This is a genomic window from Aestuariivirga litoralis, assembly GCF_003234965.1.
GTDB lineage: Bacteria > Pseudomonadota > Alphaproteobacteria > Rhizobiales > Aestuariivirgaceae > Aestuariivirga > Aestuariivirga litoralis.
The window spans coordinates 276,767-365,037 of the sequence record NZ_QKVK01000004.1; the positions used below are offsets into that span (position 1 = coordinate 276,767).

General features: G+C 64.9%; 93 protein-coding genes and 1 tRNA gene (1 of these 94 cut by a window edge). 30 read left to right on the forward strand and 64 right to left on the reverse strand.

What is annotated here, in order from left to right; genetic code table 11:
• The 4 genes from DK847_RS11135 to secG form a co-directional block, all read right to left on the reverse strand.
• Positions 1-175, reverse strand: the start of a protein-coding gene (locus DK847_RS11135) for a PaaI family thioesterase (RefSeq protein WP_111198569.1). Its footprint begins 287 nt before the window's first position; the window shows 175 of its 462 coding nt (coding positions 1-175); its start codon is at positions 173-175; its stop codon lies off the left edge, out of view.
• Complete coding sequence (locus DK847_RS11140; protein ID WP_111198570.1) at positions 175-2,535, reverse strand: DUF3772 domain-containing protein; 2,361 nt, start codon at positions 2,533-2,535, stop codon at positions 175-177. Before DK847_RS11140 ends, DK847_RS11135 begins: the two co-directional genes overlap by 1 nt.
• 4 nt (positions 2,536-2,539) lie before the next feature.
• Positions 2,540-4,168: a CTP synthase gene (locus DK847_RS11145; protein ID WP_111198571.1), complete on the reverse strand. Its 1,629-nt coding sequence runs from the start codon at positions 4,166-4,168 to the stop codon at positions 2,540-2,542.
• 89 nt (positions 4,169-4,257) lie between these two features.
• On the reverse strand, positions 4,258-4,641 hold the full coding sequence (gene secG, locus DK847_RS11150) for a preprotein translocase subunit SecG (RefSeq protein WP_111198572.1): 384 nt from the start codon (positions 4,639-4,641) through the stop codon (positions 4,258-4,260).
• Positions 4,642-4,778: 137 nt separating this feature from the next.
• Here secG and DK847_RS11155 point away from each other — a divergent pair, with 137 nt between their 5' ends.
• Positions 4,779-5,075, forward strand: coding sequence for a DUF1330 domain-containing protein (locus tag DK847_RS11155; protein WP_111198573.1), 297 nt, complete (start codon positions 4,779-4,781; stop codon positions 5,073-5,075).
• A 22-nt stretch (positions 5,076-5,097) separates the two neighbouring features.
• Here the strand turns inward: DK847_RS11155 and DK847_RS11160 are convergent, their stop codons facing one another.
• Genes DK847_RS11160 through tpiA form a run of 3 tightly spaced genes read right to left on the reverse strand, consistent with a single transcriptional unit; the run spans position 5,098 to position 7,172 of the window.
• Entirely contained in the window at positions 5,098-5,889 is a 792-nt protein-coding gene (locus tag DK847_RS11160; protein WP_111198574.1) for an MBL fold metallo-hydrolase, read from the reverse strand.
• 48 nt (positions 5,890-5,937) lie between these two features.
• On the reverse strand, positions 5,938-6,414 hold the full coding sequence (locus DK847_RS11165; protein WP_111198575.1) for an L-2-amino-thiazoline-4-carboxylic acid hydrolase: 477 nt from the start codon (positions 6,412-6,414) through the stop codon (positions 5,938-5,940).
• The gene (gene tpiA / locus DK847_RS11170; RefSeq protein WP_111198576.1) at positions 6,414-7,172 is read right to left on the reverse strand and encodes a triose-phosphate isomerase; all 759 of its coding nucleotides are present in this window, start codon (positions 7,170-7,172) and stop codon (positions 6,414-6,416) included. The genes DK847_RS11165 and tpiA overlap by 1 nt, the downstream gene beginning before the upstream one ends.
• A 141-nt stretch (positions 7,173-7,313) precedes the next feature.
• Between tpiA and DK847_RS11175 the strand changes: the two genes are divergently transcribed.
• The 10 genes from DK847_RS11175 (at position 7,314) to DK847_RS11220 (ending at position 17,571) form a co-directional block, all read left to right on the forward strand.
• Positions 7,314-9,188, forward strand: a complete 1,875-nt coding sequence (locus tag DK847_RS11175) for a peptidylprolyl isomerase (protein WP_161957241.1) — start codon at positions 7,314-7,316, stop codon at positions 9,186-9,188.
• Positions 9,189-9,223: 35 nt separating this feature from the next.
• Complete coding sequence (gene trpE / locus DK847_RS11180) at positions 9,224-10,741, forward strand: anthranilate synthase component I (RefSeq protein WP_111198578.1); 1,518 nt, start codon at positions 9,224-9,226, stop codon at positions 10,739-10,741.
• On the forward strand, positions 10,738-11,310 hold the full coding sequence (locus tag DK847_RS11185) for an anthranilate synthase component II (protein ID WP_111198579.1): 573 nt from the start codon (positions 10,738-10,740) through the stop codon (positions 11,308-11,310). The genes trpE and DK847_RS11185 overlap by 4 nt, the downstream gene beginning before the upstream one ends.
• Entirely contained in the window at positions 11,310-12,323 is a 1,014-nt protein-coding gene (trpD, locus tag DK847_RS11190; protein WP_111198580.1) for an anthranilate phosphoribosyltransferase, read from the forward strand. The genes DK847_RS11185 and trpD overlap by 1 nt, the downstream gene beginning before the upstream one ends.
• On the forward strand, positions 12,323-13,117 hold the full coding sequence (trpC, locus tag DK847_RS11195; RefSeq protein WP_111198581.1) for an indole-3-glycerol phosphate synthase TrpC: 795 nt from the start codon (positions 12,323-12,325) through the stop codon (positions 13,115-13,117). Before trpD ends, trpC begins: the two co-directional genes overlap by 1 nt.
• Entirely contained in the window at positions 13,114-13,590 is a 477-nt protein-coding gene (moaC, locus tag DK847_RS11200) for a cyclic pyranopterin monophosphate synthase MoaC (RefSeq protein WP_111198582.1), read from the forward strand. The genes trpC and moaC overlap by 4 nt, the downstream gene beginning before the upstream one ends.
• Positions 13,591-13,594: 4 nt before the next feature.
• Positions 13,595-14,797, forward strand: coding sequence for a molybdopterin molybdotransferase MoeA (locus tag DK847_RS11205; protein WP_111198583.1), 1,203 nt, complete (start codon positions 13,595-13,597; stop codon positions 14,795-14,797).
• A 107-nt stretch (positions 14,798-14,904) separates the two neighbouring features.
• Positions 14,905-15,612: a transcriptional repressor LexA gene (gene lexA / locus DK847_RS11210; RefSeq protein WP_111198584.1), complete on the forward strand. Its 708-nt coding sequence runs from the start codon at positions 14,905-14,907 to the stop codon at positions 15,610-15,612.
• Positions 15,613-15,692: 80 nt separating this feature from the next.
• A complete protein-coding gene (locus DK847_RS11215) occupies positions 15,693-16,307 on the forward strand; it encodes a glutathione S-transferase family protein (RefSeq protein ID WP_111198585.1) in 615 nt (204 codons plus the stop codon).
• Between the two features lie 52 nt (positions 16,308-16,359).
• Positions 16,360-17,571 (forward strand): FAD-dependent monooxygenase, encoded by a 1,212-nt coding sequence (locus DK847_RS11220; RefSeq protein ID WP_111198586.1) that lies wholly within the window; start codon positions 16,360-16,362, stop codon positions 17,569-17,571.
• On the opposite strand, the gene DK847_RS11225 is transcribed toward DK847_RS11220, so the two are convergent.
• On the reverse strand, positions 17,541-18,494 hold the full coding sequence (locus DK847_RS11225) for an AEC family transporter (protein ID WP_111198587.1): 954 nt from the start codon (positions 18,492-18,494) through the stop codon (positions 17,541-17,543). The two genes, DK847_RS11220 and DK847_RS11225, sit on opposite strands and share 31 nt — an antisense overlap.
• Before the next feature lie 71 nt (positions 18,495-18,565).
• On the opposite strand from DK847_RS11225, the gene hspQ reads away from it, so the two are divergent.
• From hspQ to DK847_RS11245, 4 genes are all read left to right on the forward strand, one after another.
• Positions 18,566-18,904, forward strand: coding sequence for a heat shock protein HspQ (hspQ, locus tag DK847_RS11230; RefSeq protein WP_111198588.1), 339 nt, complete (start codon positions 18,566-18,568; stop codon positions 18,902-18,904).
• A 138-nt stretch (positions 18,905-19,042) separates the two neighbouring features.
• Positions 19,043-20,176: an efflux RND transporter periplasmic adaptor subunit gene (locus DK847_RS11235; protein ID WP_111198589.1), complete on the forward strand. Its 1,134-nt coding sequence runs from the start codon at positions 19,043-19,045 to the stop codon at positions 20,174-20,176.
• 5 nt (positions 20,177-20,181) lie between these two features.
• Positions 20,182-23,325, forward strand: a complete 3,144-nt coding sequence (locus DK847_RS11240; protein ID WP_111198590.1) for an efflux RND transporter permease subunit — start codon at positions 20,182-20,184, stop codon at positions 23,323-23,325.
• A gap of 69 nt (positions 23,326-23,394) precedes the next feature.
• Positions 23,395-24,621 carry a TCR/Tet family MFS transporter gene (locus DK847_RS11245; RefSeq protein ID WP_111198591.1) on the forward strand — a complete coding sequence of 409 codons (1,227 nt, stop codon included), beginning with the start codon at positions 23,395-23,397 and terminating at the stop codon, positions 24,619-24,621.
• Here the strand turns inward: DK847_RS11245 and glmS are convergent.
• The gene (gene glmS / locus DK847_RS11250; RefSeq protein ID WP_111198592.1) at positions 24,608-26,434 is read right to left on the reverse strand and encodes a glutamine--fructose-6-phosphate transaminase (isomerizing); all 1,827 of its coding nucleotides are present in this window, start codon (positions 26,432-26,434) and stop codon (positions 24,608-24,610) included. The genes DK847_RS11245 and glmS overlap by 14 nt on opposite strands.
• A gap of 12 nt (positions 26,435-26,446) precedes the next feature.
• A complete protein-coding gene (glmU, locus tag DK847_RS11255) occupies positions 26,447-27,799 on the reverse strand; it encodes a bifunctional UDP-N-acetylglucosamine diphosphorylase/glucosamine-1-phosphate N-acetyltransferase GlmU (protein WP_111198593.1) in 1,353 nt (450 codons plus the stop codon).
• 150 nt (positions 27,800-27,949) lie between these two features.
• Here glmU and DK847_RS11260 point away from each other — a divergent pair.
• The 3 genes from DK847_RS11260 (at position 27,950) to DK847_RS11270 (ending at position 33,597) form a co-directional block, all read left to right on the forward strand.
• Positions 27,950-28,024 (forward strand) — tRNA-Lys (locus tag DK847_RS11260).
• Positions 28,025-28,429: 405 nt separating this feature from the next.
• Complete coding sequence (locus DK847_RS11265) at positions 28,430-30,505, forward strand: PKD domain-containing protein (protein ID WP_146256103.1); 2,076 nt, start codon at positions 28,430-28,432, stop codon at positions 30,503-30,505.
• 125 nt (positions 30,506-30,630) lie between these two features.
• On the forward strand, positions 30,631-33,597 hold the full coding sequence (locus DK847_RS11270; protein ID WP_111198595.1) for an NAD(P)-dependent oxidoreductase: 2,967 nt from the start codon (positions 30,631-30,633) through the stop codon (positions 33,595-33,597).
• Here the strand turns inward: DK847_RS11270 and DK847_RS11275 are convergent.
• From DK847_RS11275 to DK847_RS11315, 9 genes are all read right to left on the reverse strand, one after another.
• Positions 33,588-34,754 carry a M20 aminoacylase family protein gene (locus DK847_RS11275; RefSeq protein ID WP_111198596.1) on the reverse strand — a complete coding sequence of 389 codons (1,167 nt, stop codon included), beginning with the start codon at positions 34,752-34,754 and terminating at the stop codon, positions 33,588-33,590. The genes DK847_RS11270 and DK847_RS11275 overlap by 10 nt on opposite strands.
• The gene (locus DK847_RS11280; protein ID WP_111198597.1) at positions 34,751-35,551 is read right to left on the reverse strand and encodes an ABC transporter permease; all 801 of its coding nucleotides are present in this window, start codon (positions 35,549-35,551) and stop codon (positions 34,751-34,753) included. The genes DK847_RS11275 and DK847_RS11280 overlap by 4 nt, the downstream gene beginning before the upstream one ends.
• Entirely contained in the window at positions 35,548-36,270 is a 723-nt protein-coding gene (locus DK847_RS11285) for an ABC transporter permease (RefSeq protein WP_111198598.1), read from the reverse strand. The genes DK847_RS11280 and DK847_RS11285 overlap by 4 nt, the downstream gene beginning before the upstream one ends.
• A 60-nt stretch (positions 36,271-36,330) precedes the next feature.
• The gene (locus DK847_RS11290; RefSeq protein ID WP_111198599.1) at positions 36,331-37,131 is read right to left on the reverse strand and encodes a transporter substrate-binding domain-containing protein; all 801 of its coding nucleotides are present in this window, start codon (positions 37,129-37,131) and stop codon (positions 36,331-36,333) included.
• 68 nt (positions 37,132-37,199) lie between these two features.
• On the reverse strand, positions 37,200-37,976 hold the full coding sequence (locus DK847_RS11295; protein WP_111198600.1) for an ABC transporter ATP-binding protein: 777 nt from the start codon (positions 37,974-37,976) through the stop codon (positions 37,200-37,202).
• Between the two features lie 152 nt (positions 37,977-38,128).
• Positions 38,129-40,549 (reverse strand): ATP-dependent Clp protease ATP-binding subunit ClpA, encoded by a 2,421-nt coding sequence (gene clpA / locus DK847_RS11300; RefSeq protein ID WP_111198601.1) that lies wholly within the window; start codon positions 40,547-40,549, stop codon positions 38,129-38,131.
• 4 nt (positions 40,550-40,553) lie between these two features.
• Complete coding sequence (gene clpS, locus DK847_RS11305) at positions 40,554-40,877, reverse strand: ATP-dependent Clp protease adapter ClpS (RefSeq protein WP_111198602.1); 324 nt, start codon at positions 40,875-40,877, stop codon at positions 40,554-40,556.
• A 226-nt stretch (positions 40,878-41,103) separates the two neighbouring features.
• Positions 41,104-41,922, reverse strand: coding sequence for an alpha/beta hydrolase (locus DK847_RS11310; protein WP_161957242.1), 819 nt, complete (start codon positions 41,920-41,922; stop codon positions 41,104-41,106).
• 13 nt (positions 41,923-41,935) lie between these two features.
• Positions 41,936-43,264 carry an 8-oxoguanine deaminase gene (locus DK847_RS11315; RefSeq protein WP_111198604.1) on the reverse strand — a complete coding sequence of 443 codons (1,329 nt, stop codon included), beginning with the start codon at positions 43,262-43,264 and terminating at the stop codon, positions 41,936-41,938.
• Positions 43,265-43,394: 130 nt separating this feature from the next.
• Between DK847_RS11315 and DK847_RS11320 the strand changes: the two genes are divergently transcribed.
• From DK847_RS11320 to DK847_RS11335, 4 genes are all read left to right on the forward strand, one after another.
• Positions 43,395-44,540 (forward strand): ABC transporter substrate-binding protein, encoded by a 1,146-nt coding sequence (locus tag DK847_RS11320; protein WP_111198605.1) that lies wholly within the window; start codon positions 43,395-43,397, stop codon positions 44,538-44,540.
• A gap of 67 nt (positions 44,541-44,607) precedes the next feature.
• A complete protein-coding gene (locus DK847_RS11325; RefSeq protein ID WP_111198606.1) occupies positions 44,608-45,618 on the forward strand; it encodes an ABC transporter ATP-binding protein in 1,011 nt (336 codons plus the stop codon).
• A complete protein-coding gene (locus DK847_RS11330) occupies positions 45,615-46,544 on the forward strand; it encodes an ABC transporter permease (protein WP_111198607.1) in 930 nt (309 codons plus the stop codon). Before DK847_RS11325 ends, DK847_RS11330 begins: the two co-directional genes overlap by 4 nt.
• On the forward strand, positions 46,534-47,346 hold the full coding sequence (locus DK847_RS11335) for an ABC transporter permease (protein ID WP_111198608.1): 813 nt from the start codon (positions 46,534-46,536) through the stop codon (positions 47,344-47,346). The genes DK847_RS11330 and DK847_RS11335 overlap by 11 nt, the downstream gene beginning before the upstream one ends.
• Positions 47,347-47,349: 3 nt before the next feature.
• Here the strand turns inward: DK847_RS11335 and DK847_RS11340 are convergent, their stop codons facing one another.
• The 9 genes from DK847_RS11340 to DK847_RS11380 all read right to left on the reverse strand — a co-directional run bounded on the left by DK847_RS11340 (position 47,350) and on the right by DK847_RS11380 (position 55,918).
• A complete protein-coding gene (locus DK847_RS11340; RefSeq protein WP_111198609.1) occupies positions 47,350-47,796 on the reverse strand; it encodes an SRPBCC family protein in 447 nt (148 codons plus the stop codon).
• A gap of 27 nt (positions 47,797-47,823) precedes the next feature.
• Complete coding sequence (gene tgt / locus DK847_RS11345) at positions 47,824-48,966, reverse strand: tRNA guanosine(34) transglycosylase Tgt (RefSeq protein ID WP_111198610.1); 1,143 nt, start codon at positions 48,964-48,966, stop codon at positions 47,824-47,826.
• A complete protein-coding gene (gene queA / locus DK847_RS11350) occupies positions 48,963-50,021 on the reverse strand; it encodes a tRNA preQ1(34) S-adenosylmethionine ribosyltransferase-isomerase QueA (protein WP_111198611.1) in 1,059 nt (352 codons plus the stop codon). The genes tgt and queA overlap by 4 nt, the downstream gene beginning before the upstream one ends.
• A 119-nt stretch (positions 50,022-50,140) precedes the next feature.
• Complete coding sequence (locus DK847_RS11355; RefSeq protein WP_111198612.1) at positions 50,141-50,662, reverse strand: peptidylprolyl isomerase; 522 nt, start codon at positions 50,660-50,662, stop codon at positions 50,141-50,143.
• A 4-nt stretch (positions 50,663-50,666) separates the two neighbouring features.
• Positions 50,667-51,179 carry a peptidylprolyl isomerase gene (locus DK847_RS11360; protein ID WP_111198685.1) on the reverse strand — a complete coding sequence of 171 codons (513 nt, stop codon included), beginning with the start codon at positions 51,177-51,179 and terminating at the stop codon, positions 50,667-50,669.
• A gap of 51 nt (positions 51,180-51,230) precedes the next feature.
• On the reverse strand, positions 51,231-51,749 hold the full coding sequence (gene coaD, locus DK847_RS11365; RefSeq protein WP_111198613.1) for a pantetheine-phosphate adenylyltransferase: 519 nt from the start codon (positions 51,747-51,749) through the stop codon (positions 51,231-51,233).
• Position 51,750: 1 nt separating this feature from the next.
• The gene (locus tag DK847_RS11370; protein ID WP_111198614.1) at positions 51,751-52,362 is read right to left on the reverse strand and encodes a LysE family translocator; all 612 of its coding nucleotides are present in this window, start codon (positions 52,360-52,362) and stop codon (positions 51,751-51,753) included.
• 158 nt (positions 52,363-52,520) lie between these two features.
• Entirely contained in the window at positions 52,521-55,235 is a 2,715-nt protein-coding gene (gene gyrA, locus DK847_RS11375) for a DNA gyrase subunit A (RefSeq protein ID WP_111198615.1), read from the reverse strand.
• A gap of 185 nt (positions 55,236-55,420) precedes the next feature.
• Positions 55,421-55,918 carry a single-stranded DNA-binding protein gene (locus DK847_RS11380; protein WP_111198616.1) on the reverse strand — a complete coding sequence of 166 codons (498 nt, stop codon included), beginning with the start codon at positions 55,916-55,918 and terminating at the stop codon, positions 55,421-55,423.
• Positions 55,919-56,062: 144 nt separating this feature from the next.
• On the opposite strand from DK847_RS11380, the gene DK847_RS11385 reads away from it, so the two are divergent.
• On the forward strand, positions 56,063-56,467 hold the full coding sequence (locus tag DK847_RS11385) for a RidA family protein (protein ID WP_161957243.1): 405 nt from the start codon (positions 56,063-56,065) through the stop codon (positions 56,465-56,467).
• A gap of 20 nt (positions 56,468-56,487) precedes the next feature.
• Here DK847_RS11385 and DK847_RS20615 read toward each other — a convergent pair whose 3' ends face one another.
• Positions 56,488-56,631 (reverse strand): hypothetical protein, encoded by a 144-nt coding sequence (locus DK847_RS20615; protein ID WP_161957244.1) that lies wholly within the window; start codon positions 56,629-56,631, stop codon positions 56,488-56,490.
• A 142-nt stretch (positions 56,632-56,773) separates the two neighbouring features.
• Between DK847_RS20615 and gcvA the strand changes: the two genes are divergently transcribed.
• Both gcvA and DK847_RS11395 read left to right on the forward strand, forming a co-directional pair.
• On the forward strand, positions 56,774-57,700 hold the full coding sequence (gene gcvA / locus DK847_RS11390; RefSeq protein ID WP_245414591.1) for a transcriptional regulator GcvA: 927 nt from the start codon (positions 56,774-56,776) through the stop codon (positions 57,698-57,700).
• Between the two features lie 33 nt (positions 57,701-57,733).
• On the forward strand, positions 57,734-58,111 hold the full coding sequence (locus DK847_RS11395) for a YkgJ family cysteine cluster protein (protein WP_111198619.1): 378 nt from the start codon (positions 57,734-57,736) through the stop codon (positions 58,109-58,111).
• On the opposite strand, the gene DK847_RS11400 is transcribed toward DK847_RS11395, so the two are convergent.
• Positions 58,096-59,448 (reverse strand): MATE family efflux transporter, encoded by a 1,353-nt coding sequence (locus DK847_RS11400; protein ID WP_146256105.1) that lies wholly within the window; start codon positions 59,446-59,448, stop codon positions 58,096-58,098. The genes DK847_RS11395 and DK847_RS11400 overlap by 16 nt on opposite strands.
• Before the next feature lie 45 nt (positions 59,449-59,493).
• Entirely contained in the window at positions 59,494-61,311 is a 1,818-nt protein-coding gene (recQ, locus tag DK847_RS11405) for a DNA helicase RecQ (RefSeq protein WP_245414588.1), read from the reverse strand.
• A gap of 218 nt (positions 61,312-61,529) precedes the next feature.
• On the opposite strand from recQ, the gene uvrA reads away from it, so the two are divergent.
• From uvrA to DK847_RS11420, 3 genes are all read left to right on the forward strand, one after another.
• On the forward strand, positions 61,530-64,451 hold the full coding sequence (gene uvrA / locus DK847_RS11410; protein WP_111198622.1) for an excinuclease ABC subunit UvrA: 2,922 nt from the start codon (positions 61,530-61,532) through the stop codon (positions 64,449-64,451).
• The gene (locus DK847_RS11415) at positions 64,451-64,912 is read left to right on the forward strand and encodes a gamma-glutamylcyclotransferase family protein (RefSeq protein WP_111198623.1); all 462 of its coding nucleotides are present in this window, start codon (positions 64,451-64,453) and stop codon (positions 64,910-64,912) included. The genes uvrA and DK847_RS11415 overlap by 1 nt, the downstream gene beginning before the upstream one ends.
• Before the next feature lie 409 nt (positions 64,913-65,321).
• Positions 65,322-65,744 carry a bleomycin resistance protein gene (locus tag DK847_RS11420; protein WP_111198624.1) on the forward strand — a complete coding sequence of 141 codons (423 nt, stop codon included), beginning with the start codon at positions 65,322-65,324 and terminating at the stop codon, positions 65,742-65,744.
• Positions 65,745-65,779: 35 nt separating this feature from the next.
• Here the strand turns inward: DK847_RS11420 and DK847_RS11425 are convergent, their stop codons facing one another.
• The 4 genes from DK847_RS11425 to DK847_RS11440 all read right to left on the reverse strand — a co-directional run bounded on the left by DK847_RS11425 (position 65,780) and on the right by DK847_RS11440 (position 69,470).
• Positions 65,780-66,184: a VOC family protein gene (locus DK847_RS11425; RefSeq protein ID WP_425358690.1), complete on the reverse strand. Its 405-nt coding sequence runs from the start codon at positions 66,182-66,184 to the stop codon at positions 65,780-65,782.
• Between the two features lie 101 nt (positions 66,185-66,285).
• Entirely contained in the window at positions 66,286-67,593 is a 1,308-nt protein-coding gene (locus tag DK847_RS11430; RefSeq protein ID WP_111198625.1) for a replication-associated recombination protein A, read from the reverse strand.
• Positions 67,593-69,002 carry a DegQ family serine endoprotease gene (locus DK847_RS11435; RefSeq protein ID WP_111198626.1) on the reverse strand — a complete coding sequence of 470 codons (1,410 nt, stop codon included), beginning with the start codon at positions 69,000-69,002 and terminating at the stop codon, positions 67,593-67,595. The genes DK847_RS11430 and DK847_RS11435 overlap by 1 nt, the downstream gene beginning before the upstream one ends.
• Positions 69,003-69,032: 30 nt before the next feature.
• Positions 69,033-69,470, reverse strand: coding sequence for an Lrp/AsnC family transcriptional regulator (locus tag DK847_RS11440; protein WP_111198627.1), 438 nt, complete (start codon positions 69,468-69,470; stop codon positions 69,033-69,035).
• 133 nt (positions 69,471-69,603) lie between these two features.
• On the opposite strand from DK847_RS11440, the gene DK847_RS11445 reads away from it, so the two are divergent.
• Positions 69,604-70,800 (forward strand): type III PLP-dependent enzyme domain-containing protein, encoded by a 1,197-nt coding sequence (locus tag DK847_RS11445; RefSeq protein WP_111198628.1) that lies wholly within the window; start codon positions 69,604-69,606, stop codon positions 70,798-70,800.
• Between the two features lie 287 nt (positions 70,801-71,087).
• Positions 71,088-73,070: a PKD domain-containing protein gene (locus DK847_RS11450; RefSeq protein WP_111198629.1), complete on the forward strand. Its 1,983-nt coding sequence runs from the start codon at positions 71,088-71,090 to the stop codon at positions 73,068-73,070.
• A gap of 70 nt (positions 73,071-73,140) precedes the next feature.
• Here DK847_RS11450 and DK847_RS11455 read toward each other — a convergent pair whose 3' ends face one another.
• The 29 genes from DK847_RS11455 to DK847_RS11595 all read right to left on the reverse strand — a co-directional run.
• Positions 73,141-73,869: a helix-turn-helix transcriptional regulator gene (locus DK847_RS11455; RefSeq protein WP_111198630.1), complete on the reverse strand. Its 729-nt coding sequence runs from the start codon at positions 73,867-73,869 to the stop codon at positions 73,141-73,143.
• Positions 73,870-74,038: 169 nt separating this feature from the next.
• Positions 74,039-74,464, reverse strand: coding sequence for a 50S ribosomal protein L17 (rplQ, locus tag DK847_RS11460; protein ID WP_111198631.1), 426 nt, complete (start codon positions 74,462-74,464; stop codon positions 74,039-74,041).
• Between the two features lie 54 nt (positions 74,465-74,518).
• Complete coding sequence (locus DK847_RS11465) at positions 74,519-75,541, reverse strand: DNA-directed RNA polymerase subunit alpha (protein WP_111198632.1); 1,023 nt, start codon at positions 75,539-75,541, stop codon at positions 74,519-74,521.
• A gap of 110 nt (positions 75,542-75,651) precedes the next feature.
• Positions 75,652-76,041: a 30S ribosomal protein S11 gene (rpsK, locus tag DK847_RS11470; protein WP_111198633.1), complete on the reverse strand. Its 390-nt coding sequence runs from the start codon at positions 76,039-76,041 to the stop codon at positions 75,652-75,654.
• Positions 76,042-76,054: 13 nt separating this feature from the next.
• Positions 76,055-76,423, reverse strand: coding sequence for a 30S ribosomal protein S13 (rpsM, locus tag DK847_RS11475; RefSeq protein ID WP_111198634.1), 369 nt, complete (start codon positions 76,421-76,423; stop codon positions 76,055-76,057).
• Between the two features lie 200 nt (positions 76,424-76,623).
• Positions 76,624-77,274 carry an adenylate kinase gene (locus DK847_RS11480; RefSeq protein WP_111198635.1) on the reverse strand — a complete coding sequence of 217 codons (651 nt, stop codon included), beginning with the start codon at positions 77,272-77,274 and terminating at the stop codon, positions 76,624-76,626.
• On the reverse strand, positions 77,271-78,602 hold the full coding sequence (secY, locus tag DK847_RS11485) for a preprotein translocase subunit SecY (RefSeq protein ID WP_111198636.1): 1,332 nt from the start codon (positions 78,600-78,602) through the stop codon (positions 77,271-77,273). The genes DK847_RS11480 and secY overlap by 4 nt, the downstream gene beginning before the upstream one ends.
• Before the next feature lie 62 nt (positions 78,603-78,664).
• Positions 78,665-79,150 (reverse strand): 50S ribosomal protein L15, encoded by a 486-nt coding sequence (gene rplO / locus DK847_RS11490; protein WP_111198637.1) that lies wholly within the window; start codon positions 79,148-79,150, stop codon positions 78,665-78,667.
• 12 nt (positions 79,151-79,162) lie between these two features.
• On the reverse strand, positions 79,163-79,363 hold the full coding sequence (rpmD, locus tag DK847_RS11495) for a 50S ribosomal protein L30 (protein ID WP_111198638.1): 201 nt from the start codon (positions 79,361-79,363) through the stop codon (positions 79,163-79,165).
• Positions 79,364-79,377: 14 nt separating this feature from the next.
• Positions 79,378-79,947: a 30S ribosomal protein S5 gene (rpsE, locus tag DK847_RS11500; RefSeq protein ID WP_111198639.1), complete on the reverse strand. Its 570-nt coding sequence runs from the start codon at positions 79,945-79,947 to the stop codon at positions 79,378-79,380.
• Positions 79,948-79,976: 29 nt separating this feature from the next.
• Positions 79,977-80,339, reverse strand: coding sequence for a 50S ribosomal protein L18 (gene rplR / locus DK847_RS11505; protein WP_111198640.1), 363 nt, complete (start codon positions 80,337-80,339; stop codon positions 79,977-79,979).
• A gap of 3 nt (positions 80,340-80,342) precedes the next feature.
• The gene (rplF, locus tag DK847_RS11510) at positions 80,343-80,876 is read right to left on the reverse strand and encodes a 50S ribosomal protein L6 (protein WP_111198641.1); all 534 of its coding nucleotides are present in this window, start codon (positions 80,874-80,876) and stop codon (positions 80,343-80,345) included.
• Between the two features lie 10 nt (positions 80,877-80,886).
• Positions 80,887-81,285 (reverse strand): 30S ribosomal protein S8, encoded by a 399-nt coding sequence (gene rpsH, locus DK847_RS11515; RefSeq protein ID WP_111198642.1) that lies wholly within the window; start codon positions 81,283-81,285, stop codon positions 80,887-80,889.
• 25 nt (positions 81,286-81,310) lie between these two features.
• Positions 81,311-81,616: a 30S ribosomal protein S14 gene (gene rpsN / locus DK847_RS11520; protein ID WP_111198643.1), complete on the reverse strand. Its 306-nt coding sequence runs from the start codon at positions 81,614-81,616 to the stop codon at positions 81,311-81,313.
• 27 nt (positions 81,617-81,643) lie between these two features.
• Positions 81,644-82,330, reverse strand: coding sequence for a 50S ribosomal protein L5 (rplE, locus tag DK847_RS11525; protein WP_111198644.1), 687 nt, complete (start codon positions 82,328-82,330; stop codon positions 81,644-81,646).
• On the reverse strand, positions 82,323-82,646 hold the full coding sequence (rplX, locus tag DK847_RS11530) for a 50S ribosomal protein L24 (RefSeq protein WP_111198645.1): 324 nt from the start codon (positions 82,644-82,646) through the stop codon (positions 82,323-82,325). Before rplX ends, rplE begins: the two co-directional genes overlap by 8 nt.
• Positions 82,646-83,014, reverse strand: coding sequence for a 50S ribosomal protein L14 (rplN, locus tag DK847_RS11535; RefSeq protein ID WP_111198646.1), 369 nt, complete (start codon positions 83,012-83,014; stop codon positions 82,646-82,648). The genes rplX and rplN overlap by 1 nt, the downstream gene beginning before the upstream one ends.
• 45 nt (positions 83,015-83,059) lie before the next feature.
• Positions 83,060-83,308 carry a 30S ribosomal protein S17 gene (gene rpsQ, locus DK847_RS11540; RefSeq protein WP_111198647.1) on the reverse strand — a complete coding sequence of 83 codons (249 nt, stop codon included), beginning with the start codon at positions 83,306-83,308 and terminating at the stop codon, positions 83,060-83,062.
• 11 nt (positions 83,309-83,319) lie between these two features.
• The gene (gene rpmC / locus DK847_RS11545; RefSeq protein ID WP_111198687.1) at positions 83,320-83,514 is read right to left on the reverse strand and encodes a 50S ribosomal protein L29; all 195 of its coding nucleotides are present in this window, start codon (positions 83,512-83,514) and stop codon (positions 83,320-83,322) included.
• Positions 83,515-83,527: 13 nt separating this feature from the next.
• Positions 83,528-83,941: a 50S ribosomal protein L16 gene (gene rplP, locus DK847_RS11550; RefSeq protein WP_111198648.1), complete on the reverse strand. Its 414-nt coding sequence runs from the start codon at positions 83,939-83,941 to the stop codon at positions 83,528-83,530.
• Positions 83,942-83,960: 19 nt separating this feature from the next.
• Positions 83,961-84,674, reverse strand: a complete 714-nt coding sequence (rpsC, locus tag DK847_RS11555) for a 30S ribosomal protein S3 (RefSeq protein WP_111198649.1) — start codon at positions 84,672-84,674, stop codon at positions 83,961-83,963.
• Positions 84,674-85,066 carry a 50S ribosomal protein L22 gene (rplV, locus tag DK847_RS11560; protein ID WP_111198650.1) on the reverse strand — a complete coding sequence of 131 codons (393 nt, stop codon included), beginning with the start codon at positions 85,064-85,066 and terminating at the stop codon, positions 84,674-84,676. Before rplV ends, rpsC begins: the two co-directional genes overlap by 1 nt.
• A gap of 3 nt (positions 85,067-85,069) precedes the next feature.
• Entirely contained in the window at positions 85,070-85,354 is a 285-nt protein-coding gene (rpsS, locus tag DK847_RS11565) for a 30S ribosomal protein S19 (protein ID WP_111198651.1), read from the reverse strand.
• A gap of 10 nt (positions 85,355-85,364) precedes the next feature.
• Positions 85,365-86,195 (reverse strand): 50S ribosomal protein L2, encoded by an 831-nt coding sequence (rplB, locus tag DK847_RS11570; protein ID WP_111198652.1) that lies wholly within the window; start codon positions 86,193-86,195, stop codon positions 85,365-85,367.
• A 16-nt stretch (positions 86,196-86,211) separates the two neighbouring features.
• Entirely contained in the window at positions 86,212-86,505 is a 294-nt protein-coding gene (locus tag DK847_RS11575; RefSeq protein WP_111198653.1) for a 50S ribosomal protein L23, read from the reverse strand.
• Positions 86,502-87,119 (reverse strand): 50S ribosomal protein L4, encoded by a 618-nt coding sequence (gene rplD / locus DK847_RS11580; RefSeq protein ID WP_111198654.1) that lies wholly within the window; start codon positions 87,117-87,119, stop codon positions 86,502-86,504. The genes DK847_RS11575 and rplD overlap by 4 nt, the downstream gene beginning before the upstream one ends.
• A 12-nt stretch (positions 87,120-87,131) precedes the next feature.
• Complete coding sequence (gene rplC, locus DK847_RS11585) at positions 87,132-87,836, reverse strand: 50S ribosomal protein L3 (protein ID WP_111198655.1); 705 nt, start codon at positions 87,834-87,836, stop codon at positions 87,132-87,134.
• Positions 87,837-87,863: 27 nt separating this feature from the next.
• On the reverse strand, positions 87,864-88,172 hold the full coding sequence (gene rpsJ, locus DK847_RS11590) for a 30S ribosomal protein S10 (RefSeq protein ID WP_111198656.1): 309 nt from the start codon (positions 88,170-88,172) through the stop codon (positions 87,864-87,866).
• 14 nt (positions 88,173-88,186) lie between these two features.
• On the reverse strand, positions 88,187-88,271 hold an 85-nt coding region (locus tag DK847_RS11595; RefSeq protein ID WP_483458045.1), incomplete at its 5' end, for an EF-Tu C-terminal domain-related protein.

Here is an 88,271-nt window from a genome sequence, read left to right on the forward strand (position 1 = left end):
AGTACTTGGGCGACGGGAAGGCCTCGAAGGTTGCCGAACCGTCATCCACCGCGATCAGCCGCATGTTCATGGTCTCGGCCATGGCCGAGCCATGCCAGTCCTTCAGCAGCTCGCGGAGATAGTCGAGCCCGCTCTGCGGATGATGCTTCTTGCCCTCGGCGTCCATTGATCCCATCACTTCGCGGCCTGCACGACCGGTACGGCCTGCGCGATGGTTATGCCCTTGTCGCGGAACTGCGACAACAGCGTGAAACGAATGTCACTTGAGACCTGGGCGCCTGTCAGCACATCCGCAACGAAGGCCCTGACCACGAACTCGAGGCCATTCTTGCCGAAGCTGGTGAGTAGCACGACAGGTGCGGGATGCTTCAGAACCTTGGGATGCGCCTTGACGACGTCGAGCAGCAGCTTCTTCATCACCTCGGCGTCGGTGTCGTAGTCCACCACGACATCTATCGAGAAGCGGCCCATGTCGTCGTTGTGGGTCCAGTTCTTCACCGCTTCCGTGACGAGTGCCGAATTGGGCAGGATGATCGAGCAGGAATCGAAGGTCTCGATCTCGGTCGAGCGCACGTTGATGCGCCTGACGATGCCTTCGCCCTCCGGCAGCGACACCCAGTCGCCCACCCGGATCGGCCGTTCGGCCAGCAGGATCACGCCGGAAACGAAGTTGTTGATGATCGACTGCAGGCCAAGGCCGATACCGAGGCCGAGCGCGCCGGCGATGATGGCGAGGCTCGAGAAATCCACACCCGCCGCGGTGAGCGCGAAGACGCCCGCCAGGAAGTAGCCGATGTAGCTCGATCCCGTGAGGATCGAATCCTGCACCCCGCGCTTGATGCGCGTGTCGGCCAGGATGCGATGGTCGAGCCAGCTGTTGAACAGCTTGGTGGCGATGATGCCTGCAACCAGGATCGCCAGCATCACGATCAGCGTTCCCGGCAGGATGGTGACGTCGCCGATGGTGATGCCGAGCGCCAGGGTATTGAGCAGCCCCCGCATGTCCACCCAGTTCAGCGTCCACAGCAGCAGCAGCAGCGGGATGCCGGCAATCACCAGCACGAGGTCGACGATGGTGCGGAAGATCAGCCCCAGCCGCTCGATGGCGCGTTCGCCAAGCCCGGTGATGCGACGCAGGAACATGCCGAAGTTCGACTGCGGGTCGAAGCTTGCCTGCACCATGGCGTCGAGCAGGTGATAGACGAGGAACACCAGCGTCACCACCATTGCGGTGCGCACGATCTGGTGAGCGATGTAGTCGCCGAGCGCCAGGTAACCCGTCGCCAGCGCCGCGAAGCCGATGAAGATCAGCACCCAGACCAGCGGCACCAGCTTGGCGGCCCAGCCGAAATAGAACCGCCGCTTGTCCTCATCCGGCAGGCCCGGCTGGTTGCGCAGCACCAGCAGAACCAGGCTCGACAGCACCAGAAGCGACAGGGCGCCCAGCGCCGACTGGCCCTGGGTGTAGTTGATGTTCAGGTACATGCCGGCCGAAACCTGGCCGAGCTGCTTGTTGAAGGCAGCGACGAAGGCCGTCAGGCCGACGAGAAAGGTGAAGCGCGTGGCGGAGCGTTCGTCGAGATCGACGATGCGGATTTCCGGCCGCCCCGGCGCAGCCACGCGGCGGCCGAGCACATAATAGAAGATCGTGGTGAAGACGGTGTCACGCAGCGCCTCCCACAGCATCAGCATGCGCGGTGTCGCATCGCCGAAATAGCCGCTGGTTTCCAGCGAGAAGCGGATGGGCAGGAACAGGATGGCGAGCGCGGCGAAGCTGACGATCAGCGCGCGGAGGATGATCCACAGGCGCGTCATGTTGTCGAGCGGCCGGCCGCCAACGGAATAGCCGGTGATCCAGCGCGCGAAGAACCGGTTGATGAGCCGGAAGACCAGCCCGCAGGCGATGATGATGACCGGGATCATCAGCAGGCCCAGCGGCTGCGCCGTGGCCGAAACGTCGGTCCACCAGTTGCGCAGCAGCAGGCCGAGGCCGGTGAACAGCACCCCGATGCCCGCCACCAGGTCGTACCACAGCTGCGGATTGAGCACGGAGCGGCTGCGGTCGAAGATGCGGCCGAAGAACTGTTCGCGCTGCAGGGTGGACACGGATTTCGAGGCCTGCTCGGATTCCACCGTCACCACGTCGAGCTGCGCCTTCAGGCTCTGCAGCTTGTCGCGCGTCGCCGTCAGGTCGGAGCGCGATTGCGCAACGGCGTCGTCTTCCTTCTGGCCCGTGGCCGGCGCGGGCCCGAGCGAATTGAGCTGCTGGGTGACCTCGCCCAGGGGAACGAGCAGCCGGATCGAGCGGTCGGCGGCACTGGTGCGGATCTTCTCCAGCGTGACCTTGAGGTTGGCCAGGTCCTGGTCGCTCAGGTTGGGGCGGCGCAGCAAGGTGGTTGACGCGTCGAGGTCGACACGCAGCTGCTGCAGGGCGCGGTCGCTCTCGCCGATGATGGCCCGGTCGAAGGCGAGACCAGCAGAGATTGCAAAACAAATTGCAATCAGTGCGGACAGCAGGACCCGACCGAGGCGCATGGCGCTAGACCAGTCGGCTCTGTTCGATCGCCGCCGCGATGAAGGAAGAGAAGAGCGGGTGCGGATCGAAGGGCTTGGACTTCAGTTCCGGATGATACTGCACGCCGATGAACCACGGATGGTCCGGGTACTCAACGGTCTCCGGCAGAAGGCCGTCGGGCGACATGCCGGCAAAGCGCAGACCCGCCTTCTCCAGCCGCTCGCGGTAATGGGTGTTCACCTCGTAGCGGTGGCGGTGGCGCTCGGAGATATGTGTCGCGCCGTAAATTTCGGCGATCTTCGAGCCGGGCTTTAGCTCCGCATCGAAGGCGCCGAGCCGCATGGTGCCGCCGAGGTCGCCGCCGGCCTTGCGGATCTCGAGCTCATTGCCCTTCATCCACTCGGTCATGGTGCCGACCACGGGCTCCTTGGTCTCACCGAATTCGGTTGAGCTCGCGGCCTCGATTCCGCACAGCGAGCGCGCTGCCTCGATGCAGGCCATCTGCATGCCGAAGCAGATGCCGAAGTAAGGAACCTTGCGCGTCCGCGCGAAGGTCGCCGCCTTGATCTTGCCCTCGGAACCCCGCTCGCCGAAGCCACCGGGAACGAGGATGCCATGCACGCCCTCGAGATAGGGAGCGGGGTCCTCCTTCTCGAAGATCTCGGACTCGATCCAGTCGAGGTTGACCTTCACCTTGTTGGCGATGCCGCCATGGACGAGGGCTTCCTGCAGCGACTTGTAGGCGTCGAGGAGGCCTGTGTACTTGCCCACCACCGCGATGTTCACCTCGCCCTCGGGCTGGGTGATGCGGCTCATGATCTCGGTCCACTGGCCGAGGTCGGGCTCGCGCACGTCCTTGAAGCCGAAGATGTCGAGGACTTCCTTGTCGAGGCCCTCGTTGTGGTAGGCGCGCGGCACGTCGTAGATCGACTTGACGTCGAGGGCCTGGATGACCGCCGAGGGCCGCACGTTGCAGAACAGCGCGATCTTGCGGCGCTCGTTCACCGGGATCTCGCGGTCGGCGCGGCACAGCAGGATGTCTGGCTGGATGCCGATGGAGCGCAGCTCCTTCACCGAGTGCTGGGTGGGCTTGGTCTTGAGCTCGCCCGCGGTCGGGATGAAGGGAAGCAATGTCAGGTGGATATAGAGGCAGTCGCCGCGCGGCTGCTCCTGGCCGAACTGGCGGATCGCCTCGAAGAAGGGCAGGCCCTCGATGTCACCCACCGTGCCGCCGATCTCGACCAGCACGAAGTCATAGCCGTCATTGCCGGTCTTGATGAAGTCCTTGATGGCGTCGGTGACGTGGGGAATCACCTGCACCGTGCCGCCGAGGAAGTCGCCGCGCCGCTCCTTGGCGATGATCTCCTGGTAGATGCGGCCCGTGGTGATGTTGTCCTGCTTGTTGGCGTGGCGCCCGGTGAAGCGCTCGTAGTGGCCGAGGTCGAGGTCGGTCTCGGCCCCGTCATCGGTCACGAAGACCTCGCCATGCTGGTAGGGGCTCATGGTGCCCGGGTCGACGTTGAGGTAGGGGTCGAGCTTCCTGAGCCTGACCGTGAAGCCGCGTGCCTGCAGCAGGGCACCGAGTGCCGCCGATGCCAGACCTTTACCGAGTGAGGAGACCACGCCGCCGGTGATGAAAATATATCGCGCCATGGACCTTCACCCTATCTGCATCAAATCACGTTTGAAAGCCCGGAAACGGTGTTTCCGGGCTGTGTGGATAACTCAAGAGATACGCGCCCTTACGGGCTGACCGGGACCTGCGGCTGGGCCGGTGCCGCGGGGGCGAGCTTGGGCAGCACCGCGCTGTCGCCCGACCCCTGCGCCGGGGCAGCCGGCTGGGTGCCGGTGGTGGCGGGCGGCGTCACGCTGTCGATGACCGAACCGGAGCCGCGGTGGGTTGCGATCACCGTCAGCGCAATGGAGGTGCAGAAGAAGGCAACTGCCAGCCATGCGGTGGTGCGCGTCAGCGCATTGCCTACGCCACGCGCCGTGAAGAGGTTGCCGGCGGAACCGCCGCCACCGCCGCCGATCCCCAGCGCGCCGCCTTCCGAGCGCTGCAGCAGCACCACGCCGATAAGGGCGAGCGCGACGACGAGGTGAATGACGAGGATGACGGTTTCCATGGGATTGCGGGACTTTCCGATCAAATTTCGCGGTGGGCTTTACCCGCTTCATATGGGGAAAGCAACTGCAGCGGCCAAGGCTTGAATTCGGGCCCGGAAACCGCGAACCTGCCGTACCGGAACCGGAGGGGAGAGCCATGGCCGCTTTCATCATTGCCGAAATCAGGGTGACCGACCGTGCGGAGTTCGAGAAATACCGGCAGGCGGTTCCCGCGGTGATTGCCGCCTTCGGCGGCCGCTATGTCGTCCGCGGCCCCGATCGCCACTGGCTGGAGGGGGCCGAGCCACCCTCCTCCCGGCTCGTCATTCTCGAATTTCCGGACATGGCCCGGCTCCAGGCCTTCTGGTCATCGCCCGACTATGCGCCCCTGAAGGCGCTGCGGGAGCGCTCCTCCACCTGCCGGATCGAGGCGGTCGAAGGCTACGCACCCTAGACGGATCGGTCATCGGGTTCCCTCAGTAGCCGGGCAGCACGAGGAGCTTGGGGCTGTCGGGCAGCGTCGCCACCGAGAGGATGCGCTCCGGCGAGGTGGAGGTTTCCAGCGCATAGGTTCCGCTCACCGTGCCGATGAAGCGGTTCAGCGTGGCGGGCCCGAAATAATGCATGGGGATGACGACCCGCGCCTTCAGCGTCTTCAGCACCTCCAGCATCTCTGCCTGGCCCATGGTATAGCCGCCGTCGACCGGCACCATGACGACGTCGAGACGGCCGATCAGCCCGACATAATCCGGCCCCAGCAGGTGGTGCAGGTGCCCGAGATGGCCGATGCACAGGCCGGCGACCTCGAACACGAAGATGGAATTGCCGTCCTTCACCCGCCCGGCCATGCCGCCGCGGATGTCGGTGGTCACGTTGCGCACCCGGATGTCGCCGATCTCGACGTCATGCACGGCGGGTCCACCCTCCGGGTTCCAGCCGCGCAGCACGTGCTTGATCGCGGGGTCGGGCATGTCGGTGAAATGCGAGGAATGGGCCCGGTTCATGGTCACCGCATCGGGCAGGATGCCGCCCGAATAGCCGGCATAGTCGGTCACGATGCGCGTGCCGCCCGGACTTTCGATGATGAAGCTGGAATGACCCAGGAAAGTGAGCCGCACCTCCTCCGACCCGAGTTTCGCGAGTTCGATGGCGGCCGGGACCACGCGGGGCTCGCCGCTGGCGATGGCCAGGCAATCGCTCTGCACCGCGGCGGCGGGCGTGGCCATGGCAGCGAGGCCGAAGCAGAAAGACACAAGCAGATTGCGCATGATGCTCCCTCCCGAAGCCCTCGAGGCTCAGGGGCGAGCATGGCGAAACTACGGCGTGCCGGGCGCCTTGTAGCGGTAGCGGAAGGTGCAGCAGGGCGCACCTTCCATGATGGTCTGCTTGCGCTCCAGCGTGATGTTGGGGTCGTAGCCCTCACAGAAGGTGCCGTCGCGGTTGCAGGACAGGAGGTGCCCGATCTTGCCCAGCCCCATCTCCTTATAGGCCTCGGCATAGCGGCAGCGGGTGATGTCGAAGTCGAAACTCGTGTCGTCCGCCTTCAGCACCTGCATTTCCAGCGCCCCGTCGGCCGTCCAGTGTTCGTAGAGCTTTATGAAGTCGGCCATGGAGGTCTGGCCCCCGGCCTTCCCGGCGAAATATCTGCCCTCCGCCACCGCCGCCTTGCGGATCGCGGCATCGAGGATGGCACTGGCCTTTTCCTCGCCCAGCTGCTCCACCATCTCGGCATAGATCGGCCCGATGACCTGCGCCTGAAGCTTGCGCTTGGTTAAAGTGGGAATTTCAGACATCAGGCGTAAACCTTGATAATCCCCAGGAAATCGGCAGCCTTGAGACTGGCGCCGCCGACCAGCGCACCATTCACATTGGGCTGGCTCATCAGCTCCTCGGCGTTGGACGGCTTGACCGAGCCACCATAGAGGATGCGCACCCCTGCCCCGTCCTGGCCCATCAGGCCGGAGAGTTCCTTGCGGATCAGGGCGTGGACCTCGGCCACTTCCGCCGTGGTGGGGGTGAGGCCGGTACCGATGGCCCAGACCGGCTCATAGGCGATCACCGTGTCGGACGCGGTCGAACCCTCGGGCAGCGAGCCCTTGAGCTGGCGGGTGACAACCTCGAGGGTCTTGCCGGATTTCCGCTCCTCCAGCGTCTCGCCGATGCAGATGATGGCCTTCAGGCCGGCCTTCTGCACCGCCCTGGCCTTCTTGTTGACGATCTCGTCGGTCTCGCCATGGTTGGTGCGGCGCTCGGAGTGGCCGACGATCACGGCGGTGCAGCCCGCCTCCTTCAGCATCTCGGCGGAAATGTCGCCGGTGTGGGCGCCCGACGCGGCCCAGTGGCAGTCCTGCCCGCCCACCTTGATCTTGGAGCCCTTGAGGACGGACTTCACCCGGCGCACCAGAATCGCCGGCGGGCAGACCATCACGTCGGCCTTCAGCTTCACGTCCTTGAGCATGGCGGCGAGGAGGCGCGGCTCCTTCAGCATGGCCACGCTGCCGTTCATCTTCCAGTTTCCGGCGACCAGCGGCCGCGGCCCTTCACTTGCCATGATTGGATGCTCTCACTCCCTTGCGAAACAGCCTCTTAGCAGACGCATCCCGCACTTGCGAGGGGGTGTTCGCCTACCTATAGTGCGCCGCGCCCGACCGGGCCTGCAATTTCAGAGGGACGTTCCGACATGATGGATTCCATGCGCAAAGCCGCCAAGAGTTGGGTGGCGAAGCTCCTCATCGGCATGCTTGCCGTGAGCTTCGGCGTATGGGGCATCGCCGACGTGTTCAAGTTCGGCACCTCGACCGACCTCGTCACCGTGGGCAGCCAGGACATCACCGCGGATGCCTACAGCCGCGCCTTCCAGAACCGGCTGCAGGAAATCGGCCGCCAGACGGGCCAGGGCGTCACGCCGGAGCAGGCCCGCACCTTCGGCATCGACAAGGCGGTGCTGGGCTGGATGATCCAGCGCGCCGCCCTCGACGACGAGGCCAGCAAGCTGAAGCTCGGCGTGTCCGACGCATACCTGGCCAAGTCCGTGATGGCCAATAACGCCTTCCATGATGCCTCCGGCAAGTTCAGCGCCGACCGCTTCAAGCAGGCCCTGGCCCAGAACGGCTACAGCGAATCGACCTTCTTCGCGGCGGAGCGCCAGCGCACCCTGCAAGAGGCCCTGACAGAGACGGCGGCCGGCGGCCTGTCGGTCAGCACCGGCCTGCTGGAAGCCCAGTACCGCTATGACAACGAGCAGCGCGACGCGCGCTACTTCATCGTCACCACGGCGGACAGCGAGGTGGCCGCCCCCACCGACGACGAGATCAAGAAGGAATACGAGGCCCACCCGGAGGCCTATACCGCGCCGGAGTACCGCTCGGTTGCCATCATGAAGGCGGAACCGGCCGACATCGCCGCCAAGATCACCCTCACCGACCAGGACCTGGCCGAGGGCTATGCCAAGTACAAGAGTGATTACTTCACGCCCGAAAAGCGCACCGTGCTGCAGATTTCCTTCCCGACCGTGGCCGATGCCGAGGCCGCCAAGGCCAAGCTCGCAGGCGGTGCGGACTTCCTGGCCATCGCCAGGGAGCGCGGCTTCACCGAGGCGGACGCCACTTTCGCCGACAAGACCAAGGAAGACTTCATCGACCCCGCCATCGCCGAGGCGGCCTTCTCGCTGCCCGAAGGTGCCGTGAGCGAACCCGTCAAGGGAACCCTGTCGACCGCTCTCCTCAAGGTCGTCAAGGTGACGCCGGAGCACCAGTCGACGCTGGACGAGGTGAAGCAGCAGCTCTCCGACCGGCTGAAGCTCGAGCAGGCGATGGAGCAGATCCAGTCCACCTATGATGCAGTTGAAGACGCCCGCGCCGCCCAGACCAGCTTCGAGGACATTGCCGCCAAGGCCGGCATTCCCTTCGTGCTGATCGCCGCCACCGACGCCCAGGGCAAGGACAAGGCCGGCAAGGACCTCGACATCCCCCACAAGCAGGACGTTCTCGAAGCCACCTTCTCCAGCGACGTGGGCGTGGAGAACGACGCCGTGTCGCTGGACAACGGCTATGTCTGGTACGAGGTGCGCGAGGTCGTGCCCGCGGCACTGAGGCCCTTCGACCAGGTGAAGGAACAGGCCCGCGCCGCCGTCATCGCCGAAAAGGTGAAGGCCCTGTCGGAGGACAAGGCGAAGAAGCTCGTCGAGCGTGCCCGCGCCGGCACCAGCCTCGATGACCTCGCCAAGGAAGCCAATGCCCAGGTGCAGACCGCGCAGGGCCTGAAGCGCACCGAACAGGGCGCCAGCTTCGGCCCCGCCGCGGTGCAGGCGCTCTTCGCCGTGCCGGACACCGGCTTCGCCTATGCGGTGGAGGCCGACGGCAAGGGCGCCCGCGTCATGCAGTCGGTGCCGGTGCTGCTGCCGCCCTTCGACGCCGCCTCGCCCGATGCCAAGAGCATCGCGCAGAAGCTCAAGCCCGAGGTGGCGGATGCCATGCTCACCGCCTATCTCACGGCACTCCAGAACGAAGTGGGCGTGCGCATCAACGAGGGCCTCTGGCAACAGGTTTCGGGACAACAGACGAACTGAGACCCGCCCCGTGACCTTTCTGCCGGAACAGCCCCATGATCATCTCCCCCGACTACGAAAGCTTCGCCAGCGCCTATGAGCGCGGCGAAGCGCAGATCGTTTCGACGAGGCTCGTCGCCGACCTCGAGACGCCCGTTTCGGCCAAGCTGAAGCTCGCCCGCAACGCGCGTTATTCCTTCCTGCTCGAATCGGTCGAGGGTGGTGCCGTGCGCGGCCGTTACTCGATCATCGGCCTCAACCCCGACCTGATCTGGAAGGTCGAGAACGGCAAGGCGCAGATCAACCGCAAGGCCTCGCTCGATCCCGACGGCTTCTTCGAGGACACCGGGCTTCACCCGCTCCAGTCGCTGCGCGCCCTCCTCGCCGAGAGCCGGATCAAGCTCGCCGAGGATGCGCCGCCCATGGCCGCCGGTGTCTTCGGCTACATGGGCTATGACATGGTGCGCTTCATGGAGGAACTGCCAGAGCCCAACCCGGATACGCTGGGCCTGCCCGATTCCATGATGATCCGTCCCACCGTGATGGCGATCTTCGACAGCGTGAGGGACGAGGTCACGGTCACCTCCCCCGTCTACCCAACACCCGGCGTCTCGGCCAAGGCAGCCTATGCGCGCGCCGGCGAACGCATTGGCGAAGTGGTGGACGCGCTTGACCGTCCGCTCGACCTGTCGCTGAAGGAGACGGACCTCTCGCCCATCGGCAGCCCGCGCTCCAACACCACGCCAGATGAATACAAGGCGATGGTGCTGAAGGCGAAGGAGTACATCGCGGCAGGCGACATCTTCCAGGTGGTGCTGTCCCAGCGCTTCGAGACCGAGTTCACGCTGCCGCCCTTCGCGCTCTACCGTTCGCTCCGGCGGGTGAACCCGTCGCCCTTCCTCTATTACCTCGACTTCGACCGCTTCTCGGTCATCGGCTCCAGCCCGGAGATCCTGGTGCGCGTGCGCGACGGCAAGGTGACGATCCGCCCCATCGCCGGCACCCGCCGCCGAGGTGCCACGCCTGCCGAGGATCGCGCGCTGGCCGCCGAGCTCCTGGCGGACCCCAAGGAACGGGCCGAGCACCTCATGCTGCTCGACCTCGGGAGGAACGACGTGGGCCGTGTCGCCGACATCGGCTCGATCAAGGTCACCGACCAGTTCATCCTCGAATACTATTCCCAGGTGATGCACATCGTCTCGAACGTCGAGGGCAGGCTCTCGAACAAGTTCGACGCCATCGATGCGCTGGTGGCGGGCTTCCCCGCCGGCACGGTCTCCGGCGCGCCCAAGGTGCGCGCCATGGAGATCATCGACGAGTTCGAGAAGAACAAGCGCGGCGTCTATGCGGGCTGTGTGGGTTACTTCTCGGCCGATGGCGAGATGGACACCTGCATCGTTCTGCGCACGGCCATCGTCAAGGACGGCAAGATGTATGTGCAGGCCGGTGCCGGCGTCGTCGCCGACAGCGTGCCGGAGTCCGAGCACCAGGAATGCGTGAACAAGGCCAAGGCGCTGTTCCGCGCCGCGGAGGAAGCCGTGCGCTTCGCCGGCCGGGCCGGGAGGGCGCAATGATCATCCTCATCGACAACTACGACAGCTTCACCTGGAACCTCTACCACTTCCTCGGCGATATCGGCGCCGAGACGGTCGTGCACCGCAACGACAAGATCAGCGTCGGCCAGGTGATCTCGGCTAGCCCTGAGGCCATCGTCATCTCGCCCGGCCCCGCAACGCCCAACGAGGCGGGCATCTGCCTCGAACTGATCGAGAAGGCCTCGGAGACCATTCCCGTCTTCGGCGTCTGCCTCGGCCTCCAGTCCATGGGCCAGAGTTTCGGCGGCAAGGTCGTCCGCGCGCCCGCCCAAATGCATGGCAAGACCAGCCAGATCCACCATACGGCCAAGGGCGTGTTCAAGGGCCTGCCGCAGGACTTCACCGCAACGCGCTACCACTCGCTCATCGTCGAGCGCGACAGCCTGCCGGACTGCCTCGAGGTGACGGCGGAGGCCGATGGCCTCATCATGGGCCTGCAGCACAAGACGCGGAACGTGCATGGCGTGCAGTTCCATCCGGAGTCGATTGCCTCCGAGCATGGCCACCTGATCCTCAAGAACTTCCTCGAACTGGCGAGGGCCCGCTGATGGCTGAACTGAAACCCCTGATCGCCAAGGTCGCGGCGGGCGCACCCCTCACCCGCGCGGAGGCCCGCGAGGCCTTCGACGTGATGATGTCGGGCGATGCGACGCCGTCCCAGATCGGCGGCTTCCTCATGGCGCTGCGCGTGCGCGGCGAGACGGTGGACGAGATCACCGGCGCGGTCGAGATCATGCGCGAGAAGATGCTCCCCGTCGAAGCACCCGCCGATGCCATCGACATCGTCGGCACGGGCGGCGATGCCTCGGGCTCCTACAACATCTCGACCTGCGCAGCCTTCGTCGCCGCCGGTGCGGGCCTGAAGGTCGCGAAGCATGGCAACCGCGCGCTTTCTTCGCGCTCAGGCGCCGCCGACGTGCTCATGGCGCTGGGCGTCAAGATCGACGTGCCGCCGGAGAATATCTCGGACTGCATCTCGGAGGCGGGCCTCGGCTTCATGTTCGCGCCCGCGCATCACTCCTCGATGAAGTTCGTCGGCCCCTCGCGCGTCGAACTGGGCACGCGGACGATCTTCAACCTGCTCGGCCCCCTCTCCAACCCGGCCCGCGCCAGGCGCCAGGTGACCGGCGTCTTCTCCAAGCAGTGGGTCGAACCCCTCGCCCAGGTGCTGCAGAACCTCGGCTGCGAGGCGTGCTGGATCTGCCACGGCGAAGGCGGCATGGACGAGATCGTGCCCACCGGCACCACGTGGATTTCCGAACTCAAGGACGGCAGGATCACCTCCTTCACCTTGACACCGGAGGAAGCGGGCCTGAGGCGCTCCTCCTTCGAGGACTTGAAGGGCGGCGACGCCGAACACAACGCCGATGCGCTGCGCCACGTGCTGGCCGGCAAGCCCTCCGCCTTCCGCGACGCCGCGGTGATGACGGCAGCCGCCGCCCTCGTGGTCGCCGGCAAGGAAACGGGCCTCAAGCAGGCCGTCGCCGCCGCGCAGAAGGCCATCGACTCAGGTGCTGCGGAAGCCGCCCTCACCAAGCTCATCAAGGTATCGAACGACTGATGGCCACCATTCTCGACAAGATCGCCGCCTACAAGCGGGAGGAAGTGGCGAAGGCCAAGGCCCTCACCACGCTCTCCGCGCTCGAGGCGAGTGCCAAGGCCGCGCCGCCGGTGCGCGGCTTCGCGAAAGCCCTCGATGCCAAGGCGGCTGCTGGCCAATGGGGCCTCATTGCCGAGATCAAGAAGGCCAGCCCCTCCAAGGGCCTCATCCGCGCCGACTTCGACCCACCGACACTGGCCAAGGCCTATGAGGCCGGTGGGGCGGCCTGCCTCTCCGTCCTCACCGACACGCCTTCCTTCCAGGGCGCGCCGGAATTCCTCACCTCCGCGCGCGCCGCCTGTTCGCTGCCTGCCTTGCGCAAGGACTTCATGCTCGACACCTGGCAGGTGGTGGAGGCCCGCGCCTGGGGCGGCGACTGCATCCTGCTCATCATGGCGATGATCGACAACGCGCTGGCGGCCGAACTTGAAAGTGCCGCCGAGCACTGGGGCCTCGACGTGCTGATCGAGGTCCACGACGAGGAAGAGCTCGACCGTGCGCTGAAGCTGCGCTCGCGCATGATCGGCATCAACAACCGCGACCTCCACACCTTCGAGACGACGCTCGCCACCACCGAGCGGCTTGCCCCGCGCATTCCGCGGGAGCGCATGGTGGTGGGCGAAAGCGGCCTCTTCACGCCCGCCGATCTCGCACGCCTCGCGAAGGTGAACGTCAATGCCTTCCTCATCGGCGAGAGCCTGATGCGACAGCAGGACGTCACCGCCGCAACCCGTGCCATACTGACCAAGCCATGAGCCGCCTCACCCATCTCGACGCCGAAGGCAACGCCCACATGGTGGACGTGTCCGGGAAGGACGTCACCAGCCGCAGCGCCACCGCGAAGGCGCTCGTCGAAATGCTGCCCGCCACGCTGGCCCTGATCCTCGAGGGCAAGGCCAAGAAGGGCGACGTCATCGCCACCGCCCGCATCGCGGGCATCATGGCCGCCAAGAAGACGCATGAGCTGATCCCGCTCTGCCATCCGCTCATGATCTCCAAGGTCACTGTCGATTTCGCACCGGATACCGCTGCCTCCACCATCGAAGTGACGGCGACGGTGAAGGTCGAGGGCAAGACGGGCGTCGAGATGGAGTCGCTCACCGCCTGCTCCGTCGCTTGTCTCACGCTTTACGACATGTGCAAGGCGGTGGACCGCGGCATGAAGATCACCAATCTCCGCCTGGTCGAGAAGGCCGGCGGCAAATCCGGACATTTCACCGCGGAGTAAGGCCATGGCGCTCATCCCCGTCGAAGAGGCGCGCGCGCGCATCCTGAAGGGCGTGAATCCGCTCCCCGCCGAGGACGTGACGCTCGAACAGACGCTCGGCCGCGTTCTCGCAAAGCCGCTGAAGGCCGTGCGCAACCAGCCGCCCTTCAATGCCTCCGCCATGGATGGTTATGCGGTGATCGCGGCGGACGTCGCGAACACCCCCGCCACGTTGAAGCTCATCGGCCTCTCTGCAGCGGGCCACGCCTTCAAGGGCGCAGTGAAGCCCGGCCAGTGCGTGCGCATCTTCACCGGCGCCCCCGTGCCGAAGGGGGCGGATGCGGTTGTGATCCAGGAGAACACGGAAGCGAGCGGCAAGGCCGTCACGGTCCTGCAGCCTGTGAAGCCGGAACAGAACATCCGCTTCGCCGGCCTCGACTTCCGGAAGGGCGACGCCCTTCTCCCCGCCGGGCTGACGCTCGGCGCCCGCGACATCGGCCTTGCCGCCGCGGCCAACGCGCCGACGCTCGCCGTGCGCCGCCGCCCCGTCGTCGCCCTCATCGCCACGGGTGACGAACTCGTGCTGCCCGGCGGCAAGCCGCGTGCCGACCAGATCGTCTCCTCCAACAGCCATGCACTCGCGGCCATGGCCCAACATCTCGGTGCGCGGGTGATGAACCTCGGCATCGTGCCGGACAATCTCAAGGCCACCGAGCGCGCCATCGCCAGGGCGGCGACAACCGATATCCTCGTCACCACCGGCGGCGCCTCGGTCGGTGACCATGACTACGTGCAGGAGGCGCTGAAGAATTCCGGTGTCGCCATCGATTTCTGGAAGATCGCCATGCGCCCCGGCAAGCCCTTCATGTATGGCCGCCGCAGGGGCCAGCATGTGTTGGGGCTTCCCGGCAACCCGGTCTCCTCCCTCGTCTGCGCCCGGCTCTTCCTGAAGCCGCTGATCGATGCGCTGCTGGGCCTGCCCGCCGGCGATGACCTGGTCGAGGCACGGCTCGGAGCGTCAATGAAGGAGAACGACAGCCGGCAGGACTATGTGCGCGCGCGGCTGGTCGAGACGTCCGACGGCTACCGCACCGCAACACCCTTCGCAGTGCAGGATTCCTCGATGCAACGCACATTTCGCGAGGCCGAGGCCCTCATCGTCAGGCCTCCCCGCGCCCCGGTGGCAAGCGCGGGTGACGTCGTGAAAATCTTACGTCTGGACTTCTGAACAGTTACGGAAAGTAAACACTTGCAGAACTAAAAGGGTACGGATATCTTTGTTTTGGATTTGTTCCGATTCTGGACAAAGAACAAAAAGATCGAGAGACCCGGACCATGCTGACGCGGAAGCAACTCGAACTCCTGCTGTTCATCAATGAGCGGTTGAAGGAGGAAGGTGTTCCCCCCTCCTTCGAGGAGATGAAGGAAGCCCTGAACCTGCAATCCAAGTCCGGCGTCCACCGCCTCATCGTCGCGCTGGAAGAGCGCGGCTTCCTGCGCCGCATGCCCAACCGGGCCCGTGCGCTGGAGGTGCTGAAGCTGCCTGACGCCCACTCCCCCAGCCTCACCCCCAAGAAGGCCCCCGGGTTCACGCCCAATGTCATCCAGGGCAATCTCGGCCGGGTGAAGCCCGTCACCACCACCAATGACGGTGCGCCGCGGGCCGCCGTGGTTCCGCTGATGGGCCGCATTGCGGCGGGCGTTCCGATCTCCGCGATCCAGGATCACACGGCCAACATCGCCGTGCCGCCCGAAATGCTCACCGGCGGCGAGCACTTCGCGCTCGAGGTCAAGGGCGACTCGATGATCGAGGCCGGCATCTTCGACGGCGACACGGTCATCATCCGCAAGGGCGACACCGCGCACAACGGCGATATCATCGTGGCCCTTGTCGATGACGAGGAGGCAACCCTCAAGCGCCTGCGCCGCAAGGGTGACTCGGTGGCGCTCGAAGCCGCCAACCCGTCCTATGAAACCCGCATATTCGGGCCGGACCGGGTGCGCGTGCAGGGCCGGCTGATCGGCCTCCTGCGCAAGTACTGAGGGCTGCCTGCCGCCCCTTGGAAGCGGCGGGCTCTTCGCCTAACCTCGGGCCACAACAGGCTTTCGAGGAGTGCTGCCCCATGAAGATCTACGGCGACCTGATTTCTCCCTTCGTCCGCATGACCATCGTCGCCGCCCATGAGGTGGGCTTGGGCGAGAGAGTGCAGCACATCGTCGAGCCGGTGAAGCCAACCGAAGTCAATGCCAAGCTCGCCAGCCTCTCGCCCATCGGCAAGATCCCGGTGCTGGAAACCGACCACGGCCACGGCATCTATGACTCGCGCGTCATCATCGAATATCTGGCCCACAGCGCGGGCAACACCAACCTGATCCCGCATGAGCCGGCCAAGCGCTTCCGCGTGCTCACCCTCCAGGCCCTGAGCCAGGGCCTGGCAGACTCCGCCGTCGCCTATCGCTATGAAACCGCCGCGCGCCCCAAGGGCCTGCAGTGGGAGGACTGGATGGCCCGCACCGAGACGCGCCTCCATGCCTCCTTCGACGAGCTCGAGGCGAACTGGATGGACCTGCTGCAGGACGTCAACGCCGGGTCCATCGCGGCGGCCGTCACGCTGGCCTATATCGACTTCCGCCTGCCCGACCTGCACTGGCGCAATGGCCACCCCAAGCTCGGCCACTGGCACGAGCATTTCTCGGGCCGCGACAGCATGAAGAAAACCTCGATCGCCGGCCGCTGACTGCGGCACCAGCGCCCTTGCGCTTGCATCTGCGGACGCCCATTTTCGCGCCATGAGCGATTTTGATGTCATCGTGACCGGGGCCGGCCCCGCCGGCCTCTCCGCTGCCTGCCTGCTGGCCCTCGACGGGCGCCGCGTGGCGCTGGTCGCCCGGGAGCAAGGCGATGCGAGCGACCCGCGCACCGTGGCGCTGATGCAGCCCTCGATCCGCCTCCTGATGCACCTGGGGCTGTGGCCTGGCGAGCTGAAGGACGCCACCCAGCCGCTGCGCAAGCTGCGCCTCGTCGATGACACGGGCTCCCTGTTCAAGGCGCCGACCATCACCTTCGACCCGGCCGAACTCGGCGATGAGGCCTTCGGCTGGAACTTCCCGCTGGGCATCCTGATCCCGGCGCTGTTCGCGCGCGCGGGCGAGCTGGGCGTCACCTTCACCGGGGCCGACGCAGCCTCCGTCCACACCGCCTCCGACAGCGTCTCCGTCACGACGGCCGGCGGCCGGCGCCTCACCGCGCGCGTGGCGATCGCCGCCGACGGCCGCAATTCATTGCTGCGCGAGGCGGCCGGCATCCGCACCAACCGCTGGAGCTATGACCAGACCGCACTGGCCACGAGCTTCGATCATTCGGGCCCGCATGACGGCATTTCGACCGAGCATCACAAGACCGCGGGCCCCTTCACCACTGTGCCGATGCCGGGGAACCGCTCGGCCCTGGTCTGGATGGAGCGCCCGGCGCGTGCGGCCGAGCTGATGGCGCTCACCGACCGTGAACTCGCTGCCGAGATCCAGATCGGCACCCACGGCGCGCTGGGCCTCGTCTCCCACGTCGGCCCGCGCCGCCTCTTTCCCATGCAGGGGCTGGTGGCACGTGACTTCGCGAAGAACCGCATCATCCTCATCGGCGAGGCGGCGCACGTGGTGCCGCCCATCGGCGCTCAGGGCCTCAACATGTCACTGCGCGATGCCGCCCAGGCCGCCGACCTGATGGAAGGCGAGGACGATCCCGGCGCCCCGTCCATCATGGCGGATTACGATGCGCGCCGCCGGCGTGACGTGCAGCCGCGCCAGCAGGTGATCGACCTGATGAACCGCTCGCTGCTCTCAGGCTTCATGGCGCTGGAAACAGGCCGCGCCGCGGGGCTCACGCTGCTCTCGCAGTTCGGCCCCCTCCGCCGGGCCGTGATGCAATATGGGCTGGCGCCCTCCGCCAACCTGCCGCGCGTCATGCGCCCGCCTCAGGGCAGCGCGCCGGAATTGATCGCGTAGATCAGGACCGGGATGATCACCGCCGAGAGGGCGGTGGTCACGATCACCGCCGTCGAGGCACCTTCCACATAGCTGCGGTATTGGCTCGCAAGGATGAAGGCATTGGAGGCCGTCGGCAGGGCCGCCATCATCACCGCCACGTGCAGCCACAGCGCGGGCGTTCCCGGCACGAGCCCGACGACGATGAAGGCCAGCACCGGCTGCACGACCACCTTCATGCCCGCGACCAGCACCAGGGCGGGCCCCACGCCCGCGAAGCGCCGCAGGCCGACGGTGACGCCGAGCGCGAAGAGCGCTGTCGGACCCGCCGCCTTCATCAGCATGTCGAGCATGGTGCCGAGCGCGCCCGGCGCCTTGAACTGCAGCGCCGATCCGATGATGCCCACCACCGTCGCGATGATGAAGGGGTGCGTTGCCACCTGCTTGGCGATCCGCCAGGCGACCGCTCCCCAATGCGCCTCCTCCTCGCGCTCGTTGGCCAGCGTCACGAGGAAGGCCGTCAGCACGAACTGCAGCGCGCAGTCGAAACAGAACACCAGTGCGGCGGGAACGGCGGCTTCGGGCCCGAAGAAGGCCACCGCCAGCGGCAGGCCCATGTAACCGACATTGCCATAGCTCCCCGAGGTGCCCTGCAGCACGGCGGTGCGGAACTCGGTGCCAAAGAGCAGCCGCGACAGCGTCATCACGCTCACGAAGGCGGCGAGTGTCACCGCCGTGGTCGCCGTCACGAAGGGCCAGTTCACCAGTTGCTCGAAGGGTGCGGCCGAGACGACGAGGAAGATCAGCGCAGGAAGCGCGAAATAGACGAGGAAGATGTTGAGCCAGGCCAGCCCCTGCTCGCCCACGTCCCACCGCCTTGCGGCGAAAACACCGAGCAGGATCAACCCGAAGAACGGCATCGCCAGATTGAGGATGTCGGACATTTGGAAGCAGCGAACCCCGGAAACCCGCTCAACCTCTTGCCTTCGGGCGCCATCCTTGGCAAGCAATGGTTATGGGCAACGCTTCGACCGCTAAATTTGGCATAGGGCAGGTTGTGCGCCACCGGCTGTTTTCGTTCCGTGGCGTCATCTTCGACGTCGACCCGGTGTTCAACAACACGGAAGAGTGGTGGAATTCCATCCCCGAGGAAATCCGCCCCCGCAAGGACCAGCCCTTCTATCACCTCCTCGCCGAGAACGACGAAACGGAATACGTCGCCTATGTCTCGGAGCAGAACCTGCTCGTCGACGACACTGGCGAACCGGTACGCCACCCCCAGGTGCGCGAGTATTTCGAAGGCTACGACAGCCGCCGCAAGAGCTACCGCCCGCGGGACATGCAGCACCACTGACGTCGGCCCGGCGCCGAACGCCCGGTCGTTCTCCCGTTCCCTCGCGAAGGGCGGCGCACGCCCGTCGCAATCGCGTGCTTTCCTTCACCGGCCGGCTATCTTATTCAGGTCCGATAGGGATTCTCGACGGAGGGCGACATGGCAATCTCGGCACGCGGCGCAGGACTTGCGGTTGCACTCCTCTTTTCCGGGCTTCTCGCGGGCTGCGACGAAGCTCCCCAGCAGCAGGCGGCAACTCCGGCAACCAACCCCGCCGTCACCGTGGTCAAGGTCGAGGCGCGCGACCTTCGCCCCTCGGTCAGCTTCTCGGCCCGCGTCGAGGCGCTGAACAAGGTCGACCTGCTTGCCCGCATCCAGGGCTATCTCGACAGGCAGGAATTCACCGAGGGTGCTTCCGTCAAGAAGGGTGACCTGCTCTACGTGATCGAGCAGGCGCCCTACAAGGCCCGCGTCGATGCTGCCGAGGCGGCCGTGGCCGTTGCCGCGGCCCGGCTCGACCGCACCGAGATCGAGCTGAAGCGCCAGACCACGCTGGTCAGCAAGGAGGCCGCCGCCCAGACCAAGCTGGACGATGCCCGCACCGCGCGCAACGAGGCGAAGGGCCAGTATGACAAGCTGATGGCCGAACTCGAGCAGGCCAAGCTGCAGCTGTCCTACACCGAGATCCACGCGCCCATCGACGGCCGCATCGGCAAGTCGCTGCTCTCGGTCGGCAGCTTCGTCAGCCCGCAGAGCGGTACGCTCGCCACCATCGTCCAGCAGGACCCGATCGGCGTCACCTTCCCGGTGAGCCAGCGCGACCTCCTCGCCGTGCGCGAGAAGATGGGTGACACGGCGAAGCTCAACGACCAGACGGTCTATGTCGAGATCGGCAAGGGCAAGCGCTACGAGTTCCCCGGCAAGGTCGATTTCCTCGACGTTGCAGTCAACACCGGCACCGACGCCGTCAACGTTCGCGCCACCTTCCCCAACCCGACGGGCCTGCTGGTCGATGGGCAGCTCGTCACGGCCATCGTCGAAGCCGCCTCGGCGGAGCCCACGCTCGTTGTCCCGGTCAACGCCATCCAGATCGACCAGTCCGGCCCCTTCGTGCTGGTGGTCAACTCGGAGAAGAAGATCGAGGTGCGCCGCGTCGAGCTGCTGCGCCAGGACAACAGCTTCGTCGCCATCGCAAAGGGCCTCTCGGCGGGTGACCTCGTGGTCATCGAGGGCGTGCAGAAGGTCAGGCCCGGCCAGGTGGTGGATGCCACCGAAGTCAAGCCGGAGGCCTGAGGCGCATGTTCTCATCGATCTTCATCGACCGCCCGCGCCTCGCGGTCGTCATCTCGCTCGTCATCACCATCGCCGGCTTCGTGGCGATGAAGCAGATTCCCATCGCACAGTTCCCCGACATCGTGCCGCCGCAGGTGCAGGTGACGGCGAGCTATGCCGGCGCTTCCGCCGAGGTGGTGGAAAGCACCGTGGGACAGCCCATCGAGTCGCGCGTCGTCGGCGTCGACAACATGCTCTACATGAAGTCGACGAGCGGCAATGACGGCAGCTATACCCTCACCATCACCTTCGCGGTGGGCACCGACCCAGACCTCAACACGGTCAACGTCCAGAACCGCGTCAAGCTCGCCGAGGCACAACTCCCGCAGGAAGTGCGCGCCCAGGGCGTGAGCGTGATGAAGAAGTCCTCCGCCATCCTGCAGATGGTGGCCTTCACCTCGGCGGACCCGAAGCAGGACCAACTGTTCCTGTCGAATTACGTCACCATCAACCTGCTCGACAAGCTGAAGCGGGTGCGCGGCGTGGGTGACGTGAGCCTGCTCACCCCAACCGACTATTCGATGCGTATCTGGATCGACCCGCAGCGCCTCATCGACTACGAGATGGTGCCGACCGACATCATCAATGCCCTGAAGAAGCAGAACGTGCAGGCGGCTATCGGCCGCATCGGCTCCTCGCCTTCCTTGCCCGATCAGGCCTTCCAGCTCTCGATCCAGGCGCAGGGCCGCCTCACCTCGCCGGAGGAGTTCGGCAACGTCGTGATCCGCGCCACCGAGGGCGGCTCCTTCGTCAGGCTGAAGGACGTGGCACGCGTCGAGCTGGGTGCCCGACTGATGGAAACCATGGGCCGCCAGGACGGCAACCCGGCCGCCGTGATCGGCATCTACCAGGCCCCCGGCGGCAATGCGATCGCCAGTGCCGAAGCCGTGAAGCACATCCTCGAGGAGGCCGATGCCAATTTCCCCGAGGGCATGAGCTACAAGATCACCTATGACACCACGCAATTCGTGGAGGAGAGCATCCATGAAGTGGTGAAGACCCTGCTCGAGGCCTTCGTGCTGGTCGTCATCGTGGTGTTCCTGTTCCTGGGGAGCGTGCGCGCCACCATCATCCCGCTCATCGCCGTGCCCGTCTCGCTCATCGGCACCTTCGCCGTCATGATGGCGCTGGGCTTCTCCGCCAACACCGTCTCGCTTCTCGCCCTCGTGCTCGCCATCGGCATCGTGGTGGATGACGCCATCGTGGTTGTCGAGGCCGTCGAGGCCAAGATGGAGGAGGACCCGAGCCTCTCGCCCAAGGAAGCCGCGCGCCTGGCCATGGGCGAGATCACCGCGCCCATCATCGCCATCACGCTGGTGCTGATGTCGGTCTTCGTGCCGGTGGCCTTCATCCCCGGCATCTCGGGCCAGCTGTTCAAGCAGTTCGCCGTGGTCGTCACCGTGTCGATGATGATCTCTGCCCTGAACGCCCTCACCCTTTCTCCCGCCCTCTGCGGCGTGTTGCTGAAGCACAGCCACGGCCCCAAGCGCACCCCCATGCGCCAGATCCTCGGCGGCATCAACATGGCACGCGATGGCTACACAGCGGTGGTGAAGCGGCTGGTGCGCCTGTCGATCATCGGCGTTATCGCGCTCGCCGTCATCTTCCCCGTCACCGGCTGGCTGTTCAAGCACACGCCCTCGGGCTTCCTGCCAGCGGAAGACCAGGGCGCCATCTTCGGCGAGGTGGTGCTGCCGGAGGGCTCCTCCGTCAACGTCACCGAGGCGGTGGCAAAGCAGGTCTCGGACATGGCAGGCCAGCAGCCGGGTGTGGCCAGCGTCATGACCGTCGTGGGCTATTCCATGCTCGACGGTCAGGTGAAGTCGAACTCGGCGCTCCTCGTGCTGACGCTCGATCCCTTCGCCCAGCGCACCGAGCCTGCGCTCAACGTCAATGCCATCATCGGCAAGCTTCTCGCCAAGGGACAGGCCATCAAGCAGGCCAATGTCATCTTCTACAACCTGCCGCCCATCATCGGGCTCGGCACCGGTTCGGGCTTCGAGTTCCAGCTTCAGGATTTCTCCGGCGCACCGCCGCGTGAACTCGCCGCCGTGGCCCGCGGCCTGGTCTTCGCGGCGAACCAGAACCCGCAGCTTGGCCGCGTCTTCACCACCTTCGCCGCCAATACGCCGCAGCTCTTCCTCGACATCGACCGCGACAAGGTGCAGACGCTGGGCGTCGACCTCTCGGACGTCTTCGCGACGCTGCAGGCGGTGCTGGGCGGGTCCTATGTCAATGACTTCAACCTGTTCGGCCGCACCTGGCAGGTGACCGTGCAGGGCGAGGCAGCGGACCGCGCCAAGATCGACGACATCTACCGGATATCTGTCCGGAACAAGAAGGGCGAGATGGTCTCGATCCGCTCCTTCGCCGAGGCGCGGCTGATCCTGGCGCCGCAGTCGATCACCCGCTTCAACAACGTGCGCAGCGCCACCATCAACGGCAGTCCCGGGCCGGGCTTCAGCTCAGGCCAGGCCATCGCCGCCATGGAGCAGGTGGCGGCCACCTCGCTCCCCAAGGGCTTCGGCTATGAATGGACCGGCACGGCGCTGCAGGAGAAGGAGGCGAGCGGCAAGACGACCATGATCCTCGGCCTCGCCGTGCTCTTCGCCTATCTCTTCCTCGTCGGCCTCTATGAGAGCTGGACCATCCCCATCGCGGTGCTGCTCTCGGTCTCGGCGGGCGTGCTGGGTTCGCTGCTGGCGCTCAAGGTCTCGGGCCTCTCCAACAACCTCTATGCCCAGATCGGCCTTGTGGTGCTGATCGCACTTGCGGCCAAGAACGGCATTCTCATCGTCGAGTTCGCCATGGAGGCGCGGCGCAAGGGCCATTCGATCCTCGATGCCGCCACGACCGGCGCCAAGGAACGCTTCCGCGCCGTGATGATGACGAGCTTCGCCTTCATCGCCGGCCTGATCCCGCTGGTCTTCGCCGAGGGCGCCGGCATGCTCAGCCGCCGGGGCGTGGGCACCACGGTGTTCGGCGGCATGATCGGCGCCTCGGTACTCGGCATCTTCCTGATCCCGCTGCTCTATGTCACCTTCCAGTGGGCGCGCGAGAAGGTGCATGGCATCGGCAGCGACAAGAAGACGGAGGCAGCGCCGCACTAGGTTCACGGAAAGGGTGCTGGCCACAACCGCAATCATCGGTTATGAGGCTCGGCCCTGCTGGAGGAAACCATGTCGCGCCGGCGCGGCAAGTTCGCCGTCATCTTCGTCTTCATCACCGTGTTCCTCGACATGGTGGGCTTCGGCCTCGTCATGCCGGTGCTGCCGCGCCTCATCGAGGAGGTGAGCGGCACTGACCTCGCCGGCGCCTCGATCTGGGGCGGTTGGCTGTTCTTTGCCTATGGCGGCATGCAGTTCCTCTTCGGCCCCGCCATCGGCAACCTGTCCGACGCCGTGGGCCGCCGCCCCGTTCTGCTGCTCTCGGTCTTCGGCCTCGCGGTGGACTACCTGCTCACCGGCTTCGCGCCCAACATCATCTGGCTCTTCGTCGGCCGCGTCTTCGCCGGCATCTGCGGCGCGTCCTATACCACGGCCAATGCCTTCCTCGCCGACATCACCAGGCCCGAGGAGCGCGCCAAGGTCTTCGGCATGATGGGAGCCGCCTTTGGGCTGGGCTTCGTCATCGGCCCGGCCATCGGCGGCCTGCTCGGTTCCTTCGGGCCGCGTGTACCCTTCTTCGTTGCGGCGGGCCTCGCCATCCTGAACTTCGCCTATGGCTGGTTCGTGCTGCCCGAGACACTCGCCCCCGAAAACCGCCGGCCGTTCTCGCTCGCCCGGTCGAACCCCATCGGCGCCCTCAAGGTCTTCGCGCAATACCGGGGCGTGGTGCCGCTCAGCGCCGTGATGTTCCTCTACTTCCTGTCGACGGCGGTCTACCCCGCGATCTGGGCCTTCTGGGGAATTGCCGCCTTCGGCTGGACGGAGGCAACCGTGGGCCTGACGCTCGCCGCCTTCGGCCTCCTCGCCGCCATCGTGCAGGGTGGCCTCACCGGCCCCGTCGTCAAATGGCTGGGAGAGCGCAATGCCGCCGTCTTCGGGCTGGTCACTGCCGTCATCGCACTCGTCGGCTATGGCCTGGCGCCGGGCTTCCTCGCCGTCATGATCCTGCTGGTCGTCCATGCGCCAGAAGGCTTCGTGCACCCGGCGCTCACCGCCATCATGTCCCACCAGGCGCCGGAGGATGCCCAAGGCGAAATCCAGGGCGGCATCGCCAGCCTGCAGAGCATCGGCATGCTTCTCGGCACCGTCCTCTTCGCCCAGGTCTTCGGCTGGTTCGCCGTGCCGGGCGCACCGCCCGCCGCGGCAGGCTACCCCTTCCTGCTCGCCGCTGTCATGCTGGCGGGAACGCTGGTCTTCTTCCTCACGCTCCGCGAGGTGAAACCCGTCACTCCACCGTGACGGACTTGGCGAGGTTCCTCGGCTGATCCACATCCGTGCCGATGAACACCGCGGCGTGATAGGCGAGGAGCTGCACCGGCACCGCATAGAGGAGCGGGCTGACGAAGGGATGGGCCTTCGGAACACGGATCGACCGGAAGGCCTTGTGCTCATTGTCCGTCATGCCGTGGTCGTCGGTCAGCAGCACGATCTTGCCACCGCGCGCTGCCACCTCCTCCATGTTGGAGATCGTCTTGTCGTAAAGCTCGTCATGTGGAGCAATCACGATGACCGGCACGTTCTCGTCGATGAGCGCAATGGGCCCATGCTTCAGTTCGCCCGCCGCATAGCCCTCGGCGTGGATGTAGGAAATTTCCTTGAGCTTGAGGGCACCCTCCAGCGCGATCGGGTAGTTCAGCCCCCGTCCGAGGAAGAGCACGTCCCGCGCATTGGCGATCTCGCGCGCCACGTCGGCGATGTGCTTCTCCTCCTTCAGGATCTCCGTCATCTGCCGCGGCGCCATGATCAGCGCACTGACAAGCTCCCGCTCCTGCTCCAGCGTGAGCGTGCCACGCAGCTTGCCAGCGAGGATGGCAAGGCAGGCGAGCGCCGTGAGCTGGCAGGTGAAGGCCTTGGTGGAGGCCACACCGATCTCTGGCCCCGCATAGGTGCGGAACACCATTTCGCTCTCGCGCGCGATCGTCGATTCCGGCACGTTGACGATGGCCAGCGTATGCTGGCCCTGCTGCTTGCAGTAGCGCAGGGCGGCGAGGGTATCCGCCGTCTCGCCCGATTGCGACACGACAATCGCCAGTCCGTTCTTCGGCAAGGGCGCCTCCCGGTAACGGAACTCGGAGGCGATATCCACTTCGGTGGGCAGTCGGGCGATGCGTTCGAACCAGTACTTGGCCGTGAGGCCTGCGTAGGAGGCGGTGCCGCAGGCGGTGATGGTGATCCGGTCGAGTGCCGCAAAGTCGAAGGGCAGCTTCTCCGGCACACGCACCGTGCCCTCGGCGAAGTCGACATATTCGGCGAGCGTATGGCCGATGACCTCCGGCTGCTCCTCGATCTCCTTGGCCATGAAGTGGCGGTGGTTGCCCTTGTCCACCAGCATGGTCGAAGCCTGGCTGAAGCTCATCGGCCGCTTCACCGGCTTGCCATCGGCATCATGGATCTCGACCGAATGGTGCGTCAGCACCGCCCAGTCGCCATCCTCGAGATAGGTGATGCGGTTGGTGAAGGGCGAGAGCGCAATGGCATCGCTGCCGACGAACATCTCGCCATTGCCATGGCCGATGGCCAGCGGCGGACCGTTGCGGGCGGCGATCATCAGGTCGTTCTCGCCCTTGAACAGGATGGCCAGCGCGAAGGCGCCATGGAGCCTCGAGAGCACCGCCTTCACCGCCTCGCGCGGCGCCCTGCCCCGCTTCATCTCGCGTGACAGGAGCTGCGCCACCACTTCCGTGTCGGTCTGCGTGGTGAACACGGCGCCATCCGCGATCAGTTCATCCTTCAATGCCCTGAAATTCTCGATGATGCCATTGTGCACCACGACCACGTCTCCCACCGTGTGCGGGTGCGCATTGGTCTCGGTGACGCCACCATGGGTGGCCCAGCGTGTATGGCCGATGCCGGACGTTCCCTCCAGCGGCTCGCGCGCCAGGAGGCTGGCCAGGTTCTTCAGCTTGCCAACGGCGCGACGGCGCTCGATGCCGTGCGATGTCAGCGTTGCGACGCCGGCCGAGTCATAGCCGCGGTATTCGAGCCGCCGCAGCGCCTCGACGATGTTGTCCGCCACGGGTTCCTTGCCGAGAATGCCAACGATGCCGCACATGTAATCAGGGTCCTACTTGTTCTTGCGCGCAGCCTTGCGGGCCGCCTTCATCTCACGATAGCGCCTGGCCCAGCCCTCCCGCAGGTCAAGCTCTGCGCGGGTCATGGCCAGGGCATCGGCCGGAACGTTGCGGGTGATGACACTGCCCGCCGCGATCGATGCCCCGTTACCCACCGCAACCGGCGCCACGAGCGCCGTGTTGGAGCCAACAAAGACATTCTCCCCAATGTCGGTGAGGTGCTTTTCGTAGCCATCGTAATTGCAGGTGATGGTACCGGCACCGATGTTGGTCTTCGCGCCGACGCGGGCATCACCGATATAGCTCAGGTGATTGGCCTTGGCGCCCTTGCCGATCACGGCCTTCTTCACCTCGACGAAATTGCCGATATGGGCGTCCTCGCCGATCATCGCACCGGGCCGCAACCGGGCATAGGGGCCGATCCGCGCGCCGGCTTCGATGGTGGCGCCCTCGACATGGGAGAAGGCCAGGATTTCAACCCCGTCGCCGATCAGCACGCCGGGGCCGAAGACGACGTTGGGTTCGATCACGACGTCCTGCCCCACCGCCGTATCGGCAGAAAAGAACACCGTCTCCGGCGCCACCAGCGTTGCCCCGTTCAGCATGTGCCGCCGCCGGTATGACTGCTGCAGCGTCTTCTCGATTCCCGCAAGCTGGAGGCGGTCGTTGACGCCTGCAACCTCCGCCTCCGGGCAAAGGGCGAGCCGGCACGGAAAACCGCAGGACGCCGCCAGATCAACGAGGTCGGTGAGGTAGTATTCCCCCTTGGCGTTGGCATTTCCAAGCTGGGGGACGAGCGACCACAGGAGCGCGGCGTCGATGGCGATGATGCCGGAGTTGCAGAGGCCGATGGCCCGCTCGGCCGGGCTCGCATCGAGTTCCTCCCGGATCTTCACCACGCTGCCGTCGGCGTCCTGAAGCAGTCGACCATAGCCATGAGGGTTGGAGGCCTCGAAGCCGAGCACCGCCATCCCGTGCCCGGCAAGACCCGTCAGTCCCCGCAGGGTGCCGGTCGAAATCAGCGGCACATCGCCGTAGAGCACCAGAACGGTGCCGGTGAAATCCTGCAACTGCTCCCGCGCCATGGCAACGGCATGGCCGGTGCCGAGGCGCTCTGACTGCACCGCCAGGCGTGCGCCCGGGATCACGGTGCGCGCCTCCTGCCAGACGGCCTCCATGTCGGGGCCGACGACGACCACGGCGTGCCGTGGGTCGAGGGCCCGTGCCGCATGCAGAACATGCGCCAGCAGGCTCCGGCCCGCGGCCCGGTGCAGCACCTTGGGCAAGGCCGACTTCATCCGCGTGCCCTTGCCCGCGGCCAGCACGATGATCGCGATATCTGTCATTGCAGTCCCGGTCGCAAAAGGAATCCCATGGCCCCCCGCTAGCATGTCTGCCCGGTTGAGGCGATAGCAAGGCGCCCTGCAATTGTATTGACCCCACCCCCACCCCCCACTATGTTCCGCGCGCGTTCGCCGGGCATTCCTTCCGGTCGTGGGCCCGTAGCTCAGCGGTAGAGCATCTGACTTTTAATCAGAGGGTCTCGGGTTCGATCCCCGACGGGCTCACCACATTTTCCGACGGCATTGACGATCGAATGGCGGCGCGCAGTTCCTGCGCTGGTTGTGGCGCACGGCCGAGGCTGGTCTCCGGGTCGTGGCGAATCCCTCGATCAGGGCGGCCAAGGGGGTGCTGGAATTGGCACGCATGGCGCGAACATCCAGGGTGCCAGCACGGCCCGCGTCCAGCCAATTCTGAAACGCGTTTTGATGAATGAGTATTTATACTTACGTGACACCTGCAATGGTGAAGTGTAACTACGGAACTGTCGATTTCTTGATGGAAATCAAGATAAGCACCATCACATATGCACTATATGATGCAAGTGATTAGCAATCGTTTCCGAAGCCGTTGGCAGGTTTCGTGGGCGGTCTGCAAGACGCCGAGGGCATCGTTTGCCCAGGAAGGATAGCAACGTGAACATCTCCGCAACGACAAAGCTGGTGATTTCGGCATCCCTCCTCCTTGCTGCGGGTGCGTTCCACGCCGGGGCTGAGAACATGCAGCCGCTGCCCAAGCTGCCGATCCAGGACAGGCTGCAACCCTTCCCAGGAATCGACATCGGCGTGAAGCAGGCGAAAGGTCAGGATGCGGTCGATCGGCTGGGAATCCACTTGCCCGATGTCGCCGCCTGGTATGGCAAGACGCCGGACGAGTTTCGCAAGGAACTTCTGACCGACAAGCACATGCGCCTCGATCAAAACGGCCGGCTCTATGCCGTATGGGAGATGAATGCTCCCTTGCCGGCAGAGCAGCAGCCCTCGGCGCAGCAACCCTCCTCGATACAGGACGGTGGCCTCGTCAGCCTGGACCAGACCTTCTATCTTCACAGCCACCCGGGCGCGAACCGCACGATCTATCTCAATTTCACCGGCGACACGATCACCGGAACGGCATGGAACGCCAGCCAGGGCAAGTCGACGATCGTCGCCACGCCCTTCGACCTCGACGGCAACCCCGGGTCGTTTTCCACCGAGGAACTGCAGCGCATCCAGTATATCTGGCAGCGTGTCGCCGAGGATTATGCGCCCTTTGACGTCGACGTGACCACGCAGCGCCCGTCAGACGACGTTCTGACCCGGTCGGACGTCAACGACAAGGTGTTCGGAACCACCGTCGTGATCACCAAGAAGGACGGTGTCTACAACTGCACCTGCGGTGGCATCGCCTATATCGGGGTCTTCGACGCATTCGCCGGCAGCAAGCCTCCGAACTATTACAAGCCAGCCTTCGTGTTCTACGACATGCTGGGAAGCGGCAATGAAAAGGCCGTTGCGGAGGCGATTTCGCACGAGGCAGGCCACAACATGGGCCTGCATCATGACGGCCAGGGCAGCAACGCCTATTATGCCGGGCAGGGAAATGATGCCACGACGGGATGGGCCCCCATCATGGGCGTGGGCTATTACCGGCCGCTGGTGCAGTTCAGCAAGGGCGAGTATTCCGGCGCCAGCAACAAGGAAGATGACTTCGTCATTGCCCAGAACTTCGGCCTGCCGCTCCGGCTCGATGACTATGGCAGCAATACGGGAACCGCGACCCCCTTCGTCCAGCGCCTTTCCGGCAACACCGTCAGCGGCAGCATGGACGGCGTGATCGAGACCACCAGCGACAGGGACGTGTTTGCGATTACCGCAGGCGTCGGACCGCTCCAGGCCAATGTCATGCCGGCGAACCGGTCTCCCGACGTCGATCTCGTCCTGACCCTCCTGGACTCTGCCGGCCGGGTCCTGGCGACACAAAACCCCATCAACGAGTTGAAGTCGGCCCTGGCCTACAACATCACGACGCAAGGCACCTACTTTCTGGAGGTCAGGGGCACCGGTCAGGGAGACCCTGCCGTCACAGGCTATTCGTCCTATGGCAGCGTTGGCAACTTCCGTCTGACCGCCAGCTATGCCCCGCCGGTGGGGACGCCGCCACGCCCCGTCATCGTTGCGTCGCGCAACACGGGACCCGCTCCCCTTGCCGTGACCCTCGATGGCAGGAATTCGACCGATGATGGCCGGGTGGCCTTCTGGTACTGGGACTTTGGCGACGGCAACAGCGATGTGAGCGGCTCCATGGCGCTCGTGAACCACGTCTATCAGGTTGCCGGAACCTATCTGGCCCGGCTGACGGTGGTGGACAATTCCGGGCTGAGCGCCAGCACCTCCCAGGTCATCAACGTCAGTGTTCCGGCACCGCTGTCGAACGTGCAGAGCATCGAGATGTCGCTGAAGACCAACAGCAAGGGCTATGCCTGGGCCGTGGCATCGGTGACGGTCGTCGATCACATGGGAAAGCCGCTTTCGGGCGCCAAAGTGACCGGAAGCTGGAATGGCATCGTCAGCAAGAACGTCACCGCCACGACGAACAAATATGGCAAGGTGACGCTGACCGCCCCCAAGACCAAGGCATCGGGCTGCTTCGCCCTGACCATCACAGGGATCATAAAGACCGGTTATCCGTTCAACGGCGCCTCGAACCGTACCGGCCAGATCTGCCGCTGACGGACACGGCCCCCTTGGCGGCGGCGCTGGCGGCGCAAGCTGGCCGAAGATGACGCTTTTGGGCGGCCTTTCGCGCCGCGAAGTCGACTAGCGTGGCGCCTTATCCAAACAGGATCGGGGCTGACATGTCTGCAATCGACAATCTGAAGGCGGCGCGCGAGGACTCTCTCAGGGCCTCGGCGGGCGGTCCTCCGCCGCGCACCCAGAACCCCTTCTTCGGTGTGGGCCCGATCACCGACATGGCGCGGGACGAGGCCGACAGCCGCATGCTGCGTTTTGCCTTCGAGCACTGGCTGGAGCAGAACTACAGGAAGCTGGACGACACCGGCCGCGACATCGGCCCCTTCACCGCCGCGGAAATCGGCCGCTCGATGCACCGCGGCTATCCGGCCGACAAGTTCCTGCTGGACATGATGCGGGAGATCCACCGCTACTTCGAGTTCCCGAAGTCCAACCGGCTGGCGGTGGGCCTCGGCGGCGGCCATTCGGGCTTCACCGTCTGCGCACTGCACTTCCTGACCGTCAACGACCCTGCCCAGCATGTCTACGTCGATACGCCGGCACCGGAATCGGATCTTGCCAAGGCCTCGGGCTTCTTCCGACAGAGCTGGGGGGCGCAGATCGTCGAGATGATGCGCTTTGCCCGCAATGGCGACGAGGCGCGCATCCATTTCGCCAAATCCGAGGGAGCGATCCCGTCCTCCGACATGCTGGAACGCATGGGCATCAAAGTATTTTTCGGCGTCGGGCACGAGACGACGGGGGCCACCACCTATTCCCGCTCCGACATCGAGAACCTTCTCGACTGGATCGACCGCAATCCGGCCGAGCACCATGCGGTGCTGGATGCGACCTCGATGCTGGGCGCCATGCCCTGGGGCGAGGAACTGGTGGCGGAGGTAATGGCGAAGTGCTGCCTGTTCATGCCGTTCCAGAAGGCGATTGGCGGCATCTCCGGATATTTCCTCGTGTCCTTCACGCCAACCGCTCTGGCACTGGTGGAGGAGAACCAGAAGGCGCCTTCCTGGGCCATTCCGCGCCAGTTGAAGCTCGCCGCACCGGTCGATCCCAAGATGCCGCTGTCGGGCGAGCGAACGGTGAAGCTGGGACCCTTCTATGACCCGCAGGAGAACAAGATGGTGGGTGGTGTGATCAACACCTTCTCCACCCTCGCCTTTGCCGAAACCACCTTTGGCCTGCTGCGCGTCGAGAAGATGATCGGCCCGGTCAGAGAGATGAACCGCCGCTCCGAATTGAACCGGGCCGCCCTGAACGAGTGGATGAGCAACTCGGACCTGTTCCAGCTGGGCGTCACCAGTGCCGAGCACCGCGGAGCCGCGGTCACCCTCGTGAAAGTTGCCGACAGGCAGGTCACCGACCCTGCGCTTCATGCCCGCATCATCGCACGCTCGAAGCAGCTGCTGGCCTATGACGGAATCACCCACCCCAATGGTGTTCACGAGGAGGGCCTCGACACCGCCCGCTATGTCAACGCCTTCCCCGGCACGCCGGGCGACTATCGCGCCTGGATTGGCGGCATCCGGCCGGTGGAAGACATCCACGCCCTGCTCGACAACATCAAGTACGCCTATCACCGGGCGCGGATCGTGGTGATGGAGGAGGAACTGGCGAAACATGGCGTCACCTTCCCTGCTCCCGCACAGCAGGCAGGCCGCAGCCGCAAGGACGACCCCAAGCGCGCCTACAAGGTGCTGATCTGCGATCATGTCGGCCTCAAGTTCGGCATGGACGGCAAGCCCGACCACTCGGCGGTCAGGGCGCACGCCATCGCACAGGGCTGCAGCTTCCATGACGCCCCGTATACGGATGGCATGACGCTCGAGCCGGGCATCCACTTCTTCTACCAGCCGCAGCTGTCGAAGCCCGATGAAATCAGGCCGCTGACCGACAAGGGGCAGTATGACGCGGTGATCGCGGCGGCAACCTTCCTGCCCAAGGAGGCCCAGTTCCCCGCCGGTGGCGTGCGGATCGGCGCCGGCACGGGCAACATGGGCTCCGCATCATGGGGAGGCGGCAACGGCGAAGGAGGCATCGCCCCGCTGATGAACACGCCGTCCTTCAACAGCCGGGCGACCGCGCAGATGGGCTTCAAGGCCCTGCTGAAGGTGTTGCCGGATCTTCCCGTGGACGAGATGCACCGCCTCACCGCCGCGGGCACCTTCGACACCGGGCGCGATCTCGCGAAGTTCCCGACCGAGAAGATCGAAGGAAAGCGCATCGGCATCATCGGCTATGGCAACATAGGACGAGAGATGGCGAAGCTGGCGCAGGCCTTCGGCATGGTGGTGGCAGTCCACGCAAGGCCCCGCCACAAGGACTGGATCGAGTCGGAGGGCTTCATCTACGCTGCGACACCGGAAGACGCGGCACAGGGGGCGGATGTGATTTCCGTGCACACTGGCCTCGGCCCGCTGAACTCCGCCACCGGCAAGTTCGCCAACGCCAATGTGGTGAGCGCCAGCGTTCTGGCCCAACTGAACGACGGCGCGATCGTGATCAACTACGACCGCGGTGAATGCGTCGACGCCGCGGCACTGGATGCCGCCTTGGCATCCGGCAAGGTGCGCTACGCGGCCATTGATGCCGATCTCTTCGTCAACGCCGAGACGGGAGCCGCCACCGGGCCGATGGTCCCCTACCTGCCCCTGGCGCAGAAATATCCCGGCCGGCTGGAACTGCTGCCGCACGCGGCGGCCGACACCGAGCACGTCTCGCGCGTCGAGGGGGCCAAGCAGGCGGTGGATCAGATCATCAGCGCCATCCGCTTCAAGGAGGTCGTGAACCTCAAGGGCGACCTGCCGGAGGGCTATGCGCTGGGCGGGTCCAGAACGGTGGCCGGGGTCGGCAAGTGCAGCGGCCAGTCGATTTCCCAGGCCGTCGCTTCTGGCGATGTCACGGCAGCGCGCGGCGAGGCCGAGACGATGGCGGCGATCTGGGCTGCGCTGGCCGCCGCCCCGACAGAGGCGGCGCGCCAGACCCTGATCGCGCGCCACGGCGCGGCACTGGTGAAGAGCTTCAACAGCTATGCCACGCTGATGCGGAAGCTGGGCCTCGAAGGGCCCTATGCCTGAGGCAGCGCCTTCTCGACGAGCCTCGCCCAGAAGGCGGGGCCCTTCACCAGAAGCGCGTCGTTGAAGTTATAACCGGGGTCGTGAAGCATCGGCCCCGGCCCCGCCCCCAGGCCGAAATAGCAGGACGGCACGACTTCCTGCATGGCGGAGAAGTCTTCCGAGAACATGAAGGGGCCCCGCATGTCGACCTTGGTGGGGTCCTGCCCCATCTCCAGCGCCACCGCGCGCACCAGCGCCGCTTCGTCCGGGGTGTTGAACCCGGCGGGGTAGCTCCAGCTGTCGAGGCCAATCTGTACATCCGCCGTGCAGCCATAGGATTTGGCATGCGCCATGGCGAGTTCCTTGATGCGGGTGAGCACCAGATCGCGCACCGGCTTCGTCACGGTGCGCACGCCGACCAGCAGCCGCACCTCTTCCGGGATGACCGTCGCCATGGACCCGCCATTGATCGCACCAACGGTGACGACCGCCGGATCATGCGGATCGAGGTTGCGGGAGACGACCGTCTGCAGCGCCAGCACGATGCTGGAGGCTGCGACGACCGGGTCCACCGACTTGTGCGGCAGCGCGCCATGTCCACCCACACCCTGCACGACGATGGTGAAGACGTCGCAGGAGGCCGTGATCGGTCCCGGTCGCACGACGATCTGGCCTTCCGCCTCACCCGGCAGGTTGTGGAGCGCGAAGACACGGTCGCAGGGGAACCGGGTGAACAGCCCATCCTCGATCATGCGGAAGGCGCCACCCTCGTCTTCCTCCGATGGCTGGAAGATCAGCCGAACCGTTCCGTCGAAGTTCCGGTGCTCCGCGAGATAGCGCGCCAGCCCGAGCAGCATGGTCGTGTGCCCGTCATGCCCGCAGGCGTGCATCTTGCCGGGGTACTTCGATGCATAGGGCAGATTGGTCTGCTCCTGGATCGGCAGCGCATCCATGTCGGCGCGGATGCCGATGGTGCGGCCGGAGTTGCCGTTTCTGAGCGATGCCACCACGCCGGTCTTGGCGATGCCCGTGGCAACCTCGAATCCCAGCCTTCGGCATTCGTCGGCCACGATCCCGGCCGTGCGTTCCTCCTGGAACAGCATTTCGGGATGGGCGTGGAGATCATGCCGGATGGCCGTGAGATCGGGCAAGTGCTTCTTGAGAACGTCCTCGATCATCGCTTTTGCGGCACTTTCTTCTCGATGTAGCTGAAGGCCCAGACGGTGAGGAAGGTCAGGCACATGTAAATCACGGCAAGCAGCATCAGCGGCTCGTAGACGATGTAGGTGTCCTGGGTGATGCGGTTGCGCACGACGCCCGCAAGGTCCATCACCGTCACCGTCATGGCAAGCGGCGTAGCCTTGAGCTGCAGGACCACCTCGCCGGCCAGCGTCGGCAGCACGAGACGAACAGCACGGGGGAACCACACCCGGGTCAGCACCTTCCAGGGCGACATGCCGAAGGAACGCGCGGCCTCCAGCTCTCCCCGCGGAACACCGAGGAACGCGCCGCGCATGATCTCGCCCTCATAACCCGCGAAGCTGAGGGTGAAGGCAAGCAGCGCATACCAGAAGGCATCAAGCCGGATGAGCCATCGGAAGTCCTGGCGGAACTCGGGGAACACGCTGGCGAGCTGGGGAAACAGGGACCCGAGCCCATAATAGATGAGCCACAGCTGCAGCAGCAGCGGTGTGCCGCGGATCACGGTGCAGAAGCCGCGTGCGATGGCAGCAAGCCAGCGGGGCCCCGTCACCTGCACCAGCCCGATGGGGATGGCAAGGATCATGCCCAGCACGCAGGAGAACACCCACAGGAGCAGAGTCAGCCAGAGGCCGCGGATCAGCAGCGGGTAATAGGTGGCCATCCAGCTCCACTGCGACACCTTCAGCAGCCAGTAGATGATGCCGGTGAGCAATGCCACCAGCAGCAGCACGACCAGGCTTTTGACGATCAGCTTGAACACGTCGAAGCTCATGTCAGCTTCCTCTGGCCGCGCCGCACGCGCTTTTCGAGCATCGCGAAGCCGCGCTGCGACACCAGCGTGATGATCAGGTACACGAGGCCAGCGGCCATGAAGAAGGTGAAATACATCTTGGTGTTGCCGGCCGCCTGGCGGGTGGCCAGCGCCAGCTCGGTGTAGCCGACGACGGCGATCAGTGCCGTATCCTTGGTGACGATGAGCCAGAGATTGGCGAGCCCCGGAATGGCATAGGGCAGCATCGACGGCAGCGTGATCCGGCGGAAGATCAGCCAGGGCGACATGCCGTAGGCCCTCGCGGCCTCCATCTGGCCAACCGGGATGGCCTGGATCGCAGCGCGCAGCACCTCGGTGGAATAGGCGCCCTGGACGAAACCGAGTACCAGCACGGCGGCGGCAAAGCCGTTGATCGCGATGGCCGAGAAGCCCGAGCTTTCGAGCAGCTGGTTCAACGTTGCCGTGCCGGCGTAATAAAGGATGAGGATGAGGATCAGCTCAGGCACGGCGCGCACCAGCGTGGTGTAACCCTGCATGATGGTGCGCGTCAGGGTGCTGCCATAGAGCTTCGACATCGCGCCGATGACGCCGATGATCAGACCCAGCGCATAGGCCAGAAGCGCGATGGCCACGCTGACGGAGGCTCCGAACAGCAGCTCGTCGCCATAGCCGGTGGGGCCGAACGACAGTATTTCCGGAAATCCGGGTTGACCGGCCATGGGCGCCCCTGGTCAGGAACCTGCGCGGAAACCATCTTTCCGCGCAGGCACGCAGCTACGTTACTTGTTTTCGGGAGTGACGAGAATGCCCTGCAGTTCCGGATAGTTCACCGTGATCTCCGCGAACTTCTTCTGCTTCGCCAGTTCGGCGATGGCGGCGTTGATCTTCTCCTTAAGCGCCGTGTCTTCCTTGCGCACACCGGCCCCGACACCCATGCCCAGAACCGAGATGTCGTCCGGAACGGTGCCCTTCAGCTCGCAGCACTGCTTGCCCTGGTCGGATTTCAGGAAGGCATCCAGCGCGGTGGAATCGGCCTGCACATAGTCGACACGCCCTGCAGCCAGGTCGTTGTTGGCCTCGTCCTGCGTGGAATAGGTCTTCACTTCCGCACCGGCGGCGGCGAAATACTTCTGCGCGTAACGCTCATGGGTGGTCGAGACCTGAACGCCCACAACCTTGCCCTTGAGGTGCTCCGGCGAGATGTTGGTGTCGCCATCCTTCTGGCCGATCAGGTTCGACGGCGTGTTGTAGTACATGTCCGAAAAGTCGATGGTCTTCTTGCGCTCATCGGTGATCGACATGGACGACCAGATGACGTCGATCTGCTTCGAGGTCAGCGCGGGGATGATGCCGTCCCACGCCACTTCCACGAGTTCGCACTTCTCGTTCATCTGGGCGCAGAGGGCGTTCATCAGGTCGATTTCCCAGCCGACCCACTTGCCGGAAGCATCCTTCGAGCTGTAGGGCGCATAGGGCTCGGCCGCGACGCCGAACTTGATGTCGGCCATGGCGGCGGTGGAGGCGCTGGCCAGCAGGCCAAGGGCCGCGGCTGCCATGACGATGCGACGGTTAAGCTTCATTCACGTTACTCCCTGTTTTCCGGGCGGCTTGAAGGCCCGGTTTGTTGAAGGCACTTGTCACGTTCCGCTCAGGCATGTGCCGAGGAAACGAACTGGCGGCAACGGTCGCTGCGGGGCGAACCGAAGACCTGCGATGGCGGCCCCTCCTCCTCGATCACCCCCTTGTAGAGATAGATCACGTGGCTGGAGACGCTGCGGGCAAACTTCATTTCGTGGGTGACGAGGATCATGGTGCGGCCCTCATCGGCAAGGTCGCGGATGACCTTCAGCACCTCGCCCACCAGCTCGGGGTCGAGCGCCGAGGTGGGTTCATCGAAGAGCATGACCTTCGGCTCCATGCACAGCGCGCGTGCGATGGCGGCACGCTGCTGCTGGCCGCCGGAGAGAAAGGCCGGATACTGGTCGCGCTTCTCGAACAGGCCGACCTTGTGGAGCAGCTTCTCCGCGCGCTCGATGGCTTCCGCCCGCGGCACGCCCAGCACATGAACCGGGGCCTCGATCACGTTCTGCAGCACGGTCATGTGCTGCCAGAGATTGAAGCTCTGGAAGACCATGCCGAGCCGCGTGCGGATACGCTCCAGCTGCTTGCGGTCCGAGGGGTGCAGGTCGCCGTCCTTGTGGCGGGCGAGCGCAACCTTTTCGCCCGTCACCTCGATCTGGCCCTGGGTGGGCATCTCGAGGAAGTTGATGCAGCGGAGGAAGGTGGACTTGCCGGATCCCGACGCACCGATCATCGAGACGACCGACCCCTCGCGCGCCGTGAGCGAAACGCCCTTCAGAACCTCGAGCTCGCCGAATTTCTTGTGAAGGTCGGTGACCTGCACCGCCACCGGGCGGTCAGCCATGACCTTCGCTGCAGCGTTTTCCACGCCTCGTCTCCCCACCGGGCCGGTTCGACCCTTGTTCTTCTGCGTCGTACAATAACAAGAAAACCGGCGACTGCAATTGGACAGTACGCCGGTTTTCCTTCATTTTCCCGTCGCTTCGACGTGATTACTCACTCGGACTTCGCCTTGGGCTTGCGCTTTGCGGCCTTCCTCTCGGGCTTGTCGTCGCCCTCCTCCCCGGTTTCCGCTGCGGCACGTGGCAGAGCCTTGCGTTCGGGCCGGCCGGGCAAGGCCTTCTCCTCATCGCGACTCAGATACTCGAAGTGCAGCTCATCCCCCTTGAGAAGGATGCGCACGGTTCCGCCCTTCGACAGCTTGCCGAACAGCACCTCCTCGGCCAGCGGCTTCTTGACGTGCTCCTGGATGATGCGCGCCAGGGGCCGCGCGCCCATCTGCTGGTCATAGCCCTTCCGGGCCAGCCAGTCGGCGGCATCGGCAGACAGCTCGATGTTGATCTGGCGTTCGGCCAGCTGGGCCTCCAGCTGCAGCACGAACTTCTCCACCACCTTGCGAACCACTGCCGGCGGCAGGTGGCCGAAGGCGATGACCGCATCGAGCCGGTTGCGGAACTCCGGCGTGAACAGCCGCTGGATGGCCTCCATGTCGTCACCCTGGCGAACACTGTTGCCGAAGCCGATGGCCTCGCGCGCCATGTCCTGGGCACCGGCATTGGTGGTCATGATGAGGATCACGTTGCGGAAGTCGACCGACTTGCCATTGTGGTCGGTCAGCTTGCCGTGGTCCATCACCTGCAGCAGGATGTTGAACAGGTCAGGGTGCGCTTTCTCGATCTCGTCGAGCAGCAGCACCGAATAGGGGTGCTGGTCGATGCCGTCGGTCAGCAACCCGCCCTGGTCGAAGCCGACATAGCCGGGAGGCGCACCGATGAGGCGCGAGACCGAGTGTCTTTCCATGTACTCGGACATGTCGAAACGCAGCATGTTGACGCCCATCACCTCGGCGAGCCGCTTCGCAACCTCCGTCTTGCCCACGCCCGTGGGACCGGAGAACAGGTAGCAGCCGATGGGCTTTTCCGGTTCCCGCAGGCCCGCGCGGGCAAGCTTGATGGCGGCGGCCAGGGCCTCGATGGCCTTGTCCTGGCCGAACACCATGCGCTTCAGCTCGGCGTCGAGGTTCTTCAGCACCGTGGCGTCGTCCTTCGACACCGTCTTGGCCGGTATCCGGGCCATGGTGGCAATGGTTTCCTCGATCTCCGGCACGCCGATCACCTTGCGGCGCTTGTCCTCGGTTACCAGCATCTGCGAGGCGCCGGTCTCGTCAATCACGTCGATCGCCTTGTCCGGCAGCTTGCGGTCGGCCATGTAGCGCGCCGAGAGCTGCACCGCCGTCTCGATCGCGTCATCGGTGTAGCGGACCTTGTGGAACTCCTCGTAATAGGGCTTGAGGCCCTTGAGGATCTCGATCGCATCCGGGATCGAGGGTTCGTTGACGTCGATCTTCTGGAACCGACGGACGAGGGCCCGGTCCTTCTCGAAGTGCTGGCGGTATTCCTTGTAGGTGGTCGAGCCGATGCAGCGCAGCGAGCCATTGGCCAGCGCCGGCTTCAGCAGGTTGGAGGCGTCCATGGACCCGCCCGAGGTCGCCCCCGCGCCGATGACCGTGTGGATCTCGTCGATGAACATGATGGCGCCGGGGCGGGACTCGATCTCCTTCACCACCGCCTTGAGGCGCTCCTCGAAGTCGCCGCGATAGCGGGTGCCGGCCAGGAGCGCGCCCATGTCGAGCTGGAAGACGGTACAGTTCAGCAGCACCTCCGGCACGTCGCCATTGATGATCTTGCGGGCCAGGCCCTCGGCGATCGCCGTCTTGCCGACGCCCGGGTCGCCCACGAAGAGCGGGTTGTTCTTCTGGCGGCGACAGAGGATCTGTATGGTGCGGCGGACTTCAGCCTCGCGGCCGATCAGCGGATCGATCTTTCCTTCGCCGGCCTTCTTGTTGAGGTTGATGCAATAGGCGTCGAGCGCATCGCCCTCGCCTTTCTTCTTGGCGCTGCCCTCGTCGCCGTCACTGTTGCTGGCGCCCTGCTGGTCCTGGTCGACACCGCGCACGGGGCGCGTTTCCGAAAGACCGGAACGCTTGGCAATGCCATGCGAGATGTAGTTGACGGCATCGTAACGCGTCATGTCCTGCTCCTGCAGGAAATAGGCCGCATGGCTCTCGCGCTCGGCGAAGATGGCGACGAGCACGTTGGCCCCCGTCACCTCCTCGCGGCCCGAGGACTGGACGTGGATCACGGCGCGCTGGATCACGCGCTGGAAGCCGGCCGTGGGCTTCGAATCCTCGCGCTCGGCCGAGATCATCTGGCCCAGCTCATTGTCGATGTAATTGGTCAGGCTGCGGCGCAGCACGTCGAGGTCGACGTTGCAGGCCTTCATGACCGCTGCAGCGTCCTTGTCGTCGGTGAGCGAGAGCAGCAGGTGCTCGAGCGTCGCATATTCGTGGCGGCGTTCGTTGGCCAGTGCAAGGGCGCGGTGCAGCGCCTTTTCGAGACTGCGGGAGAATGTCGGCATTGGCCTATTCCTTTTCCATCGTGCACTGGAGGGGATGCTGGTGGTTGCGGGCGAAATCCATGACCTGGGTCACCTTGGTCTCCGCCACCTCGAATGTGTAGACCCCGCAGACGCCGACGCCCTTCTGGTGGACGTGCAGCATGATGCGGGTCGCCTCGTCGCGTCCCTTGCCGAAGAACCGCTCGAGCACGTGCACGACGAATTCCATCGGCGTGTAGTCGTCGTTGAGCAGCAGCACCTTGTAGAGCGAAGGCTTTTTGGTCTTCGCCTCCGTCCGGGTGATCACCCCTGTCTGATTTTCGTCTCTGTGGTTGGGCTGCTTCGGCATGAGAGCGATTATATAGGTGCTTCGCCCCGAATGTGGAGGGGGTATTCTCGGCCAAATTCGGGCACTGCTGTTTCACCGGATACGCAGGGCGGGTGGCATTGGTTTCACTCAGGCTGGGGCTCGCGGGAGAAAGGCTCTCGTTCACAGCAGAACCCGCCGCAACCGGCAGAGTTCCCAGCCGACGCCTGCCCGGAAATTGTGCGCCGCGACAGGTTTCCGGGCCGCCTCAGCCCCGGGCAAGCTCCAGCAGGCGGAGGGTCATGGGGTGGCGGGGACGAGCCAGCAGGTCTCCGATGCTGAAGTGGTTCTCTCCCGCCACCTCCTCATAACGGCAGGGAAGCCCGAAACCTGCCCAGCCCGCTGCGAGCGAGCGGGCCTGGCGACGGAACTCGAAGCTCTCCTCGGCGCCCACCCAGCTGTCAAAGGGGATGCGGCTGGGCATCGGCCAGAACAGCGGGCTCGCCGCCATGGCCGCGGCGGCGGAGAGCCGCAGATCGTCATTATAGGGCGTCACCATCAGCGGGCGGAGGTCGAACAGCCCGCTGACCGCCAGACAGGCCTGGATCAGGTCCTGGCGGGCGCCATAGAGCTGCCATTCGGTGGCTGCCATGGCGGCGGCAAGGTGACCTCCGGCGGAATGGCCCGTCACCACCAGCCGCCGTCCGCTGCGCTGCCCGAGGAACAGGCAGCACTGGCGAAGCTCGTCGATGATGTCGGCGACCGTCACATCCGGGCAGAGGCTGTATCCCGGAACCGCGACGTCGAAGCCCGCCGCATTGGCGGGACCTGCCACATGGCTGAAGGTCGACTTGTCGAAGCTCCGCCAGTAGCCGCCATGGATGAAGACGATGACGGGCCCCTGCCCCTGGCCGCCATCAGCCGGGAACAGGTCGACCCGGTTGCGCGGCCTGGCACCATAGGGGATGTCAAGTTCGCCTTCATGGCTGGCCCTGTAGGCCGACGCATCCTTGTGCCAGCGTGCGATGATCTCCGCATGGTCCGGCACCATGGCGCGGTTGTTGTATTCGGCGGCAAGATCCATCATGGCCGGGTTCTTATCACAGGAACAGCTTTGCCGCCGCGCCATGGGCGGCGCGCAGCGCGGCGATGTCGATGCCGACCGGAAGGCCGTCGATGACCCGCCATTCGCCGGCCACCATCACCCGGTCGGCACGATGGGCGCCGCAGAGCACGAGGGCCGCCAGTGGATCACCGGCGCCCGAGAAGCGCAGCTCGTCGAGCCTGAACAGGGCCAGGTCCGCCTGCTTGCCGACCGCGATCTCCCCGATGTCGCTGCGCCCCAGGCAGCGGGCGGAACCTTGGGTGGCCCAGCGCAGCGCATCGAGATGGCTGACGGAGGCGTCATAGGTCAGGCGGTTGATCATCAGCGCATGGCGCACGCCCTCCATCAGGTTGGAGGAATCGTTCGAGGCCGAGCCATCGACCCCCAGTCCCACCGCCGCCCCGGCGGCCTCGAGCTCCCGGGTGCGGCATTGGCCCGAGGCCAGCACCATGTTGGAGGTGGGGCAATGGCACACCCCCACGCCATGCCGGCCCAGCCGCTTCACGTCATCATCGGAAAAATGGATGCCATGGGCCAGCCACGTGCGGTCATTGAGCCAGCCCACATCTTCCAGGTAATCGAGCGGACGCATGCCGAACATCGCCGTGCAGAAATCATCCTCGTCATGCGTTTCGGCGAGGTGGGTGTGCAGGCGGCAGTCATGCGTCTCGGCAAGGGCCCCGCAGGCGCACATCAGCGACTTGGTCACGCTGAAAGGCGAGCACGGCGCGAGCGCGATCTGGATCATCGCGCCCTCGCCGCGCTCGTGATACTTGCCGATCACGCGCTCGCAGTCGGCGAGGATCGTGTCCTCGTCCTGCACCACGGAATCGGGCGGCAACCCGCCATCCTTCACCGACAGGTTCATCGACCCGCGGGTCACGGTCATCCGCAGGCCGAGGTTCCGCGCCTCCTCCACCTGGATGTCCATCGCGTCGTCAAGCCCGCCCGGAAACAGGTAATGATGGTCGGAGGTGGTCGTGACACCCGACATCAGCAGCTCGGTGAGCGCCAGCCGGGTGGCGAGCCGCAGCGATTCGGGCGTCAGGCGTGACCACACCGGATAGAGCGCCCTCAGCCAGTCGAAGAGCTTCTTGTTGATGGCATCGGGGTGAGCCCGCGTCAGTGTCTGGTAGAAGTGGTGGTGGGTGTTGACCAGGCCGGGCAGCACCACGTGCTGCGATGCGTCAAAAACCTCGTCCACCGCCACGGATGGCCGTTGCCCCGACGTCAGCACTTCGGCGATCCTGCCGCCGCGCAGCACAATCCCGGCGGGTGCGTCAGCCATGATTGCCAGCGGCGATTTTATCCAGAGGCTGCGCATGACGATACCTAAAGGTTTGCCGGGGTTGAAGTTTGGGTCCACTTCGGTTCACAATACATGGCACGGGCCAGATGGTGCTGCCAAGAAGCGCCTCACAATCGGCCCAACAGGGAGCAGACAGATGACCTTTATGAAGACAGCGATTTCATCGCTCGCCGCCCTCGCCGCCGTGGCGGGCCTCGCCATGGCGCAGGAGGCCAAGAAGGAGATCGGCCCAGGTGAAGGCCAGGTCGACATCGTGGCATGGCCGGGCTACATCGAGCGCGGCGAGACCGACAAGAACTATGACTGGGTGACCAGCTTCGAGAAGGACACGGGCTGCAAGGTCAACGTCAAGACCGCGGCCACCTCGGACGAGATGGTGACCCTGATGAACCAGGGCGGCTTCGACCTCGTCACCGCCTCGGGCGACGCCTCGCTGCGCCTCGTGGCCGGCAAGAAGGTGCAGCCCATCAACATTTCCCTCATCAAGGACTGGGGCACGCTGGACGACCGCCTGAAGGAAGCGCCCTGGCACACGGTCGACGGCGTCCACTATGGCGTGCCCTATCAGTGGGGCCCGAACGTCCTCGCCTACAACACCAACGTCTTCAAGGAAGCGCCGAAGAGCTGGGCCATCGTCTTCGAAGAGCAGAACCTGCCCGACGGCAAGTCGAACAAGGGCCGCGTCCAGGCCTTCGACGGCCCGATCTACGTGGCCGATGGCGCGCTCTACCTGATGAAGACCAAGCCGGAACTCGGCATCAAGAACCCCTATGAGCTGAACCAGGCGCAGTTCGATGCGGTCATCGCCCTCTTGAAGAACCAGCGCCAGCTGGTCGGCCGCTACTGGCATGATGCCATGGTGCAGATCGACGACTTCAAGAACGAGGGCGTCGTTGCCTCGGGCTCCTGGCCGTTCCAGGTGAACCTGCTGCAGGCCGACAAGCAGCCGGTCGCTTCGACCGTGCCGGAGGAAGGTGCCACGGGCTGGGCCGACACCACCATGATGCATGCCGAGGCGGCGCACCCGAACTGTGCCTATCTGTGGATGAACCACTCGATCTCACCGAAGGTGCAGGGTGATCTCGCGGCCTGGTTCGGTTCGGTTCCCTCGGTTCCCGCCGCCTGCAAGGGCAACGAGCTCCTGACCGACGCCGGCTGCGCCACCAACGGCTTCGAGAACTTCGACAAGATCTGGTTCTGGCGCACGCCGACCGCGAAGTGCGAGGCGGAGGGCGGTTGCGTGCCCTACTCGCAGTGGGACAAGGCCTACCGAGAAGTCATGAGCCAGTAAGGCTCGCAGCCCCAACCACGCTTGACCCCGGCCTCCGCAGGCCGGGGTCTTCAGTTCAGGACCCATCATGCCCGCAGCCGTCAGCTTCCAGCACGTGTCACGTCACTTCGGCCAGGTGAAGGCCGTCGATGACGTGTCTCTCGATATTGCCGAGGGCGAGTTCTTCGCCATGCTGGGGCCGTCCGGGTCAGGCAAGACAACCTGCCTCCGCCTCATCGCCGGTTTCGAGCAGCCCACTTCGGGCCATATCGAGATCTTCGGCGAGACGGCCGAGGGGCTTCCACCCTACAAGCGCAACGTCAACACTGTCTTCCAGGACTACGCCCTGTTCCCGCACATGACGGTGGGCGAGAACGTCGCCTATGGCCTCATGATCAAGGGCGTCGCGCGGGCTGAACGCGAGGCCAAGGCGCTGGAGGCCCTGGCCATGGTCAAGCTCAAGGGCTTTGACCAGCGCCGGCCGTCGCAGCTTTCCGGTGGCCAGCGCCAGCGCGTGGCGCTCGCCCGCGCCCTCGTCAACCAGCCCAAGGTGCTGTTGCTCGACGAGCCCCTCGGCGCGCTCGATCTCAAGCTGCGCGAGCAGATGCAGGAAGAATTGAAGGCGCTGCAGAAGCAACTCGGCATCACCTTTGTCTTCGTGACCCATGACCAGGGCGAGGCCCTCTCGATGGCCAACCGCGTGGCGATCTTCAACGAGGGCAGGATTGTGCAGGCAGGCTCGCCAGCCGACGTCTATGAACGCCCCCGCTCGCGTTTCGTCGCCGATTTCGTGGGCTCATCCAACGTCCTCCCGCCCGATTTCGCAGCGGCCCATGGTGGCACGCTGGCGTGGACCAGCCTTCGCCCGGAAAAGATCCGCCTGGCGGGGGGCCATGAAACTCTGCCCAGTGGCCAGTTCGGCGTCACCGGCCGCGTTGCCTCCGTGAACTATCAGGGTGCCGTCACCCGGATCGCCGTCGACGTGAACGGCACGCGCATCGCGGCTGCCCTGCCTGCGGGCATGACCGCAATCCAGGAAGGCGAGACAGTGACCCTCGCCTGGGACGCGGACAATCTCGTTGCAATGGATGCCGCATGAGCGCCCTTGCCACCACGGCCCCGCGCGGCGGACTTTCGGACTTCTTCTACCGCAATTCCGGGCTGCTCACCCTCGCGCTGCTGTTGCCGCCACTCCTGTGGATCGGCATCGTCTATCTGGGCTCGCTCTTGGCCCTGCTGCTGCAGAGCTTCTATTCGCTCGATGAATTCTCGGGGCTGATCGTCCACGAATTCACCCTCACCACCTACGGACACCTGTTCACCGCCACCAACCTGACGATCATCCTGCGCACCGCCGTGATGGCGGCAGTCGTCACCATCGCCAGCGCCATGCTTGCCTTTCCCATCGCCTATTACGCAGCGCGCTATGCGCGTGGTGGCTGGAAGGCGCTGTTCTATCTGGCAGTGATGATGCCGCTGTGGTCGAGTTACCTCGTCAAGGTCTATGCCTGGAAGCTGATCCTCGCCAAGGAGGGGATCATCACCTGGGTGGCGGACAAGCTCCACGTGGGTTGGCTGCTCGACGCGCTGCTTAGCCTGCCGGTGATCGGCGGCTCGTCGCTGTCCTTCAGCTATATCGGCACCTTCATCGTCTTCGTCTATATCTGGCTCCCCTACATGATCCTGCCCACGCAGGCGGCGCTGGAGCGCGTGCCGAAGAATTTCATCGAGGCCTCGGCCGACCTCGGTGCCTCGCCGCGCCAGACCTTCCGGACGGTGATCCTGCCCTTGGCCCTGCCGGGCGTCATCGCGGGCTCGATCTTCACCTTCTCGCTGACGCTCGGCGACTACATCATCCCGCAAATCGTGGGAAATTCGCGGCCCTTCATCGGCACTACGGTCTATGCGCTGCAGGGCACCGCGGGCGACATTCCGCTGGCCGCGGCCTTCACCGTCGTGCCTGTCGTCATCATGGGCATCTATCTGGTGATCGCCCGGCGCATGGGGGCCTTCGATGCGCTCTGAGCCCGCCGCTTCGCTACCCCTCCGGCTGGCCGCCATCGGCGGCTTGCTGTTCCTCCACATCCCGCTGGCGCTGATCATCCTCTATGCCTTCACCACCGAGGAGAAGAGCTTCCAGTTCCCGCCACCGGGCCTGACGCTCCGCTGGTTCTCGGTCGCGTGGTTCGACCGGCCGGACATCTGGGGGCCGCTCTGGCTGTCGGTGAAGGTGGCTGTGCTCGCCACGCTGATCGCGCTGGTGCTGGGCACACTCGCCGCCGCAGCCCTCTGGCGGGCGCGCTTCTTCGGCAAGGATTCGATCTCGCTCCTGTTCATCCTGCCGATCGCGCTTCCCGGCATCATCACCGGCATCGCGCTGCGCTCGGCCTTCGACATCATGTCGATCCCGTTCTCGACCTGGACCATCGTTCTGGGGCACGCCACCTTCTGCATCGTGGTGGTCTACAACAATGCGCTCGCCCGCTTCCGGCGGCTTTCCGGCAGCATGATCGAGGCCTCGATGGACCTTGGCGCCAATGGCACGCAGACCTTCCGGCACGTGATCCTGCCGCAGATCGGCTCCGCCCTTCTCGCGGGCGGCATGCTGGCCTTCGCGCTGTCCTTCGACGAGGTGATCGTCACCACCTTTACCGCTGGCCAGCAATCCACCCTCCCGATCTGGATGCTGAACGAGCTGATCCGCCCGCGCCAGCGCCCCGTCACCAATGTGGTGGCGCTGATCGTCATCGCCGTCACCTTCCTGCCCATCCTCGCCGCCTATTACCTGACGCGCGAGGGCGAGCACACGGGCGGCTCCGGAAAGTGACCTCTAGCCGGGCTCGTTGACGGCGAGCCTGGCGAAGCTCTCGAAGAACTGGGCCGAGAGCTGCTTGGCCGTCGGCTCGATGAAACGCTGGGCGAGGCTGGCGATCTTGCCGGTCACCTGGGCATCGACGTCATAGATCAGCTTGGTGCCTTCCGGCACGTCCTCGAGCCTGACATTGGCACCGCCGATGGCGCCGCCCATCATCGACTTGCCCTCGCCCGAGATGCGATAGCCATTGGGCGGGTCGAGGTCGGAGAGCGTCACCGCCCCCTTGAAGCTCGCCTTCACCGGCCCCAGCTTCACCGTCACCTTGGCTTCCATCTCGGTGTCGGATTTCTTCACGATCTCCTCGCAGCCGGGAATGCACTGGCGCAGCAGTTCGGCGTCATTGAGCGCCTCCCACACCTTGATGCGCGGCACGGGGATGATCACCTCGTCCGTAAGCTTCATCTTGTCGTCCTCCCATTTCGGCAGCGATTATGCCGGGATATCGCCACGCTTCCACTGTTCCTTCGTCGCAACCCGGAAGTCCTCGAACCGGCCCTCGGAGATCGCCGCCCGGATACCCTGCATCAGCGACTGGTAATAGGCGATATTGGCCCAGGACAGCAGCATCATGCCCAGCAGCTCGCCCGAGCGGATCAGGTGGTGCAGGTAGGCCCGGGAGTACCTGGACAGCGCCGGGCACGGATGTTCGGGGTCCAGCGGGCGCAGGTCATCGGCGTGCTTCGCATTCCTCAGGTTGATCTTGCCGAAGCGGGTGAAGGCCTGCCCGTGCCGCCCGGACCTCGTGGGCAGCACGCAGTCGAACATGTCGATGCCGCGGGCGACCGACTCCAGAATGTCCTCGGGCGTCCCCACCCCCATCAGGTAGCGCGGCCGGTCCTCCGGCAGGTGCGGAATGGTGTGCTCGATCGCCTGCAGCATCAGCTCATGCCCCTCGCCCACCGCGAGGCCGCCGATGGCATAGCCCTCGAAGCCGATGGACTTGAGCCCCTCGGCACTCTCCTTGCGGAGCTTCGGGTTGATGCCGCCCTGCACGATGCCGAAATTGCCGCGCCCCGGTTGCCGCCCGAAGGCCTTGCGGGAGCGCTCGGCCCAGCGCAGCGACAGCTGCATGGCCTTCTCGGCTTCCTTCTCGGTGTGGGGATACTGGATGCACTGGTCGAGCTGCATCTGGATGTCGGAGCCCAGCAGACGCTGGATCTCCATCGCCCGCTCGGGCGAAAGTTCGTATTTCCGCCCGTCGATGTGGGACTGGAACATCGCCGACTGCTCGGTGATCTTGCGGATCTTGGACAGCGACATGATCTGGAAGCCGCCGGAATCCGTCAGGATCGGCCGCTTCCAGCCGATGAAATGGTGGAGGCCCCCCAGCTTTGCCACCTCCTCCGCCCCGGGCCGCAGCATCAGGTGGTAGGTGTTGCCGAGGATGATGTCCGCCCCCGTGCCCTCGACCTGGTCGAGATAGAGGCCCTTCACCGTGCCCACCGTGCCGACGGGCATGAAGGCCGGGGTGCGGATGTCGCCATGGAGCGTGTGGACGGTGCCGAGACGCGCAGTGCCGTCCGTGCCGTGGAGCGTGAAGCCGAATTCAGGGGTCTTTTCTTGGAGAGTCATGGCGCGGGGAATAGCAGGCTGGAGTCGCCGTAGGAATAGAACCGATAATCATTCGCGATGGCATGGGCATAGGCGGAACGCATGCGCTTGAGGCCGGCGAAGGCCGAGACCAGCATGAAGAGCGTCGACTTGGGCAGGTGGAAATTGGTGACCAGCAGGTCCGTGGCCCGGAACCGGTAGCCCGGCGTGATGAAGATCTCCGTCGTCCCGGAGAAGGGCTCGAGACCGGAACTCTCGAGCAACCGCAGCGAGGTTGTTCCCACCGCCACGATCCGCCCGCCCCTGGCCCGCGCCGCCTTGAGGCGTTCGCAGGTGGCGGCGGTCACTTCGCCCCACTCGGCATGCATCCTGTGGTCCCGGGTGTCCTCCGCCTTGACCGGCAGGAAGGTTCCCGCACCCACATGCAACGTGACGAATTCCTGTGATATTCCAGAAACCTGCAGGCGTTCCATCACCTGGGGCGTGAAGTGCAGTCCAGCCGTTGGGGCGGCAACCGCACCCTCCTTCACGGCATAGATCGTCTGGTAATCCGACCTGTCCTGCGCGTCCGTGCCCCGCTTGCCGGCGATATAGGGCGGAAGCGGCATCTCGCCCACGGCGGCGATGGCCTCGTCCAGCGCGGGGCCGTGGAAATCGAAGGCGAGCGTCACCTCGCCAGCCTCGCCTTTTTCTTCAACCGTTGCATATAAAGTCCCGAGAAGGCATACCTTTCCTTCTGCACCGAAGCGGACGCGATCGCCCTTCTCCAGCTTCTTGGCCGGCTTCACGAAGGCCTTCCAGCGGCTCCCGTCGAGGCGCATGTGCAGCAGCGCCTCGATCTTCGGCGTGGTGCCGAGGCGGCCCATCCGATGGCCTGAGAGCGCCGCCGGGATGACGCGGGTATTGTTGAAGACGAGCACGTCGCCAGCACGGAGGAGATCCGGGAGTTGGCGGAAAATGCGGTCCTCCAGACCATCCGGCCGCACCACCAGCAGCTTCGAGGAGTCGCGCGGGTTGGCTGGCCGCAGCGCGATACGCTCCGGCGGCAGGTCGAAGTCGAAGTCGGAGACGCGCATACTGACCCCAAAAAGAATTCCCCAAAACGTCATCCCGGCGAAAGCCGGGACCCCGCTTTGGGGACCATACATGCGGAAAGCGGGGCCCCGGCTTTCGCCGGGGTGACGGCCTTCAGTGGTTACTTCGCGTCGGCCGCAACCTGCATCTTGGCGATCTTGTCCGGCTCGCGCACGGGTTCGCCGCGCTTGATGCCGTCGACGATGTCCATGCCGTCCGTCACCTTGCCCCACACCGTGTACTGGCGGTCGAGGAAGGTGGCGTCGCCGAAGCAGATGAAGAACTGGCTGTTGGCCGAGTCCGGGTTCTGCGAACGCGCCATGGAGCAGACGCCGCGCACATGCGGCTCCTTGGAGAATTCCTGCTTCAGGTTCGGCTTCTTGGAGCCGCCCATGCCGGCACTGCCGGGGCTGAAGCTGGCGGATGTGGTGTTGCCATACTGCACGTCGCCGCCCTGGGCCATGAAGCCCTCGATGACGCGGTGGAACACGACGCCATCATAGGCGCCCTCACGGGCCAGTTCCTTGATGCGGGCGACGTGGTTCGGCGCCAGGTCCGGACGGAGTTCGATGGTCACGCGGCCCTTGGGCTCGCCCTTGGCGTTGGCCACGTCGAGATAGAGGGTGTTTTCGAGATCGGCCATGTTCTTACTCCACCGTGACCTTGACCATCTTGTCGGGGTTCGCCGGCGGCTCGCCGCGGGCGATCTTGTCGACGCATTCCATGCCCTTGTCGTCCACCTGGCCCCAGACCGTGTACTGGCCGTTGAGGAAGTCGCCCGGCGCGAACATCACGAAGAACTGGCTGTTGCCGGAATTGGGGTCCTGCGAGCGGGCCATGCCCACCGTGCCGCGCTTGAACGGCTCCTGGGTGAATTCGGCCTGGATGTCGGGAAGCTTGGAGCCGCCCATGCCGGTACCCGTCGGGTCGCCCGTCTGGGCCATGAAGCCGTCGATCACGCGGTGGAAGATGATGCCGTTGTAAAAGCCTTCCTTGGCCAGCTGGGTGATCTGCGCCACGTGCTTGGGCGCGAGGTCCGGCCTGAGCGTGATGTCGAAGGAGCAGCCCTTGCTGGTCTCGATCTTGAGCTTCTCCGCGGCCAGTGCCGGGGTGGCGATGAGGCCCGCCGCCAGTGCGGCCAGTGCCAGTTTCCTGATCATGGTATCTCCCATTGTTATCGGTGCCGTTCCTGAGGGGACAGGAACAAAATGTCAATGCGAAGGCTTCAGCGCTGCCGTCTTCAGGGCGGCCGCCATGACCGCCTGCGCCTCCTTCGGGATGAACAGGGTGATGTCACCCCCCATGCGGGCAATCTGCTTTACCAGCGAGGAGGCAATCATCCGGGTCGCCGGAGAGGCGGCGAGGAACACGGTCTCGATGTCGGGCGCCATGGCCCCGTTCATCTGGCCCATCTGAACCTCATAGTCGAAGTCGGTTGCATCCCTCAGGCCCCGGATGATGACGCCCGCATGGGCCTTGCGCGCGGCATCCACCGCCAGCCCGTCGAAGGTGGTGACCGAAATCTTGACGCCCGTATGTTCGGCAATGGGTTGCGTCACCTGCTCCAGCAGCGCGATGCGGGTCTCGGCGTCGATGAACGCCTGCTTGCCATGGTGCACGCCCACACCCAGCACCAGCCTGTCGACCAACCGCGCCGCCCGCGCAATGATGTCGAGGTGGCCATAGGTGACGGGGTCGAAGGAGCCTGGGTAGAAGCCGGTGCGCGCCATCTCAGCGTCCTCTCAATGCCATCCAGATGCCGCCGCCCATCAGGAAGCAGCCGCTGACGATTTCCAGCGCCCTGATGCGCGAGCGTGACAGGAAGCTCCCCGCCTTGCCCGCCATCAGCGCATACATCACGTCACCGAAGCCGGCGATCACCATGAAGGTGGCGCCGAGCAGCAGGATCTGCTGCATGGCATTCGCCTCAGGGCTGATGAAGGGCGGGATCAGCGCGCCGAACAGCACCAGCATCTTGGGGTTGGACATGATGACCACGAAACCCTGCAGGAAGAAGCTGCCATTGGGCCTTGCCCGGTCCACCGCCACGGCGAGATCGCCATTGGAGCGGAACAGCTTGATCGCCAGCCACATGAGATAGAGCGCACCCGCCCAGCGCAGCACGTCGAACCACACGCCCATCACCTTGATGGCAGCACCCAGCCCAAGTGCTGCAATGGCCAGCCAGATCACGAAGCCGGCCTGCGTGCCCGCCACGTTCATGAGCCCCGCCCGGTGGCCATAGCGCAGGCTGTTGGCGATGATGACCGTGACCGTGGGTCCCGGAACGAAGGCCAGCGCCGCCGCGGCGGCAGTGAAGGCGAGGTAGGATTCGAGCGTCATGGTGGAGTCTCCTGAAGGAAACTAGCCATGGATGGCGACCAGAGGCAAGGTTTCACAAATACCCGTCATCCCGGCGAAAGCGGGGACCCAGCTTTGGTTCAGCACGCGAGGGAAAGGAAGCGGTGTCCCGGCTTTCGCCGGGAGACGGCTCAGGACATTCAGCCCTCGCCTTCCTCGCCGTCCTCCTCGGTGATGTGCTCGACCGAGACCACATGCTCGTCATCGGCCGCATTGATGACGATGACGCCTTGCGTGGAGCGGCCTGCCTTGCGGATGCCGTTCACGGGCGTGCGGATCAGCTGCCCGCCATCGGTCACCAGCATGATCTGGTCGGCCTCTTCCACGGGGAAGCTCGCCACCAGCGGGCCGTTGCGCTCGTTCACCGCCATGGCAACGATGCCTTTGCCGCCACGGCCGGTGATGCGGTACTCGTAGGACGAGGTGCGCTTGCCATAGCCATTTGCGGAGACCGTCAGGATCACCTGCTCGGCGGCACCCATTTCTGCATAGCGCTCCTGGCTCAGCGTGAATTCGGAGGAGCCCTCCTCGTCACTGCCATTGGCCTCCTGCTCTTCACCGGCCACCGCACGCGACAGCTTGATGAAGGCCGTCCGCTCATCCGACGACGCATCGACATGGCGCAGGATCGACATGGAGATGAGGTGATCGTCATTCTCGAGACGGATGCCGCGCACGCCCGTCGAGTCACGGCCCTTGAACACGCGGACCTCGTCCACGGCGAAGCGGATGCACTGGCCCTGCGCGGTGGTCAGCAGCACGTCGTCCTTCTCGGTGCAGATCTCGACGCCGGCGATCATGTCGCCCGCGTCGAGCTTCATGGCGATCTTGCCCGCCCGGTTGATCTGCTCGAAGTCCGAGATCTCGTTGCGCCTGACGGTGCCGGAGCGCGTGGCGAACATCAGGAACTGGCCCTCGGCCTCCGCCGCCGTTTCCGGCATGGGCAGGATGGTGGTGATGCGCTCGTCCTGCTCCAGCGGCAGGAGGTTGATCAGCGCCTTGCCGCGCGACTGCGGCGTTCCCAGCGGCAGGCGCCAGACCTTGAGGCGATAGACCATGCCGGCAGACGAGAAGAACAGGATCGGCGTATGGGTCGAGGCGACGAAGAGCTTCGTCACGAAATCCTCTTCGCGGGTCCCGCCGGCGCCACGGCCCTTGCCTCCGCGCCGCTGCGCGCGATAGGTCGAGAGCGGCACGCGCTTGACGTAGCCTGCATGGCTCACCGTCACCACCATGTCCTCGCGCTGGATCAGGTCCTCGTCCTCGACCTCGCCCTCGTTTTCGACGATCTCGGTACGACGAGGTGTTGCGAACTCGTCGCGGATCGCCGTCAGCTCGTCCTTGATGATGCCCAGCACGCGGGCGCGCGAACGCAGGATCTCGAGATAGTCCTTGATCTCCTCGGCGAGCTTCTGCAGTTCCTCGGCGATCTCGTCGCGGCCAAGTGCCGTGAGGCGCTGCAGGCGCAGGTCGAGGATGGCGCGGGCCTGCTCGTCGGAGAGGCGATAGGTGCCCTCCTCCGTCAGCGTGTGGCGCGGGTCGGCGATGAGCGCGATGAGCGGCGCCATGTCCTTGGCCGGCCAGTCGCGCGCCATCAGGGCCTCGCGCGCTTCGCCTGCGTCCTTCGAGGTGCGGATGAGGCGGATCACCTCGTCGATGTTGGCCACCGCAATGGCGAGGCCCACCAACACATGTGCCCTGTCGCGCGCCTTGTTGAGCAGGAACTTGGTGCGGCGGGTGACCACTTCCTCGCGGAAGGACACGAAGGCCTGCAGCAGGTCCTTCAGGTTCATCAGCTCGGGGCGCCCGCCGGTCAGGCAGACGTTGTTGATGCCGAAGGTCGATTGCAGCGGCGTGAAGCGATAGAGCTGGTTCAGCACGATCTCGGCCATCGCATCGCGCTTCAGCTCGATGACGACGCGCATGCCCTGCCGGTCGGACTCGTCGCGGATGTCGGAAATGCCCTCGAGCTTCTTCTCGCGCACGAGCTCCGCGATGCGCTCGATCATCAGCGCCTTGTTCACCTGGTACGGAATCTCGGTGACGATCAGCGCCTCGCGCTCCTTGCGGATCTCCTCCACTTCGACGCGCGCACGCATCACCACCGAGCCACGGCCCGTATGGAAGGCCGACTTGATGCCCATGCGGCCGAGGATCAGGCCACCCGTCGGGAAGTCGGGACCCGGGATGATGTTGATGAGGTCGTCGATGCTTATCCCCGGATCGTTGATCACCGCAATGCAGGCGTCAATCACTTCGCCGAGGTTATGCGGCGCCATGTTGGTGGCCATGCCCACCGCGATGCCGCCCGAACCATTGACCAGCAGATTGGGGAAGCGCGCCGGCAGCACCGTCGGTTCGCGCTCGGAATTGTCGTAGTTGGGCTGGAACTCAACCGTGTCCTTGTCGATGTCCTCGAGCAGCGCGTGCGCCACCTTCGCCATGCGGGACTCGGTATAGCGCATGGCCGCCGGCGGATCGCCGTCGACAGAGCCGAAATTGCCCTGGCCGTCGATCAGCGGAAGGCGGAGCGAGAAGTCCTGCGCCATGCGCACCAGCGCGTCGTAGATCGACTGGTCGCCGTGCGGGTGATACTTACCGATGACGTCGCCGACGATGCGAGCGGATTTCCGGTAGGCCTTGTTCCAGTCATAGCCATTCTCGTTCATCGAGAACAGGATGCGCCGATGCACGGGCTTCAGCCCGTCGCGCACGTCGGGAAGCGCGCGGCTGACGATAACGCTCATCGCGTAATCGAGATAGCTCTTGCGCATCTCCTCTTCGATGGAGATGGGGGCGATCTCGGAAGGATTGGAGGGCGGCGTCGCGCCCTTCTGGTCGTCGTTGTCGGCCACGGAAAACCTGTAAGCTAGCCCCGGAAAATGGGTCCAAACCGAGGCGATCCGGCCATCGATTCGGGAGTCCTCACAATCTAGGTCGTGAGGCCCTCCGGCACAATGAAAAGCTGTTGATTTTCGGGCCTAAATTCCGATTTCAGGCGGTCCGGGGAAAGCCCCTTTCCTGCCCCTCGGGAAAGCCCTCAGAACGGCACTTCGTCGTCGAGGTCACGCGCCGGAATCGTGGCCCGGCCACCCGCACCGCCGCGCGGACGGTCCATCGGGCTCGACTGGCCGAATTCGTCGCCACCGCCGCCCATGCCGCCGCCACCCATGCCACCGCCGTCACCACGGCCGCCCAGCATGGTCAGCTCGCCGCGATAGTTCTGCAGCACCACTTCGGTGGAGAACTTCTCGACGCCGTCCTTGTCGGTGTACTTGCGCGTCTGCAACTGGCCCTCGACATAGATGGTCGAGCCCTTCTTGAGATATTGCTCAGCCACCTTGGCCAGCGCCTCGTTGAAGATCACCACGCGGTGCCACTCGGTCTTCTCCTTGCGCTCGCCGGTGTTGCGGTCACGCCAGGTCTCCGAGGTGGCGAGCGACAGGTTGACGATGGGCTTGCCATCCTGGGTGTGGCGCACTTCCGGGTCGCGGCCCAGATTGCCCACGAGAATGACCTTGTTCACCGATCCTGCCATGACACCACTCCTTGATTTCCGGGCACCCTAGTCAAAGGCGGGTCACTGCACAGCAGCGCTCGGCGCCTTATCCACACTGCATCTATAGTTCTCTTTTTGTTCCAACGCAAGCGGCCTAGCGTGATGCGATCGATGGAGGTTGACATGATCCGCACGCTCGAGACCGACAAGGCCCCGAAACCCCTCTCCGCCTATGCGCAGGGGATCGAGATCCCGCCCGGGCACCGGGTGGTGCACGTGTCGGGACAGGTTGGGGTGACGCTGGACGGCCAGATTCCGGCGGACCCGGCCCGCCAGCATGAGCTGGCCTGGGAGAATGCGCTTGCCGTGCTGGCGGCCGCCGGCATGGACCACACCCACATCGTGGATGCGCACTGCTACATCACCGAGCGGTCCCATCTCGGCATCTACCGCGCCACGCGCGACCGGTTCCTGAAAGGCCACAGGCCCGCCGCGACGCTTCTCATCGTGGCAGGCCTGGCTGACGAACGGCTGGTGGTCGAAGTCGACCTGGTGGCTGCGGCTGGGGCAGCGGGCCCGGCCACATGAGGCCGAGCCGTCGAAACGGGTTAACGGCGCTTGAGCAGACCGAACAGCGGGTGACGACGGGCATGGGCGCGCTCCTTCGCAGGCGCAGCATGATGCTCAGCGTCTTTCGACTGCATCATGGCAGTCTGATAAACGTTTGAATAAGTGTCCAAAATCCAGTTCATGATATTTCTCCTTGGCCCTTAAATCGGCTTCTCTTGAACGTCCCCAATATGGTTCTTTCGCTCTTGCAACACAAACGGCATTAATCTACGCTACCTGTAACAAAAACTCACAGGTGAGCCTCTGGGACGCCGTCTGCCATCGCTGAATGCCCTCAAGGCCTTCGAAGCTGCCGCCCGGCTCGAAAGCTTCACGGATGCGGCTGCCGAGCTCTTCGTCACCCATGCCGCGATCAGCCGCCATGTGCGCGATCTCGAGGACTGGCTGGGCACCCCTCTCTTCCTGCGCACCGGCCGGGGCGTCGAACTGACCGATGCCGGCCGCCGCTTCGCGCTGCGTTTGACGCCCCTCTTCGACCAGCTGGCGGATGCCACCCGCGAGGCCGCGGCGGTGGGCGACGTGCGCCAGCTGAAAGTGTCTGTCGAACCCTCCATCGCCTCGCGCTGGCTGGTGCCCCGCCTCGGCCGCTTCAACGAGCTGCACCCGGACATCGAGCTCTCGATCGACCCCACCAGCAAGCTTGCCGACTTCCGCTCCGGCGAGGCCGATGTCGGCATCCGCTATGGCGCGGGGCAGTGGGACGACGTCGAGGCGCAGAAGCTGACCGATGCGATGATCTTCCCCGTCTGCGCGCCGAAGCTGCTCCGGGAGCGGAGCGATCTGAAGCCCGCCGATCTCGCCGACTTCAACCTGCTCCATGAATCGCGGAAGCAGTGGTGGGCCGACTGGCTCGCCGCTGCCGGAGTATCAGGCGTGGAGGACTGGCGTGGCACGCTGTTCCAGAACCATCTCGCCATCGAGGCGGCGGAGGCCGGCCAGGGCTTCGCCCTCACTGACCAGGTTCTGGCGACCGACTCGATCCTCGAGGGCTGGCTGGTCAGGCCCTTCAGTTTCGACATGAAGGACCACTGGCATTACTGGATCGTGCGCGGCAAGGGCCAGAAGGAGACGGTTCCGGTCCGGGCCTTCCGCGAATGGATGATGGGCGAGATCGCGGATACCAACAGGAAATTCGCGCAACTCGCCGGCCAGAAGCCGCCAGCCGTTGCAGGAAAGGCCGCGACGGCCTAGCGTCCGCCGCGTCCACATCCGGAATCGAGATCCATGGCCCGCGCGAAATATGACTGCCTGAAGTGCCCCGGTTACTGCTGCTCCTACCCCGTCATCGAAGTGAAGGACAAGGATGCCGAGCGCATCGCCAAGCATTTCGGCCTGAGCCTGAAGGACGCCGAGAAGAAGTTCTTCAAGTCGGCGCATGGCTACAAGCGCGTGATGCGCCGCCAGAAGGACGAGCATTTCGGCAAGATCTGCCAGTTCTTCGACACCACCGAACGCCGCTGCACCATCTATGCCGCGCGCCCCTCCACCTGCCGCATCTTCCCGGGTGAAGGCCACTGCGGCTATTATGACTTCCTGAAGTTCGAGCGTGCGGGCCAGGAGGACGAGACCTACATCTCGACCACCAATCACTCCGGCAACTGACGTTTCGCCAGGAGCTCGAAGCGCCAGGCCAGCAGCGTGCCGGTGAAGGCAAGGCCGATGGCCACGCCGCCCCACAGTCCGATGGCGCCCCAGCCGAAATGGAAGCCGAACAGGTAGCCGCTGCCCAGCCCGATCAGCCAGTAGCCGATGCCGGCGATGATCAGCGGCACCACCGCATCCTTGAGGCCGCGCAGCGCGTGCGATGCGATGGCCTGCAGCCCGTCGAACACCTGGAACACCGCTGCGATCAGCAGCAGAGACGCCACGAGGCCGCCGATCTGCGCAAAATTCGGGTCAGAGGGGTCGAGGAAGATGTGACTGATCAGGCCGGGTGCGAAGACCGGGATGACCACCAGCAGCAGCGGCACGCCGACGCCGACCAGCATGCCGAGATTCCCCGCCTGCCGCGCCGCCGCCGGGTCCCGCGCCCCGACGAAATAGGCGACGCGCACCATGGCGCCCTCGGAAATGCCCAGCGAAATGACGAAGGGAATGGCGATCCAGCCCATCACCATCTGGTAGGCGGCGAGTTCCACCGTCCCGAGAATGCCTGACAGCAGCGACGTCGTGGCGAAGAGCCCCGACTCCATCGCAACGATGCCCGCCACCGGAAGCCCCAGCTTGACCAGCGGCCCATAGGCGCGCGGCCCCCCGATTGTGCCGGGATGCAGCGGCAGGCGGCGCTGCCGGATGAGGAAGAAGGTATAGACCGCCAGGCACAGGAACTTGAACCACATGGAAACGGCCCAGGCGATGCCTGCCCCGGCAATGCCCAGCTTGGCGAAGCCGAAGCTGCCGTGCACCAGCCCCTGCATGAGGAAATAGTTGAGGATGACCGTCACCACCGTCACCGCTAGCACGAAGCCGGTCTTCATCATCGCCGCGGCGAAGCTCCTGAGCACGCCAAACCACACGATGGGCAGCATGGCGAAGGCAAAGCCCGTGTAATAGGGCCCGGCGAGTGCGATCACCTGCGGCTGCTGGCCCAGTGCCTTCAGCACATGGCCGAGGTTCAGCACGATGACCGTGACGACGAGGCCAAGGAGGCCCGCCAGGATCATGCCGCGGATCAGCTCCGGCACGATCCGTTCGCGGTTCAGGGCACCGCGCGCCTCCGAGACGAGAACACCCACGACGGAAAAGAACCCCATCAGGATGATGCACATCTGGTAGGAGAGATCGGTCGAGATGCCGGCGGCTGCGAGGTCGATCGCACCAAGCCTGCCCACCACCATCTTGGCGGTGATGATCATCATCACGTCGGCGAGATAGGCGAAGATCAGCGGCAAGGCGATGGTGATCAACGCCTTGATTTCAAGCAGGCGGGGTGGCTTCACGATTCGAATCCTGACGTCACGACAGGCTTAGCTGTTGCCCCCTTGTCAGGCAACTCCGCTTTCCTGCTGCACATGGCGGGTGATCTCCGCCAGGAAGACCTCGGCAAATTGCTGCAGTTTCGACTCGCCCACGCCGTGCACTTCGCCGAAGTCCCAGCGCGTCAGCGGCCGCTTCGCCGCCATGTCGATCAGCGTGCGGTCGGTGAACACCACATAGGCCGGCACCTTGCGCTCCTTGGCGAGCTTGGCACGCAGCGACTTCAGCCGCTGCAGCAGCGCGTCGGAGACACCGCCCTCCTCCACGGCCGCCACCAGCTTGCGCGCCCGTTCGGCCTTGCGCGACGTGCGCACCGGGTCCTGCCGGTAGCGGAAACTGCCGTCGCCCCGCGCCAGCGCGTGGCCCTTGGGCGAGATCGACAGGCCGCCATAGCCCGCCACATCGATGGCGAGATAGCCGCCGCCCACCAACTGCCGGATCATCGACTGCCAGTGCTGCCGCCCCTGCGCCTTGCCGATGCCGAAGACGGGAAGCTCTGTGTGACGCAGTGTATCGCCCTTCTCGTTGCTTTTCCCCGCCAGCACATCCGCCACATGCGCCGCCCCGAAGCGCTGCCCGGTGGTCTTCACCGCCTCCAGCACCCACTGCGCCTCCGCCGTACCGTCCACCAGATGAACGGGATCGAGGCAGACGTCACAGTTTCCGCAGGGTGGCGACTCCTCGCCGAAATAGAACAGCAGGTTCTGCCGCCGGCACTCCGGTGCCTCGCAATAGGCGACCAGCGCATCGAGCCTCTTGTGCTCGCGCCGCCGCCGTTCGTCGCCGCCCTCCTCCTGGTCGATGAACCGGCGCCGCAGCTGAATGTCGCCCAGGCCATAGACCATCTTCACATCGGCCGGACTGCCGTCGCGCCCCGCGCGCCCGATCTCCTGATAGTAGGCATCCAATGAGGACGGCAGGTCAGCATGGAACACGAAGCGCACGTCCGGCTTGTCGATCCCCATGCCAAAGGCGATGGTGGCGCAGACGATGACACCCTTCTCCGTCATGAACAGGCTCTGCGCCTCCGCCCGGTCCTCCGCACTCATGCCTGCGTGGTAGGCAATGGCGCGGAAGCCCTTGGAGACGAGGAAGGCCGCCCATTCCTCCGTCGACTTGCGCGACAGCGCATAGACGATGCCGGACTGCCCGGCCCGGCCGTCGAGGAAATCGATCAGCTGCTGCTTGGCATTGTCCTTGGGCGAAACCGCGAGCTGCAGGTTCGGCCGGTCGAAACCCGCGACATAGACCTCCGCATCCCCGCCGAAGATCTTCCCCACGATGTCCCGCCTGGTCGCCTCGTCCGCCGTCGCCGTGAAGGCGCCGATCGGAACGCCGGGGAAGGACTGCCGCAGCGTCTGCAGCATGTCGTATTCCGGCCGGAAGGCCGGCCCCCATTGCGAGATGCAATGCGCCTCGTCGATGGCGATCAGCTGCACGTTCAGCCGTGCCAGTGCCCCCACCATGCGCTCGGTCATCAGCCGCTCGGGCGAGAGATAGAGCAGCCTCACCTCGCCCGCCGCCACCCGCCGCCAGATGGCGACGTTCTCCTCCCGGTCCTGCGCCGAGTTGATGCTCTCCGCCGCAACGCCAGCCAGCTTCAGCGCCGCCACCTGGTCCTGCATCAGCGCGACGAGCGGCGACACCACGATGGCCAGCCCGCCCCGCGCCAGCGCCGGCACCTGGTAGCACAGCGACTTCCCCGACCCCGTCGGCATCACCGCCAGCACGTTCCGCCCCGCGAGCAAGGTGGTGACGATCCCTTCCTGGCCGGGCCGGAAAGTCTCGTAACCGAAGGTCTTGCGGAGGATGTCGTGCGGGCTCACGGGCCGAGGTCTAGCCGCTCCGCCGCGATTCGGGTGCCGCTTATCGATTTCCTCCCCGGGCATGACAGCCCTGCCCCTGCGGCGCTTGGGGAACACGCCCCGCGCCACCACCTAAGCCATCTGTGGATAACCAGAACTCTACCGGTGCAACCCGCGTATCATGTCACGAGGGTGGAGCATCCTTGCGGATGTTCTCTTTTTGATCTAGTCGAGATGCCATGCCAGAGCAAAAGAAAGTCCTGTCCATCCAGGGTGCGCGCGAGCACAACCTGAAGAATGTCTCGCTGGAGCTTCCGCGCGACAAGCTGATCGTGTTCACGGGGCTTTCGGGCTCCGGCAAGTCCTCGCTCGCCTTCGACACGATCTATGCCGAGGGCCAGCGGCGCTATGTCGAGTCGCTCTCTGCCTATGCCCGGCAGTTCCTCGAGATGATGCAGAAGCCGGACGTCGACCAGATCGACGGCCTGTCGCCCGCCATCTCGATCGAGCAGAAGACGACGAGCCGCAACCCGCGCTCGACCGTCGGCACCGTCACCGAGATCTACGACTACATGCGCCTGCTCTTCGCGAGGATCGGCGTGGCCTATTCGCCGGCCACCGGCCTTCCCATCGAGAGCCAGACGGTGACCCAGATGGTCGACCGCGTGATGGCGCTGGAGGAAGGAACCCGCCTCTATCTCCTCGCCCCCATCGTGCGCGGCCGCAAGGGCGAGTACCGCAAGGAACTGGCCGAGCTGCAGAAGAAGGGCTTCACCCGTGTGAAGGTCGACGGCCAGTTCCACGAGATCGACAGCGTTCCGGCCCTCGACAAGAAGTTCAAGCACGACATCGACGTGGTGGTGGACCGCCTCGTGGTGCGCGGCGACATCGCCACCCGCCTTGCCGACAGTTTCGAGACCGCGCTGAAGCTGGCCGACGGCTTGGCCGTCGCCGAATTCGCCGACAAGCCGCTCCCCGCGTCGGCCACGTCCGAGGAAGGTGCGAACAAGTCGAAGAACGAGACGCATGAGCGCCTCCTGTTCTCGGAGCGCTTCGCCTGCCCCGTCTCCGGCTTCACCATCGACGAGATCGAGCCGCGGCTCTTCTCCTTCAACAACCCCTATGGCGCCTGCCCCAAATGCGACGGGCTCGGCACCGAGCTTCATTTCGAGCCGGAGCTCGTGGTGCCCGACGCCTCGCTCTCGATGAAGGAGGGCGCGATCCTGCCTTGGGCGCGCACCGGCAATACCTCGCCCTATTACAACCAGACGCTCGAAGCCCTGGCCAAGCACTACAAGGTGTCGATGAACACGCCGTGGAAGGACATTCCGAAGAAGGCGCGCGAGGCGATCCTGTTCGGCACGGGCGAGGACGAGGTCACCATCACCTATGACGACGGCATCCGCGCCTACAAGACCAAGAAGCCCTTCGAGGGCGTGATCGGCAACATCGAGCGGCGCTGGCGCGAGACCGATTCCGAGTGGATGCGGGAGGAACTCTCCAAGTACCAGTCGGACCATCCCTGCTCCGAATGCAACGGCTTCCGCCTGAAGCCGCAGGCGCTGGCCGTGAAGGTCGACCGCAAGCACATCGGCGAAATCTCCGCCATGTCGATCCGCGAAGCCAATGAGTGGTTCGCGAGCCTCCCGAAGAAGCTCAAGGCCAAGGACCAGGAAATCGCCTCGCGCATCCTGAAGGAAATCCGCGACCGGCTGAAGTTCCTCGTCGACGTGGGGCTGGACTATCTCAACCTCTCGCGCACCTCCGGCACGCTGTCGGGCGGCGAGAGCCAGCGCATCCGGCTCGCCTCGCAGATCGGCTCGGGCCTCACCGGCGTTCTCTACGTGCTGGACGAGCCCTCCATCGGCCTGCACCAGCGCGACAACGCGCGGCTCCTCGAAACCCTCGTCCACCTGCGCGACCTCGGCAACACGGTGATCGTCGTCGAGCATGACGAGGATGCGATCCGGCTCGCGGACTATGTGGTCGACATCGGCCCCGGTGCGGGCGTCCATGGCGGCCAGATCATCGCGCAGGGCACGCCCGCCGAGATCATGGCGAATCCCAAGTCGCTCACCGGGCAATATCTCACCGGCCAGCAGGCCGTGCCGCTGCCCGGCATCCGCCGCAAGTGGGACAAGGGCCGTTCGATCCGCGTCAAGGGTGCCCGCGCCAACAACCTCAAGAACGTCTCGGCAGAAATTCCGCTGGGCGTCTTCACCTGCGTCACCGGTGTCTCGGGTGGCGGCAAGTCGACGCTGCTGATCGACACCGTCTACAAGGCCGCGGCGCGCAAGCTCATGGGCACGCGCGAGGCGCCGGCCGAGCATGACCGGGTCGAGGGCCTCGAACTCCTCGACAAGATCATCGACATCGACCAGAGCCCCATCGGCCGCACGCCGCGCTCCAACCCCGCCACCTATACCGGCGCCTTCACCCCGATCCGCGACTGGTTCGCAGGCCTCCCTGAGGCCAAGGCCCGCGGCTACGAGCCGGGGCGCTTCTCCTTCAACGTCAAGGGTGGGCGCTGCGAGACCTGCCAGGGTGACGGCGTCATCAAGATCGAGATGCACTTCCTGCCGGACGTCTATGTGACCTGCGACGCCTGCCACGGCCACCGCTACAATCGCGAGACGCTGGAGATCAGGTTCAAGGACAAGTCGATCGCCGACGTCCTCGAGATGACCGTCTCGGAAGCCGCCGACTTCTTCCGCGCCGTGCCGAGCGTGCGCGACAAGATGGAGACGCTGGAGCGCGTGGGGCTCGGTTACATCAAGGTCGGCCAGCAGGCCACCACGCTCTCGGGCGGCGAGGCGCAGCGCGTGAAGCTCGCCAAGGAACTCTCCCGCAGAGCCACCGGCCGCACGCTGTACCTGCTCGATGAGCCGACCACGGGCCTGCACTTCCACGACGTGAAGAAGCTGCTCGAGGTGCTGCACGAGCTGGTCGACCAGGGCAACTCGGTCGTTGTCATCGAGCACAATCTCGAGGTCATCAAGACCGCCGACTGGATCATCGACCTGGGGCCCGAGGGCGGCGACGGCGGCGGCGAGATCGTGGTGGCGGGAACGCCCGAGGACGTGGTGCGCGAGAAGCGCAGCTACACCGGCCACTTTCTGAAAGACGTGCTGAAGCGCGGCAAGAGGCAGGCGGCGGAGTAGTGTTCCTCTACTTCGCCTATGGCTCCAACATGTCCAGGCGCCAGATGCGCGCGCGCTGCCCGGACCATGAGTGCCTCGGCAAGGCGGTGCTGAAGGACCACGCTTTGTGTTTTCCGCGCCATTCCACATATCGGAACTGCGGCGTCGCAGGTCTCGTGGAACAACCAGGCGCAGAGGTATGGGGTGTCGTCTACCGCCTGCACGACCGCGACCTCGCCGCGCTCGACAGGCGCGAAGGCTATGACCCCGCCATGCCCGCTGACGCGAACCGCTACAACCGGCAGGCCGTCCGTGTGCTGATGGACGGCAACGAACTGGACTGCCTCACCTATTTCGCCCGGCCGGAGCCGGGTGAGCATATTCCGAGTGTCGCGTATCTCGCGACTATCCTCGAAGGCGCGGAGGAGAATGGGCTGCCGGCGGACTATGTGGCGGGGCTCAAGGTGGTCCGCGTCCTCTAGGGCCGCGGTCAACCACTCCGCACGACATCCCCCTAACACCGTCATCCCGGCGAAGGCCGGGATCCAGCTTTCCTTCAGCCTGTCCATTGCCGAAAGCGTCACCCCGGCCCTCGCCCGGGTGACGGCACTTTTCTTGACCTGCTTCGCAATCGATTTTGTAACGATTGTTTTCCTGTTACAGGACCACCCCGGTCGCCCCCTAGCGGCCCCCTTCCTAAAGCCAGCCCAAGCCCTCCGCAGGGGCTCTCGCGGCCGTCCCCAAAGCTGGAACCCGGCCTTCGCCGGGATGACGGCTCCTGGTGAGGGTCCGGCACCCCCGGGCATGACCCCATGTCCCGAGCCCCTTGAGATCATCCGCGTTCACCTGCATGACCCGTGTTCAGCGCAATTCTTGCCGGAAGGCCCTGACATGCGGAACACCGTCTGGTCACGCCTGGTGCCGGAGCTGGTCGTCAGCGACATCACGGCCAGTCTCCGTTTCTACACGGGGATCATCGGCTTCCGCACAGCCTATGACCGGCCCGAGGACGGCTTTGCCTATCTCGACCTGGACGGCGCGCAGCTGATGCTCGAACAGACGGATGAGCCCTGGCTGACGGGCCCGATGGAGCGGCCCTTCGGCCGTGGCATCAACCTGCAGATCGAGGTGGCGGCGATCGCGCCGCTGCTGCAGCGGCTGGCGGATCACGGCTGGCCCCTGTTCCGCGCAGCCCGGGACGACTGGTATCGCTGCGGTGGCGTGCTTGCCGGAAACCGGCAGTTCATGGTGCAATGCCCCGACGGCTACCTGCTGCGTTTCTTCGAAGACCTCGGGGAGCGGCCCCTCGGCTAGATCAGCTGCCAGCGCCCCACCCTCGCCTGCGCCCCTCATGACCCCGGAACGTAGGGAACATCGAACTCCGCCGACCGCGCGGCAGCGGAGGTTCTGCCCGTGATCGAGATCGAATTGCCCGACGGGTCCTTGGCATTGGCATAGACATAGCCGATGCCGTCATGAAGGGCACCGAACACCAGTCCTCGTTTCTTGGCAGCGCGCGCAAAGGCGTGGACATCATCCACGTCGAAGTTCAGCTTGACCAGGACCTGCCCCATCTTCTGGCCCTTGCTCGCAGAATGCAGGTAAATGGCGGTGCCCGCGCCGGGCGGCCGGAGCTCGACGATGCGATCCCCCGGCCGCTGAAAGGCCGAGTAGCCGAAGTGGTGGCTGTAGAAGGCCACCATCTCGGGGATGCGCCGCGTGTAGATCGTGACACTGGTGAACAGAGGCATCATGACCGAAACTCCTGTCTGAGGACTGATGGAGCGTGTCGGCACTTGATTTTTATATCAAGGATTTTGTTCTGTACCCGGCGCGACCTGACGCTGGCGAGAACCTAGCCCCGCTCCTTCCGCAGCTTCGCCCAGTACTCCAGCCGCCGCCTCACCTCGCGCTCGAAGCCGCGTTCCACCGGGGCGTAATAGGTTTCCCGCCCCAGCCCGTCGGGGAAATAGTTCTGGCCGGAGAAGGCATCGGGCTGGTCATGGTCGTAGCGGTAGCCTGCCCCGTATTCCTGCTGCTTCATCAGCTTGGTCGGCGCGTTGAGGATGATCTTGGGCGGCATGAGGGAGCCCGTCTGCTTCGCCCGCTCCGTCGCCGCCTTGTAGGCCGTGTAGACGGCATTCGACTTCGGCGCGGTCGCCACATAGACGACCGCCTGCGCAATCGCCAATTCACCTTCCGGGCTGCCGAGGAAGTCATAGGTGTCCTTGGCCGCCAGCGCCTGGTGCACGGCTTCGGGGTCGGCGAGCCCCACGTCCTCGATCGCCATGCGCACCACGCGGCGGATGATGAACAGCGGGTCCTCCCCCGCGGTGAGCATGCGCGCAAGGTAATACAAGGCCGCATCGGGGTCAGAGCCGCGCACCGACTTGTGCAGCGCCGAGACGAGGTTGTAGTGCCCGTCCGCCGCCTTGTCGTAGAGCGGCATGCGCTTCTGGACGGTGCGGGCCAGCGTCTCGGGCGTCAGTGGTGCCGCGCCCTCAGGCACGGCGGCGAAGACCTCCTCCAGCATGTTGAGGAAATAGCGCCCGTCGCCATCGGCCATGCCGATCATCGCTTCGCGAGCCGCGGCATCAGCGGGCATCGGGCGGCGCTCGAACATTTCGGCGCGGCGGATGAGCGCGTTCAGCGCATCGGCGTCGAGCCGGTTCAGCACCAGCACCTGGGCGCGGGAGAGGAGCGCGCCGTTCAGCTCGAAACTCGGGTTCTCCGTCGTGGCGCCCACCAGGATGATGGTGCCGTCCTCGACGTAGGGCAGGAAGGAATCCTGCTGGGACTTGTTGAAGCGGTGGATCTCGTCCACGAAGAGGAGCGTGCCCCGCCCCTGCTCGCGCCGGATGCGGGCCTGCTCGAACACCTTCTTGAGATCCGCGACACCCGAGAAGATCGCCGAGATCTGCTCGAAGGCGAGACCCGTCTCGCCCGCCAGCAGCCGCGCGATGGTGGTCTTGCCGGTGCCGGGCGGACCCCACAGGATGATCGACGGGATGCGGCCCGCCGCCAGCATCCGGGTGATCACGCCATCGGCGCCGACGAGGTGGTCCTGCCCCACGACATCCGCCAGCTTCTGCGGGCGCAGCCGGTCCGCCAGCGGGCGGGGTGCGTCCTTGCCGAAGCCGGCGGAGTCGAAGAGGCTGACCATCAGCCGCCGATGGCCAGCTTCAGCACCCGGCCGCCGCGGTTGATGGCGATGCGCCACAGGTTGCGCTCGTCGGCCAGCGAGGCGTTCAGCGCATCGACGCTGTCCACCTTCTCGCCATTCACCTCCAGCACCACGTCGCCCGGCTTGAAGAAGCGCAGCGCCGGGGGCTTCTCGACCTTGTAGATCACCACACCCTCGGCCTCGGCAGGAAGGCCCAGCTCATCGGCCACGGCGGGCGACAGGTTGGCGGCGGTGGCGCCCGCAAAGGGATTGGCACCCTTGATCGCGGTGTTGTCGCGGTCCACGGTTTCCGGCGCGGCGATCATCGTCACCTGGGTTTCCTTGCGGTCGCCCTTGCGCTGGTACTCGACGATGATGGTGGCGCCGATGGGCGTGGTGGCGGAGCGGTAGCCCAGCTCCTGCGCCGTCTCGACCGGCTTTCCTTCCAGCGCCAGCACGATGTCGCCCCGCTTCAGGCCGGCCTTGGCCAGCGGGCTTTCGGGGTGCAGGCTGATGATCAGCGCGCCCTCGGGCCTCGCCATGCCGAGCGAGGTGGCGATGTCGGGCGAAACATCCTGCAGCTCGGCGCCGAGCCAGGGGCGCCTGATGGCCGCTCCGCCGTTCTCCGCCGTGGCCACCACGGTCTTCACCATGTTGGTTGGAATGGCGAAGCCGATGCCGATCGAGCCGCCGGACCGCGAGAAGATGGCGGTGTTGATGCCCACGAGCTCGCCCTTCATGTTGACCAGCGCGCCGCCCGAGTTGCCGGGATTGATGGCGGCGTCGGTCTGGATGAAGAACTGGTAGTCGCTCACCCCCACCCGCGTGCGGGCCAGCGCCGAGATGATGCCGCTGGTGACAGTCTGGCCCACGCCGAAGGGATTGCCGATGGCGAGCACCAGGTCACCCACTTCCAGCGCGTCGGAATCGGCCAGGGTCAGGGCCGGCAGCTGCTCGTCCGGAACCTCGATCTTCAGCACAGCAAGGTCGGTGCGCTCGTCGGCGATCAGCACCTTGGCCTCGAACTCGCGCTTGTCGGCCAGCGCCACCTTGATGTCGGTGGCATTGGCGATGACGTGGTTGTTGGTGACGATCAGGCCATTCGCGTCGACGATCACGCCGGAGCCCAGCGAGCTGGCAACCCGCTCGCGCGGGCGGCCGAAGCTGCCGCCATCGCCGAAGAAGCGGCGGAAGAACGGATCCTGCATGAAGCCGTTGCTGGTCTGGTCTTCCACCAGCTTGCGCTGGGAATAGACGTTGACCACGGCGGGCGCCGTGGCCTTCACCACCGGCGCGAAGCTCATCTGCACGGCGTCCGCCGAGGCGGGCACGGCCTTGCTGTCCGCCTGGGCGAGGGGCGTGCCCAGGAACAGCAGGAGGGCGGAAAGAATGGCGGGAACGAAACGCATGTGACTCCTTATGGCGCGCTTTTCGGCGCCTTATCTGCGATCAAGCTTTGTCGACAAAATGACCGAGGTCTCGATCCGCGTGATGCCGGGGATCTGGCCGATCTCGTCGATCAGCCGGTCCATGGCCTCGGAAGACCCGGTCTTGACCTGGGCGATCAGGTCGAATTTTCCGCTCACCGTGTGCAGTGTCTCGAGCTGCGGGAACCTGGCAAGCTGGCGGCCCACCTCGATCTGGCGGCGCGGCTCCACCGAAAAGGTGACGAAGGCCCGCATGCCGCCCTGGTCGAGCTCGCGCGACAGGCGGATCGAATAGGCGGCGATGACGCCTGTCTCCTCCAGCCGCTTCAGCCGGTCCTGCACCGTGGTGCGCGACAGGCCCAGCTTGCGGGCGAGCGAGGCCACCGGCTCGCGCGAATCCACCTTCAGGAGGGCAATCAGCTCCTCATCCTTGGGGGTGATTTGTACCATCGGCGATCTGCGGCCCGCTTCCGTCGGAATGACGACTCATCCGTCATAATTCAGCACAACGCCGTGTGTAAACCAACAGCACCGGACGTTATGTGTCGCCTTCACCTTTTCCCCTGCTCTTTCGGAGGTTTCGATGGCCAAGACGGCTCTGAACGCTGCCCTGAACGTGGTGTCCGACCCTTACTATGCCGATGCCCTGGCCGTCGCGGACGTCATGCAACCGGAAGAGGCAGTGTTCTGCTTCAGTGCCGAGCGCCTGAAGGCACGACTTGGCCTGTTCACGGCCGGCTTCCCCGGCACCGTCAGCTTTGCCGTCAAGTCCAACCCCTCGCGCGAGGTGGTGAGCAGCCTCGCGGAGGCCGGCCTCACGCACTGGGACGTCGCCTCGGTGCAGGAGATGGCGCTGGTCCATTCGATCCAGCCCTCGGCGCATTTCCACTATCACAACCCGGTCAAGTCCCGGCGCGAGATCCTCAACGCCTACAACAAGTATGGCTGCCGCCGCTTCGCGGTGGACGCGCGCGAGGAAGTGGCCAAGATCGCCGCCATCGTGGGGGATGACCATTCCGTCGAGCTGGCGGTGCGCTTCGTGCTGCCGCGCGACCGCGCCACCTCGGCGCATGATTTCTCCACCAAGTTCGGCGCGCCCGAGCACATCGCGGTCGAACTGCTGCAGGACATCCAGCGCCGCGGCTATGTTCCCGTCATGACCTTCCACCCGGGCTCGCAGTCACGCGACCCGAATGTCTATGTCCGCCACATCGAGGCGGCGCACCGCATTGCCAAGCAGGCCGGCGTGCACATCGGCAAGCTCAATGTCGGCGGCGGCTTCCCGGCCAGCTATCCGCTCAGCAAGCCGGCACCGCTGGAAAGCTTCTTCACCCTCATCGCCGAGGCCACCACGCGCTATTTCGGCAAGGGCACCGAGCCCGAACTCGAATGCGAGCCTGGCCGCGGCCTCGTCGCCAACTGCATGTCGCTCCTCACCCGCATCAAGCTCGTCTGCTCGGACGGTGACGACATCTTCCTCAATGATGGCATCTATGGCGGCCTCATGGAATTCATGCAGGCGCCGGAACTGCAGCCGCCCTACCGGGTGCTCCGAGATGGCCAGGTGATGGAGGGCCCGACCAAGCCGTGGAAGGTCTTCGGCCCGACCTGCGACCCCCTCGACGTGCTGCCCACCAAGCTCGACCTGCCCATCGACCTCCGCGACGAGGACTACGTGGAGTTCGGCACGCTCGGCGCCTATGGCATCGCAACGGCCACCCTGTTCAACGGCTATGGCGATCATGCCGTGATCCCGGTGGGGGATGTCTTCAACGGCTGACGCTGCAACCAGCAGGCAAGAGACGGACAGGCCGGTCGTATCGACCGGCCTTTTTCGTTCGGGCTCCTGCTCATGCCTCGATGCAAACCATTTCTCCTCCATTTCACGAGTCAATCATACAGCCCGGATAACCAAATGACGTGACTAAAAGGTTTTCATATTCATTGTTTGTTTATTTCTACTACATGGACTTGCTGATTTATGTATTCTTCCCTCATCGCTCACGGCTTCGCCCTTGAGCACATGCCGAGAGCAACTGTTTTTGGTTCTTGTAGGGGGTTATCATCATGTCTGTTCGTCACCTGAAGAGGACATTGGCGCTTCTGGGCACGGCCGCCGTCCTTCCGCCGCTTGCCGCCGCCGCGCCACAGGCCGCCGACGATTTCAAGGCGCTGCGGCTGTCATCCGACAATCTCGCTGGCGCGCGCGCCGTGGTGGCGCTGGGCCGAAACCTGCCCGCCGTCGCGAAATACTACGGCAAGACCACGGCCCAGCTGCGCCGCCTGCTGCTGAACGACAAGACGCTGAAGGTGGCGCGCAACGGCCGCCTGTTCTATGAGGAAGAGGCCGCGCAGGTACCGCGCAGGGCATCGGCGGACGATGCCATTCTGACCGGTGCATTGCTGCCGCTCGACCAGACCTTTGCGCTGCACAGCAGGCCGGAGGCCAAGCGCTACATCATCCTCAACTTCCAGGGCAGCACCATCACCGGCACCTACTGGAACACCTATCTGCGCCGCAGCTCCTTCGTCGCCACGCCCTTCAACCTTGACGGCAATGCCAGCACCTTCAGCGATGCCGAGCGCATCGCCATCCAGCAGATCTGGCAGCGGGTGGCCGAGGATTACGCGCCCTTCGACGTCGATGTCACCACCGACATCAGCATTGCCAGGACCGCGCCCGCCGGAAGCTATGCCACGGCGGTGATCACCCGCCAGGCGGATTTCTTCAGCTCGGCACCGGGCGTCGCCTTCGTGAGCACCTTCGGCAACAACATCTACGAGCCCGCCTTCGTGGCCTATGACACGCTGTACAAGAACGCCAAATACATCGCAGAGGCAGTGTCGCACGAGATCGGCCATCGCCTGGGCCTCGATCATGACGGCACGACGAGCACCGCCTATTACGCCGGCCACGGCAGCGCGCCCATGAAGTGGGCGCCCATCATGGGCAACAGCTACACGGCCAACGTCTCGCAGTTCAGCAAGGGCGAGTACCGCAGCGCCAACAACACCCAGGACGACTACGCCATCATGAGCCGCTACCTGCCGCTGCGCGCCGACAGTGCGGGTGATACAGCTGCAGAGGCTGCGGCCTTCCCGGCGAGCATTGCCAACGGCCAGGCGAGCGGCAGTGTGAATGGAACGATCGAGCGGCAGGGTGAGGTGGATCTCCATGCCATAGCCGCGGCGGCCGGTACGCTCACCGCCGCCGTCACTCCCTCCGCCCTTGGGCCCAATGCCGATCTCACCCTCGCGCTGGTGAATGACGCCGGCACGGTCATCGCCAGCAACCCTCCCGGCAGCACGCTCAATGCTTCGATCACGGCCACCATTCCCCGCGCCGGCACCTACTACCTCCGGGTGGGAGCAACCGGATTCGGCGCCAATCCCAGCACGGGCTTTTCGGATTATGGCAGCCGCGGCCTCTATCGCCTGACGGCCTCCTACCCCGCCGCAGCGCAGACGCTGCCCGTGGCGGCCATCACCGCCACCCCGGCCATGGGCGTGGCACCTCTCACCGTGTCCTTCACCGGTCGCGGCACGGGTGGCAGCGGGCGCATCACCGGCTATGCCTGGACGCTGGGCAACGGCACCAGCGCCAGCACCGCCAGCCCGCGGGTGACCTATACGGCGGCGGGCACCTATACGGCCCAGCTCAAGGTCACCGACAGCGCAGGCTTCAGCGGTGCAGTGACCAAGCAGGTGGTCGTGGGCGAGGCCTTCACCGCGTCGACGCTCACGATCCAGCGCACCGTCAACCCTGATGGCTCGTTCCTGGCAGCCGTGAACGTCAACAATTTTGCCAGCCTCGCCGGCACCCGCCTCGTGCCAACTACGGTCTATGGCACGTGGAGCGGCGCGGTGCAGGGCACATCCAAGTCGTCCGGCTTCACGCGCAGCGGCACCAATCTCTATTCACCCACCACACGCAATGCCAACGCCTGCTTCACCTTCACGCTGGACCGCATCGACACCACCGGCGGCAAGATGTGGTTCACCCCGTCGCCGCGCAGCGTGACTGCCTGCCCGCAACAGGCCGCACGCTGACCATCTCCCCCGAAACAGCAGGACGGCCGGTCATCGACCGGCCGTCCTGCCGTTCAACCCTGGGAGAAGATCAGTTGAACATCGAGTTCCGCACCGCGATGGCCACGGCCTGCGTCTTGGTGTGGGCCCTGAGCTTGCTCATGGCGCGCGCGGCATAGAGGTTCACCGCGCTGGTGCTCAGCTTCAGGATCGTGGCGGTCTCAGACGCGGTCTTGCCTTCCGCCGCCCACATCAGCACTTCGCGTTCGCGCGGGCTCAGCTCGAAGCCCTCCCCGATCGGGCGCTGCTGCTGGGCGATGAGCTTCTTGACGCGCTGGTGATAGTAATGCGCGAAGAGATGCACCTCGTTCACCAGCTCGCGCCGCACCTCGCCCCAGTGGCGGTCGTCGCAGTCGAAGTTGATCGAGAACATCGCATCGCCCACGCCCAGTTCGCGGATGGGGATCGAAATGCCATGGCGGCCGATGCCATAGCGCTCGGCGATCTGGTGGATGTCCTTCACCGTGTCGTCACTCACCCGCGCCTCGTCCCAGTCCAGCGGCAGCAGGCGGCTGAAGCACAGGTGGAAGGCGCTGTCCTTCAGCGGCGAATATTCTTTCATGTAAAGTTGGGTATAGTTCTCGTCATAGGTCGAGAACCACGTCATCCGGTCGGGCACCGCCCGGGAAGACCCGAGGAACCAGTAGGAAAGGTTCAGAACGCCGAAACGGTCACGCGCCGTGCGAAGGAAGTTCGCGGATTCCTTCTCGTCGGAGAAGGGTTCCTGCGTAGCGTTGAAGATGTCAAATCGGCTGGTCATGGTTCTTTGCAATCGTTGTCAGTTTTAGGGTCACCGTGTCTCAACGGCGAACACACGACTCAACGAACGCAAGGAACGGACCAAGTTTTTCACCGAAAACCCCGGCCGCGCAATGGCAAAGGGGCAGCTATTTCGCTGCCCCTGTGTCAGAATGATACTATAGAAGAAATCAGGCGGCGGCTTCCGCGCTGTCCTCACCCTTCTGGGACGGGCCGGAATCCAGGCCGCGGGCGTTGACGTCGCGGTCAACGAACTCGATCACCGCCATCGGGGCCTGGTCGCCATAGCGGAAGCCGGCCTTCATGATGCGCAGGTAGCCGCCGCTGCGGGCGCCATAGCGCTTGGCCAGCACGTCGAACAGCTTCTTGACCTGGGTCTCGTCGCGCACCTGGGCCAGCGCCTGGCGGCGGGCGTGCAGGCCACCCTGCTTACCCAGCGTCACCAGCTTCTCGACCACCGGACGGAGGTCCTTGGCCTTGGGCAGCGTCGTGACGATCTGCTCATGCTTGATCAAAGCAGCAGCCATGTTGGCGAACATCGCCTCGCGATGCTCGGCCGTGCGGTTGAACCGGCGGCCCCTGAAACCATGACGCATAACCGTTCTCCTTCAATTCCCGGCGCGGCCCGAAGCCAGGCGCCGTTCGGGTTCTCAATAATGTTGTTCGTACTTCTTGGCCAGCTCTTCGATGTTCTCGGGCGGCCAGTTCGGCACTTCCATGCCGAGGTGCAGCCCCATCTGGGCCAGGACTTCCTTGATCTCGTTGAGCGACTTGCGGCCGAAGTTCGGGGTGCGCAGCATCTCGGCTTCGGTCTTCTGGATCAGGTCGCCGATATAGACGATGTTGTCGTTCTTCAGGCAGTTGGCGGAGCGCACGGAAAGCTCCAGCTCGTCCACCTTCTTGAGCAGCGCCGCGTTGAACTCGAGCTCGGGGCGCGACTCCTCGATCACCGCCTTGGACGGCTCCGAGAAGTTGATGAACACCGACAGCTGGTCCTGCAGGATGCGGGCGGCATAGGCCACGGCATCCTCGGGGCTGACCGAGCCATCGGTCTCGACGTTCATGATCAGCTTGTCATAGTCGAGGATCTGGCCCTCGCGGGTGTTCTCGATCTTGAACGACACGCGCTTCACCGGGCTGTAGATCGAGTCGACCGGGATCAGGCCGATCGGCGCATCTTCCGGACGGTTGCGTTCGGCCGAGACATAGCCCTTGCCGGTGGCGACGGTGAACTCGATGCGGATCTCGGCACCCTCGTCCAGCGTACAGATCACGTGCTCGGGGTTCAGGATCTGGATGTCGCCGGAGGTCTGGATGTCGCCGGCGCGGACCACGCCCGGGCCGTCCTTGCGCAGCATCAGGCGCTTGGGGCCCTCGCCCTGCATGCCGATGGCGATTTCCTTGATGTTCAGGATCATGTCGGTGACGTCTTCGCGCACACCGGCGATCGAGGAGAATTCATGCAGCACGCCGTCGATGTGGACGGAGGTGACAGCAGCACCCTGGAGCGAAGAAAGGAGGATGCGGCGCAGCGCGTTGCCCAGCGTCGTGCCGAAGCCGCGCTCGAGCGGCTCGGCCACGAAGGTCGCGATGCGGCGGCGGTCGCGGCCCGGCTGCACATCGAGCTTCGACGGACGGATCAGTTCCTGCCAGTTCTTCTGGTTGACTTGCATCTTCTTGTGCTTCCTGTCGAAAATCCGGCTCCCCGGTCAGGGGAGCCCAAGTTTTCACAAAGATAACGATGAGCCGGCCCGAAATCGCGGGACGGCGGCGGGCAGCGTGGTTAGACGCGGCGGCGCTTGGGCGGGCGGCAGCCGTTGTGCGGGATCGGCGTCACGTCGCGGATCGAGGTGACCTGAAGGCCGCAGGCCTGCAGCGCGCGGAGAGCCGACTCACGGCCCGCACCCGGACCGCAAACCTCGACCTCGACGGTGCGCATGCCGTGCTCCATGGCGGCGCGGCCAACCTGCTCGGCAGCAACCTGGGCGGCATAGGGCGTCGACTTGCGCGAACCCTTGAAGCCCAGCTTGCCCGAGGACGACCAGACGATGGCGTTGCCCTGGACGTCGGTGATGGTGATCATCGTGTTGTTGAACGACGAGTTCACGTGAACCACACCGGAGGAGATGTTCTTGCGCTCTTTGCGGCGCGGACGTGCAGCTTCCTTAGCCATGTTCTTTCAGCCTTTACTTCTTCTTGCCGGCGATTGCCTTGGCGGGACCCTTGCGGGTGCGGGCGTTGGTGTGGGTGCGCTGGCCGCGGACGGGCAGGCCCTTGCGGTGACGCAGGCCGCGGTAGCAGCCCAGGTCGACGAGGCGCTTGATGTTGATCGAGACTTCGCGGCGCAGGTCGCCCTCGACCACGTAGTCGCGGTCGATCACTTCGCGGATCGCCAGGACTTCGGCGTCCGAGAGCTCGTTGACGCGCTTGGTCGGCTCGATCTTCGTCTTGTCGCAGATCTCGACCGCGTTCACCGGGCCGATGCCATAGATATAGCGGAGCGAGATCGCCACCGGCTTGTTGGTCGGAATGTTGACGCCTGCAATACGGGCCACGCCTGTTCTCCTAATCACTTCAACGGTTTAAGCCGTTGACTTCGCATCTGTTTTCAGCATTCGACCGGGTGCTTGCAAAGGCATGAGGCCGTACCCCAAGGGGTCGTTCCCCCTGAAGCCAGCCTGTCCTCGACCGAGATTGGCGCTGTCTCTAGAGGGGAATCGCTTGCGCGTCAACTCCAGAACGCCAAATCGGGGTCTCAAACGCCCTTCAACACACCTTCGATCTGGCGGGTCACCTGCGTGATGTCCGCCATGCCGTCGATCGTCTTCAGCTTGCCCGTCCCGCCATAATACTGCACCAGCGGCGCGGTCTGCTTGTTGTAGACAGCGAGGCGGTCACGGACCGTTTTCTCGTTGTCGTCGGCGCGGCGCGTGAACTGGGTTCCCCCGCACACATCGCACACACCTGAAACCTTGGGTTGCTCGAACCGGTCGTGATAGCCCTTGCCGCACTTGGCGCAGGTATACCGCCCGGTGATGCGCTCCACGAGCGCCTCGTCATCCACCTTCATCTCGATCACGGCATCAAGCTTGAGGCCCTTGCCGGTGAGCATCTTGTCCAGCGCCTCGGCCTGGGCCGTGTTGCGCGGGAAGCCGTCGAGGATGAAGCCCTTCGTCACGTCGGGCTGGTCGAGCCGGTCGGCGATGATGCCGACCACCACGGCGTCCGGCACGAGTTCGCCCCGGTCCATGATCTCCTTGGCCTTGCGGCCCGTCTCGGTTCCGGCGGCGACAGCGGCGCGCAGCATGTCTCCGGTGGAGAGCTGCTTCATGCCGTGCTTGTCCTCGATCAGCTTGGCCTGTGTGCCTTTGCCGGCGCCCGGAGGCCCGAGAAGAATGATGTTCACCGCTTGCTACCCCTGAGCTTGGACTTCCTGATCAGGCCCTCATATTGCTGGGCCAGAAGGTGTCCCTGCACCTGGGCAACGGTATCCATGGTCACGCTCACCACGATCAGCAGCGAGGTGCCGCCGAAGTAGAAGGGAACGCCCGTGTAGCCGATGAGGAATTCAGGCAACAAGCACACCACCACCAGATAAAGCGCACCGATGAGGGTAATGCGAGTCAGCACATAGTCGATGTATTCCGCCGTCCGCTCGCCCGGCCGGATGCCGGGGATGAACCCGCCGTATTTCTTCAGGTTATCCGCCGTCTCGACCGGGTTGAACATGATCGAGGTGTAGAAGAAGGCGAAGAAGATGATGAGCAGCGCATAGAGCAGCAGGAACAGCGGCTGGCCATGGCTCAGCATGGCGGTCAGCGAGTTCAGCCACTCCGGCCCCTGCCCCTTTGCGAAATTGGCAACAGTGATGGGCAGCAGCAGCAGCGAGGAGGCGAAGATCGGCGGGATGACGCCCGACGTGTTCAGCTTCAGCGGCATGTGCGAGCTTTCGCCCTGGAACATCTTGTTGCCGACCTGGCGCTTCGGGTACTGGATCAGCAGCCGGCGCTGGGCGCGCTCCATCAGCACGATGAAGGCGATGACGGCGAAGGCCAGCACGATGATCGCGAGGATCACGAAGGTCGACACCTGGCCGGTGCGCCCCATTTCCAGAAGGCCCGCGATGCCGCTCGGCAGGTTGGCCACGATGCCGGCGAAGATGATGAGCGAGATGCCGTTGCCGATGCCGCGCGAGGTGATCTGCTCACCCAGCCACATCAGGAACACCGTGCCGCCGGTGAGCGTGATGACGGTGGAGATGCGGAAGAACATGCCCGGGTCGACGACCAGGCCCGCCTGCCCCTCGAGGCCGACGGCAATGCCGTAGGACTGCAGCGCCGCGAGCAGCACCGTGCCGTAGCGGGTATATTGGTTGATCTTCTTGCGGCCCTGCTCGCCTTCCTTCTTCAGCGCTTCGAGCTGCGGGGAGACCGAGCTCATCAGCTGGATGATGATGGAGGCCGAGATATACGGCATGATGTTGAGGGCGAAGATCGCCATGCGGCCGAGCGCGCCGCCGGCCAGGTTGTTCACCCAGCCCAGGATGCCGTTGGAGTTCTGCGCGGCGAACTTCGCGAGCTGGATCGCGTCGATGCCGGGAATGGGAATATAGCTGCCGAGGCGATAGACGATAAGCGCGCCGAGCGTGAACCAGATCCGCTTCTTCAAGTCTTCCGACTTGGCGAGCGCACCGAAGTTCAGGTTGGCGGCAAGTTGTTCTGCGGCTGATGCCATGTCTTCGTCCTCGCAAAGGTCTGAGGGCCCCTATGTGGGGCCCCCGACCAATGCCTGCAAGCTTACTTCGCGTCCGGGGCCTTCTCGGCGGGCTTCAGCATCTTGACCGAGCCGCCGGCCTTCTCGACCGCCGCAACGGCGCCGGCCGTGGCGTGATAGACCTCGAAGGCAACCTTGGACTTGAGCGTGCCCTTGCCGAGCAGGCGGACGCCGCCCTTGGGCGCCGAGATGACGCCGGCGGCGACGAGCGCCGCGGCATTCACCGTCTGACCCGCATCGAGGCGCTTCGAATCGATGGCGGCCTGCACCAGCGACAGATTGACCTCATTGTATTCCACCTGGTTCGGCTTGTTGAAGCCGCGCTTCGGCAGACGACGATAGATCGGCATCTGGCCGCCTTCGAAGCCGGCCTTGGCGCCGCCCTTGCGGGCCGTCTGGCCCTTGCCGCCACGGCCCGCGGTCTTGCCGAGGCCGGAACCGATGCCGCGGCCCACACGCTTCCTGGCGTGCTTGGAACCGGGATTGTCGGCGATCTCATTGAGCTTCATGGTCGCTCTTCCTTATTCCACGACGCGCACGAGGTGCGCGACCTTGGCGATCATGCCACGAACCGCCGGGGTGTCCTGGAGGGTCGAGGTCTTGTTCATCTTGTTGAGGCCGAGACCGACCAGCGTTGCGCGCTGTTCGGCGGGGCGGCGCGCGGGGCTGCCGACCTGCTGGATCGTGACCGTCTTGGAGGCTTTCGCCGGGGCTTTCGCCATGATCAGTTTCCTTCTTACTCGGCCACGGCCGAGCCGCCGCGGCGGCCAAGCACGTCAGCGACCTTCTTGCCGCGGCGAGAGGCGACGGCGCGGGGGCTCGTCTGCTTCTTCAGCGCGTCGAAGGTGGCGCGGACCATGTTGTAGGGGTTGGACGAGCCCTTGGACTTGGCAACCACGTCCTGCATGCCCACCGACTCGAAGACGGCGCGCATCGGGCCGCCGGCGATGATGCCGGTGCCGGGAGGAGCGGTGCGCAGCGTCACCTTGCCCGCACCCCAGCGGCCGTCGATGTCATGGTGCAGCGTGCGGCCTTCGCGCAGCGGCACGCGGATCAGGCCGCGCTTCGCCGACTCGGTGGCCTTGCGCACGGCTTCCGGCACTTCACGCGCCTTGCCATGGCCGAAGCCCACGCGGCCCTTCTGGTCGCCGACGACGACGAGAGCTGCAAAGCCGAAGCGCTTGCCGCCCTTCACCACCTTGGCGACGCGGTTGATGTGGACGAGCTTGTCGATGAACTCGCTGTCGCGCTCTTCGCGGTTGTCACGGTCCTTGCGGCCACCGTGCTCCGAACGTTCCTTAGCCATATTGCTTTCCGCCTATCTTTCGCCGGAGATTAGAAGTTCAGGCCGCCCTCGCGGGCAGCGTCTGCGAGCGCCTTGACGCGCCCGTGATAGAGATAGCCGCCGCGGTCGAACACGACGTCCTTGACGCCGGCCTTGATCGCGCGCTCGGCGATGAGCTTGCCGATCGCAGCCGCGGCGTCCTTGTCGGCGCCGGTCTTGATCGTGCCCTTCACGTCCTTCTCGAGCGAGGACGCAGCGGCAACCGTCACGCCCTTCGTATCGTCGATGATCTGGGCATAGATGTTCTTGGACGAGCGGAACACCGACAGCCGGGGACGAAGCGCACCACGTGCCGCGAGCGCCTTGCGGACGCGGGCCTTGCGCAGGTCTTGAGATTTCGTAGCCATGGCCATCCCTTACTTCTTCTTGCCTTCCTTGCGGAAGATGTATTCGCCGGCGTACTTGACGCCCTTGCCCTTGTAGGGCTCGGGGCCACGGTAGTCGCGGATTTCAGCCGCAACCTGGCCGACGCGCTGCTTGTCGATGCCGGTGATCACGATCTCGGTGGGCTTCGGCGTCTTGATGTCGATGCCATCCGGGATCGGATAATTGATGTCGTGGCTGTAGCCGAGTGCCAGGTTGAGCGTCTTGCCCTGGGCGGCCGCACGATAGCCGACGCCGGTGATCTCGAGAGTCTTGGAGTAACCCTCGGTGACGCCCTTGATCATGTTGGCGATCATGGTGCGGGACATGCCCCAGGCCGAACGCGCCAGCTTGGTCTTGTCCTTCGGGTCGACCTTGACGGCGCCCTCTTCCATCTTCGCGATCACCTGGTCGGTGAGCACGAACTTCAGTTCGCCCTTGGGGCCCTTGACCGACACGTTGGCGCCGGCAAGGTTGACGGTCACGCCGGCCGGTACGGGAACTGGTTTCTTTCCGATACGAGACATGTGAGTGACCTCAGAACACGGTGCAGAGAACTTCGCCGCCCACATTGTGGGTGCGGGCGTCGGCATCCGACATCACACCCTTGGGCGTCGAAAGGATCGAGATGCCGAGGCCGTTGTACACGGTCGGCAGCGAGCCCACGGAAACATACACGCGGCGGCCGGGCTTCGACACACGGTGCAGCTCGCGGATCACCGGAGCGCCGTCGAAGTACTTCAGCTCAACCTCGATCTCGGCCTTGTTGTTGCCCAGCTGGACAACGGCGAAACCGCGGATGAAGCCCTCGCCCTGCAGCACGTTCAGCACGTTCTCGCGCAGCTTGGAATGCGGCGTCGAAACCTTCGACTTGCCACGCTCCTGCGCGTTGCGGATACGAGTCAGCATATCGCCGATCGGATCATTCACACTCATTCTTCTCTCCTGAAGTCCGTATCTGTTACCAGCTCGACTTGACCATGCCGGGGATCAGACCCTGGTTGGCCATCTCGCGAAGCGCCAGACGCGACATCTTGACTTTACGATAAAAGGCACGCGGGCGGCCCGTAACCTCACAGCGGTTGCGGATCCGGTTCTTGGCGGAGTTGCGCGGCAGCTCGGCAAGCTTGAGCTGGGCCGTGAAGCGCTCCTCCATGGTGACATCCTTGTTCTGGATGATCGCCTTCAGCTTCGCACGCTTGTTGGCGTACTGCTTCACCATCTTGCGGCGGCGGTTGTTCTTCTCTACCGAGCTCGTCTTAGCCATATGGGCTTTACCTCGACTTGAACTATCTTAAGCGGCCTTGCGGGCCGGCTTGCGGAACGGGAAGTTGAAGGCATCGATCAGCGCGCGGGCCTCGGCGTCATTCTTCGCCGTGGTGCAGATGATGATGTCCATGCCCCAGACGCGATCGATCTTGTCGTAGTCGATCTCCGGGAAAATGATGTGTTCCTTGATGCCGAAGGCGTAGTTGCCGTTGCCATCGAAGGAGCGGTCGGTCAGGCCGCGGAAGTCGCGAACGCGCGGCAGCGCGATGTTGATGAGCCTGTCGAGGAACTCATACATGCGAACCTTGCGGAGCGTCACCTTGGTGCCGATCGCCAGGTTCTCGCGGATCTTGAACTGCGCGATGGCCTTCCTCGACTTGGTGATCACGGGCTTCTGGCCGGCGATCTTCTCCAGTTCCGAGGCGGCGACCTGCACCAGCTTCGAGTCCGTGGTGGCCTCGCCCACGCCCATGTTCAGAACGATCTTGGTGATCTTCGGAACCTGCATGGCGTTGTCATAGCCGAACTGCTTGATCAGCGCCGGGCGGACGACCTCGTCATAGTGCTTGCGCAGGCGCGGCACGTAGTCGGCCGGCACGGCCTCCGAGCCCGGAGCTGCCTTCGCGACGGGAGCAGCCTTTTCGGCCTTCTTCGCCTTGGCCTCGGCGGCGGGCTTCTTCGCCGCGGCCTTCTTTGCCTCTTCCTTAGCCATCGATCACTTCTCCCGAACGCTTGGCGACGCGCACCTTCTTGCCGTCACCCAGGGTCTTGTAGCCCACACGGGTCGGCTTGCCGTCCTTGGGGTCGATCAGAGCCAGGTTCGAAACCTGGATCGGAAGCTCCTTGGAGACGATGCCGCCTTCCTGGGCCGCGGTCTGCTTCTGGTGGCGCTTGGCCACGTTGATGCCGCGCACCACGGCGCGGTTTTCGGACGGGATAGTGCGAATGACTTCGCCCTGCTTGCCCTTGTCCTTGCCGGTAATGACGACGACCTTGTCGCCCTTACGGATCTTGAGTTTCGCCGACATCAAAGCACCTCCGGTGCAAGCGAAATGATCTTCATCTGGTTCTTGGCGCGCAGCTCGCGCGGCACGGGCCCGAAGATACGGGTGCCGACCGGCTCGCCCTGCGCATTGATCAGGACGGCGGCATTGCGGTCGAAGCGGATCACCGAGCCATCCGCGCGGCGGATGTCCTTGGCGGTGCGCACCACGATGGCCTTCATCACCGTGCCCTTCTTGACGCGGCCACGCGGAATGGCTTCCTTGATCGACACCACGATGATGTCGCCGACGGAGGCATACTTGCGCTTCGAGCCGCCCAGCACCTTGATGCACTGGACCCGGCGGGCGCCGGAATTGTCCGCCACATCGAGATTGGTTTCTTGCTGGATCATCTGATCACCCGTTCACTCATGGAAGCCCTGGGGCCCCTGTTCTCTTTAAGCCTGACCCGCGGCGACCTTCTCGACGAGGGCCCAGCGCTTCTGCTTCGACAGCGGACGGGTTTCCTCGATGCGGACGATGTCACCGGCCTTGGCCTCGTTCTTCTCGTCGTGGGCGTGGTACTTCTTCGAAAGACGAACCGTCTTCTTGAGCACCGGGTGACGCAGGCGGCGCTCGACGAGCACGACGATGGTCTTGTCGTTCTTGTCGCTCACCACGACGCCCTGCAGGATGCGCTTCGGCATTCTATTCTCTCCTACTTCGCGGCGGCCTGCTGCGACTGCACCGTCTTGAGACGGGCGATGTCGCGGCGGATCTGGCGGATGCGCGCGGTGTTCTCAACCTGGCCCGTCGCCTTCTGGAAGCGCAGATTGAACTGCTCCTTCTTGAGCTTCAGGATTTCGTCCTGGACCTGGTCCTTGGTCATGACGCGGATGTCTGTGGCCTTCATGGCGGTCACCTTCTTATTCGCCGAGGCGCGCAACGAAGCGCGTCTTGATCGGGAGCTTGGCGGCGGCCAGCGAGAGCGACTCTTCCGCGACTTCGCGCGGAACGCCGTCGATCTCGAACAGCACGCGGCCGGGCTTCACACGGGCCGCCCAGTATTCCGTCGAACCCTTGCCGGAGCCCATGCGGACTTCGGCCGGCTTCTTGGAGACCGGCACGTCCGGGAACACGCGGATCCAGATGCGGCCGGCACGCTTCATGCCACGCGCAAGCGCGCGGCGGGCGGCCTCGATCTGGCGGGCGGTAAGACGGTCCGGCTCGACGGCCTTGAGGCCGAAGGCGCCGAAGTCCAGCGTGTTGCAGCTGGTCGACTTACCGTGGATGCGGCCCTTGAAGGCCTTGCGGAACTTGGTACGCTTTGGTTGCAGCATTTTCGCTAACCCTTAATCCTCAAGCCGCGTCGCGGTCACGGCGACCGCGCGAGGCGCCGGCATCGGCCGGTTCGTTCATGCGCTTGTCCTGCGCCATCGGATCGTGCTCAAGGATCTCGCCCTTGAAGATCCAGACCTTCACACCATTGGTGCCATAGGTCGTGAAGGCGGTCGCCGTGCCGTAGTCCACGTCGGCGCGCAGCGTATGCAGCGGCACGCGGCCCTCGCGGTACCATTCGACACGGGCGATTTCGGCGCCGCCGAGGCGGCCCGAGCAGGTGATCTTGATGCCCTCGGCGCCCATGCGCTGCGCGGACTGCACCGCACGCTTCATGGCGCGGCGGAAGGCCACGCGGCGCTCGAGCTGCTGGGCGATGTTCTCGGCCACCAGCGTCGCGTCGACTTCGGGCTTGCGCACTTCAACGATGTTGAGGTGCACTTCCGAGCCGGTCATGTCCTGAACCTTCTTGCGAAGCTTCTCGATGTCCGCGCCCTTCTTGCCGATGACCACGCCGGGGCGGGCCGAGTAGATCGTGACGCGGCACTTCTTGTGCGGACGCTCGATCAGGATCTTGGAGACGCCGGCCTGCTTCAGTTCCTTCTTGAGGTATTCGCGGATCGCGACGTCCTCGTGGAGCAGCTTGCCGTACTCGCGCGAGTTGGCGAACCAGCGGGAGTCCCAGGTGCGGTTGATACCGAGGCGCAGGCCGATCGGATTGACTTTCTGACCCATCAGGCGGCCTCCTTGCTCTCTTCACGCACTTCGCGGACGATGATCGTCAGTTCGCTGAAGAACTTCTCGATGCGGCCCACGCGGCCACGCGCGTTGGGCATCCAGCGCTTCATGACCAGATTCTTGCCCACCCACGCCTGGGCGACGACCAGGTTGTTGATGTCGAGATCATGGTTGTTCTCGGCATTGGCGATCGCGGACTCGAGCGTCTTCTTGATGTCCTTGGCGATGCGGCGGCGCGAGAAGGTCAGATAGGCGAGCGCCTTGTCCACCTTCATGCCACGGATCTCCGAGGCCACGTCATTGAGCTTGCGCGGCGAAATGCGGATCGACCGGGTCACGGCCTTCGCCTCGTTGTCCGGCAGAGCGCGCGGGCGTGCTTTCTTGCTCATGGCTTACTTGCCTCCGGCTTTCTTGTCGCCGGCGGTGTGGCCATGGAAGGTCCGGGTCGGCGCGAACTCGCCGAGCTTGTGGCCCACCATTTCCTCCGACACGAGGACAGGAATGAACTTGTTGCCGTTGTGGACCTGGAACGTCAGGCCCACGAACTGCGGCAGGATGGTCGAACGGCGGGACCAGGTCTTGATGGCCTGGGCGCGTCCGCCGGTGCCGCGAGCGGCATCTGCCTTCTTGAGGAGATACCCGTCGACGAACGGGCCTTTCCATACAGAGCGTGTCACGGTCTACCTCTTACTGCGACTTCTTGCGGTCATGGCGCGACCGCACGATGAACTTCTGGGTCCGCTTGTTGGAGCGGGTCTTGGTGCCCTTCGTCGGCTTGCCCCAGGGCGTTGCCCAGTGCTTGCCGCCGTTGGTACGGCCACCGTTCGGATGGTCGACCGGGTTGCGGGCGATACCGCGCGAGATCGGGCGGTGGCCCTTCCAGCGGTTGCGGCCGGCCTTGCCGACGACTTCGTTCATGTGGTCCGGGTTCGACACCGCACCGACCGAAGCCATGCAGGAGGCGTCGACCATGCGGGTTTCACCCGACTTCAGCTTCAGCAGCACATAGCCCTGGTCGCGGCCCGCCACCATGGCGTAGGTGCCGGCCGAACGGGCGAGCGTGCCGCCCTTGCCGGGCTTGGTCTCGATGTTGTGGACGATGGTGCCAACCGGCATGGCGCCGAGCGGCATCGCATTGCCGGGCTTCACGTCGACCGACTTGCCGGAGATGACGCTGTCGCCCACGGCCAGGCGCTGGGGCGCGAGGATGTAGGCGAGCTCGCCATCGGCATACTTGATCAGCGCGATGAAGGCGGTGCGGTTCGGATCATATTCCAGGCGCTCCACCACGGCGGCGACGTCGTGCTTGGTGCGCTTGAAGTCGACCACGCGGTAGGACTTCTTGTGTCCGCCGCCCTGGCCGCGCGTCGTGATGCGGCCGGTATTGCCGCGGCCGCCGTTCTTGGCGATGCCTTCGACAAGCGCCTTGACGGGCTTGCCCTTCCACAGCTGGCTGCGGTCCACCTGGATCAGGTGGCGGCGGCCGGCGCTGGTGGGGTTGAAAGTCTTGAGTGCCATTGTTCTATCTCACCACTCAGAGGCCAGTCGTGACGTCGAGGCGCTGGCCCTCTTCGAGGGTCACATAGGCCTTCTTGACGTCGCTCAGCATGGCCAGCTGGCCCTTGAAGCGGCGCTGCTTGCCCTTGCGCACCAGCGTGTTGACCGACTTCACCTTGACGCCGAAGAGGCCTTCGACGGCCTTCTTGATGGCCGGCTTGGTGGCGTCCTTGGCGACGTTGAAGACGATCGTGTTGCTCTCGGAGACCAGCGTCGCCTTTTCGGTGATCGCCGGGCTCTTGATGATGTCGTAGTAGTGTTCCTTGCTCACTTGAACCGCGCCTCCAGCGCTTCGACGGCCGCCTTGGTCAGCACGAGCTTCTTGCGGCGCAGGATGTCGTAGACGTTGATGCCCTGGATCGGCAGCACATCGATGTTCGGGATGCTGCGGGCAGCCTTGGCGAAGCTGTCGTTCACCGCGGCGCCGTCGATGATCAGCGCGTTGACGAGGCCGAGCTTCTCGAAGGCGTTGACCAGGGTCTTGGTCTTGCCGTCCGAGGCCGCGGCGTCGAGGATCAGCAGCGACTGGTCCTTGGCCTTGGCCGAGATGGCGTGGCGCAGGCCCAGCGCGCGGATCTTCTTGTTCAGCGACGTCTCGTGGCTGCGCGAACGGGGGCCGAAGGCCTTGCCGCCGCCGACGAAGATGCCGGACTTGCGCGAACCGTGACGTGCACCGCCCGAACCCTTCTGGGGACCGAGCTTCTTGGTGGTGCGGGAAATCTCACCGCGCGACTTGGCCTGGTGGGTGCCCTGCTGGCGCTTGTTGAGCTGCCACTGGATCACGCGGTGGATCAGGTCGGCGCGCGGCTCGAGACCGAAGATGTGGTCGGCAAGCTCGATCGAGCCGGCCGTCTTCGCCTCGATGGTGTGAATATCGGCTTTCATATCCGTCAACCCTTACTCTGCTGCCGGAGCCGCGGCGGCTTCGGGAAGCTTGAACGCGCCCGGCTTCGGAGCGCTGTCAGGAAGCTTGCGCTTCACGGCATCGCGCACGGAAACCCACGCACCCTTGACGCCCGGAACCGAGCCCTTGACCATGATCAGGCCGCGGGTCGCGTCCGTCTTCACGACGACGATGTTCTGGGTCGTCGTGGTCTCGGCGCCCATGTGGCCAGGCATCTTCTTGTTCTTGAAGACCTTGCCGGGATCCTGGCGGTTACCGGTCGAACCGATGGAACGGTGGCTCACCGACACGCCGTGCGTGGCACGCAGGCCGCCGAAGTTCCAGCGCTTCATGCCGCCGGCGAAGCCCTTGCCCATCGAGGTCGCGGTCACGTCCACGAACTGGCCGGGAACGAAATGCTCGACGGTGATTTCGGCACCAACCGGGATCACGTTGTCCGGGGAAACCCGGAATTCCTTCAGCTTCCGCTTCGGCTCGACCTTGGCCACGGCAAAATGGCCACGCTCGGCCTTGGTCAGCCGCTTGATCTTCGGGACGCCAGCACCAAGCTGCAGGGCAGTGTAACCGTCCTTGTCGCTCGTCTTCTGAGCAACGACCTGACAGTTATCGACCTTCAACACGGTGACGGGGACGACAACGCCCTCTTCCGTGTAGATGCGGGTCATACCCAGCTTCTGTGCGATGAGACCAGAACGCATCGCTTCACTCCTTCAAAGCTCTAGGACTTAGAGCTTGATTTCAACATCGACACCGGCAGCGAGATCGAGCTTCATCAAAGCATCGACAGTCTGCGGGGTCGGATCGACGATATCGAGCAGGCGGCGGTGGGTCCGCATTTCGAACTGCTCACGGCTCTTCTTGTCGACGTGGGGCGAACGGTTCACGGTGAAACGTTCGATGCGGGTCGGCAGGGGCACCGGGCCCCTCACCTGCGCGCCGGTCCGCTTGGCCGTGTTGACGATCTCGCGCGTCGACGTATCGAGGATGCGGTGATCGAAGGCCTTGAGGCGGATGCGGATGTTCTGACGTTGCATTTCTCTATCCGCCCTTAGTCAGTGATCTTCGCGACGACGCCGGCGCCGACGGTGCGGCCGCCTTCACGGATGGCGAAGCGCAGCTTCTCTTCCATGGCG

Bases quoted from the DNA above. Each gene is read 5' to 3' on its own strand.
- rpmD (WP_111198638.1), bottom strand. From the start codon at position 79,363: ATGGCGAAAGCCCCGGCGAAAGCCTCCAAGACGGTCACGATCCAGCAG.
- DK847_RS11315 (WP_111198604.1), bottom strand. From the start codon at position 43,264: ATGCGCAGCCTCTGGATAAAATCGCCGCTGGCAATCATGGCTGACGCA.
- DK847_RS11425 (WP_425358690.1), bottom strand. From the start codon at position 66,184: ATGATGCCTCTGTTCACCAGTGTCACGATCTACACGCGGCGCATCCCC.
- rpsC (WP_111198649.1), bottom strand. From the start codon at position 84,674: ATGGGTCAGAAAGTCAATCCGATCGGCCTGCGCCTCGGTATCAACCGC.
- DK847_RS11240 (WP_111198590.1), top strand. From the start codon at position 20,182: ATGTTCTCATCGATCTTCATCGACCGCCCGCGCCTCGCGGTCGTCATC.
- DK847_RS11140 (WP_111198570.1), bottom strand. From the start codon at position 2,535: ATGCGCCTCGGTCGGGTCCTGCTGTCCGCACTGATTGCAATTTGTTTT.
- uvrA (WP_111198622.1), top strand. From the start codon at position 61,530: ATGCCAGAGCAAAAGAAAGTCCTGTCCATCCAGGGTGCGCGCGAGCAC.
- rpmC (WP_111198687.1), bottom strand. From the start codon at position 83,514: ATGAAGGCCACAGACATCCGCGTCATGACCAAGGACCAGGTCCAGGAC.
- rplN (WP_111198646.1), bottom strand. From the start codon at position 83,014: ATGATCCAGCAAGAAACCAATCTCGATGTGGCGGACAATTCCGGCGCC.
- rplQ (WP_111198631.1), bottom strand. From the start codon at position 74,464: ATGCGTCATGGTTTCAGGGGCCGCCGGTTCAACCGCACGGCCGAGCAT.
- glmS (WP_111198592.1), bottom strand. From the start codon at position 26,434: ATGTGCGGCATCGTTGGCATTCTCGGCAAGGAACCCGTGGCGGACAAC.
- rpsK (WP_111198633.1), bottom strand. From the start codon at position 76,041: ATGGCTAAGGAAGCTGCACGTCCGCGCCGCAAAGAGCGCAAGAACATC.
- DK847_RS11185 (WP_111198579.1), top strand. From the start codon at position 10,738: ATGATCATCCTCATCGACAACTACGACAGCTTCACCTGGAACCTCTAC.
- rplO (WP_111198637.1), bottom strand. From the start codon at position 79,150: ATGAAGCTCAATGAGATCGCCGACAATCCCGGTTCCAAGCACGCCAGG.
- DK847_RS11215 (WP_111198585.1), top strand. From the start codon at position 15,693: ATGAAGATCTACGGCGACCTGATTTCTCCCTTCGTCCGCATGACCATC.
- rpsJ (WP_111198656.1), bottom strand. From the start codon at position 88,172: ATGCAACGTCAGAACATCCGCATCCGCCTCAAGGCCTTCGATCACCGC.
- DK847_RS11340 (WP_111198609.1), bottom strand. From the start codon at position 47,796: ATGAAGCTTACGGACGAGGTGATCATCCCCGTGCCGCGCATCAAGGTG.
- DK847_RS11285 (WP_111198598.1), bottom strand. From the start codon at position 36,270: ATGGCCGGTCAACCCGGATTTCCGGAAATACTGTCGTTCGGCCCCACC.
- DK847_RS11160 (WP_111198574.1), bottom strand. From the start codon at position 5,889: ATGCGCAATCTGCTTGTGTCTTTCTGCTTCGGCCTCGCTGCCATGGCC.
- clpS (WP_111198602.1), bottom strand. From the start codon at position 40,877: ATGCCGAAGCAGCCCAACCACAGAGACGAAAATCAGACAGGGGTGATC.
- DK847_RS20615 (WP_161957244.1), bottom strand. From the start codon at position 56,631: ATGAACTGGATTTTGGACACTTATTCAAACGTTTATCAGACTGCCATG.
- clpA (WP_111198601.1), bottom strand. From the start codon at position 40,549: ATGCCGACATTCTCCCGCAGTCTCGAAAAGGCGCTGCACCGCGCCCTT.
- coaD (WP_111198613.1), bottom strand. From the start codon at position 51,749: ATGGCGCGCACCGGCTTCTACCCAGGCTCCTTCGACCCCGTCACCTAT.
- DK847_RS11455 (WP_111198630.1), bottom strand. From the start codon at position 73,869: ATGACCAGCCGATTTGACATCTTCAACGCTACGCAGGAACCCTTCTCC.
- DK847_RS11370 (WP_111198614.1), bottom strand. From the start codon at position 52,362: ATGACGCTCGAATCCTACCTCGCCTTCACTGCCGCCGCGGCGGCGCTG.
- rpsN (WP_111198643.1), bottom strand. From the start codon at position 81,616: ATGGCTAAGACGAGCTCGGTAGAGAAGAACAACCGCCGCCGCAAGATG.
- DK847_RS11290 (WP_111198599.1), bottom strand. From the start codon at position 37,131: ATGAAGCTTAACCGTCGCATCGTCATGGCAGCCGCGGCCCTTGGCCTG.
- rpsH (WP_111198642.1), bottom strand. From the start codon at position 81,285: ATGAGTGTGAATGATCCGATCGGCGATATGCTGACTCGTATCCGCAAC.
- secG (WP_111198572.1), bottom strand. From the start codon at position 4,641: ATGGAAACCGTCATCCTCGTCATTCACCTCGTCGTCGCGCTCGCCCTT.
- DK847_RS11385 (WP_161957243.1), top strand. From the start codon at position 56,063: ATGATCCGCACGCTCGAGACCGACAAGGCCCCGAAACCCCTCTCCGCC.
- DK847_RS11450 (WP_111198629.1), top strand. From the start codon at position 71,088: ATGTCTGTTCGTCACCTGAAGAGGACATTGGCGCTTCTGGGCACGGCC.
- DK847_RS11205 (WP_111198583.1), top strand. From the start codon at position 13,595: ATGGCGCTCATCCCCGTCGAAGAGGCGCGCGCGCGCATCCTGAAGGGC.
- hspQ (WP_111198588.1), top strand. From the start codon at position 18,566: ATGGGCAACGCTTCGACCGCTAAATTTGGCATAGGGCAGGTTGTGCGC.
- DK847_RS11440 (WP_111198627.1), bottom strand. From the start codon at position 69,470: ATGGTACAAATCACCCCCAAGGATGAGGAGCTGATTGCCCTCCTGAAG.
- DK847_RS11335 (WP_111198608.1), top strand. From the start codon at position 46,534: ATGCGCTCTGAGCCCGCCGCTTCGCTACCCCTCCGGCTGGCCGCCATC.
- rplV (WP_111198650.1), bottom strand. From the start codon at position 85,066: ATGAGCAAGAAAGCACGCCCGCGCGCTCTGCCGGACAACGAGGCGAAG.
- DK847_RS11270 (WP_111198595.1), top strand. From the start codon at position 30,631: ATGTCTGCAATCGACAATCTGAAGGCGGCGCGCGAGGACTCTCTCAGG.
- DK847_RS11430 (WP_111198625.1), bottom strand. From the start codon at position 67,593: ATGGTCAGCCTCTTCGACTCCGCCGGCTTCGGCAAGGACGCACCCCGC.
- DK847_RS11145 (WP_111198571.1), bottom strand. From the start codon at position 4,168: ATGGCGCGATATATTTTCATCACCGGCGGCGTGGTCTCCTCACTCGGT.
- DK847_RS11355 (WP_111198612.1), bottom strand. From the start codon at position 50,662: ATGGCCGATCTCGAAAACACCCTCTATCTCGACGTGGCCAACGCCAAG.
- rplB (WP_111198652.1), bottom strand. From the start codon at position 86,195: ATGGCACTCAAGACTTTCAACCCCACCAGCGCCGGCCGCCGCCACCTG.
- DK847_RS11445 (WP_111198628.1), top strand. From the start codon at position 69,604: ATGGCCAAGACGGCTCTGAACGCTGCCCTGAACGTGGTGTCCGACCCT.
- rplX (WP_111198645.1), bottom strand. From the start codon at position 82,646: ATGTCGGCGAAACTCAAGATCCGTAAGGGCGACAAGGTCGTCGTCATT.
- trpC (WP_111198581.1), top strand. From the start codon at position 12,323: ATGGCCACCATTCTCGACAAGATCGCCGCCTACAAGCGGGAGGAAGTG.
- rpsE (WP_111198639.1), bottom strand. From the start codon at position 79,947: ATGGCTAAGGAACGTTCGGAGCACGGTGGCCGCAAGGACCGTGACAAC.
- lexA (WP_111198584.1), top strand. From the start codon at position 14,905: ATGCTGACGCGGAAGCAACTCGAACTCCTGCTGTTCATCAATGAGCGG.
- secY (WP_111198636.1), bottom strand. From the start codon at position 78,602: ATGGCATCAGCCGCAGAACAACTTGCCGCCAACCTGAACTTCGGTGCG.
- queA (WP_111198611.1), bottom strand. From the start codon at position 50,021: ATGCGCGTCTCCGACTTCGACTTCGACCTGCCGCCGGAGCGTATCGCG.
- trpE (WP_111198578.1), top strand. From the start codon at position 9,224: ATGATCATCTCCCCCGACTACGAAAGCTTCGCCAGCGCCTATGAGCGC.
- DK847_RS11235 (WP_111198589.1), top strand. From the start codon at position 19,043: ATGGCAATCTCGGCACGCGGCGCAGGACTTGCGGTTGCACTCCTCTTT.
- rpsQ (WP_111198647.1), bottom strand. From the start codon at position 83,308: ATGCCGAAGCGCATCCTGCAGGGCGTCGTGGTGAGCGACAAGAACGAC.
- moaC (WP_111198582.1), top strand. From the start codon at position 13,114: ATGAGCCGCCTCACCCATCTCGACGCCGAAGGCAACGCCCACATGGTG.
- DK847_RS11380 (WP_111198616.1), bottom strand. From the start codon at position 55,918: ATGGCAGGATCGGTGAACAAGGTCATTCTCGTGGGCAATCTGGGCCGC.
- DK847_RS11165 (WP_111198575.1), bottom strand. From the start codon at position 6,414: ATGTCTGAAATTCCCACTTTAACCAAGCGCAAGCTTCAGGCGCAGGTC.
- DK847_RS11420 (WP_111198624.1), top strand. From the start codon at position 65,322: ATGCGGAACACCGTCTGGTCACGCCTGGTGCCGGAGCTGGTCGTCAGC.
- DK847_RS11330 (WP_111198607.1), top strand. From the start codon at position 45,615: ATGAGCGCCCTTGCCACCACGGCCCCGCGCGGCGGACTTTCGGACTTC.
- DK847_RS11275 (WP_111198596.1), bottom strand. From the start codon at position 34,754: ATGATCGAGGACGTTCTCAAGAAGCACTTGCCCGATCTCACGGCCATC.
- tpiA (WP_111198576.1), bottom strand. From the start codon at position 7,172: ATGGCAAGTGAAGGGCCGCGGCCGCTGGTCGCCGGAAACTGGAAGATG.
- trpD (WP_111198580.1), top strand. From the start codon at position 11,310: ATGGCTGAACTGAAACCCCTGATCGCCAAGGTCGCGGCGGGCGCACCC.
- DK847_RS11310 (WP_161957242.1), bottom strand. From the start codon at position 41,922: ATGATGGATCTTGCCGCCGAATACAACAACCGCGCCATGGTGCCGGAC.
- rplD (WP_111198654.1), bottom strand. From the start codon at position 87,119: ATGAAAGCCGATATTCACACCATCGAGGCGAAGACGGCCGGCTCGATC.
- DK847_RS11325 (WP_111198606.1), top strand. From the start codon at position 44,608: ATGCCCGCAGCCGTCAGCTTCCAGCACGTGTCACGTCACTTCGGCCAG.
- DK847_RS11280 (WP_111198597.1), bottom strand. From the start codon at position 35,551: ATGAGCTTCGACGTGTTCAAGCTGATCGTCAAAAGCCTGGTCGTGCTG.
- DK847_RS11435 (WP_111198626.1), bottom strand. From the start codon at position 69,002: ATGCGTTTCGTTCCCGCCATTCTTTCCGCCCTCCTGCTGTTCCTGGGC.
- DK847_RS11395 (WP_111198619.1), top strand. From the start codon at position 57,734: ATGGCCCGCGCGAAATATGACTGCCTGAAGTGCCCCGGTTACTGCTGC.
- DK847_RS11245 (WP_111198591.1), top strand. From the start codon at position 23,395: ATGTCGCGCCGGCGCGGCAAGTTCGCCGTCATCTTCGTCTTCATCACC.
- DK847_RS11320 (WP_111198605.1), top strand. From the start codon at position 43,395: ATGAAGACAGCGATTTCATCGCTCGCCGCCCTCGCCGCCGTGGCGGGC.
- DK847_RS11465 (WP_111198632.1), bottom strand. From the start codon at position 75,541: ATGCAAGTCAACCAGAAGAACTGGCAGGAACTGATCCGTCCGTCGAAG.
- DK847_RS11155 (WP_111198573.1), top strand. From the start codon at position 4,779: ATGGCCGCTTTCATCATTGCCGAAATCAGGGTGACCGACCGTGCGGAG.
- rplE (WP_111198644.1), bottom strand. From the start codon at position 82,330: ATGGCTAAGGAAGAGGCAAAGAAGGCCGCGGCGAAGAAGCCCGCCGCC.
- rplF (WP_111198641.1), bottom strand. From the start codon at position 80,876: ATGTCTCGTATCGGAAAGAAACCAGTTCCCGTACCGGCCGGCGTGACC.
- DK847_RS11360 (WP_111198685.1), bottom strand. From the start codon at position 51,179: ATGATCAGGAAACTGGCACTGGCCGCACTGGCGGCGGGCCTCATCGCC.
- DK847_RS11295 (WP_111198600.1), bottom strand. From the start codon at position 37,976: ATGGCTGACCGCCCGGTGGCGGTGCAGGTCACCGACCTTCACAAGAAA.
- DK847_RS11220 (WP_111198586.1), top strand. From the start codon at position 16,360: ATGAGCGATTTTGATGTCATCGTGACCGGGGCCGGCCCCGCCGGCCTC.
- DK847_RS11175 (WP_161957241.1), top strand. From the start codon at position 7,314: ATGCGCAAAGCCGCCAAGAGTTGGGTGGCGAAGCTCCTCATCGGCATG.
- rplR (WP_111198640.1), bottom strand. From the start codon at position 80,339: ATGGCCATGGCTACGAAATCTCAAGACCTGCGCAAGGCCCGCGTCCGC.
- rplP (WP_111198648.1), bottom strand. From the start codon at position 83,941: ATGCTGCAACCAAAGCGTACCAAGTTCCGCAAGGCCTTCAAGGGCCGC.
- rplC (WP_111198655.1), bottom strand. From the start codon at position 87,836: ATGCGTTCTGGTCTCATCGCACAGAAGCTGGGTATGACCCGCATCTAC.
- glmU (WP_111198593.1), bottom strand. From the start codon at position 27,799: ATGACAGATATCGCGATCATCGTGCTGGCCGCGGGCAAGGGCACGCGG.
- tgt (WP_111198610.1), bottom strand. From the start codon at position 48,966: ATGACTCTCCAAGAAAAGACCCCTGAATTCGGCTTCACGCTCCACGGC.
- DK847_RS11225 (WP_111198587.1), bottom strand. From the start codon at position 18,494: ATGTCCGACATCCTCAATCTGGCGATGCCGTTCTTCGGGTTGATCCTG.